Source organism: uncultured Senegalimassilia sp. (genome assembly GCF_934630535.1).
In the GTDB taxonomy this organism is placed as follows: Bacteria; Actinomycetota; Coriobacteriia; order Coriobacteriales; family Eggerthellaceae; genus Senegalimassilia.
On the sequence record NZ_CAKTVU010000003.1, the window covers coordinates 57,672 to 172,103 of the forward strand.

A 114,432-nucleotide genomic window follows, 5' to 3' on the forward strand; every position below is an offset into this window, starting at 1 on the left:
TCGGCCGCATCGCCAAGGACATCGACGACGGCGCTGCTGCTGCTCCCGCCGGTGATGACCCGGCGCAGCCCCTGGTGCTGTAAGGGCGCGATTCGGTGGCATTGGAATCGTACGGATCCTTCGAGGAGCTCAAAAGCCGCCTTGATGAGATCGTCGAGGCGGTAAACGATAAGGATTTGCCCTTGGATCAGGCGCTTTCCCTTTATGAGGAAGCGGTTGGCCTGGGGCTTCGTGCAAGCGATTTGCTTGAACAGGGTATTGATGAGGCCAGCGTCCAAGAGGCGCTGGCCTCCGATGCCCCGGCAGAGCTTGCCGATGGCATCGCGCGATCTGCGGCATCAGCGGCGGATGCGCGTATGGAAGGTCAAGCGGACGACGGCGCGGCTCAGCAAAGCCAGGCCGTCGTTTCCGCCTAGGTCGCGCAAGGCGATCGGATGGCATGACAAAGGAAAGGCGCAGCATGAGCGATAAGCGCATTCTGGACATAATCGCATCCCCTGCCGACCTGAAGCTCCTCAGCAATGAGGAGCTGTCTATACTTGCGGGCGAGATCCGTCAGGAGATCGTGACCACCACCTCGAAAACCGGTGGTCACGTTGCCTCGTCTTTGGGCGCGGTGGAGATCATCCTGGCGTTGCACAGCCTGCTTGATTGCCCCAAGGATAAGATCGTGTTCGATGTGGGGCATCAAGCGTATGCGCACAAGCTGGTCACCGGACGCTTGAAGGACTTCGGCACGCTGCGCACCTATGGCGGCCTTTCGGGGTTCCCCAAGCCCAGCGAAAGCCCCTACGACGTGCATTATTCCGGGCACGCATCCGATTCTCTTTCGGTGGCGCTCGGCTTGGCCGAGGCCCGTGATCTGGCGGGAACCGACCAGAAGGTCGTTGCCCTTATCGGCGATGCGGCGCTTTCCGGCGGCATGGCATTCGAGGCGCTGAACAACATCGGCCAGGCTCAAACGCCCATGGTCATCATCTTGAACGACAACGAGATGTCCATCTCGCATAACGTCGGCGCGCTCATGAAGCACCTTGGTTACATGCGCGCATCGTCGCAGTACCGCCAGGCGCGCGACAACGTGCAGGAGCATTTGGAGAGCAGCGGTCCGGTGGGCAAGGCCATCACCAGCTTCGGTCGCAGCATGAAAGAATCGATGAAGCAGTTCGTCATTCCCCATTCCATGATCTTCGAGCAGCTGGGCATCGTGTGCACGGCGCCGATCGACGGGCACAACATCGCGCAGCTGCGGGAAACGCTGCGAGCCGTGTTGAATGCCGACGGACCGGTGCTTATGCATGTGGTCACGCGCAAAGGACAAGGCTATATGCCCGCCGTGCGCAATCCCGAGAAGTTCCACGGCATCGCGCCCTACAACATCGCAACCGGCGAGGTTATCAAATCAGGAAAGCCCTCTGCTCCGAAGTACACCAACGTGTTCGGCAAGGCTTTGGTCGCCGAGGCGCAGAACAACCCCGACATCGTCGCCATCACCGCTGCCATGAAGGGCGGCACCGGCCTTGATGAGTTTGCAGAGAAGTTCCCGAAACGCTTCGTGGATACGGGCATTTGCGAGGAGCATGCGGTCGGTTTCGCCGGCGGCCTGGCGGCGAACGGCAAAAAGCCCGTGGTGGCGTTGTACTCCACCTTTATGCAGCGCGCTATCGATCAGATGATCATCAACGTGGCGCTGCCGAAGCTCGATGTGGTGTTCGCCATCGACCGCGCCGGCATCGTCGGCGCCGACGGACCTACGCACCATGGCGTGTTCGATCTGGTGTATGCCCGCATGGTGCCCAACATGCGCGTGCTGGCGCCTTCGAACGAGGCCGAGCTTGTGCATGCGCTGCATACGGCGCTTGCGATGGGCGGCCCGTTCGCCATCCGCTATCCGCGCGGCGAGGGCGAGGGCGTCCCGCTGCCCGAGGCTGTCGAGGTGCTGCCGGAGGGCAAGGCGCGCGTGGTGCGCGAAGGCGAGGACCTTGCCATTTTAGCGTTCGGCCGTATGGCGGGTCAGTCGCTCAAGGCGGCGGACTTGCTTGCCGAGCAGGGGATTCGCGCCCGTGTTGTGGATATGCGCTGGGTGAAGCCGCTTGATGAGCAGGCTATTCGAGCAGCTGCCGAAACGAAGCTGGTCGTCACGGTGGAGGAGGGCGTAATCGCCGGCGGCGCTGGCGAAGGCGTGCTCGGCGAGATGGCCCGTATGGCATTGCATACCCCGGCGTTAAATCTGGGTATCAAAGACGAGTTCGTCACGCAAGGCGGGGTTGGCCAGCTGCTTCACGAGCAGGGCCTTGATGCCGAGGGCATTGCCGCTAGCGTGGAACAGCGCTATCGGGCATTGTAGCCAGCAGATCCATAATCATATAAACGAAAAGGCCCCGCGCTGTTCGGAACCTGCTTTCGCCGATAAGATCGGAGAACGGAACCGAAGGACGCGGGGCCTTTCCTGTATCGCGAAGCCGTTTGAGACTTGCTGACGCATAGGCGAAAGAAGCTACGCTTCCTTTTCCATGACGTAATCGTCCATGGCGAACCCGTCTCCGATGTCGTTCTTGACGGATTCGATGGTGACGAACCCTTTGCCGTAATAGGCTCGGATTCCAAGATCGTTCTGCTTGTTGACGGTCAGATACATGCTATGCAGGTCGCGAGAGCGGCATGTATCGGTATAGAAGCCGATGATCTGCGACGCATAATGCTTGCCGCGCTCTTCTGCCAGAAGGTAAATCTTCGAAATGAAGTAGCGGCTCGTCTGCGGCTCCTCGCGCCCACCGGTGTAGCCTACGGTTTTGCCGGCCTCGTCGACCACGAACCAGTATTCGTAGGCGTGTTCTGCCATATCCTGTTTAATGGCTTCCAAGCTTTGGAACTTTTCGACCATGTAGTCGGTCTGCGCATCACCGATGATCGCGGGCCAGTACTCGTGCCAAATCTCATCAGCCAGCTTTGCCAGCTTTTCCTGATCTTCGTCCGTTTCAACGGCAACGAATCGCACGCCCATAAGCCCGTTCCTTTCAAATAAGTTCGCCTGTTTCCACATTGTAACACCCGCGTCTCGTGCTCGTTACAAAGCGTTTCCCGGTTCGTTAACAATGCCGATCAGCCCAAAAGGCCAGGTCAATCAGTGGCACTATCGAATGCGTAAGAAAAAGGTGCTCAGAGGGAATGGGTATCGGAAACGAAGGAGGTAGCGCGATGTATGACACGGGTTCAACGGCATTCATGCTGGTATGCGCCATGCTCGTCTTGCTCATGACACCGGGTTTGGCGTTTTTCTACGGAGGCCTGTCGCGTCGAAAGAACGTTGTGAACACGATGATCATGGTGTTCTCGGCCATCGGCATCGTGGCGATCACGTGGACGATCTGCGGTTGGTCGCTGGCGTACGGTGGAGACGGATCTAGCCCGTTCTTCGGGGGCTTCGATCAGCTCGGCTTCCTGGGCGGTGTGACGGACATGCTTGCCGAGGTCGAGGCGGTTCCTGAGGATGCGACGTATCCTGCCATCATCGACTTCATCTTCCAGATGGCGTTCTGTATGATCACCACCGCTATTATCACGGGTTCTCTTGCCGGCCGTATGAAGTTCGGCGCGGTGTGCGCGTTCGTGGCATTGTGGACCATCGTGGTGTATCCGCCTTTGGCGCACATGGTCTGGGGCGGCGACGGCAGCCTGATCGGCGACACCATCGGCGCGCTCGACTTCGCCGGCGGCGACGTTGTGCACATCTCCTCTGGTTTGACCGGCCTTATCCTGTGCCTCATGCTCGGCAAGCGCAAGGGCTTCGGCATGATGAGCTATCGTCCGCATAACGTGCCGTTCGTGGCCTTGGGTGCAGCGCTTCTGTGGTTCGGCTGGTTCGGCTTCAACGCCGGTTCCGAGTTCGTGGCCGACGGCGTTGCGGGCCTGGCTCTGATCAACACCGTGGTCGCCTCCGGCGCGGCGCTCGTCTCCTGGATGATCGTCGAGCGCGTGAAGGTGGGCAAGCCCACGCTCGTCGGCGCCGCCACCGGCCTTGTCGCCGGTCTGGTCGTCATCACCCCGGCTGCCGGCTTCGTCGAGCCCTGGGCTGCGATCATCATGGGCCTGATCGTTTCTCCCATCTGCTACTTCGCCATCTCGTTCTGCAAGGCCAAGATCGGCTACGACGACGCGCTCGACGCTTTCGGTTGCCACGCGGTCGGCGGCATCGTGGGCGGCATCTGCACCGGCATCTTCTGCGTGCCCGAGCTGTCCTGGACCGACTTCGGCGGCCTTCTGTACACCGGCGACGTAAGCCTGCTGTGCAGCCAGATCGCCGGCATCGCCATCACCATCGTGTTCGTCGGCATTCTCGATGTGGTGCTCGCTTTCATCGTGAAGGCCTGCTTCAAGGGCAGCCTGCGCGTTAGCGAGGAGAAGGAAGCTCAGGGCCTCGACATTGCGGCCCACGGCGAATCCGCTTACCCTGCATACATCGGCTTGGACTAAGCTGCGGCTAGCATTGGAAGGAGTTGAACCATGAAGAAGATCACCGCTATCGTTCGTCCTGAAAAGCTTGAGCCGCTCAAAGACGCCCTGTTTGCGGCAAAGGTTTCGGGCATGACCATCTCGCAGGTGCAAGGCTGCGGGTCCCAGCATGGCTGGAAGGAGTACTACCGCGGCACCGAGGTGCTGTTGAACATGGTGCCGAAGGTGAAGTTCGAGATCATCTGCGACGATGCCGAGGTGGATGCGCTTATCGACGTGATCAGCGCCACCGCTCGAACCGGCAACGTGGGAGACGGCAAGATCTTCGTCTTCCCGGTCGACGAGGTGGTGCGCATCCGCACCGGCGAACGTGGAGACGAGGCGATTTAGCCTTTCGCGAGCTAGTTGCGACCGCGATGTGTCCATAAGGAGTTTGAAGGCCTCCCATTTCCGGGAAACGGGAATGGGAGGCCTTCCTATATGCGTATGTGCGTCCCCTTGGCGAAGGCCGATGGAATGGTTGTGAGCGGATTGCGCCTGACATACTACCGAGATAAAATCCTATTAAGCAAAAAGCCAGTAAAGGGATAGGAGCAACGCGATGACTGCGAACGAACAGGTTCAGAGCCCGCGCGGCTCGCGCAACACCAAACAGCGTGCGGTGGTGCTCGATGCGGTGCGCTCGCTGCACAATCACCCGACGTCGGCGGACATATACGACGTGGTTCATCGCGATCACCCCAACGTGTCCCGCGCCACCGTGTACCGCAACTTGAGCGTGTTGTCGGATCGCGGGGAGGTCTTGCGCATCCCCGTGCCGAATGCGGCGGACCGCTACGATTTCCGCTGCGACGACCATTTTCATGCGAAGTGCAGCCGTTGCGGCGGCGTTTTCGATATCGAAACGGAAGGGGTTGATCCCCTTGCGCGCATCGTGAACGACTATGGCTTCAAAGTAACGGGTTTTGACCTGGCGTTTTCCGGCGTGTGCCCCGATTGTCGCCGCGATAGCGGGGAATAGCTCGTCTTGCGTCGGCGCACAGGACCCTGCTTGACCTGCGCGTCCCCGGGCATTCGGGTTGAATCGGATGCGCAAGACGGCGGTCGGTAGGGAATCCGTTTCCGTTCGCGTAAGCGGCGTGGAAACCAGAAGGGCCGCTCCGTTCCGCGTAGAAATCGTGCAGGGCGGAATGCCGTTGGAAAATCGTAGTTTAGATGCCGCGCCGCGCGTGGTATACTCGTTTGGCTTATGGGAAGGTCCCATAAGCATTGGTAATGTAGGCCCCCGAGACATGTTTGTTGCACTGCTTAAAAGGGAGCATCTCCTGCAAGCGAACATGGTTTATGTAGCAATCATTCATGACGAAGGGTCCCCGGCAAAGTATGGAAGGGGTCCGTTTTGACCGACATCAAGAACACGTCCGTCATCGACTTCGAGGACATCTCCAACGATCAGATGAACCAGATGATCGACGGCACGCTGACCGAGTTCGACGAGGGCGACCTGGTCAACGGCACGGTTGTCAAGATCGAGCATGACGAGGTGCTGGTGGACATCGGATTCAAGTCCGAGGGCGTTGTGCCCGTCCGCGAGCTGTCCATCCGCAAGGACGCCGATCCGTCCGAGATCGTCAATCTCGGCGACGAGATCGAGGCTCTGGTCCTGCAGAAGGAGGACAAGGACGGCCGTCTGATCCTGTCCAAGAAGCGTGCCGAGTACGAGCGCGCATGGATCAGCGTCGAGGAGAAGTTCAAGGCTGGCGAGACCGTCACCGGCGAGGTTATCGAGGTTGTCAAGGGCGGCCTGATCCTGGACATCGGCCTGCGCGGCTTCCTGCCTGCGTCTTTGGTCGACCTGCGTCGCGTCAAGGACCTGGACATGTACCTGCACACCGAGATCGAGGCCCGCGTCATCGAGATGGACCGCAACCGCAACAACGTTGTCCTGTCCCGTCGCGTGCTGCTTGAGGAAGGCCGCAAGAACGAGCGCGCCGAGATCCTCTCCAAGCTGTCCAAGGGCATGCGCCTCAAGGGCACGGTTTCCAGCATCGTCGACTTCGGCGCCTTCGTTGACCTGGGCGGCATCGACGGTCTGGTCCACATCTCCGAGCTGTCCTGGAACCACGTCAACCATCCGTCCGAGGTCGTCAAGGTCGGCGACGAGGTCGAGGTCGAGGTTCTGGACGTCGATCTGCAGCGCGAGCGCATCTCCCTGGGTCTGAAGCAGACCACCGAGGATCCGTGGATCAAGCTGGTCGAGAGCTACCCGGTCGGCTCCATCGTCGACGGCAAGGTCACCAAGACCGTTCCGTTCGGCGCCTTCGTCGAGCTGGGCCAGTCCATCGAGGGTCTGGTGCACATCTCCGAGATGGCCATGCGTCACATCGACACGCCTGCACAGGTCGTCAAGCCCGGCGACATGGTCAAGGTCAAGGTCATGGAGATCAACCCCGATCGTCGTCGCATCAGCCTGTCCATGAAGGCTGCTGCTGCTGAGATGGGCTTCGAGATCCCCGTGGACGAGTCCATCCAGGTTGAGGAGAAGCCGGCTAAGAAGCGCGAGAAGAAGGCCGACAAGCCCGCTGAAGAGCAGGCTGAATAGGCTGACCTAAGCCTCAAGCTTCAAGCAACCGCTTAGCATCTGCAAGGCCCTCGGCACATGCCGGGGGCCTTGTTGTGTCTGAGGGCTGCCGAAGGATCCCCAAGGCTGGGACTGCAGGGCGACAAGGTATTCGGTTGATGCTGTAGCTTTGATGCCGTATCTTTGCGCGACAATAGGCATCCTTCTCCTAGGCGCGAGAAATGCCGGCAAAGCTACAGCATATTTGCCTTTAACGCGACTTCATCGTTCACGGTTATCGGAAACCTTAAGGGTCGGAAAACGGTTGCGATGAGCATGAATCAAGCAGGAGGCGTGCGTTAAGGGCCTATCATCAGCGCTTGTCCCTTAACGCAGATCGGGCCGCAATCGCGATGCATTGATTCGCATACGATTGCGGCCCGAAATCGTTCGGTTTGAGCGCGTGTCGACTTAGATGCGTCTACTCCTGCGGGTGCTCTCCAAGGCTGTTGGCTATGTTGGTGGCAATGGAGGCAACGGCTGCCTGCTGGGCTGCGATGGCCTTCGAGGTTGCGGCCTCCATAGGCGTTTCGGCATGCGCCACCTGGTCGCCTTCCTTATGCTCGGGTAGAAGGCTTCCGATAGCGTCGTGAACCATGTCGATATAAGCCTGCGCGCCTTCCGAGGACAAGTGCGTGCCGTCACCATCGAACCAGGTGCCGTGCGATGCGCTCAGGCTGTACCAATCGATGACCTGCACGTTGCTGTAACGCTCGGCAGCGCGATCAAGTGCAGCGTTCGTCTCCGCCATCCAGCTTTGCGGGCTGCGGGTGTTCACGAAGAACACGTGCTTGTCGGTGCCCACCACGCCAAGCAGGTCGTCCAGCTGCTCGTCGGTGGCCTGCCCGTTCGTTCCCAGGGCGAACACCACCACGTCGCCCACGATATCCTGCTCGGCATAGGAGCGGTACACTTCCTCGCCAACGGTGAGCTGGCGGTTCACGGCGGCATCGATGGCGCCGTAGGGGAACGTTTCGGTGAAGTTGGGGATGGCGCGCACCGATACCGAGTCGCCGATCATGAGCACATCGAGCTTGGGTTTCTCGGCTGCAGCGGAGGTGCCCGATGCGTCTGCGGGCAGGCCTGCAACATGCGCCGATTCGTCCTTCAGCAGATCGCCGCCTTCAAGTGCGGAGGTGTCGGGCACGAAGATCAGCCCGCCGATGCAGACGATGGTGAGCACGGAGGCCGCAGCTGTGGGCAGGGCATGGGTGCGGAGCCAATCGGCAAGCAGGATCTGCCCGCTGCGCACGTCGCCCACGAACTTCCCGATGGCTCCATGGCGGATGGGGTCTTCCACGAACTTGTAGGAGAACCATGAGATGGCGAAGATGATGGCAAGCTCCACCAGGTACATCCACCACGGGGTGCCGTCGATGTTGCTGCGCGGGTTCATAAGCAGAAGGATAGGGTAGTGCCACAGGTACATGCCGTAGGAGTGCAGGCCGATCCACACGAGCGGTTTTGCGGCGAACACCTTCGCCAACAGGCTAGACGGGTGCACGATGACGGCGATGATGACCATGGTGATCACGGAGGCGAGCAGGATGCCGCCGCGGTACATGAACGCCGACGTGCCCTCGATGCCCGCCATCATGGCCACCAAGCCTATGAGCGCGATACCGCCTACGGCGTCGAGCGCCAGCCGCACGTTGCGGTCCAGGTGGATCTCGTTGTTCGCACCGAGCTGGTTCGACGGCCATACGAAGGCAAGCCATGCGCCGATGAGCAGGCTGAATGCGCGGGTGTCGGTTCCGTAGTACACGCGCGAGGGGTCGGCATCGGGATTGAACAGAAGCGCCATCTCAAGCGCGGATGCCAGTGCGAGCACGAAGGTGGCGTTGCGCATATGGCTGCGCTTCACGCCGAACTTGTGCGCAAGGATGAGCACCACGGGCCAAACCACGTAGAACTGCTCCTCGATGGCCAGCGACCAGAAATGCGTGACGGGGCTGGGCGCGCCCAGCGCGTCGAAGTAGGATACGTCGCGCAGGATATACCACCAGTTGGTAACCCAGCAAAGCGCAGCCCACATGTCCTCGCGCAGCTTCGTGAGCAGGCTGTGGTCGAACAGCGTGCAGAGCACGGCGGTGCATATGATGACGAAGGCGATGGCGGGGAACAGGCGTTTCACGCGGCGCAGCCAGAATTGGGGCAAGTTGATGGTGCCCGTGGAATCCCATTCGATAAGCAGCAGGCTGGTGATGAGGTAGCCTGACAGCACGAAGAACACGGTGACGCCGAGCAGGCCGCCGGGTATCCAGGCCATACCCATGTGATAGGCGATGACGCCGAGCACGGCAAGCGCGCGCAGGCCGTCGAGGGCGGGGATATAGCGCGATTTCTTGCGCTGGGGTTGTTCCGGGTTCCGAGGTGCGCTTGCGTTGCGCGACGATGCGCCGTCGTGACGGCTGCCCGTTGCGGTGCTTGCGCGACGGGTAGAGCGCGATGGGGCGGATGAACCGCTTGCGGCGTGGCCGTGCGTGCCGGAACGTTGTTGAGCGTACGTGTTGTGTGCGGGGGCCGCGTAGCCGCTTCGCGAACGATTGCGTGTGTGGCTCCCAGCCGGCGTTTCCGGCATGATGCTTCCCTTCTCATCTGCTGCGCTCCCTTGATCCGCAGCACATCGCCCCAGTATACCAGTGCCGCCTACCGTAACCTGTCGGCAAATGATGGCATGTGCCGTGTGTTTCGGCCGTGCGGTGCGTGTATCATAGTATGAAGATATGCGTGAAGGGAACGTGGCGATGCCGACAAAGGAGGCAGGCATGGGTATGAAGAAGCTGTTCGTCATCGGCGGCATGGGCGCCGGCAAATCGACGGCCCGCAAGGTTCTGGCCGAGCAGGGCGTCCCGTTTATCGATCTTGACAAGGTCGGGCATGACGTGCTGCTGTGGGATACGGTCAAGGCCGATCTGGTAGAGGCGTTCGGTGCCGATATCCTGGGCTCTGACGGCCAGATCGTGCGCTCGAAGGTGGCGGCGAAGGCTTTCGCCACGCCGGCGGAGACGCGCAAGCTCAACCGCATCACCATGCCGCGCATCGAGGAGGCGTTCACCGACCAGCTCGACGAGCTTGAGCGCCAGGGAAACAAGGCCGTGGTGGTCGAGTACTCCGTCTTCAAGAACCGCCAGGTGTCCATGGCAAACGGCGCCGATGTGGTCATCGCCGTGCTCGCTCCGCTTGACGACCGCATTGCCCGCGCCGTCGCAAGCGGCTGGGACGAGGAGGACGTGCGCCGCCGCATCGCGCGTCAAATCGGCGATGCAGATCGCATCGAGCAGGCCGATGTGGTGTTCAACAACGACGGCACGCCCGAGCAGCTGCGCGAGCATGTCGAGCAGTGGTGGCGCGAATACAGCAAAACGCTTGACTAACGCGATCGTGTGCTAAGCATACCGGCATGAGCATCGCGGGCCCCTGCGGCGCTGCGCGCCCGATTTCGATCGGGCGCGCTGTGCGGCGGGGGCTTTTTGCGTTACCCGTATTCGCAAACCGAAAAACGTACACTTGTTCTTTTCAATTCGGCGTGCTAGACTTCGAGCACTGAACGAAGGGAAGCGCCTGCGGAGGACGTGATTGCATATGAGCAGCCATCTGAAGAACATCGAGGGTATGGCAATGGAGGGCAAGCTGCCCGAAGTGCGCCTCGCGAACACGCCGTTTCGCGTGGTCAGCCCATATGAGCCTTCAGGCGATCAGCCGCAGGCGATCGAAAAGCTGGCCCAAGGCGTTGAGGACGGGCTGCGTTATCAAACGCTGCTGGGCGTCACTGGCTCGGGCAAAACGTTTACCATGGCGAAAACCATCGAGGCGGTGCAGCGGCCTACGCTTGTCATGGCGCCGAACAAGACGCTTGCCGCCCAGCTTGCAGGCGAGCTGAAGGAGTTCTTCCCCGATAACGCGGTGGTGTATTTCGTCAGCTACTACGATTACTACCAGCCTGAGGCCTACGTGCCCTCGTCTGACACGTTCATCGAGAAGGACGCCTCCATCAACGAAGAGGTTGAGAAGCTGCGTCACGCGGCCACTAGCGCACTGCTGTCCAGGCGCGATGTTATCGTGGTTGCTTCGGTAAGCTGCATCTACGGTATCGGCAGCCCTATGGATTATGCGGGCATGGCCGTGTTCGTCGACAAACAAAAGGAGACCGATCGCGACCAGATGATCCATGATCTTATCGACATCCAATACGATCGCAACGATTATGAGCTGAAGCGCGGCACGTTCCGCGTGCGTGGAGACAATCTGGACGTGTTCCCGCCGTATGCCGACAATCCGGTGCGCGTGGAATTCTGGGGCGATGAAATAGAGCAGATCTCGGAGATAGACAACGTCACGGGCGAGGTTTTGCAAACCTACGAGGCGCTGCCCATCTGGCCGGCCTCCCATTACGTGACGGCGCGCCCGAAGATGGAGCACGCCATCAAAACCATCCAAGAAGAGCTGCGTGGACGCCTGCAGCAGTTCAAGGAAGAGGGCAAGCTGCTTGAGGCCCAGCGGTTGGAGATGCGCGTGAACTACGATCTTGAGATGTTGGAAACCATGGGGTTTTGCAGCGGCATCGAGAACTACTCGCGGCATCTTGATGGGCGTGAGCCCGGAGAACCTCCTTACACGCTGATCGATTACTTCCCGGATGATTTCCTGTGCATCATCGACGAGAGTCATGTGACGGTGCCTCAAATCCGCGGCATGCATGAAGGAGACCGCAGCCGCAAGATCACCCTTACCGAGCACGGGTTCAGGTTGCCAAGCTGCTTGGATAACCGCCCGTTGCGTTTCGACGAGTTCGAGGAGCGCGTGCCGCAGTTCGTCTACGTATCGGCAACGCCCGGCGATTATGAGCTGAAGGTTAGCCAGCAGCAAGTGGAGCAGATCATCCGCCCAACCGGCTTGTTGGACCCCGAGATCATCGTGCGCGGCAGTGCAAGCCAGATCGACGACATCATCGACGAGGCGAAGGAGCGCGCCGATCGCAACGAGCGCGTGCTTATAACCACGCTCACGAAGAAGATGGCCGAGGACTTGACCGATCACCTTTTGGACCGTGGTATACGTGCCCGCTACATGCATAGCGATATCGGCACGCTTGAACGCGTGGATATCCTGCGTGATCTGCGTTTGGGCAAGTTCGATGTGCTGGTGGGAATCAATTTGCTTCGCGAGGGCTTAGACCTTCCGGAAGTGACGCTGGTCGCCATCCTCGATGCCGACAAGGAAGGCTTCCTGCGAAACCAGCGCAGCCTGATCCAAACCATCGGCCGTGCGGCGCGCAACGCTAACGGCCAGGTAATCATGTATGCCGATAAGACAACCGATTCCATGGACCTGGCCATCACCGAGACGCGCCGTCGTCGCAGGATCCAGATGGAATACAACGAAGAGCACGGCATCACGCCCAAAACGGTCACGAAAGCGGTCGTCGACATTATGAGCTACGTGCATGGGGAAATGGGCGACGTGTCGTCCGAGCAGGTGAACATGCAGCTTGCCGAGCTATCGCGCGAAGAGGTGCTGCGCGTCATCTCCAGCATGGAAGAGGACATGGCCGAGGCGTCGCGCAACATGGACTTCGAGGAGGCGGCTCGCTTGCGAGACGAGGTGGTGCGCCTGCGCGCCGGTGTGGAAGGCGAAAGCGAGGCGGATGTGCTCAAGGACCTGAAGAAGAGCGCGCGCAAAGGCAGCGCATTCGGCAATCGCAAGAACGCGGCGTACGGCAGCTCTCGCAGGTCGTAAAGCTAGCTGCGGTTATTTGCCGATCGTGGGTTGATGGGGCGATTGCGGCGGCTTGCTTTGCCGGCGCGGGGTGCTGGCAAAGCAAGCATGCCTCGCATGCTGCGGTGCAGATGATAGCGGCAGCGGCTGCGTAGCGCTTGCTTGCACCGGTAATTTGCGTAGGGCGATCGCATGCTGCGCTTGGCGGTGGCGGTTTGCGGCTTGCGCAGGGCGGGGGATGTTGCGTATGGGCGGCAGCTTGCAGCCTTGCAGCGTTGTCGCCGCATTCGGTCTATTCGGAAACGTTTTGGTTCAGGCTGCCGGTGCGATAGCCGTCGGCGTCGATGGTCACGTAGGCAAACCCTGCATCGTGTATGCGCTCGGATAGATCGGTGGATATCAGCGCGTCCATAAGCGCTGCTCGCTGCTCGGGGGCGGCCTCGATACGTGCAAGGTTCCCATGCGCGCGACAACGGACCTGATGAAATCCTGCGTTCATCAAGGCATCTTCGGCGCATTCGACGGATCGAAGCTTTTCGATGGTGATGGTCTCGTTATAGGGGATGCGGCTTGCAAGGCACGCGTAAGAAGGTTTGTCCCAGGTTGGAAGGCCGAGCTTGCGGGACAGGGCGCGAACGTCGGCTTTCGATAAGCCTGCAGCCAGCAATGGGCTGTCCACCTTTAACTCGCCAAGCGCTTTGAGCCCGGGGCGGTAATCGCCTAGGTCGCTGGTATTGGTGCCTTCGGCCACGTATGGTATTCCCAGACGCGCCGCCTGGTCCATGATGCGGGCGAACAATGCGCTTTTGCAAAAGTAGCATCGGTCTACGGGGTTCTCCGCGAAGCCTGGTATGGACAAGGCGTCAATGTCCATCACCATGTGGCGGATGCCGCGTTCGGTGCAAAATTCGCTTGCTTCGCGGATCTCTCGCGCGGGAATCATTTGCGCGCGAGCGGTGATGGCAACGGCATTGTCGCCTAGCACATCGGCGGCAACGCTCAACAGCAGGGTGGAGTCCACACCGCCGGAAAACGCTACGGCAACTGCCCCCAGTTTCGCCAGGTGCTCCTTCAGGGCCTTGTGCTTTTCGGAAAGCTCAGCGGGCAGCGGGGCGGTGGTATCGGTGCTCATGAACGGCCTTTCGCGTTGCGGATGATTGCATTACGCACGCTAGCACATCAAGTAAGCTTCAGGTTTTGCTGAACGCGGAGATTTCGCGTTTACAGCATATCGGTGAAGCGCAGGTTCATGTCGACGGGGGTGGAGATCCCCGCCACGCTTCCGGTGTTGCTGTACTGCCAAAGCACGAAGTCGAATTGGCCGGAAGGCTGCAGCGCGTTGTATTCGGCAAACCAGATGGGGCGGTTGCCTAGGCTATCCAAGTTCATGCGGGCGATATCCACTTTGTTGCCGTATGCCATGGAGCGGTACCCCGCCTGCTCAACGCGTTGGCAGAACGCTAGCGCGGCTGCTGTGAGGGTGTCGCGGTCCACGTTGTTCCCGCGTGCGTTCACCGTTGTATCCTTCTCATGGTCGAAGGTTATGGGAAGGTCGAGTTTGCGGCCGTCAAGTTGGCTTAGCACGAAGTCGGCCTCTTCTTGCGCCTCTTCGGCGCTGGTGGCTTGCGAGTAGAAGTACACGCCGGTCTGAAGGCCCGCGTCGGTTGCTCCGGTAAGGTTCTCGTCTAAGCGGGCGTCCGCAAACAGCCCGCCTTCGGTGGTGCCGCGGTAGCCGGCTCGCACGAAGGCGAACTGGATCCCATCGTTTGCAACCTGCTTCCAATCGATGACGCCTTGCATCTCGGACACGTCGATTCCCGTTTGCGACTTTTCGACCCCGTTCTCGGAGTATGAGAACCTGCCGTTTTGCTGGGAGAGCCCAGAGAAATCGTAGGGGCTGACATAGGGCTGCCTCGTATTGGCCGAGCGGGAGGTTTCTTCCTGTGATGAGCCGTTGAGCAGCGCCGATGTCGCGTTGCATGCCGATACGCCGACGACAATGAGCGCAAGCGCGAACACAAGGATGACAATCGGCTTGCGGGCGCTGGCGTTGCGACGCGGGCGCTGTTGAGGGTGAGTCGATCCGGACCGCATGGATGCGTTGCGCGTCGACGGAGAGGTGCGGGATCGTGCAGATGCGTTGCCCATCGGTGTTGAGGCCTGGGGATTCGTGGACGCATTGCGCGTTGATGATGAGGTTCGGGCTGATCGCCCGTTGCGATGCTGAGTATTCATAAGCTCTATGGTAGCAAACGGTATCGCGTGCAGAGCGCCCGTCCATGGTATGAGCGCGGGGTCTCCAGATGCCGTTCAAAGTGATTTCCAGCCGCTGACGCGCGTTAATGCCGTTAACTCAAATGATACTAACTTACTTCTAATATGCTCATCACATTGTTGGTTTTAGCCTGATGCGCACGCTCTTGCAGGCGTTATCGCGCGTGATCTTGAGATGGTTGCGCGCTTATGCAAGCAAGCAGGCGAACGTCTCGTTGGGGAAGCGGGACGCGATAAGGTGAGGATGGGAAGCTACGATGATGGTTTCGACAAGGGGGCGCTATGCCCTGAGGCTTATGATCGATATCGCCAAGCAGGGGGAGGCGGGTTCGCTTGTCACCATGAGACAAGCCGCGCAACGTCAGGGGCTTTCCGTTAAATATCTTGAGCAGCTTGGCGGCGCGCTCGTGCGCGCCGATGTGCTGAAGAGCATCCGCGGCGTGAGCGGCGGATACTATCTGGCTCGATCCGCCGACCAGATCCGCATCGGCGATGTGCTGCGCGCCACGGAAGGCTCGTGCATGCCGGTTGCATGCATCGATAACGAGGGGAAATGCGATAACGCGGAGGGATGCGAGGCCCGCGGATTCTGGCATGGCATGGGGGCTGCGATCAATGCTTACATCGATCGCGTCACGCTTGCCGATGTGCTGGAAGGGAATGTAGGGGCGTAGCGGATTTACCGAGCGCGGAAAGCGCCGTTGACGATCGGTTCCCGTAAACGCACCGGGCCGCAGCTTACACGCTGAGGCCCGGTGCGTTCGCTTTGCCATAGCTGCTTCGTTTCGTGTTCGTACGCAACAATTGAGCGGTTTCACCACGCAGGCGATTTCGTCCCATTGCGAACGTGAGCTCTCCATTTTGCCATAGCCATCGTCCGGGTCGTTGATGCCTAACGGGAAAACGTATCGAGCCGCTGTCTTAACGACGGCGGCTCGATGTGCGCCCGGCGTCTTTCGGCTGCCGGGCGCATGATGTCTACGCTATTCCTCGTCAAGCGCGGTCTGCTTGATGCGGGCGGCAAGGTCGGCGCCGCGGTCGCCGAACAGAAGCGCGCTGTTGTGCTTGAAGAAGCGCTCGCTTCCGTGGGTGTTGATAAACGCCATGCTGTAGCGGTTCGCGGAGAGGTCGGTGATGAGCAGCAGCATCTCCTGGCCCTCGCCAAATGCCTGCTCGGCGAACGCCAGCGCCCGGTCAAGTGCCTGCTCGCCCTGCTCGACGCGGCTCTCAAGCCCGCCGAGCATCTTGGAGAACGCTTCCTTGACCTGGTCGAACGTAAGCGACCCGGTTTGCGCTCCCAGGTGCTGCGCCTGCTGCAGCATGTCGATGGCGCGCTCGTAGGAGCGATACTTCTGCTCGGACAAAAGCCCGCTTGCGCGGTCGGTACGCAGCAAGCGGCGCACCTCGGCCTCCTGCGCGCGCACCTCCTCGGTGGCGTCGGCTGCGCCCGCGGCTTCAAGCTTGTCGCGCATGGCCGCCAGGCGCGGGTGCGCGAACTCCACGGCGCCTTCCTCGAGCACCGCTTCGCGCAGCACGCCTGCAAGCGCGTCGGAGAGCAGGCCCACTACCGACACGCGCTCGTCGAAGGGCGCCTCCTGCGCGCGCTCGACCACTTCGGGGCCGGCCGTGCCTGCAAGCACGCGGTCCACCTGATAGTCGGCGCGATATTTCGTGAACAGGTCGTAGTACACGGCGAAGCGCTTGGCAATCTGGGGCGCCTGCACGTATTGGCCGATGAGCACCTCGTCGACGGGCAGGTCCTGCGCCTCGTAGAGCCTGATGGCGCTCGACAGGTCGTCCCAACCGCGTGCCGTGACGAATTCCTTGCCGTCCGGCGTGGTTTCCAGATGGTAGAAGTGGTCCTGCTCGACGTCAAGGTAGGTGATAACCGCCGGATGCACGCCGTGGCCGAGCGCGTATTCGCGCCATGCCTGGAAGTCGGGCTCCACGTCAAGGCGCTTCAAGCGGTCCCACGTTGCCAGGTCGAAGTCGCGCGCCGTGCGGTTGTACTCGGGCGGGTTGCCGGCAGTTACCACGATCCAGCCCTCGGGAACCTTGTGGCGGCCGAACACCTTGTACTGCAGGAACTGCAACATGGCGGGCGTGAGCGTTTCCGACACGCAGTTGATCTCGTCGAGGAACAGGATGCCCTCGCGATGCCCCGTCTGCTCGATGGCATCGTAGACCGCGGCGATGATCTCGCTCATGGTGTATTCGGACACGTCGTAGGTTTTCCCGCCGTATTCCTTCTGGGCGATGAACGGCAGGCCCAGCGCGCTTTGGCGCGTGTGGTGGGTCATGGAGTAGGAAACGAATCCCACCTCAAGCTCCTGGGCGATCTGCTCGACGATGGCGGTTTTGCCGATGCCGGGCGCGCCTAGCAGGAAGATGGGGCGCTGACGCTGCGGCGGCAGGGCGTAGCCGCCGAACTCGTCTTTGGCGAAATACGCCTGCATGGTGTACTTGATCTGCTGTTTCGCCTGTTGGATATCCATGGCTGCTCCTTGCTCGATGGGGTGGTGCTAGGCCAGGTCATCGGCCTGCTCGGTAAACGTTTCGTCGAGGACGGCCTTCATGGCCCATGGCGGCACCGGTGCGCTTGCATCGGCGGTCTCGGCGTCGGGGAACACGAAGGCGGTATCGAAGGACGGCTTGTGGGCGGGGTAGGTGCCTTGACCGTCGGTGAAGTAGAGAAGGCCGCCGAGGTTTTGGAACTCGCCTCGTTCGAGCGCGTCTTCGACGTAGGCGAATACGGGCCGGAAATCGGTTCCGCCCAGGCCTTCGATCTTCACGTTGTCCAGGAAGTCGTCCAGCTCGTCTAGGCTGTGGACGCAATCGACGGCAGTGACGGCGGCGTCGCATTGCACCAGGTGCACGTTCATGCGGGTGAAAAAGCCCGTCTCGCTCGACAGGATGGAATACGTACGCTCAAGGAAACGCCTGACCAGCCCGTCTTTGGTGGATGCGGAGGTATCGATGGCTATGACGAAGTCGCGGATGCGCCGTTCTTCGACGTATTCCAAAGGCTCGATCAGCGGCAGGTTGCCGTAGCGTGAAAGGCCGTAGCAATAGTAGACGTAGTCGAACTCGTCGTCGTTGACTCGCACGTGCTCGCCCATGCGCGCGAACTTGCGCAAAAAGGCGGTGAAGTCCTGCCTGCGGCGCGTGACCGAGCGCAGGTTCATGGAAAGGTTGGAGCCTTCCACGCCCCAAAGCTTGATATAGGAGTCGAGCTGCACGCCCATTTCAAGCGCCGCGTTCTTCCACTGGTCGCGCGAGCGATCGAGGTTGACGGTGTCGGCGAAGCGGTTCGCCTGTACGCCGCGGGCCTGCTCGGGCGCCTCCTTCTCGGTGATGTCGTCGAGCGACAGGCCGCGGTGGGCCTTGTGATTGGGCTTTGCCTTGCGCGCCTCGTCGGGCATGGGCATGTCCGTGCCGTTCTTGCCCGCCTCGCCGGCCGCGGGGGCGGGGGAATCGGCGGCGTTCTCCTGCTTCTCGCCCGTTTGGGCCTGACGGCGCGCGGCTTCCTCGGCCGCCATGCGGTGCCAGGGCTCGTGATCGTCGGCAACGAAGGGCGCGGCCAGCTGCGCGAGCTGCTGGTCGTCCATCCCCTGGTCGGTGAAGTGGCGGTACAGGGCCTCGGCGGTGAGCTGCGGGCATTCGGCTTGAAGCTGGGCGAGCGCGGCGGTTTGGCGCGCGGCGCGCGGGCTTGCCGTGGCCGGAAGCGCCAGCTGGGTGATGACCGCCTCGACGGCTATATCGCATGCGGCATCCCAGCGCGCAGCGTCCATGTTCGGGTTGGGGAAGGGGTGCAGAAACACGTCATGCAGCATGATGTGCAGGTATGTGCGCGCAAGCTCCTCCGGGCTTGACGCGAAGGTACGCGCCACGTCGGCCGGGCTGTAGCGCAGGTAGGTGCCATCGGTGGCGATGGTCTGCCCGGGTTGCGCCAGCAGCTTGAGATGGGCGAACGCGGCGTTCATGAAGCGCAAGCTGACCAGCAGCTTGTTGCGGGTGAGCTCAAGGGCTTGCTGGGCAAGCCGACCTGAGGCGTTATGTGCCATTGAGGGCCTCCCGTCGCTTGATTTCGTCGCTTCGCGCAGTGTAGCATGGGCGGCAAAGCGGGTAAACACAGGGCCTTGATACGGGAGGTGCTTCGATGGCAGCGGCTGAGGAGATGGTGTTCGCAACGCATGGCGCGAAAGCGCAGGAGGTGGTGGCGCGCGCCCTCGCGGCGCCGGTGAGCCTTGCAGCAGATCAGGTGCGCGAGGTGAGTCCGGGGCGCTCGCAGGCGGGCGAGGTGTGGTCGCCGCAGCTGCTGCCGTATCAATCGTGGGAAGGCGGAGCCGCGCGCGCCGGGCAGGTGGAAGGCGACGCCGACGGCGATCTGCTGGCGGCGGGGTCGCTGGGCATGGGCGTGGACGATGATGCCCGCGCGCGCCTGCTGGCAATGGCGGCCCGGCAAGAAGGCGTGGGCGGCGCGGCCGCCGTGGACGTCCCCGACGAGCAGGACGCCCCAGCCGTGTCGGTCCAGCGCGAGGAGGCTGGCTATGCCCTGGTCGGCTTCGATCTGCGAGCGCTTGCGCAGGCGTCGGGCGTGCAGTCGGGGCTTGCCGTGGTGCTCCCCTCGTTCGTGGACGGCGTTCCCGTGGTGCGCATCGCGCCCGGAGCGTTTGCGCGGCGTTTGGTGCGCGGCGTGGGCGTCGATGTGCTGGTGGTGCCCGATACGGTGCAGCGTATCGGCGCCGGCGCCTTCTCGGCCTTGCCCGGCAGGCATATCCATTTGGGGGCGGGCGTTCGCGCCGGCGGCGCCCAAGCCTGCGATCTTTCCGGCGTCACGCCGCCGCTTGAGCGGCGCACCTATTCAGTAAGCGGGGAAAACGAGCATTATCAAGCGCAGGACGGCAGCCTGCTTTCCGCGGACGGGAAGATGCTTTTGTTCTGCGCCCCGCCCTATGAGGAGCGCTATGTCCTCCCCGACGGCGTGGAGACGGTCGGCGAGACGGCGTTCGCGCAGGGCTGCGAGCCGCCGCATGTGGTGTCGGCGCCGGCATGCTTGCAGCATGTCCGCGCGAAGCAGTGGGATGCCGCGTTGTGGATGTGCCCGGCCGGATGCGACGGCGCGCGCCGCCTGCGCCGTCGAGGCGTGCGCGTGTGCGGCCCCGATGCCATCGAGGCGGACGGCTGCTGGTTCGACTGCCGCGACGGCGCCGCCTTGTTGGTGGCGGGCCCGCAGCCCCCGAAGTCCGCATCGAAGCGCTTTGCCAGCGTGGCGGCGCGTGCGCGCGCCGCGGCGGCCAGCGACGAGGGCGTAGCGGTGGACGCGAAGCAGGCGGCGGCTCGTGCCGAGGCCAACGATTGCGGCGGGCTTGTGTCGGGCGGCAGGTTGGGGCCGGTCGGTCAGGGGCCGTCGGCGGCGGTGCTCGCGCAGCCCCAGGTCGTTGAAACGCTGGCCTTGCCGGCTCGGGTTCGGGGGATGGAGCTTGCGCGTATCGCTCCAAGCGCCTTGCCGTATGCGCCTAAAACCCTGATCATCCCCGCATCGGTTCGCGAGGTCGGGGATGGGAACGCATGCCGGGGGACGAAGCGCCTGGTGCTCCCCGAGGGCCTTGAGCGCGTGGGCGCGCATAGCTTCTGCTCGCGTACGCTCGAGGGGCCCGTCGCCCTGCCGAAATCGCTTCGGTCGGTCGGCGAGGGCAGCTTCGAGTTCTCCGTATGCCGCCTTGCTTGGTCGGGCGTTGCGGTGCACGTGCCCGCCGATCAGCTGCTCAGCTGCTTCACCCTTGACGCCGAGCCCGGGTCCGACCCGTTCGACCTGCCTCGCTACGACGAGGTGCTCAGGTCGGGCAAAAACGTTCCGGATAGGCTTGGGGCGTTGCTGCATCGTCTCGAGCGTCCCGTGGGGCTTGACGCGCAGATGCAGGTCGCTTTCGCCGACGAGGTGCGTGCAGCAGGGCGTGAGGCTCTTGTGCGCATCGCCCGGGAGGGCAGCTTGGAGATGGTGCGCCAGCTGGCTGACCTGGGGCTTATGGAGGACAAGCGCTTCGATGCGCAGATCGAGCTGCTTCGTCAGGGCAACCGTATGGACTGCGTGGCCTTCCTTATGGAGCGGCGGCATCGCAGCGGTGCACAGGCCGACGATGCCGGCGGGCAGGACGCGTCTGCAAGCTTGAGGAGCAAGTTCGCCCTTTAGAGGGAACGGGTGTGCAAGGTTTTCGGGGCATGGGGAGGTTTCTTGCCGACTTATGTCGGATGCCCCGAAAAGCCTTCGCGTGCGCGCTCGTTGTGCGGCAACGCTGGTATACTGTGCTATATAGAACAGCCGTACGTGTTACGGTCGCATGATCCGCACGCAGAAGGAACCGCGATGATCGACGAGATGCAAGTTAAGAACCTGGCGCTGATAAAGCAGGCAGCCCTTGCCCCCGCGCAAGGTCTGACGGTGCTCACGGGCGAGACGGGCGCCGGCAAAACGGCGTTGCTGTCGGCGCTCAAGCTGCTCATGGGCTCCCGTGCGGATAAGGATTCCGTGCGCGATGGCCAGGACGGCTTGGAGGTCAGCGGGCGTTTCTTCGGGCTTTCCCGTGCGTCCTTGGAGGGCGATGGGCAAAGCGATGAAGACGGCGAGTTGGTGGCCGTGCGCCGCGTGGGGGCCGATGGGCGCTCGCGCGTCACGTTGGACGGCCGCATGGCAAGCGTACGGGAGCTGGCGGGTGCCGTGTCCCCTTCGATCGATCTGTGCGGTCAGCATGACCAACAGCAGCTTTTGAAGCCGGCCGCGCACGTGGGCATGCTCGATGCATGGGCCGGGCAGGACGTGGCGGAGGCGCTTCGCGCGTATCAGGAGGCGTTTTCCCAGGCGTCGCGCGCCGCGACGGAGCTTGCCCGGGTCCGCGATGCCGGGGCGGCTTCTTCGGCGAAGCTCGACGAGGCTCGCTTCGTGTTGCAGCGCATCGATGCCGTGGCCCCGCGCGAGGGCGAATACGAGGAGCTTTCGGCCCGGCTTGCCCGTGCCGAGCATGCTGAAACGCTTGCGACGTCGGCGTATCGCGCGCATCAGGCGCTCGGGGGCGACGAGGGCGCCATCGACCTGCTGGGCAGTGCGGTCGCGGCGTTGGACGAGGGTTCCCGCTACGATCCCGAGCTTGGCAAGCTTGCGGAATCCCTGCGCGAGGCGGGCTATGTGCTGGAGGATGTTGCGCGCACGGCCCGGGATTATCGCGATGGGGTGGAGTTCGATCCCGAGGAGCTCGAGCGCGGACAGGAGCGCATGGCGGCATTGCAGGGGCTCATGCGCGTATACGGTCCTCGTATGGCCGACGTGCTCGCAGCGCGCGATGAGGCGGCCGATCTTGTGTCGTTGGTGGACGATGCCGAGGAACGTGAACGTGTCGCGCAGCGAGCGGTCGACGCTGCCGAGCAGGTCTTGGCAGCTGCGGCGCGGGACCTTGACGATGTGCGCGGCGCAGCTGCGCCAAGGTTCTCCCAGGCGGTGTCGGCGCAGATGCAGCGGTTGGAAATGGGAACGGCGCAGCTTGTGTGCGAGCAGCGTGCGCTGCCGCGTGCCTCGTGGACCCGTTCGGGTGCGTCGGAGGTGGAGTTCATGTTCCAGCCCGGCGCCGGCATGCAGGCTCGTCCGCTTGCCCGTATAGCCTCGGGCGGCGAGGTCAGCCGCGTCATGCTGGCTATAAAGGTGGTGCTTGGGCAGGCCGATAGCGTGGACACGTTGGTGTTCGACGAGGTGGACGCCGGTGTGGGCGGCTCTGTGGCCGTGGCGTTGGCCGAGGTCCTGGCCGATCTGGCTCGTAGCCATCAGGTCATCGTGGTGACGCACCTGGCCCAGGTTGCCGTGCATGGCGATGTGCACTATGCGGTCACCAAGATAGCCGGCGACGATGGGATGCCCCAGACCTGCCTGCGACGGCTGTCCGCTGACGAGCGGCCCGCCGAGATCGCCCGCATGCTCTCCGGCGACGCCACGGAGGCGTCCCTTGCCCATGCGCGGGAGATGCTCGGCGCGGTGAAGGGCGTGCAGGGGGAATAAGGCACCGCGCGTCCGCCCTGCAGGGCTTCGGCGTATCCGACCGGGGTTTTCCGGGCTGTCACAAGGGATCTGCATAACTTGAAGGCCGTCGGCTGTGCCGGCGGCCTTTTTGGCGTGCGGGAAGAAAATCGGGTTTGCGACGCGTAAGGTGGATTCGTGCCCGGGCGCCGGCGCGTCTCGGGTTCGTAAAACGGAAGGCGCGCCCGTTTTCGGCGCTGTTCCATGTCGGGCTTTCGGCGTGAAAAGCGCGTTGGTTTTCGGGCGTCGGCGCAGGCCGGCGTCCATTTTTTATGGGTGCGACGTATGGATGGAAGGCTTGCGTGGCCGAATTTAAGCCCGCAAAAAAGAGGTACCAGCCTGCGCCGAAGCTTCGAATTCAGGCGCGCTTTTGTCCTATAACCCCCTGATTGCCCTAAAAAAGAAAAGGCCAGACAAAAAACGTCTGACCTGCGGCTTTAATGGTGGCCGGTACAGGATTTGAACCTGTGACCTTGTGCTTGTAAGGCACCTGCGCTCCCGCTGCGCCAACCGGCCGGATGATTTCCCCGAATGGGTGACGCTTATTGTCGCACAAGAAACCCGCTTTCGCAAATACTGCACAACCCGCCGATGCCGCTGGGCTTGCCCGAGCTTGCCTTTTCGGGCCGGCGGGTTTTTGCATCGGGGCATTCCGCTGGGCCATACGGCTTGCGTTGCTTCGCGGGTTCGCGAATGCACAAGGGGCTGTCTGTCGCAACGCTTTTTGCGGTGCGGGGCAGTGAATATCGAGGGGCTGTCTGCTACAAGGCGATTCGCAGTGTGGAGTTCCTGGATGTCGAGGGGTTGCCTGCCGCAAGGTCTTTTGCGGACGGGAGTCGTGAACCTCGAGGTCGAGGGGCTATCTGCTACAAGGCTTTTCACGCTGCGGATTGGGCTGCTACCGGGGCTGCCTGCTTCTGTAAGCGCTTAGGGCGGGCGAGCGGGTTCCGCATGGCGTTGAATCGGACGGGCCTGCAAGGTTCTGGGGACAAGAGACGGTGCTATCGGCAAGGGTTTCGCAAGATGGCGTTCCCATACTGGGTGATGCGAAGCGAAGGAGGTGCGCATGAGACGGAACAAGACCGCTGCGGCGGGCGCGATATGCGGCGTGCTGTGCGCGTTGTGCGTGCTCGCATATACCCAGTCGGTGCGCGGCGAGGCGGAGCGCGCACGTGCCGACGCCTTGGCCCGCTACGGTGGCGATCAGGTGGAGGTATGCGTGGCAAAACGCGACATAGCCGCAGGTGAAACGGTTGATTCAGGAGCTGTGGAGATGCGCTTGTGGGTGGCTGACCTGTTGCCGCCCGAAGCGGTGCGGAAAGCGTCGGAGGTTGTGGGCGCGAAGGCATCTTCCACGGTGCTTTCCGGAGAGGTTCTTTCCGCAAGAAGGTTCGGCGCGGCATCGTCGGCCATAGACGTGCCCGATGGCAAGGTTGCGATCAGCGTGCCTGCCAAGGACGTGCAGGCGGTGGGCGGTGCGGTGTCGGCGGGCTCGTCGGTGGATGTATATGCCACGGGGAGCGCGGCAACGCAAGTGCTGGCTCGGGGCGTGAACGTGTTGGCGACCAGCGTCGGGACGGACGATCGGCAGGCGTCGGGATCTGCGTCGAAGGTGACGTGGGTGACGCTTGCCGTCGATCCAAACCAGGTCGAGGAGCTTGTATCGGCGGCTCAGAGAACCGAGCTGTATCTGACCTTGCCTGGTGCGGGTGCGCAGTGAGAGAGGCTTTGAGACAAGCGGAAGGAGAGAGGATGTCCATGCCGTTGGTGGCGCTGTGCGCCGATGAGGAATGCTTCCGGCATCCGGAGCTGTTAGGCCTTGAGGGGGAGAACCTGCTGGCGCAGCAGTGGCTTATGCCGTTTACCTCCGCCGAGCAGGCGCGCGCGGCGCTGCGCGATGCGGCGAGCGTGCAGGAGGTGTGGGTCGTTTCCTGCGCCGATGTGGCGCCCATCAACCTTGCGGCCGCGCTGAAGCGCGATCGGCCCGGCAGGCGCGTATGCATGCTGACGGCGCAGGAGTCGGGGTCGCTTCGATCAAGGACGACCGCGGCAGGCGTGGATGCGTCGCTGACCAGGCAGGCTTTCGTCGAGCGTTACGCGCAGTGCAAGCAGGTGGCCATGCGGGCGATCGAGTTGCAGGCGGGGATCGGCCCCGGGGCCGTTTGCGCACCGGCGGGGGAGGCTCCCCAGCAGCAGGCGACGTTCGGCGTCGCGTCTTCGATGACTTCCCCATACGGCGTGGCGACGACGCATTCGGCCGGCTTTTCGGAATCGCTTGAACGGGCGGGGGCGATGGTATCGCCTGCGGAGATGCGGCAGGGCGGATCGTATGCGTCGGCGAACGCCCAGTCGGCCCTTGCCGCTCCATCGGCAGCGAAGGACCTTGCTGCGACCGTTTCCCCCTATGGGGCCGTATCGGGGTTGGGGGCTTCTGGAAGCTCCTCGGCTTCAGCGGCGAACCCGCAGCGCCCGGCGGCGAAGGGCTTTTTGCTGCCGGTGGTGAGCGGTAGCGGGGGCGCGGGCAAAAGCGCGGTCGCCTTGTTGGCGGCACATGCTGCCCAGGGGCTGGGGCTGCGCACGCTGCTGCTCGATTTCGACCTGCAGTTCGGCGATATGGCCCAGCTCATGGGCGTGAAAAAGCCCCTGCGCATCGACGAGGTGCTTGCCCGGCCCGAGCGTCTGGCCGAGCTTTCCTGCGAAGGGAGGGTGCCGGCGCTGCTGGCGGCTCCGGAGCACGTGGACGCCGCCGAGGCGGTGGTTGCGCAGGCGCCGGCGCTTCTCGATGCCGTGCGCGAGCGTTTCGACGTGATCGTGGCGAACACGGGCGGCGCGTGGGCCGAGCAGCATGCGGTGCTGTTGGAGCGCAGCTCGAAGGTGTTGTTCCTGGTCGATCAACGCGCCACGTCGGTGCATGCGGCGCAGCGTGCGCTCGACCTGTGCGCCCGTTGCGGTATCGCCGTCAACCCTTTCCTGTTCACGCTGAACGGATGCGGCAAAGGGGCACCGTTGTCGTCGATGGACGTGTCGTGCGCGCTTAAGGGGGCTCATGTGCGCGAGCTGCCCGATGGCGGCGCCGATGTGGAGGACCTTTTGGCGGCGGGGCTGGTCGGCGATCTGATCGACTCGCGTAACGAGCTGGTCGAAGGCATCGAGGAGCTTATGGCGGAGATGCTGCCCGGCGTATCGGCCGCTGCGACGTCTTCCCGCGAGGGGTCGGGCATGCCCTTCCTGCGCGGAAAACGTTCGCGCAAACGCAAGAAGGCCTGATCGTGACGCTGGCAGAGCGTGCGCAGGCGTTGGGCGCAAGCGGCGGCGAAAGCCGTGCGCCAACGGCGACGCTTGCGCGCTTGAAAGAGGACGTGCGCCTATTCGTGTCGGTTGATGACATAGCGGCGTTGATGGCCTTTGAGCCGGCTCGGGCGCGAAGCGAGCTTTTGGGGGCGTGCCGTCAGGCGTTCGCGCTGCCGGTGTGGCAGGGGGCGGATGCCCTGCGCCGATCGAGATTGTCCGAGCAGCTGGTAGACGAGGTGTTCGGTTTCGGTCCTTTGCAGCCGTTGCTAGCCGATCCGACCATCACCGAGATCATGGTGAACGGCCCTGGCGACGTGTTCTTCGAGCGGCAGGGGCGCCTTGTGCGCAGCGACCGGGCGTTTTCGAGCCAGGCCCAGCTTCGGGCGCTTATCGATCGCGTGCTCGGGCCGCTCGGCAGGCGCGTGGACGAGTCGTCGCCTATGGTGAACGCTCGCATGCCCGAAGGCCATCGCGTGCACGTGGTCATCCCCCCGCTTGCGCCCGACGGGCCGATCGTCACGATCCGCAAGTTCACGCAGCGCGTGATAACGCTGCAGGAGATGGAGCGTTCCGGCTCGATCGACGGGCATTTGCGGCGCTTCCTGGAATGGGCGGTGCTTGCGCGCAAGAACGTGGTGGTGGCCGGTGGCACGGGCAGCGGCAAGACGACGTTGCTCAATGCGTTGTCGTGCTGCATTCCCGCAGGCGAGCGCATCGTGACCATCGAGGATACGGCTGAGCTGCGCTTTCTCGAGCATCCTCACGTGGTGCGCTTAGAGGCGCGCCCGCGCAACGCCGAGGGGGCGGGCGAGGTGACTATCCGCGATCTGGTGATCAACGCGTTGCGCATGCGCCCCGACCGCATCGTGGTGGGCGAGTGCCGCGGCGCGGAGGCGGTGGACATGCTCACCGCGATGAACACGGGCCACGACGGGTCGCTCACCACGCTGCATGCCAATTCCCCGCGCGATGTGCTTTCCCGCGTGGTGACCATGGTGCGCTACGGCGTCGATCTGCCCGTGGACGTCATCGAGGCGAACGCGGCGAGCGCATTCGACGTGGTGGTGCAGACGTCGCGGGCGCTCAGCGGCAGACGGTGCGTGACCCACGTGTCGGAGCTTTCGTACGACCAACGCGAGAGAACCTGTTTTGTGAGGACGTTGTTCGAGCGGCGCTCGCCCGAGGAGGCGGGTCGGTGGCGGGCCCTGCCCGATTGGGTGGACGACCTGCCGGAAACCATCGGGCTTGATGGGGAGGAGGTTTCGGAATGGAAACATCTTGCGTGTTCGGCGCCGCAGCGGCTATAGCCGCGTTTTTCGGTGGCGAATTTTGCACCCGCGCAGTGTTGCGGCGCACCCGGCGTCGGAGGGCGGGCGAAGGCGGCATCGGGCAACATCTTGCGCGCAACGGCGTGCGCTGCGCCGATGGGGTTGCGCGACGCCTGCTTTCCGTGCCCAAGGTCTCCGCTCTTGCGGGCGATGCCCAAGCGGCGTTGCAGGGTCGCGGGGTGGTTTGCACGCCGCGAAGCCTGTGCTCGCTTGCCGTCGCGGCGGCAGCGGCGCTGGCGGTTTGCGTGGGCCTGGTATCGGCATCGCCGTTTGCCGGCGCCGCGGTGGCGGTCTTGGCCTGTGCCGTTGCGGTGGCGCGCATCCACGGCTGGCGCGATCGTCAGGAAGAGGCCTTGCGAGAGGCGGTGCCGGATGCGCTCCACGCCATGGGGTCGTGCTTTCAGGCGGGCTTTTCCCTGCTGCAGACGTTTCAGCAGCTTGCGGGCGAGATAAAGGGGCCGTTAGGGAAAAGGTTCGCAGCCTGTGCGCATCTGCTCGAGACGGGCCACGGCTCGAGCGAGGCTCTAGGGGCGCTGCGCGCGGGCGGGACGAGATCGGAGCTTGCGTTCGTGGCGGTGGCGCTCGATGTGCAGCACCAGGCGGGCGGCAGCATGCGCCCGGTGCTCGAGGCGGCGCGCGAGACGGTCGAAGGAGAGCTGGCTTTGCGCCGTGCATTACGGGTGCAGACGGCCCAGGCGCGGCTGTCGGCGCGCGTGGTCACGGTGATGCCTTTCGCCTTGGTTGCGGTGTTCTCGCTGGTGAGCAAAGGGTTTTTGAATCCGTTCCTGCACAGCCCGCTGGGATTGGGCCTGCTGGGCTTGGCGTGTGCGATGGAGGTTGCGGGCGTGCTCGCCGTGCGCCGCATGTTGAACGTGGAGGTGTCGTGATGGTAAATGCGGCGGCGTTGCCCGCGATTGCGGGCATCCTCGGTGCGGCTTCGGGAGCGTGCCTGGGTTGGGCGGGCGCGAGATCGGTTCGCCGAGTCCGGGCGGCGAGGGCCCGCGCGCCTGATGGCGGGCGGGGGCAGGGCGGCGTGCAGGCGGGCGCATGCCTTTCGTACTTGGAAGGTCTGAGCAGGCGTTTGGCGTTGCGGGCCACCCGCCCGATGCTGCCCGTCGGCGCGTTGCGCCGTGCGCGTGCGCGCTTCGAGGAGCAGGTGGGCAAGGCCGGCCTTTCCGGGACGGTGTCGGCCCAGGCGTGTTGCGAGGGCGCGGTGCGCCTTGCCGCGGCGGGTGCGGCGGCGGGGGCGTTGTTGGGTTGCACGGCGTCGAACGAGCTTGCGGCGGTCGGTTGTATGGCGGGCGGCATAGCAGGTGCGGCTGCGCCGGGGCGCGCCGTCCGCGGCGCTCGGCGCCTGCGTGCCCAGGAGCTGGAACGCAGCATGTCGGAGATGTTGGAGGTGGTGGCGCTCGGCGTGCGCAGCGGGCTTTCGTTCGATCGCAGCCTGCAGCTGTACACGGGGCATTTCGATGATGGGCTGGCACGCGAGTGCGCTGCGGCGCAACGGTCGTGGCAGGCGGGGCTTGCCACCCGCCAAGACGCTTTGCGCGCCTTGGCGCAAGGGTACGACAACCCGCTGTTCTCGCGCACGGTGTCGGCCATTATCCGCTCGCTGCGGTTCGGCACTTCGCTCGGCGAGGTGTTGGAGCAGTCGGCGGAGCAGGCTCGTGCGGCGCGAAAGGCGCAGGTGGAGGAGCGGGTGGCGAAGGCGCCCGTGAAGATGATGATCCCCACGGGGACGCTGATCTTGCCCGCCATGCTGCTTTTGGTGTTAGGGCCCGTGTTGTTGGAGCTTATGGAAGGGATATAGGCATGGTTCGAGCGGTTATGGATGCGTATCGGCGGGCGTTGGCGAAGGCTACGTGCAAACTTGCCCGCCTTCAACGCGGCGAGGACGGGCAGGGAACTACCGAGTACGCCATCTTGGTGGGCGTGCTGGTGGTGATAGCCATTATCGCCATAACGGTTTTCCGTCCGAAATTGCAGGAGCTGTGGGATGCGATTGCCGACGGAATCAACAGCCTGTAGGAGGGTTGCATCACGCGATTGCGCAGGTCAGGCGACGGTTGAGTTCGCGCTGGTTGCCGTGGCGTTCCTTTCGGTCGTGCTTGGGATGGGCGCGCTTTGGCGCAGCGTCTCGGCGGGCGCGTTCGTCGATCATGCGCTGTCGTGCGCATCCCATTGCGTGGCGGGATCGTTGCCCGGGGCGCTGGCGGATGCGGTGCTGTATTAGCTCTCGAGGTTCGCAAGGGGGGCGGGGCTTGGACGTTTTGCGCGTTGGCGAGCGCGGGCAGGCGACCGTGGAGGCGGCGTTTCTCATCCCGGTCCTGTTCACGGTGCTGTTGCTGTCCGTGCAGCCCGGCATGGTCCTGTACGACCGGATGGTCATGCAGGCGGCGGCAAGCGATGCGTGCAGGCTTGCCGCCGTCAAGACCGATGCCGTAGGCGATTCGTCGCAGGCCGTTGAGGCGTTCGTCCGCCATAGGCTGGGCGCCATCCCGCCCGTCCCCTGCTTTCACGTGCACGAGGGAGGTTGCAGTTGGGAGGTGTCCGTGCAAGGGGATGAGCGCTCGGAGAAGGTGAGCGTGGAGGTTGTCGGCAAGATCAAGCCGCTGCCGTTTTTGGACGCGGGCGCCGTGCTGTTCGGTATGACCGACGGCGATGGGCTGTTGACGGTGAAGGCCCGTTGCGAGCGGGCGACGCAGCCCGAGTGGGTTGCGGGCAGCCCGCAGGGGCTTGACCCCGAGGCTTGGATAGGAGCTTGGCTATGAGCGTGCCTCACAAGATGGCGCAGGCGTTTTCCCTGCGGGACGAGGACGGGATGACCACGGTCGGCATGGTGGTGTCGCTTCTGCTGGCGCTGTCGATGATCTTCTCGTCGGCCCAGGTGTACCGGATCCAATCCGTGTCATCGCGCGTGCAGTCGGTGGCCGATGCCGGCGCGCTTGCGGCGGGCAACGTGGTGGCGGAGTTCATGGTGGCGGTGCGCGTGTGCGATTCCGTGGCCCTGTCCTTGTCGCTGACCAGCTTGACGTCCACGGGTTTGGGAATCGTCGCATGTTGCGTTCCCGGCGGGCAGGGCGTGGGCGCCAAGCTGCTCGAGGCCGGCGCACGCGTGGCAGATGCCCGTGACTCGTTCTCGAAGACCGCTTCCGAGGGTTTGACGCGCGTTCAGAAGGCCCTCCCTTTTTTGGCGGCGGCCAGCGCGGCGTCGGTTGCGCAGGGAAACGGATCGAACGGGTCCGATTACACGGCGCTCGCTTTGCTGGTGCCCGATTCCGTCGAGGATATCCGGGTGCCGCAAGAGGACGCTCGCGCCAAGCAAGCTCGCGAAGACGCGCTTGACCAGGCCGAGGAGGTAAAGGAGCTGGCGCAGCGGGCCGAGGAGGCGGCCGTGCGGGCCCAAGACGCCAAGCAGCGCGCCTTCGAGCATGATTGCGGCGCCCGTCCGGGCTGGTGCATGGCCGAGCGCGCCGAGACCTTGGCGCATATGACGGGCGCGCAAAACCCGGTGTACTCGAGCGTGGATGCGTGGTCGTTTTCCGTAGCGCTTCGTCGGGCGCAGGCGTATTACCCGGCGCGTCTGGCGGTCGAGCGGCCCGAGGACGGCAGCGTGCAGGCTCAGGCGCAGTCGGCGTTGCGCAAGCGTTTCTACGCCTTCGCCGCACAGGAGGTGTCGCGCGGATATGTCAGGGAGGGCGATTCGTTCGAGGCCCTGTTCCCGCATTTGCCCGCCAATACCGCGCAGATGCGGGAGACTGAGTTGTTCACGCAAGCGGTGTATCCGGTGGGCGTAGCGGACGGCTCCCCTGTTCTGCATGCGTGGGATGGCTGCCCGAAGGCGGTGGGGTCGTCGTCGAGGGCCTCTCTTCGCGATATGGAGGCGGGCGCGTGGGAGACGTGCTCCGAATGCGGCTTCACGGCGGCAAGCCTTGGCAAGGTGGCGGCAGCCTCCACGTCGATAGGCAACGGCTTCGAGCACCACTATGAGCAGGTGGCGCTTGCCGCCGAGGAATACCAAAAGGCACTTGAAGAGGGGGCGCCGGCGAAGCAGGAGGCGAAAAACCGCGTGTCCAAGCTGCTCGACCAGTTGCGCGATGCTTGTTTAAGCGTGGGATCGTTTCGCATCGATGCGGATCCGCCCGGAGGCAAGGGGGTGGTCTGCCTTGCGGTGAATACGGGCCCCGATGCCCCCGACAAGGGGTTCGAGTCCGCGTTTGTGCAGGCGAGCGGTCAGCTAGGGTGCCGCGTGGCGATATCGGCGGCAACGCTGGTGGCCGATCCGTCCGGCGAGGGCCGAAGCGTCATCGCCTCTTTGACCGATGGCTTTGCGTCGGATTCGGCGCTTGCAGGGGTGTTGGGAGCCGCGGCGGGCGTTTGGTCGGGGGCGCTAAGCGCCTATGCCGACGGGCAATCGGCGCTGGATACGGCGGTTCGCGAGGGTTTGGGGGGTTTGCCCCTTATAAGCGCCTCCGGTTTGGGGGATTGGGCCGCCGATGCGCTTTCGGACGCGTTTCGCGTCGTGGGGCTTCAGCCGGCGAACCTGGATGCGCTGCGTCCGGCAACGGTGAACACGGCGCACGTCGCGCAGGCCGGCGACGGGGCGTTTTGCGCCCGTTTGCTCGAGGTGAAGCGGCAGGCGGTCGAGCATCCGCTCATGTCCAACGACGTGTTCTCGTCGGTGGTCGGCGCCGTTCGCAGGGATGTGCTGCAGCGTTTCGATGCGTGGGGCGATTCCGTGGAAGTGGCGACCATCGACATAGGCGGCGTTCAGGTGCCTGTAACGGTGGCCCTACCCCCGGCGGTGAAGGAGTACGCCTCGGACGCCATCGGGGCTGTGGCCGACAAGCTTCTGTCCGTGTACGCGAGTGTGACGGGATTGCGGCAATGGGATTGATGGTCGATCGGATGCGTGCTGCCGGCAGGTCGTCCGGACAGATGACGGTGGAGTTCGTGGCGGCGCTGCCCGTGCTCATAGCGGTTGCGGCGGTTTCGGTGAACGCCCTGACGTTTTTCGGATGGTGCGCGGCGTTCGATAACGACTTCCGCGATTCGGTCCGGGTGTATGCCGCATCGCCGGCGTACGGGCAGGGCACAGGCGATACCTGTGCGCTCGTCGAGCGGGCCCTCGATGAACGGTTGAGCGCGGACAACTTGTCGGTAAGCGTTTCGGCGCATGGCATCTCAGCAGGTCATACATCGTTTTCGGCCACGCTCGAGTACATGCCCACGCTATTCGGCCTGGGATTGAGATCGGAGGTGATGGGGGTGGCGATGCCGAAGCTGTCGCATACCGAGGAGCTGGTGGTGGATTGCTATAAGCCGGGAGTGCTGCTGTGAGCGCCTGTCAAGGGCGTGCTGCGTGCGATGGCGATCGTTCGGCAAGGCGCGCGGCGCGCGCAGCGCTCATCGTGGCAGCGGGAATCGCGTTTCTCGCCATCTCCGATGCCGCTCATGCCCAGGCGGTGTGGCGGATGACCTCGGAATCCTCTTCCTTTGCTGGCTTCGATGCGGTCATGGGGACGGTTGATGACGGGTTCGCCTGTTCGCCCTCGGATGTTCCTGAGGTGTTCAAGACCGAGCTGCTGCCTGTGGCGCGCAGGCGCGGGTTGCGCTGCAATCCCGAATCGCGCCTGGTGGGATTCGATTATGAAGGCAGCGCCTTCGATGCTCTGCGGGAAGTGCGGGATGCTCTCGAGCGCGGCGGATGGCGCACGACCGCCGCGAGGGAGGGCTCGTGCGCGACGTTCGTGAAAGGCGACGGAGCCTGTCGCTGGGCGTTTGTCCAGTGCGTGCAGATGGCGCAAGGATCGAGCGTGGTGGTGCAGTGGTCGGAGTGCGGGAAGGAAGGGCTTTCGTGAAGGGAAAGGATGCGTCGATGAGATTGGCGGTCGGCTTCGGGGCGCGCGTGCGCGGTTTGCTGGGGGCGAAGCGGTCGAAGGGCGTCGTCATGCTGGCGCCGTGCAACGACGTTCACACGTTCGGCATGGCCGAGCTGATTGACATCGCTTTTTTGGACGAGCGGGGGCAGGTGTTGGAGTCGTACCGGGCCGTCGGGCCGCGCAGACGCGTCAGGTGCCGTAATGCGGTGGCCGTTTTAGAGCGGTTTTCCGTGAACGACCCGCCATGGTTTTCGGCAGGGGAGCATGTGGAGATGACGAGAAAGGACGGTGCGGGGAAATGAGGATATGCCCGGTTTGCCATGCGAGAGCGTTCGATGATGCCGAGATCTGCTACGGGTGCATGCATCGCTTCGGCGTCAAGGATGCGGCGGCTTCGCCGGTGCCAGGCGGCGCGCACAAGGGAGGGGCTGCCAGGTCGTTGCCCAAGGAGGCCCAGGTGTGCGTCCAGGCGCCGATTCCTGGTCAAAACGCGGCTCCTTGGGCCGATGCGCAGCAGGTCGATCTGGTGAAGGGTCGTTTGGCGGAGCAGCCGAAGGCGCCGATGCCCGATGACGGTGCTTCCAGCACCGAGCAGCGCCTGGACCCTGGGTCTTCCGTGGGCGTTCCCGTTGTCGCCAGGAACGTGAACGTTTCTTCCGAAGGGGCGGACATCGTGGTGCGCATCGAGCTGGTCGGAGCTTTGGAGGCGAATGCCGCAGGCGAGGATGATGCGGCTCGGCGCGCAGCTCAGGCCGCTGCCTGCCAGCTGTTGCGTCGAGGTAGGCCCGTGAGGGGGTCGAATGGCGCCCGCCCGGCCGATGTGCAGCGAGGAGCATCGGCCGGGCAAGGGGCTGAACAGGCGAGACCGACCTATCCGCGTCATGCTGCCGAATTGCAGGAGGCAAGCGCATGACGGGGTATGCGCTGGCTGTGCTGGCCGTATACGCGATCATCGGGGCCGCAGTGGGCGCATTTGCGGTCCCCCGAATCGCCGACATGCTGCTGAGCAGGGCGTATTTGCGCTCTTATACCTGGTGGTATCGCTGCTTGGATGATCTTTCCCGCTATCGCGATGCTTTCCCGGGCCGGCTTCCCCGTCAAAGCGAGAAGGGGTCTGCCGGTGCCGTGGGCATGTGGCTTGAGGATTGCCGTTCCCAGGCTCTGAAAGGGACGCTCACGCACGAACGCGCCGAAGCGCTTCGAGAGGCGGGCATCGACGTGGGCAAGGGCTCCTCGGCGCGAAGCGAAGCCGAGCAGCGGCGACGTTGCTCGTTTTCGGCTCGGGCGTGGCAACGGGCGGTGCTCGCCGCGGCCATGGCGTTGTGGTTCGCGGCCCAACCGCTATCGGGCGCCCCGTGGCATCAGGGCTGCCTGCTGTGCGTGTGCGGTGCGGTCATGGCGTCGGGGGTGGTGTGCGATCTGCGGGCAAGGGTGATCCCTTTGGAATGCTGCGCGGCGCTTCTCGTCGTCGGGGGCGCCTATCAGCTGCTTCGCCATGGCTCTGCCGGCATCGCGGAGGGGGCCGTCGCCGCGGCGGTGGTGCTGGCGGTGTGTTGGGTGGCGAACCTCATTGCGCGCAAGAGCGGCGGATCGGTGGGCTTCGGCGATATCCGTTGCATGACGGCGCTGGCGTTCGCGTGCGGTCCCGCAACGCTTTTGGGGGCGGCGGCTTGCTATGCGTCGGCGTGCGCGTTTTCCCTTGCAGGGATGCTGGTGCACCGGCTTGGTCGCCGCGACGGCATCCCCATGGCGCCGTTTTTATCCATATGGCTGGCGGTGGGGACGACGGTGCTCGGATGAGAACGGGTACGGAAAGGAGGTGGTGCCTTTGGGCTGGTTAGGCGCTGGTTCGATTCGGTAACAAGGAAAAAGGCAGCGAATGGAAAGGTTTGGATATGAACACGAACATGGATATGAACATGAACGGCGTTTCCCTGAAGGGTTTTGCGGACAAGGCTCGCGCTCTGGCGTATCGCGGCGAGGAGGATGGCGGATCGGAGATCGTGCAGGTGGTTATCGCCTTGGGCTTCGCCGTTGGCTTGGGGGCGGCGCTCATGCTTTTGCAAACGCAGGTCAACACGGCGATCACGTCTGCCGGCAGCTCGGTTACGAGCATGTTCAAGAGCGTGACGAGCGGCGCGGTCAGCAGCAAGTAGCCGCGCCTTCCCGGCTGGTCGGCCGCTGCGTTCGGATTGATGGGGCAAGCGTCGTCACGTTCGTGATGGCGCTGCCCTTGCTGATGAGCCTGCTGTGCGCCGTCGTGGATATCGGAAGGGCGGCGTATCTGGGCATGGAAGCGGATGTTGCGGCCCAGGCCGCCTGTCGCGATGCGGCTGGGCGTATCGCCCAGGGGGACAAGGCGCCGGATAAGGTATGCGCCTTGTCGGCGGCGCTTGGGCAGGCTCCCGGCCTTGCCGGCGAAGGCATTTCCTGCTCGATCGAAATCGACTGCCCGCCCGTGCAGACGAAGGGGGTCGAGCGCAAGACGTTCGACCCGCAAGCTGGCCGATTCGAAGAGCAGCTTGTCGAATTCGCTTATCGGCAGGTGGACGTGGAGATACGTGTGAACGCCCGGTGTTTGACGCCTGTCGGCGATGCGGTGCTCGGTGCAATGGGGCAGGCCGATGGGCTGCGGCTGTCGGCAACGGCGAGCAGGACGGTCTCGGTGGAGGCCGATACGGGGGTGCAGCATGGTTTTCGATGAACGGGGGAGCGAGAGCGTGCAATTCTCCTTCGCCGTGGTGCTGCTCATCATCGTGGCGTTCGGCATATTGCAGGCGGCCATGATGAATGCGGCGGCGATCATGCTGTCTTCGGAGCTTACCCAGGCATGCATACGCATCGATGTGATGGGCTTGAGGACGGCATCGGATAAGGAATCGTTCGTCGCCGAGCAGATCCTCGACGAGTCGTCGCAGCTGCGTCGAAGCGATTTGGCGGTGTCGGGGGTGAGGGTGGAATCGACCGCTTGCGAGGACGTGCTTCACGCAAGCGGCGTTTCGAGCCGCACGGCGCATACCGCCGTCTCCTATGACGTGTCCTACAAGGCGCCGATCGCGCTGTCCGGGTTATGCGGCGACGGAAGGCTATCGCGCCATGTCACATGTATGGTCGTCGATGAGCGGGTGACGGAGGTGAGCCTTGCATGAGCCGGTATCGGGGGGAAGGGGGCAATCTTGCCCCGCTTGCCGTGGCGTTGTGCCTGGTGTTGGTGATGATGCTTGGCTTCTTGGCTGATTGCGCCGTGCTCTACGGCGTAAAAGCCCGTCAAGAGCAGGCTTTAGACGCTGCCAGATCGGCTTGCATGGATGCAAGCCGATCGGCCGCCGCGAAATATGGCGACGATGCGGGAGCGGTCCTTGCCGACGCTATAGCGGAGCAGGTCAGGGCGCAAGGGGTGCAGGGCGAGGTAAGCGTGTGGTTCTATGAGGCGCCTTCCCGGGCGGTTGCTGAAAGCGAACGCCTTTGGGTCGTGGGCATGCAGGTGGAGGAGGAGCAGCCGCTCCCGTTTCCCGTAAGCCCCGCTTCGGGCGCCAAGGTGGCTTCAAGCCGGATATTCAGCGCGCGTCCGTATGCAGCGCAGCAGGTATGGCGGCCTGATTCCCGCATATGCGGAGTGCATCGTTTCGGCGATGGTTGCGGTGCGGGCCAGGGGAGGTTCTCGGCGATAGGCGCGCTTGAGGGGTTCCCTCAAGAGATGGTCGAGGAAGCCCAAGCTCGTTTGGGCGGATAGCGAAAGGGGGACGATCATGGCGGTCGGAAGGAACACGGGGCGCGTCTCGCGGCCGGCGCCATCAAGGCGGCTGCGTCTTGGTGGGCGCTTGGAGACGGCTTATGGGAAAACTGCCGGATCGGCGGAAGGGGGCGAGCAGCGAACGTCCGATGGGCCTGTGCGCTCGATGGACGTTTCAACTGCGCGTTTCAAGCAGATGTCCGCAGTGACCGCGGCTGCGGTTGCCGTAGCGTTCGTTGCGGTGGGATATGGGCTGTGGCAGGCGGGCGTTTCCCACGCGGCGGTCGATCAGGCGACGAAGGGCGCCCGTAATGTGGTGGTCACCACGCGCGATGTCGCGGCCGGCGAGCCGTTCGGCGCGGATGCGGTGCGGCTTGTGGAGGTTCCCCAGGCTTTCCGCCAAGAGGAAGCGCTTGGCGCCGATGCCCTTGATGGCGTCGGCGGCGTGGCGGGCGCACGGGCCTTGGTCTCCATTCCCGCGAACACGCAGCTCTCGCCTCAGATGATCGCGGGCAGTGCGGCCGATGGCAGGTTGGCCGCACAGCTTGCCGCGGGCATGGAGGCGGTTTCCCTGTCGGTGAACGATGAGACGGGCGTGGCCGGGCAGGTCCAGCCGTTCGACGAGGTCCGCGTGGTGTGCGTCACCGAGGCGGCTGGAGGCGTGGTCGACTTGGACGAGCTTTGCCCCTCGGCGCGCGTGATGTCGGTAGGCGGCGACGGTGCCGGCGAGGGCGCGGCGTACAGCGCCATCACGTTGGAGTTGACGCCGGAGCAGGCCGACGCGGTTCGCCGTGCGCAGGCGTCGGGCACCATCAGCGTCCAGCTCGTTGCGGGCGGGGTGTTGTCGGGAGGCATGGTCGAGCATGATGGATAGAGGGACCGAGCTTGCCCTGAAGCGGGTGGTTCGCGAAGGCCTTGCGACAAGGTTGCAGGGGGATTTCGATCCGGCGGAGGTGGAGTCGGCGATTCAGTCGCTTGTGCAGGAGGCCGTGCGGGCGTGGAACCTCGGCCTTGCCGATCCCGATATCGCCCGTTTATGCCGCTTGGTCAGCGACGATTTTCTCCGGTACGGCCCTTTGCAGGGGCTGCTGGAGGACCCCGGCATCACCGAGATCATCGTCAACGGCGGCGGCGTGACGATGGACGCTGGGGTTGCTAGGTATTTGGAGCCGCATGTGTTCGTGGAACGGGCAGGGCGCTTGGAGCCGTGCCCATATGTTCGGTTCGATGACGCCGATCATCTTCGCCGCATCATCGACAAAATCGCCGAGCAGGCGGGCATGCGCTGCGATGAAGCGCATGCCATGGGCTGCGCCATGCTGCCGGGCGGCAAGGCGCGAGCGACGTATATCGTGCCGCCGCTGGCTCCGGACGGCCCTGCGCTCAACCTTCGCCTGTTCGGCGATGACGTCATGAGCATCGAGGATTTGACGGCGCGCGGCGCCCTCAGCCCCGTGATGGCGGAGTTTTTAGGTTCGGCGGTTCGTGCCCGGTGTCCCGTGATCATATCCGGAGGCACCGGCTCGGGAAAGACGACCATGCTCGGCGCGCTTTCCGGGTTCATCCCCGACGACGAGCGCGTCTTGACCATCGAGGATACGCCCGAGCTGCGGCTACGCGCCGCGCATGTCGAACGGATGCAGACGCGGGAGGCGAACACCGAAGGCGAAGGGGCCGTCGGCATGCGCGAGCTGGTGGCGCTCTCGTTGCGTCGGCGCCCCGATCGCATCATCGTTGGCGAATGCCGCGGGGCGGAGGCTTACGAGATGCTGCAGGCGATGCAAACCGACCACCCCGGTTCGATGACCACCGTGCATGCCAACGACCCAGGAAACGCGTTGAGCCGTTTGCGCACCATGGTGGGTTACGCCAACGCCGACATGGGCCGCGACGTCATCGTGCAGCAGATCGCGGAATCGCTTGCGGGGGGTTTGATCGTCCATGTGGAGCGCATGCGCGACGGAGGGCGGCGCGTCACCAGCGTTGTGGCGGTCGATCAGATGCCGGAGGGGGCGGCGATCATCCCCCGTGCCGAGCTGTTCCGATTCGAGCCGAGCGGGACGGACGCGTTCGGCCGCATCGTTGGAGCGTGGCGCGCGTGCGGCGTCCAACCGCAGCGCATCAAGCAACGCATGCTCGCGGCGGGGGTAAGGTTCGACCCGTCTTGGTTTTTCGGGTCGTAGGGAGGCGATGGCTATGAAGGGGTTCTTTTCCGGGGCGCTTGCCTTCGGCGTGCTTTCGTCGGCGGCGGTGCTGGCGTGCGCCGCCTTGTCCTTGAGGTTGAAGCACAGGGCCGAGGAAAGCGATGCCCGAATGTCTGATCGGGCTTTGTACGAATTGGGCAAGCGCGATGCCGAGTCGGCGAAGGCGGATGCCGAGGGGCCGCTTGGCAAGATGCTGCGCGGTGCGGGCATCGAGGCATCTCCGGTTTCGTGCGCGCTGTGCCTTGGCACCGTGGGCGCGTTCGTGGCTTTTTTCGGCATGCGGGCAAGCGGTCTGCTTGGCGCGGTTGCGGGTGTGGGGTTGGTTGCCGCTGCGGCGGCGATGTACGTGCTGCGTGCGCGGGCGAAACGACGAGAGCTGCTTTCCCAGCAGTTCGTGCGGCTTGTTCCTCAGCTTTCGGCCAGCGTGAAAAGCTCGTTGACCTTAGAACGTGCGCTGCGGGTTTCCGCCGACCATGCTCCGGAACCGTTGCGGTCGGAGCTGATGGCGGTGCTTGCGCGCGTTTCGTATGGCACGCCGCTGGTGCAGGCGCTTGCCCGCATGGCGCAGAGCACCGGCGATGCCGATGTTGCGGCGCTGGCATCGGCCATGCGCATCCAGCAGCGCTTCGGTGGATCGATGGGGGCGGTTCTGGACCTGATCGCGGAGCATGCCCAGGGGCGGGCTGTTATGCAGCAGGAGCTGCGCAGCGAGCTTGCGGGGACGCGCATGGCTACGGTGGTGGTGGCATGCGCCATGCCTGCGATCTTCGCGTTCATGTTCGCTACCAACCAGGCGTTTTCGCTTTTCTATCGGGAAAACCCGTTGGGGTGGGCAGTGCTTGCGGCCGCCGCGCTTATGGAGGTGGTAGGCGTTGCGGCGTGTCGCCGGATCACGAAGTTCTCGTATTAGGCGCTGCTCGCGCCGGTTAAGAGGTGATACATGCAAGGTTTGACGCTTTGCGCGATCTGCTTGCTTGCCGTTGCGGCGGGGTTGGCGGTTTACGAGGCGCTTAACGCTTGGGCGGGAGTGAAGGAGCGAAGGCATATGCCGGCATGGGTGAAGCCCGAACAGGAGGGCGGCGGCGCATCGCGGCATCTTGCCCGTGAGGGGATGGCGCGTTTGCGGGAGCGTGCCGTGACGGCGCTGGCGGGCTTCGCCCCGCTTTCGATGAGGGAACGGGAGCGGTCAAGGGAGCGGCTTCGAGTCGCGGGCATAGCCCTGGAACCTGAAACGTGGCGTTGCGCGTGCTTTGCCGCGGTTTCGGGTTGCGTGCTCGTAGCCGTTGCGGCGTGTGCCGCATTGCATGTGACGCCGGTGGCCTTCGTCTTCGCCGTCGGCGGAGCGGGGTTTGCGGGCTGCGGAGGCTTGCAGCTGTACTTGCGCTCCAAGCGTCAAGCGCGTCGTGCTGCCATCGATGCCGGATTGCCCGATGCCATGGAGCTTCTTGGTGTGGCGATCGCCGCCGGTTCTCCGGTTGAGCAGTGCTTTCGTCAGGTCGCCGAAAGCTTGAACGGCCCGCTTGCCGATGAGTTCCGCCTGGTGGATCAAGAGGTCAACTTGTTGGGGCATTCCCGTGCGAAGGCGCTTTCCAATCTTGCGCAACGCTGCGCAAGCCAGGAGGTTACCGCGTTCGCCGCTCAGCTGACCCAGGCGATAGAGCAAGGCGCATCGGTGGCGCAGGGACTTGCAAACCAAGCGGCGCTTGCCCGTTCGCGCGCCCAGGCCGCGGTGCTCGAGCATATCAGGAAGATGCCGACGAAGCTTGACGTGGTGCTGTCCGTTTGCTTCCTGCCGCCAACCACGTTGCTGGTGCTCGTTCCCACGGTCGTCGATTTGCTGGCGTTTCTAGGAGGTGGACTGGCTTGAGATGGTTTCGACGGGCGGCTCATGGAGAGGGGGCGGGCGATGATGAGGCAGGGGCGTAAAGTCGCAACGCGGTTTTGTAGGAGTCGCGTTCGCGGATCGGGCGACGTGTCGGCGGGAGATGGGCGCGTGCTCACGCGCCGCGGCTTCGTGTTCGGTCTAGGGGCGCTTGCCGTTGGACTGATTATGTACAACCCTCGAATGGCTTTCGCTGACGAGCCTTGGTGGGATGGGTCCTTGATATTCCGAGGGCATGGCGCATGGTATGCCAGCAGGTTTTGGAAAGAGGTCGGCTCGGTGCAGGCGGGAGCGGGTGCCGAGCAGGCGGGGAATATGTATACCGGCTTGCAGGTGGCGGCCAAAACGCCTTGGGTGGAATGGGATATCTCGGCGCGGCAGTTCATCAGGGCGGCTACTAAGATCACCATGGTATGCGATTTCACGACGGAGCTGTATTACCACATGAACGGCAAGCTTGAGATAGCATGCGGAAGCTATAACGAGCTGAACGCCTCGTATAACCTGTGGCATACCGATTCGGGGGACGATACGCGCTTCACCTTGTACCACACCATCGACGATGAGCCTGAAGGGGGTGTAGAGGAGGATTCAAAGGTCGTCGTCATCGATAACGAGGCTGGGGCGGGCATCCATAGAGATGGCTGTCACGTGTGGACCGATTATCGCGAGTATCCCGGATCGAATTACTCAGTGTGGGTCCGTCGTATCGATCGCGATGCGATGCACGGGTTTCAATTGAGGTCGTGGTTTTGGAACTATTACTACTACGGGAAGGACTGGTATTACCAGCGCGCCGACGATCCCCCTATCGGCTTTTCCACGAAGTGGGTCAAGCAGCGCGCAAGGCGGGTAGGCATCGCAAGCGAAGCGCAATGGGCCGGCCGCGTGCTCGTCATCTCCCCGGCGACGGTGCCTTCGCTGCATCTTGGCGTCGAGGGCCCTTGGGCCGGCCAGGGGTGCAGCGTGCTCGCCGCCGCGTCCTCGACGAGGCACCATTGGATAGCGGTGGAGCACGAAGACGAGCTCTTTGCCGGAACGTTTCGCTTGGTGCCGGTTTGCGCTGGCGACAGCTCTCTTTCCCTCGGCCAGGCCGGCGGCGGGCCGCGTCTCGACCCAAGCGCGGCACAGCTCCAGCAGCTTGCGGAAGCCGATCGTGCGCAGGCGGTGTGGGTGCATGGGCGAGGGCCGTGTCAGTGGCTTTTCAACGATTGCTCCGGTATGGCGTTGGATCGCGTGGGGGCATCGCAGGAAAGCGGTGCTCAAGTGCAATTCCATTCGAACGGCTATGCCGACGGGGAATGGGATAACGAATCGCATATGTGGCATCTTGCGGATGCTCGTTTCGGTACGGAGGATGGGGGCCCGTTCGATCTTGATGGCGCCGCGGATAGCTCTACGGCGGTTGTGGGCGCTTCGCTTTGCGTTCCCGATCCCCGGGTTGCGTTCAGGCCCGGAGGCGCGTCGGCCGATGCGGAAGGTATCCGTTACGAGCATGCGTGGCTCGTCGACGATGGCCAAGGCGAGGCCGTCTCCGAGGTTCCCGAGGTCGTGGGCCGTGCATGCGTCTCCCTCGGCAGGGAATGCTTGTGGCTCGATGCGCAGCCGGCGGCGAACATGGTGGGGACGCGCGGGCGCGCCGGGGCTTTATGCGCCGCCGATCTATCGGTTGAAGGGGGCGGCTTCGGGCTCGTGGCGCGTATCGCTTCGTCCGGGGCGTGGCGTGATGCTGCTGAAAAGGGAGCCGAGGCGCAAGCTCTGAGCATGAAGCTTGGCGGCGATGCAGCCTTGCGTTTCCATGTGCGCTATCGCGTGTGCGGTAAGGATGGGAACTGGTCGGAGTGGTTTCAGGATGGGCAGGAAGCGTCCTGCGGCGGGAGTCCTCTTCACGGTGTGAGCGCTCGAATCGTGCCAGCGGGGCTTCTTGAGGAAACAGGGCAGATGCTGCAGGTGCCCGAGCGCTTAGCGGGGAAGCGGCTGGTATGCATCGTGCGTGCGACCACCGCGCACCTGCATGCTGCGTATCTGGGGTGCGCGGTGTCGAAGCCTTTGCACGTGGTGAACCCTTTCACCACGGTGCGCTACTTCGTGGATGGCGAACGCGAGCCTTGCTGGACCGAGCGCGTTGATGAGTCGTCCTCGTACAGCGCTGCCCTCGATGCGCGCTCCGCCGCTTTAAAGCCAGGGTGCGTGTGTGTGAAGGGCTGGTTCACCGATGCTGCGTGCACCGTTCCGTTTGCGGATGGGACGGTGGTGCAGGGTGCGATGTTGGACCTGTTCGGGCGCAATGTCGCCGAGGTCCGCTACGCATTGACGGAGATGTCGCGGGAATTGTTCTCGCAGAGACGGTGCTTCGCCGAGAAGCAGCTTGAAACCGAGGTGGACGGCGAATCGGTGTTGCCGCCTGTTCAAGAAGTCGTATATGGGGAGGTCCTGTCGTTTTCGCGACGTCCCAGCGTATGGTACGAGGCCGAGGGGCGTGCAAGGGAGGCGGTTGGCATCATCGGCGCATATGCCGACGCATCGGCGGCCCAGCCTCCGGCGCCGAAGCTGAAGGTGACATGCTCTACGACGGTGTATCTTGCATGGGCATTGCCAAGATACGAGGGCATCTGGGTTTCTTAGGCATGAAAAAAACGAGCCGCCTTCATGCGGCGGCTCGATATGGGACTGCGGTGCGGATGCGGGGCGCATGGCGGGATGCGCGGCAAGGCCGATTCGCCCAGCTTGCGCGTTGTCGTCGAAATCCCCCTTAGACGGCAACGCAAACGGGGCAGCTATCGGCTATTGACCGTCAACTTGCTTTTCGAAGCTGCTCTCGGCTTGCGCTTGAAGCTGCTCCTCGATGGTTTGGTATGCGGCAAGGATCTGCTCGCAATCTTCGGTCAGTCTGCTTCCGTGGGCGCCATCGCGGTAAAGAAGCTGCACGTCAAGGGCGGCTTCCGTATCTTTGATGATGCGCCACGCCTTGCTGTAGGCCATGCCCATGCTCTTGGCTGCGGCGTTCAGCGATCCGGTGTCGCGCACTCCGATGCACAGGCTGGCGATGCCGCGGCCGAACACCGAGTTGCTCTCCGTGTCGGGATTGACCACGGAGAGCCTCACGATCGGTTTTAGCTTGGTGAGTTTGCTCATGAAAAGTCCCTCGGTTCCCCTCGTGTGCTGCTATTCGTTGTCCAGGGCGGCGAGAAACCGCTCGGTCGCGTTCTCGATATCCTCGGTGGTGCCGTCGATGACTTCGGTGAACCTGATGGGCAGGCCGTCGAGCTCCGCCAAGCCGCGCGGCACATCGTGGTGGCCCGATTCGTCGGCGACCAGGTCGTTAAGGCCGCAGCCGGAAAGCGCGGCTACGTTTTCCGGCAGGGGTTGGCCGGGCTGCATGTCGTGCAGGGCGCGGTACACGTTGTTGCCGAACTTGGCCCAATGGGCGGTGCTGGCGATGAGCACGGGGTTTTCGCCGCGCAGGTTCTGTGCGGCACGGTATGCCACGGCGGTATGCGGGTCGAGCAGGTAGTCGTGCTTGTCGAGCACCTCCTTGATGGTGCGCAGGCACTCGGCGTTGTCCACGCTGTCGGCGGCGAAGTGCTCGCGAACGGCCTTGAACGTGTCCTCGTCCACGCGGAAGCAGCGCTGCTGCTTCAGGTCCGCCATCCAGCCTGCGATCGCCTTGGGGTCGCGTCCCGTCAGCTCGAACAGCTGGCGCTCCAGGTTGGAGCTGACCAGGATGTCCATGGAAGGGGAGGGGGTCAGCACGAACGGGCGGTCGGACACGTCGTAGGTGCCGGTGTTGATGAAGTCGGTGAGCACGCGGTTCTCGTTGCTGGCGCAGTACAGCATGTCGATGGGCACGCCCATGCGCTTGGCGTAGTACGCGGCCAGGATGTTGCCGAAGTTGCCGGTAGGCACGCACACATCAAGCGCCGCGCCGGCTGCAAGCTTGCCGTCGGCGACCAGCTGCGAGTAGGCGGACACGTAGTACACCACCTGCGGCAGCAGACGGCCCCAGTTGATGGAGTTGGCGCTGGAAAGGGAGACGCCGTGCTCGGAGATCAGCTTCTCGGCGAAGGCAGCGTCGCCGAACACGTTCTTGGCGCCCGTCTGGCAATCGTCGAAGTTGCCGCGCACGCCCCACACGTTGACGTTGGATCCGCGCTGCGTGGCCATCTGACGGTACTGGATATCGCTCACTCCGCCATCGGGGTACATGACCGAGATGGAGACATGGGGCAGGTCGCGGAAGCCTTCGAGGGCGGCTTTGCCGGTATCTCCCGACGTTGCCACCAGGATAAGGAAATCGTGATCGAGCTTGCCCTGCTCGCGCAGCTGGGCAGCTGATGCGCTGAAGAAGCGCGGCAGGCACTGCAGCGCCATGTCCTTGAAGGCGCTGGTGGGGCCGTGCCACAGCTCAAGGACGTGGGTGTCGGCATCAAGGGAGGTGATGGGGCAGATGCGCTCGTCGTCGAAGTTGTCGCCATAGGCCTGGGCCATCAGCTCGTCGATAACTTGCTCGGGCAAATCGACGCCGAAGGCCTTGTAGATGCGCGCCGCGCGCTGCGCATAGGGCAGCTGCGCCAACTCGCAGATCTCATCGAGCGTAAGCTCGGGGATATGCTGCGGAACGTACAGCCCGCCGCCGTCGGCTAGGCCGTTGATAACGGCTTCGGTGAATTCGACGGGCTCGTCGACGCATCCGCGCGTATCGATATAACGATTCTCTTGCATGGGCTTGGCGCCTCCTTCGGCATTGCGAAAAGGGGGAATTATTCACGGTACGCATAATATTCCTGCGAAAGTACAGATGGAAGATGATTTTCCCGTTCTTCAGACAAACGATGGTTAACCGTGCATCCGTGCGCGAAGCAGCTCCGCGTGCATGCTGGCTGCAACGAAGTAAATGTGGTGAAACTTTGAAAAATTACCCTTAGCGTACAAAAAGTTGCCCAAAGCTTCCATTCAAAGTCACTATGAGGTAACATCCTTCTGTTGTATGCGTCTAACAAATGAAGGGAGAACATCATGGAGACTGCGATGACGAGCGCTGCGGCAAAGGCTGCACGAACTCCAAGCGTGTCCGTCCAGCAGATGCCGCTTTCCTTTCTGAAAGAAGGCGAGTCCGCGCGTGTCGTCAAAGTGCGCGGGAAGGGCGACCTGCAACATCATCTGGAAAACCTTGGCTTTGTGGAAGGAGCCGAGATCAAGGTGGTTTCAGGCGTCGCGGGCGACCTGATCGTCTCCGTCAAAGGCGCCCAGGTGGCCATCGGCCGCCAAGCGGCGTCCCATATCATCACCTCTGCGGCAACGGCGTAGCCGATCTGCCGGCACATGGGCGAACCCGGCCGCGGCGGCATAGCGCTGCGGCCGTTCGTGCGGTTGCCTTGCAGCCGCCGTCATACGAGCATGGAAAGAGCATAAGAAAGCGAGGATAGGGCTACATGGCCGAGATTCAGGGCAAAACGCTGCGCGATGTGCAGGTCGGCGAATCCGCTACGGTGCGCCGCCTGAGCGGAGAGGGCGCGCTTAAGCGTCACATCATGGACATGGGCATCACGAAAGGCGTTGGGGTGTACGTGCGCAAGGTGGCGCCGCTTGGAGACCCCATCGAGGTGACGGTCCGCGGTTACGAGCTGTCGCTGCGCAAAAGCGAGGCGGAGTGCATCCTCGTCGACTAGCGCGTACGCCGGCATAGCAAGCCGGCGCATCGGAAATCGACGGGCAATGGCGCGAGTGCGCCGTTTTTTACCGGAATGAGTTACCAGTAACTAACTCAAAATGGCTTCTGACCTGGGACGATGCGAGATATCGAAACCCAAAGCACTGCAAGAAGCCGAATCGATTCGCAAGAAAGGTAGATCATGGGAATCTGCATTGCCCTTGCCGGCAACCCGAACTGCGGCAAGACGACGATGTTCAACGACCTGACGGGCGCCAACCAATACGTTGGCAACTGGCCGGGCGTGACCGTCGAGAAGAAGGAGGGCAAGTACACGCGCGACAAGGACGTGACCATCACGGACTTGCCGGGCATCTACTCGCTGTCCCCGTATTCGCCCGAGGAGATCGTGGCGCGCGATTATCTGCTCGAAGGCGGCCCCGACGCCGTCATCAACCTGGTCGACGCCACCAACCTTGAGCGCAACCTGTATCTGACCAGCCAGATCCTGAACCTGGGTATCCCGGTCGTGATCGCGCTGAACATGATGGACCTGGTGGAGAAAAACGGCGACAAGATCGACGTCGACGGCCTGTCCCGCGAGCTGGGCTGCCCCATCGTTCCCACCTCGGCGCTGAAAGGCCGCGGCATGGAGGACGTCGTCAAGGCCGCCATCGATGCCGCTCGAAGCAATACGGTCCCCGCATCGCAGATGAGATTCGATGCCGCCGTCGAGGAGGCGCTCGTCAAGATCGAGGGCGTGCTCGGCGACAAGGTGGCCCCCAACGCGGCTCGTTGGTACGCCATCAAGCTGTTCGAGGCCGAGGAAAAGACCATCGCCGACCTCAAGCTTTCGCAGGCGGACCTCGATGCCATCTCCGCCATCCGCACCTCCATCGAGGACAAGCTCGATGACGATGCCGAGTCCATCATCACCGCCGAGCGTTACGACGCCATCAGCCACGTTGTGGACAAGACCGTCAAGCGCACGCGCACGGGCCTGACCACCTCGCAGAAGATCGACCGCGTGGTCACCAACCGTTGGCTGGGCCTGCCCATCTTCATCGTCATCATGTTCTTCGTGTACTGGCTGGCGGTCTCCGTCGGCGGCGGCGTGGTGACCGACTGGGCCAACGATGGCATCTCCGGCGACGGCTGGCTCTACACCGGCAACGCCGCGTTCGACGAGGCCACCGAGGAGTACGAGGATGCTCACTCCCAGGTTGTGGCCTATGTCGAGAACATCCTGGGCGAGGACGAGGAGTCCGAGCTGCCTTCCGACGAATCGCAGGAGGTGCTCGACGCCTTGGCCGCCGAGGAGCCCGAGGCGCCTGAAGACGGTGCCGATGCGGACGCCATGGCCGAATACGATGACGCCATGGCTGAATACGAGGAGGCGCAGGCCATCGTCGCCGACTTCGACGAGCAAGCGCAAGCCTCGCATGCCGTGGCCACCATGGAGGTAGAGGACGAGGACGGCAACGTGGAGGAGCAGACTATCACGTTCGCCGATTACCAGAAGGCCCTTGAGGTGGAAGAGCCCGATCCGTCCGACGGCACGTGGGGCCTGTGGATCCCGGGTCTTGGCGCCATCATCGCCGACGCCATGGAGGCGGCCGACGTCGCGCCGTGGCTGCAGTCCCTCGTCAACGACGGCATCGTCTCCGGCGTCGGCGCCGTCATCGGCTTCATCCCGCAGATGGTCATCCTGTTCCTGCTGTTGGGCATCCTGGAGCTGTGCGGCTACATGTCCCGCGTCGCGTTCATCATGGACCGCATCTTCCGCAAGTTCGGCCTGTCCGGTAAATCGTTCATCCCGATGCTCATCGCCTCCGGCTGCGGCGTGCCCGCCGTCATGTCCACCAAGACCATTGAAAACGAGATGGACCGTCGCATGACCATCATGACCACCACGATGATCCCGTGCGGCGCCAAGATGCCGATCATCGCGCTCGTGTTCGGCGCGCTGGCATCCGGCGATTCGTCGGCAACGTGGTACGTGGCCCCCATGTTCTACTTCCTGGGCGTCATCGCCATCATCCTCTCCGGCATCATGCTGAAGAAGACCAAGCTGTTCGCCGGCGAGGCAACCCCGTTCGTCATGGAGCTGCCCGAGTACCATATGCCCACGGTGAAGTCCATCCTGCTGTCCATGTGGGAGCGTGTGAAGGGCTACATCATCAAGGCTGGTACCATCATCTTCCTGTCCACCATCGTCATCTGGTTCCTCATGAACTTCGGCGATGCGGGCGAGGGCTTCGGCCTGCTCGACCCCGACGCCCCCGACTATATGGAGCACAGCCTCATGGCCGGCCTGGGCAACCTGCTTGCCTGGATCTTCGCGCCGCTGGGCTTCGATAACTGGCAGGCTACGGCGACCGCCGTCACCGGTTTGGTGGCCAAGGAGAACGTCGTCGCCACCGTGGGTATCATCACGCAGCTGGCCGATTACGGCGAGGCTGACCCGCAGCTGTGGTTCGGCTTCCTGCAGATGCTCGGCGGTTCCACCGCTGCCGTGGTCGCCTTCTGCGCGTTCAATCTGCTGTGCGCTCCGTGCTTCGCCGCTATGGGCACCATCCGCCAGCAGCAGAACTCCCCGAAGTGGTTCTGGATCACCATCGGCTACCTGTGCGGCTTCGCCTGGTGCGTGGGCACCATGCTCTACCAGTTCGTCGGCCTTGCGACCGGCGAGGTCGAGTTCAACGTGTTCACCGTGGTGGCCATCGTCATCGCAGCCGCCATGCTGTTCCAGATCTTCCGTCCCATGCCCAAGCGTGAGGAGAAGCAGGAGAAGTAGCGCTGCGCCTCTATCTTGCAAGACCGGTATCGGGCCAGACAATTATCGATGACGGTTTTGCGAAGACGTGAGCTGCTTTAAGCGGGACGTCGCCTTCGGGTGGCGTCCCGCTGCTGTTCGTAGTATTATCCAAGGGAAACATTTTATCCGCGCGCCGGCATCGGTGCGCAGCTTAGGGAAGGAGTCAGGCCGTGATCTTGGGTTTGGAATTCAACCTGCCGACTGTGGCGGTCCTGCTGATCGTGGTCGCATGGGCCGTATGGGCCGTGCACCGTCTGTGGAGCCGCGGCATGTGCGACTGCCATGCCGATAGCCCGCGCGGTTGCTCGGGCGGCTGCGGCGGATGCACGGGGTGCAGTGCCGCGGCGCGCATGGCCGCCGACATGGGCAAGGCTGTGTCCGGCAAATAAGCAGCTGCGGGCATGTCCGCGGCATAGAAGATGCGACCAAGGGGAAGGGCCGGCTTGATGCCGGCCCTTTCGCGTATGTGGCGGCCATGTAGTCGGGGGAGCGGGGTATGCGGCGCAGCAGCCGGCGCGTATACGAGCAGCGGGTCTGACGCTTGGCCTCATGCAAAGCCGCGGGCATCTCGCGCAGCCGCCCGCGTGTGAACGAGCGGCGCGAAAGGTTCGCATGCGAAGTGATAAGATCGCCCCGGAAAACTTTCTTTCAAAAGTTATTGACGGTTTACTCAAGTTAACCTATACTGACAAATGTCGATGGCAAGCGTTTCCCCCTTCGCGAAAGCCATCAGACGCCTCTCTTTCTTTTGCTGACCCGGCGGCAGGGCTCTTCTCGTCTGGCCCCGCCGTATCAGCAGGCCGACGAGGGTTCCATACCCCCCCTCTCCACCCTCGTCGGCCACTTTCCCCTTCTTGAGCTTCCCGTAATCCACCTGCTGCTTGAACAGCTCGAATGCGCGGCTCTGTGCATTTCGATGGTATGCTGTCGCCCTGTGGTACTATGGGGACACGTATGAAAGGAGGGCCCAATGGAGAAGATGTCCAAATCGCACGAGGATTACCTTGAGGCCATCGTAATGCTCGGGGGCACCACGGAGGTGTCCGTCCGATCTGTCGACATCGCCAACAAAATGGGCGTTTCCAAGGCTTCCGTGAACAAGGCGGTCACCGCGCTGAAGGAGAAGGCGCTTGCCGAGCAGCCGTATTACGGCGATGTCACCCTCACCGAGGCTGGCTTTGCCTACGGCACCGCCATCTACGAGCGCCATTGCATGCTTTCGAAGTTCCTGCACAAGGAGCTTGGCATTCCCGCCGATGTCGCCGAGAACGAAGCCTGCCTTATGGAACACGCCATCAGCGACGACTCGTTCGAGAAATGGAGAGCTTATATTAAAAAGCTCGACCTCTAAAGGCGCGAAGACGCCCATCGTTGAAGCTAAACCGCATGCCAGCCGCCCGTTTCCTCTTCGGAGACGGGCGGTTTTCCGTCCGGAGCGTGGTGCGCGCGGCGTCTCTCGATGTGCTATCCTAGCGACTGCTTCTTGCATCAAATCACACACTAATCGAACCACATGCGCTAAGGGGCGGTCATCCATGTCACGGCAAGCTCATATCCTCTCGTTCGACGACGTCAAGCGAGGCGGTTCCCGTTACCCAGAACAACAGAATCGCGACCGGGCGGTACGCTCGCATGCGGGTCGTGCCCGTGTGGGCCAACGTCCCTCGCAAGCTCCGCGCCGTCAAAGCTCGCCTTTGATGTCCTATCTTTCCGAGGACGCGTTCGCGCAGCCGTATTCCGAAGAGGAAAGCCCCCGGCGCTCCTCCCGGCAGCGCCGCGACGCCTCTCGCGCTCCCCGCAATCGCCGCGAAGCCGTTGCCGAGCCGCGTCGTTCTTCGCGTATGTCCGCGCAAGAACGGCAAGAGCGCGCCCAGCAGCCCCAGGAAGATCAGATCACGGCGGCCGATCGTCGCCGTGCCAAGGCCAAGGCCCGTGCCAAGGCGAAGGCCGGTCGCGCGTTCGAGAAGCAGTTCGGCGGGCAGGCGCCCGAGAGCGACGATTCCCCGCGTGCCGCCGTGTACAAAGGGCAGATGGGGTCAAGCCAGCGCCGTGCCCAGCGTATGCAGGCCGACGAGTCCACGCCCTCGCGCAACCGCCGTCATGCACGCTTCTCCAAAGACGCCCTTATGGGCGCCATGGGATCGCGCAACTTCATGATCGGAGCCGCCGTGGCCGCGTGCCTGGTCATGTCCACGGTGTTCTTGTATCCTACCGCGCAGCGCTACTATTGCAGCGTGCGCGATCATGACAAGCTGGTCATCGAATACGATGCGCTCGTCGACCGCAACCAGGCGCTGCAATCCGACGTCGATTCCCTGCAAACCGATGCGGGCGTCGAGCAGCGTGCCCACGAGCAGCTCGGTTGGGTGAAGAAGGGCGAGGAATCCGCGAACGTGCGCGGTTTGAACCTGGAGGAAACGCAGCAGGGCTCCACCATCACGCCCAATATCTCCTCCGATAGCGTGCAGGCGCCTGATACGTGGTACTCGCCGCTGCTCGATCTGGTGTTCGGCTACAAATAAGCAGGCAAGGGGGTTGCCATGACCGAAGGCCTTACGCACGGCATTGTTGCGGGTCGCTATGCCGCCATAGATATCGGAACGGTCACGTGCCGCATGCTCGTGGCGGATGTCGATGCCGCGGGCGCCATCCATGAGGTTGATCGCGAATATGCCATCACCAATCTTGGCGAGGGCGTCGATGCCACCGGTATGCTTGCTCCCGCCGCAATCGCACGGACCGTTGAAACGGTAGGGGGCTATTGCGCCGTGCGTGATCGCCTTGCCGAACAAGGCGCCCCCATCGTGAAGACCATCGCAGTCGCCACTTCCGCTTCGCGCGATGCGGAAAACTCCGACGAGTTCGTGCAGCGCTTGGCGAAGCTCGGCGTCGTCCTTTCGGTCATCCCCGGTTCGAAAGAGGCGGGGCTGTCGTTTTCGGGGGCCTCGTGCGATTTCCCGGGCCAGGATCTTATGGTGGTGGATATCGGCGGAGGCTCCACCGAGATGGTGGTGGGCCGTGCGGGGCAGGCGCCTGCGTGGGCGCACTCGTTCGATATCGGGTGCCGTCGCGTTACCGAGAAGTTCATCCGCACCGACCCTCCCGCCTCCGATGAGCTCGACCGTGCGCGCGAATGGGTCTCGCAGCAGCTTGCCCGGCGTCTCGGGGGAGCCGGGAAGGCCGGCATAACGCCTGAGCGCCTGGTGGCGGTCGCGGGTACGGCCACCACCGTGGTCGCGGTGCGCGACCAGATGCGCGTGTACGATTCGACGAAGGTGCATAAGGCGCACGTGACGCGCCAACAGCTCGATCGACAGTACTCGGAGCTTGCGGCCATGCCCCTGGAGCGGCGCAGCCAGGTCGTGGGTTTGGATCCCGGCCGGGCCCCGGTCATCGTGGCGGGACTGGTCATCATGCAGGCGGTCATGGATGCCGTCGGCGTGGACGGGTTCACCGTCAGCGAGACGGACATCCTGCACGGCATCATCTTGGACGCGGCCAAGCTAGGGTAGGCCCGCCTTCCAAGCGGCAGCGCAACCTGGCGTTTCGCAAGCGCCCCGCGGCGTAGCGCAACGGATTTCCGCCAACATGTGAAAACGGCCCGAATCGGAGAACCGATCCGGGCCGTTGCCATGTCTGCGTGGTAGGAGCGGTGGGATTCGAACCCACAAGCCTTGCGGCGGCGGATTTTAAGTCCGCTGCGTATGCCGATTCCGCCACGCTCCCGCGTTAACGCGCCAACCATCATATCAGAAAAAGCAGCGAGGACGTCTTGACGGCGGTCAATTTGAAGTTCCTTGGCTGATTGCGCCGCTTGTCCGGAGGGGCGCGTGAGCGCAAGGCGCTTGTGGTACCATGACATGAAGCATGCAAGCGATTCGAATCAAGAAAGCGCTATGAAAAATATTAACGAGATCATCGCAGACGTAGCCGAACCCCCGAAAACCTTTGAAGGCTATCTGATGGCCTATGCCGATCAGGTAGGGGATCTGGTGAACACCTACCTTCCCGCGGGAACGCATCCCGACATGGATCGTTATCTGTACACGCCGCTGAAGCGGTATAGCGAAAACGGCGGCAAGCGCCATCGCCCGCTCATCTGCTTCGCCGCATGCCTGGCCGTGGGCGGCGACATGCGCTTGGCCACCAGCGCGGCGGCTGCCATCGAACATTTCCATACCGCGGCGCTCATCCATGACGACATCGCTGATGAGGCGGAGCTCCGCCGCGGCGAGCCGTGCATGCACTGCACGGAGGGCATAGGCCTTGCCATCAACGCAGGAGACCTTGCCCTGTCCCTGGTGAACGGCACCGTTGTGGAAGACCCCGACCTTGACGACCATACGAAGGTGCGCGTCATCTCCGAGCTCATCGAAATGACGCGCCGCACCATCGAAGGCCAGGCTCTCGACATCGGATGGGCGCGCGACGGACGCTACGACATCGCCCCTGAGGATTATCTGGTCATGGCTACGCATAAAACCGCCCATTATTCCGGTGCGGTGCCGCTGGCCGTGGGCGCCATCATCGGCGGCGGCACGGCGGAAGAGGTGGAGGCCCTGCGCAGCTACGGCCTTGATACGGGGCTGGCGTTCCAGATCCAGGACGACCTGCTCAACCTCATCGGCAGCGAGGAGTCCACGAAGAAGGACTTCCGCAGCGACATCACCGAGGGTAAGCGCACGCTCGTGGTGGTGCATGCCCTGGCAAACGCCGCGCCCGAGGCTCGTGAGCGCCTTATCCAGATCCTGTCCGCTAAGGAGAAGGACCCGGCGGTGCTCGCCGAGGCGGTCGATATCATGCAGGCCACGGGCAGCATCGAGTACGCGCGCAGCTACGCGGAGAATCTGACCAACGTCGCAAAGGGCCGCTTGGTGCAAAAGGTGGGGCCGTCCCCGTCGCGCGAATTGCTGATCTCCATGGCCGATTGGTTTGTGAACCGACTGAAGTAGGTGGGTGCAATGGAAACCATTAAACTCAACGATTCCGGAGCTGCCGTCGAGGATGTGCAGCATCGCCTCTCGCGTATCGGGTTGTTGGACGAAGCGCACGTGGACGGAATGTTCGGGCCCGAAACGGCGAAGGCCGTCGCGTCCTTCCGCTCCCAGGCGCAGCTCGAGTGCGGCGAAGAGGTGGACGAGAAAACGTGGACTGCCCTGGTGGACGCATCGTTTTGCCTGGGCGACCGCACGCTGTACCTTCGCATGCCCCACTTCCATGGCCATGACGTGCAGCAGCTGCAGAAGGCGCTCTCCGCGCTCGGCTTCGCCTGCGGCGACATCGACGGCATCTTCGGCGCGTTCACCGAGCTTGCCCTGCGCAAGTTCCAGACGAACCTGGGCCTGCCCACCGATGGCATAGCCGGTGCCTATACCTATGCCGCCATCCGCAACCTGCACCATTCCTGGGAGGGCAAGGAGGCCGTGCGCGGCTCTTCGCACCTGGGGTTCGCGCGTGCGGCCGGCGTTCTTGAGCGCAACGCGCTGTGCCTGTTCGGCACGCAGGAGTTCACGCGCAGCGTGGCCTCGCGCATGAGCAACCTGGCGCTTGCCACCAACCCCGCATCGAAGATCGTCAGCGCCGACAACCTGCTGGTGGCGCCCGACGAGCAGATGCTGCTCGTGCACATCGTGCTGCCCGAGGAGCAGACGGGCAACGCTCCTCGCGTGGGGTTCGCCCCCGAGGAGACGCTGTACATGCGTTTGGAGTCGGCGCTCGAGGCCGCTATGCAGGCCGATCCGGCGCGCGTTGCCGTTGAGCTTCCCGGCAGCATGTGGGAGGACGCCGGCGTGGGCCGTTCGGCCCAGCATTTTGCCATCACGCTGCTCGATGCGCTGTGCACCGCGCTCGCGAAGCGCTAACGGCGGCTAGCGAAAAGAAGCAATGGTAACGGGCGGTCCACGGGGCCGCCCGTTTTGCATCGGGATGGCAACGGTTTGCCTAAAACGGTCGGGCGTTGCGTATACTGGGGATATCGAAGCGGGGCCCGAACGGGCCCCTGCAACCAAGAGAAAGGTCCGGTCATGACCGAGCATAACGATAACCCCATCCCGCAGCCTGAGCAGCCGGCTTCCCCGCAGACGCCCGCCCAGCCTGTTCCTCAGCAGCCTCAAGCCCAGCCCGGCGCCCAGCCGCAAAGCGGCCCCGGCGCTTCCCAGGTGCCCCCGGCCCAGCCCCAGCCCGGGCAGCCGTATGCGCAGGCACAGCAGCATCAGCCCTACGAGCAGCCCATGTATGCGCAGCCGGTGTATCCCCCGGCGCCGCTCACGAAGCTGTCGGGCGGCATGAAGTTCGCCTGGTTCGTCATTGGCGCTTTGGTGGGCATCCCGGGCATTCTGCTTGCCTGGGTATGCAACGCAGATAAGTATCCCCAGGTGAAAAACGATGCGGTGAAGTTCTCCGCAATCGGTTTCGCCGTGTGGATGCTCGCCGGCATCATCTTCACCGTCATGATAGGCGGCATGCTCGCTGCGTTCGTGGCCGCTGTCGATCCCGGTTACTACGGCACCTACGGCGGAACCTGGTAGCGTTAGGCTGCGCAGATGGCGGCGTTCGATGCCTTGCGCGATGCCGCATCGGCAGATTGGCGCATACCTTGCGTTAGTGAACGTAAACAATATGTTACGAAGAAGAGCCCCACCGGGGCTCTTCCACATTTTCGGGAAACGCCGGTGGTACAATCAGCAAGTTTTACAAAATGCCCGGTATATGGGCATGCGAGGCTGCAAATCGAAGGAGCGAACATGGCACGTCCCATGACCATGGCCGAGAAGATCTTGGCCGCCCATGCGGGGCTTGACGAAGTCGAGCCGGGGCAACTGATCGAGTGCAATCTCGACCTGGTGCTTTCCAACGACATCACGTCGCCTATCGCCATCAAGAATTTCAAGCAGATCGGTGTGGAGAAGGTTTTCGATCCCACCAAGATCGCCTTGGTTCCCGACCACTACGTCCCGAACAAGGACATCAAAAGCGCCGAGCAGGCCAAGCAGGTGCGCGATTTCGCTCGTGAGCAGGGCATCACGCACTACTACGAGGTCGGCTGCATGGGCGTCGAGCACGCGTTGCTGCCCGAGCAGGGCGTCGTGGGCGCGGGCGATCTGATCATCGGCGCCGATTCCCATACCTGCACCTACGGCGCGCTCGGAGCATTCTCTACTGGCGTGGGCTCCACCGACGCCGCCGTGGGCTATGCCACGGGCAAGGCCTGGTTCAAGGTACCCGAAAGCCTGCTGTTCAAGATCGACGGCCAGCTTGCCCCCGGCGTCACCGGCAAGGACGTCATCTTGTACATCATCGGCATGATCGGCGTGGACGGCGCGCTGTACAAGGCCATGGAGTTCACCGGCAGCGCCATCCGCACCATGTCCATGGACCAGCGCCTTTCCATCTCCAACATGGCCATCGAGGCAGGCGGCAAGGCGGGCCTTATCGAGGTCGACGACATCACGCGCGCCTATATGGACGGCCGTACCGAGCGCCCCTATACCGAATATCATTCCGACCCCGACGCCGTGTATGCTCACGTGTACGAGATCGACGCCGCCGACATCCCGGCAACCGTGGCGTGGCCGCACCTGCCGTCCAACACGCGCCCGGCGGCCGAATCCCGCGAGGTGAAGATCGACCAGGCCGTCATCGGCAGCTGCACCAACGGCCGCTTGGAGGACATGCGCCAGGCCGCCGATGTGCTGCGCGGTCGCAAGGTGCATCCCGATGTTCGCTGCATCGTCATTCCGGCAACGCAGGCCGTTTACAAGCAGTGCATCGCCGAGGGCCTGATGGACGTGTTCCTTGACGCCAATTGCGCCGTTTCCACGCCCACGTGCGGCCCGTGCCTGGGCGGCTACATGGGCATCCTGGCCGCGGGCGAGCGCTGCGTGTCCACCTCGAACCGCAACTTCGTCGGCCGCATGGGCGACCCCACGTCCGAGGTGTACCTGGCAAGCCCCGCCGTTGCCGCGGCCAGCGCCGTGCTCGGCCACATCGGCCTGCCCGAGGATATTGCGGAATAACGGATAAGGGAAGGAACCGATCATGCATTTCAAGGGTACCGCGCATCGTTACGGCCGCGACATCGACACCGACGTCATCATCCCGGCCCGTTACCTCAACTCCTCCGATCCCGAGTGGCTGGCAGCGCACTGCCTGGAGGATCTGGACAAGGACTTCGTGAAGAAGGTGCAGAAAGGCGACATCATCGTGGCCGACGAGAACTTCGGCTGCGGATCTTCGCGCGAGCATGCGCCCATCGCCATCAAGGCCGCAGGCGTGGACGTGGTTATCGCCAAGTCCTTCGCGCGCATCTTCTACCGCAACTCCATCAACACCGGCCTGGCCATCATGGAATGCCCCGAGGCCGTGGACGCCATCAAGCAGGGCGATATCGTGGACGTGGACGCCGACGCGGGCGTCATCACCAACACCACCACCGGCGAAACGTTCAAGGCCCAGCCGTTCCCGCCGTTCATCCGCGAGATCATCGAGGAAGGCGGCCTGATTAACCGCACCCGCAAGGTGCTTGGCATCGAATAGCGTCATCGCCCCCTGTTCACGCGGGGGTAGGGCATTAACCGTAACAGGAAAGAGGGCGGCTTGCTCACGGCAAGCCGCCCTCTTGCATTCGGGGCAGGGAGTGTGCCCTGGACGCGTCCGCGTCCTCCGCTTGCGTATGCGAACGCGCTTCCACCACCGTTTCGCATCCGCTTTCGGTTGCGAATGCGTCTCTGTCCCTCGCTTACCCGCGATTCGGGAATGTGCGGCCGATGGCGTTTAATCCCCGAACAGCCTGCTGAGCAGGCCTTTTCTGCGTGGTTTCTCTTCCCGGTACGATGCTTCGGCGGCCGTTGCCGTTTGGATGGCGCCTTCGTTGCCGCCGATGCGGACGATCTTGTACAAAAACGGCGATTTCGCGTACTTCACCTCGATGGGCGTTGCATGCACGGTGCTCTCGGCGGACAGATAAAGGCCGGGGTTGAGCGGCGCCTGCACGTGGATCTCCTTCTTCTCGCCGAACACCACGGCGGCGGCGCGGCCCGTCTGCCCGTTCACGGCTATGCGCACCTGCTCGCCATCGCGGCCCTCCGAGGCGGGCCGGTCAACGTAATAGACGGGCACGAGCATCAGCCCGGATGCGTGTTTGCGCACGCTGCGGGCCCATTTACGCATGCTGTTCTTGCTGAAACCGAATGCTTTCTCGGCGTCGTTTCCCGCTAGCGAATACGTCAGCTTGTCGATGACGGCGCTCTTCTTCAGCAGGCCCTCGATGGCTATGACGCGGAAATCGCCTTCCTGCATGGCAGGGTCGAACGGAGCCACCGTCGAGAAGTCCCACGGTTCGAGCAGGCCCATGAGCGGTATGTCGACGAAATAGGTCTTCGGCCATGCCCAATCGAGCACCTCGAAGTACACCTGCGATTCCTTGCCCGGCATCTTGCCGGGGAAAGATGCCATTATGCGCAGGTCGGCAAGCTCCACCGGCACGTACGTGAGCGCCATCTGCTCTCCGATGGCCTTGTCCACGTCGTGCCCGGCGAAGGCCTCGGGGTGCTGGTGCACAAGGGCAAGGGCGTTCGCACGCGCCTGCTGGGCGGAGATGCGGCAGGGAAGCGCCTGCTCAGGGATGTATTCCGCCCCCGTGCCCATGGAAAGGCGCTTGCTGAACGTGCCGGGTTTGAGCAGGTCGGCGACGCCGATCTTGTTGCCGCACGAGGGGCACTCGAACACACTTTGGGTGGATTTGCCCTCGAAGGCCGCCCCGCAAAACGGGCAAGGAACGCTCACGCGCTCGGCGTTTTGGAACTCGTCGGCGGTTGCGGGGTCTTCCCATAGCAGCCGCTCGAGCAGCGACATGTTGCGCCAGTAGGGCTTGTAGTAGTACCAGTCGGAATCCTGCGCGGGCTCGAGCTGCGAGACGTGCGTCAGCTTTAGCAAGCCGTCGACCACCTGAAGCGGCGTATGGCGGATGCCCATGGCGGGTGCCGGTTCCGGTCCGCCCTCGGCCCAGGGCGTGCTCGCCCCGCAATAGGCGCAATCGAAGCTGCGGGTTTGCTGGTGGGAGTACATGGGGCCGCCGCAGTTGCGGCACTTGATGGCGAAGAACCCTTCCATATATGGCCTCCTTGAGCGTCGGGGCTGCTATGCGCGAGTATGCCCGAGCCGCTTTGCCCGCGGCAAGCCCCGCGCGGCCCAAAAAACCTTGCCTTTGCGAATGAGGGGGCTCATTTCCCGATGTCGCGCGACAAGCCGGTTGCCGCCGCCTTGTCGCTAATGCGCGCATTGCCCTGCGCGATCATATCCATATTTCCTACGGGAATAGGCCGTTGGGAAGCCCTAGTGCGTTACTATGTGAACGTAACTGAATCACTTTTTGAAAGAGGCTCGCATCATGACGAAGCAATACGACATCTGCCTGCTGCCGGGCGATGGCATCGGCCCTGAGATCATCGCGGAGGGTGTGAAGGTCCTCAACGCCGTCGGCGCGAAGTACGACACGCGCTTCGATTGCAAGGAGTCGCTTATCGGCGGCGCTGCCATCGATGCGGTGGGCGATCCGCTGCCGGCCGCCACGCTCGAGGCCGCGAAAGCCGCCGATGCCGTGCTGCTCGCCGCTGTGGGCGGACCGAAATGGGACACCACCGACCCCGGCGCGCCGCGCCCCGAGGCGGGCCTTCTGGGCATCCGCAAGGGCCTGGGCCTGTACACCAACCTGCGCCCCGTGCAGATCTTCGATGCGCTCGCCGGTGCCTCCACGCTCAAGCCCGAGGTCATCGAGGGCGTCGACCTCATGATCGTGCGCGAGCTCACCGGCGGCTTGTACTTCGGCAAGCGCGAGCGCTTCTACGATGAGGAAGGAGCCGGCACCGACGGCGCCAAGGGCCAGCGCGCCTACGATACGCTCGAGTACCGCGAGTACGAGGTGGAGCGCATCGCCCGCCAGGCGTTCGAGGCCGCTCGCAAGCGCCGTGGCAAGGTGACCAGCGTCGATAAGGCCAACGTGCTTGAGACTAGCCGCATGTGGCGCGAGATCGTTCACCGCATCGGCGAGCAGGAGTACCCCGACGTGCAGATCGAGGACCTGCTGGTGGACAACACCGCCATGCAGCTGATCAACCGCCCCGCCGACTTCGACGTGGTGGTCACCGAGAACATGTTCGGCGACATCCTCTCCGACGAGGCTGCGCAGATCACCGGCTCGCTCGGCATGTTGGCCTCCGCAAGCCTGGGTGACTCCACGGCGTTGTACGAGCCCAGCCATGGCAGCGCACCGGATATCGCCGGCAAGGGCATTGCCAACCCGCTGGCGCAGATCCTGTCCGTCGAGATGATGCTGCGCTACAGCTTCGGCATGAACGAGGCGGCCGATGATATCCGCCGCGCGGTCACCGAGGTGCTCGACGAGGGCTGGCGCACGGGCGATTTGAAGGACGCCGAAACGCCCGCTGACAAGGTGGTCGGCTGTGCCGGCATGGGCGATCTGGTGGTCGCGCATCTGTAAGCGCCGAGCAGCGGGGAAGTTCCCGCTGCAACAGCTTCACGGGGTCGCGGTGCGGCCCCGTGCGGTAAACTGTTCGTACGGATCGGCGCCGCGCCGCCGTACCCCTTCGACGAAAGGAACCTCAAATGGCCGATGACTGCCTGTTCTGCAAACTCATCTCTGGGGAGATCCCCACGAACAAGGTGTACGAGGACGATATCTGCTTCGCGTTCGACGATATCGAGCCCGAGGCTCCCGTGCATACCCTGCTCGTTCCGAAGAAGCACTATGACGACCTGTGCGACGGCATCCCGGCCGAGGTGCTCGGCCATATGCTGTCCGTGGTGCCGAAGGTCGCCGAGCTCAAGGGCGTGCGCGAGTCCGGCTTCCGCACGGTCATGAACACCGGCCCCGACTCCGCTGCAACGGTCAAGCACTTCCACATCCACATCCTGGGCGGCGTGAAGATGGGCCGCTTCACGTTCGAGAACTCCCAGCGTGTGGAGGGCTAGCGTCAGAAACCGCAACGCAATAGGCTTCGATCGCAGAACGCCGCTTGCCGAAAGGCAGGCGGCGTTTTTTCATGCCGCTATGAAAGGCGCTCCGTTTCCTTTGCTATAAGGTCCACCAGATCTTGCTTGCGATGCACGTCCAGCTTGTCGTAGATATGGCGGATGTGGGATTTGACCGTGTTGTAGGACAGCGTCAGCCGGGCGGCTATCTCCTTGCCGGTGATGCCGGTTGCCATGAGGTAGAGCACATCGCGCTCGCGCAGCGACAGATCGTGGGTTCGGGCAAGCTCGCGACACGCTCGTTCGATGGGATCGGCGCTCGGCTCGGTATGCGTGCCCTTGGAGGTTGGCGGCAGCTGGGCGGTTTCGGTCGCCCCGGCGATGCCGTCGGTCGGACCTTGCGACGTCTCGTCTGCAGGCTTCGGCGCCGTTTTCCTGCTGCGATGCTTCGACATCCAGCCTACGCCGCCGCCGGCCCCGAGCAGCGCCACCACGGCAACGGTGATGCCGTCGAGCAGGCCGTGGTCGATGCCTTTGGCGGCAAGGGCGCCCATGGCGTTCGTCCAGCAGCAGATGGTCACCGCAACGATAAGCAGGATGGTGGCTTTGCTTGCTTTGCTGGATGCTGGACGACGTAGCCGCATGCAGGCGACCTCCTTGGGGTGCGAGATTATTCGGTAATCAGATTATCCTCTGACTAGGCATTATATCCCTTTCACCCCTTTTTCACCATTGCCACACGCCCGGCCTCGCCCGTATGGTCGGACAGCGGAAGGCAAAGAAGAAGGACCGAAAGGAAACGCATGAACCTTACGAAGCTCACGGGCGTCGCGCTCTCGGCGGTGCTGATGTCCGGCTGCCTGCTGGCTGGATGCACCCAGCAGCAAAACGCCGATTCCGATGCCGGCGCGCAGGCTGCCGAGGAGCAGGCCACGACGCGCACCGTCACCGACGGCAACGGCCAGGAGGTCGTCATCCCGGCGCAAGTCGAGCGCGTGGCCCCGACGATGGGCGCGCTCGCGCAGGCGACGGAGATGTTCTGCGCGGGCAACGGGAAGATCGCCGCTGCATCGAACAACCAGATCTCGGATGCGTTCAAGGCCGTGTTCACCGACTACGAGAAGTCCAATCCCAACAGCTACGACTCCTCGTCGGCCGAGGACCTTATCGCCGCCGACGTGCAGGTCGTGTACGGCCCTGCAAGCATGTACAGCGATGAGCAGCTCGAGCAGATGCGCCAGGCGGGCATCGCCGTGGTCACGCTGAACAAGCTTTCGACCGTCGACGACATGTGCGACAACTTCCTGACCATCGGCAAGATCTTGGGCGATGAGGAATACGCCCGCGCGCAGCAGTTCGTCGAGTATTACAAGCAGGGCATCGCCGATGCGCAGCAGCGCGCCTCGAAGCTCTCCGATTCCGAGAAGCACACCGTGCTGCAGCTGAACGTGAGCGGCGACCAGTACGTGTGCGCCGATGACAAGGACATCTCCAACGCCTATTACGAGGCCGTCGGCGCGAAGAACGTGGCGGCAGGTTTCGACGGGGCGCAAAGCGGCCAGTACCGCAGCGTCGACGCCGAGCAGATCGTGAAGTGGGACCCTGAGTACATCATCACCATGAACACGAAGGTCAAAGACCAGATCCTCTCCGATACGGCCCTTGCGGATGTGGCGGCGGTGAAGAACGGCAACGTATATGTGTGCCCGACCGCGCTGTACCTGTGGTGCGTCCGCAGCGCCGAGGGCGCGCTCATGACGCCGTGGCTGGGCTCTGTCATGTACCCCGACCTGTATGCCGATCAGGACATGACCAAGGTGCTGCAGGATTTCTATAAGGACTTCTACAACACCGACCTGTCCGACTCCGATGCGGCCAACATCCTTTCGGGGGTGACGTCTTCGGGCGCCGGCAACCCGCAAGGCGGTCAAGGCGGTCGAGGCGGACGAGGCTAGCGGTCGCCTAAGATTCGAGATTATCCGATAAGCCGAACGGCCCTGCGGTCACTTCCCTTCACCGCGGGGCCGTTTTGGCGTGATGGTAGGAGCAGTGCGCATGAAAGGAAACGCGGCATTGCCCGGGTGCTCGAGCATTCGAGCGCGGGAATGGGCCGCTATGATCGTGCTGGCCGTGGCGCTTGCGGTCATCGGGGCGGCTTCGCTTACGGTGGGCACGTACGATCTGAGCATCCAGGATATCCTGGAGGTGCTTGCGGCGAAGGCGGGGCTGGCTGCCGAGCCTTCGAACGAGAAGGCCGTGACGGTGCTCATCGTCATCCGCCTGCCCCGCATCGTCATCGCCGCGCTTGCCGGCGCCGCGCTGGCGGTTTCGGGCGCGGCGTATCAGGGCATATTCAAAAACCCCATGGTCTCGCCCGATATCCTGGGCGTTTCCGCCGGCGCCGGCGCCGGCGCCGCGCTGGCGCTTTTGCTGGGGCTGTCAAGCTTGGCGGTGCATGCGATGTCGTTCGCGTTCGGCGTGATGGCGGTGGCGGTGGTCATGGTCATCGCCCGCTCGTTCGGCAAATCGGGCAACGCCATCGTGGTGATGATCCTTGCCGGCACGGTGGTCGCATCGGTGTTCACGGCCGTGACGTCGCTGCTCAAATATGTGGCGGACCCCGACGATCAGCTTCCGCAGATAACGTATTGGCTCATGGGCAGCTTCGCCCGCAGCGGCAACGACTCCAACGTATGGACCATGGCGCTTGCGCTCGTGGTCGGCGGCGGGGCGCTTTTGGCGGCTCGCTGGCGTATCAACGTGATGTCGTTCGGCGACGACGAGGCGCGCGCCATGGGAGTGAGCGTGAACGCCACTCGCGCCGTCATCATCGCGGCGGCCACGTTGCTCACATCCATCACGGTGTGCATGTGCGGGTCGGTGGGCTGGGTGGGCCTGATCATCCCGCATATCACGCGCCTGGTCACGGGGCCCAACTACCGCTCGCTCATACCGATATCCATGCTGGGCGGCGCGTGCTTCATGGTGGTGGTCGACGACATAGCCCGCATCGCCGTTCCCGGCGAGCTTCCCATCAGCGTGCTCACCGCGCTCATCGGCGCGCCGCTGTTCCTGTTCCTGCTTGCGCGGGGAAGGAAGGAGTGGCTATGAGCATCCGCATCTCCAATCTGACCTGCGGCTATAAGGGCCATGCGGTCATAAGCGGCTTCGACGCGGTCATCGAGCAGGGCAGCGTGTTCTGCCTGCTCGGGCCTAACGGCGTAGGCAAGACCACGCTGTTCCGGACGATGCTCGGGCTGTTGCCTGCGATCGGCGGCTCGGTCGAGGTCGACGGCGAGGAGGCGCTGCATTGCCCCGACAAGCGGCGTGCGAAGCTGCTTTCCTACGTTCCCCAGGCGCATACGCCGCCGTTCGCCTTCACCGCGGCCGACGTGGTGGTGATGGGCGCATCGTCGATGGGCGGCATGTTCGGGCGGCCGGGCGCCTCAAGCTACGATGTGGCGCGGCGCGCCATGGGCGAGCTGGGCATTTTGGATCTGGCTCCAAGGGCGTATACCGAGCTTTCGGGCGGTCAGCGGCAGATGGTGCTCATCGCCCGAGCCGTTGCCCAAGGATCGCGCTATCTGATGATGGACGAGCCCTGCGCAAGCCTTGACCTGGGAAACGAGGCGCGCGTGCTCGGCGCGGTGAAAAACCTGGCACGCAAGGGCTTCGGCGTGGTGATGACCACCCATTCGCCTGCTCATGTGGCGCAATGCGAGGCGCGCGGCGTGCTGCTCATGCGCGACGGCTCGCGCGTGAACGGCGGCGTGGATGAGCTGCTGGACCCGGAAGCGCTGTCGCGGGCATATGGGGTCGACGTCGCCGTGGGGAAGGCGGCGTGCGGGCAAGGGCCCGCCGCCCGCCAGACCACGCTGTGCGGCCCCGTCGTCTGCTGATCGGATGCGCGGCAAGCTCGGCTTATTGCTTCGTCGCGCATTGCTCGTTGCGCGGAGATGCCCGCTTCCCGTTCAAAAGCTCCCGGCGCGTTCGGGCCCGCTGCCCGCAGCCGCGACGCCTGACGCTTCGGGGACGTAGCCCTAAGCGTCCGGTTCTCAGCTTCCCGTTCTCGGCAACGCATCTATCGATGGCGAAAAGCCGCCGGCCAGAGGGTCGGCGGCTTTTCGCATACTCTGGTAAGCTATTCGCCAGCATTTGAAAGGATGGTTCAGCGTGCAAAAGGTTGCGGGAAAAGAAGGCCTGTGGCGGCTTGAGCCGCACGAGAAGCTGTTGGGCGTGCGTTGCAAGGTTCTGCGCAACGCTGTGCCCGCGCTTGCCGGCGACACGGGGTTTTCCGGGGCGTTCGGCGTGGTGGGCGGCCGCGTGATGCGGCCGAAGCCGAAAAGCGGCGGCATGTACCTGGTGCATCTTGAGGGCGATTCCCCGAGCGACCAGGCCATGCGTATCGTGGCATACCTGGATAGGTACGGGCGCGTTTTCGCCTGCGACGAGCCGCAGGTCGCTCCGCCGGCGCGCACTCCCGACATGGAGATCGCGCGATTCAGCGATGTCGCTCAGGACGCGGTGAAAACCGCCGGGTACGTGTACGTGCACGACGGCGAAGGCGATGCGGCGCGTTGCGTGGCGGCCTATAAGGGAACGGCGGATCTATATAAGGTATCGGACACGTGGTATCGCTTCGATGAACGCAAGGCCATGACCTACAAGGAGTTCATGGCCCGCGCATATTTTGCGCTGTGCTTCCGGCCTGCCATGGGCGCGCCCGCCGTTCCTAGCCGCGGCGTCATGGGCGTGCTCGACGGGCTGGGCGCTGAAAAGCCCTTCGAGGCGTTGCGCCAGCTGACCGAGCAGGTGCGGCACGCGCTTTCCGACCCGCAGCTCGAGGCTCCCGGTGCCGTTAAGCTTCTGCTGGAGCACCTCGAGCAGGCCGGGCTGTTCGCCATCCACGAGCGCGGCGTCTCCGATGAGGCGGTGCGTCTGGTGCGGTCCACGAAGTACGCGCATCTGGCCTATCTGGTTCGCAACCAGGAGGATACTGGCATCTCCGACAAGGAGCTGTGGGGGATAGAGGCGGCGCTCAACCGCTTCATCCTGCTGTGCGAGCGTATGGGCGATCGCGCCGATGCCGCGGGGCTTGACGAGTGCCGTCAAGCCGATACGCAGCTGTTCGTCGCGGTGGGCGAGCAGGACTTGGCGGGCGGCATGCCCGAGGCCGCCCCGTCCGGGCACGAGGGCGGCGAATGGGGCGTGCGCTGCCGTTTGGCGCTGGCTATCGAGCAGCTGCGCCTTCCCGTGCGCGTGGACGTGGAGCTTGCAGGCGATATCGGCGCCGGTCAGGCGGCGTTTTGCCTGACCATGCCGCCGGAGGGCATGGTGCCGGGCCTTGCGGAAGGCGAAGAGGGGGCCGCGCTTCCCTACGTCATGCGCGTCGGCCTGCTGCTCGCCGACCATGCGTTCGCTACCGAGCCGGGCATCTCGCAGGTGAAGCTGATGGCGTTCCCGCTGCCCGACCCGCAGGCGTCGCAAGATGCGCCTGCCGCGGGGCCCAAGCAGGGCGTCCCTGCCGTGCTGGGCGCGCCCGCCGCATCGGAACAGCCGCGCGATGCCCGGGAAACGGCGCTGTTCGAAGTCGATCTGGATCGTGTGCTGCATGCCGAGCGCGGCGGTTTCAAGCAGGCTATCGCGGGTGACCCCCGTGAACTGCTTGATGCCGCAGGGGCGCGTTATGACGTTGCCGATGCCCAGGTGCCGCGTCAGCGCGTCATGCATCCCGTGTTCGAATCATGGAGCGCCGACGATCGGGCGGGCGAGCTTCCTGTGTGGGCGCAAGGGCCCCTGGGCTCGGAGTGCGAGCGCGATCTTGATATCGAATACGACACGGCGTATCGCCGCATGGCCGAGGGCCTGGCGGATTCGCTTGTGGAAGCGCAAAGCGCCACGGAGGCCATCGCAGCCGTGCGCCAGGTGCAGTCCGCCGCGCTCGACGCGAAGGATGAGCGCGCCGTTTCGGCTTGCACGCGCCTGATGGCCGCGCTTGCCGAAGGCTCCATCGACGCCGCCGACCAGAACGCGGTGGTGGGACGCTTCCTGGGCGAGGACCGCTGCCTGGTGGCGCTCGGACGCGCGCATGCGCTTGCCGAAACCGATCCCGCAGCCGCCGTGGAGGCGCTCACCGGCGCCATCGCCGAAGCCCAGCTGCTCGACGGCTTCGCCGACGGCTCCCAGGAGGTGTACCGCGCGTTCGACAGCTACGGTGCCAGGGTGCTGTACAACGTTTCCCGTGCAACGCAGGCGGTACCGCTTGACGACGAAGCGGATGCTGCGGGTTCGGCATCCGGCGACGTTGCCGTTCCCGCCGCCGTGGCCGACGCCGGCAAGCGCGTGCGCGTGGTGCCCGACTCGTTCTACCTGTGCCACCTTGAGGTCACGCACCTGCTGGAGCGCTCGTTCGAGCGCGCCGACGAGGCGCTGCGCTACGGCCGCGCCGCCGTGGCCATGGGCCCGTCGTGCGCCATGGGCTACCGGGTGCTCGGGCGAGCCTATATGCTGCAGGGCGATATGGGCCGCGCCTTCGACGTGCTGCGCGCGGGCCTTCGCGTCTCCTTGCAGCCCACCGATATCGCGCTCATGTACTATCAGCTGGGATACGTGATGTGGAAGCGCGGCAGCGCCGACGCGGGCGTGGCGTGCTATCTGAAGGCGGTCGAGGCGTCGCCGTCGGTCGCCATGCAGGCCACGGCCGAGCTGCGCGAGCTGGTTGCCGAGACCGGCGCGTCCATCCCGCCGGCAGGCGGCGTGGAGGCGGCCCTTGCCGCCGAGGGCATCCCTTGCGCGCCCGCGTCCGAGACGCTCGACGTCATCGACGCGGCCCTTGCCGCCGCCTGCGATGCCGGCCTTGCCAACGTGGCCCGCAGCCTGCTCGCCACGCGCCTGCGCCATCGCCCCGACGATGCGCTCATGGGCGTGCTGCGCAGCTTCGGCGAGCCCGCGTAAGGTTGTTCGCCCCTGCTTGCGCGCAATCGACGCGCCCGCCAGCCGCTTCGCCGCCGCGCTGATTGCGTGGGGCCGCGGCAGGCGGGCCGCCGGGCGGCGGCGTCTGCGCTACAATGCAAGGGTTAACCGTTTTCAATCGTCCGTACCATCGGAACGTAAGCTATTGGAAGTAAGGAACCGTCATGGCAATCAACTCCCCGGAGGGAACGCGCGATCTTCTGCCCGATGAGGCGAAGTTCTGGGCGCATTTCCGCGACACCGCGTTCGGCATCTTCGCCCGTTACGGCTATCAGCCCATCGAAACGCCGATGTTCGAGCAGACCGACCTGTTCGTGCGCGGCATCGGCCAGGCCACCGACGTGGTGTCCAAGGAGATGTTCACCGCCATCTCCGGCGAGAACTTCAAGCGCGTCATCGACGGCGGCGCCATCAAGGCGAAAAGCCGTCTGAGCCTACGCCCCGAGGGCACCGCGGGCGTGGTGCGCGCCGTGGTGCAGCATGACCTGGTGCCGCAGGGCGCGGCTCCGGCCAAGCTCATGTACGCCGGCCCGATGTTCCGCGCGGAGCGCCCGCAGAAGGGCCGTCAGCGCATGTTCAACCAGGTGGGCATCGAGTGCTTGGGCGCGGAGGACCCCAGCGTCGACGCCGAGGGCATCATCATGCTCATGCGCTTCTACGCCGCCATCGGCGTCCCCATGGACGCCACGCGCCTGCTGGTGAACTCCATGGGCTGCGAGCAGTGCCGCCCGAAGTACCGCGAGGCCGTGCGCGAGTACATGAACGCCCATGCCGATCATATGTGCGAGGAGTGCATGCGCCGCGCCGAGATCAACCCGCTGCGCGCCTTCGACTGCAAGAACCCCGGCTGCGCCGAGGTCATGGAGGGTGCTCCGAAGATTTCGGACTACCTGTGCGATGACTGCCGCGGGCATTACCAGGCCGTGAAAACCTACCTGGACGGCGCGGGTATCTCCTATATCGAGGACTCCACGCTGGTCCGCGGCCTTGACTATTACACGCGCACCGTGTTCGAGGTGCAGGTCGATCAGGGCATGGGCAGCCAAAACGCCATCGGCGGCGGCGGTCGCTACGACAAGCTGTGCGAGGAAGTGGGCGGACGCCCCACGCCGGGCTTCGGCTTCGCGTTGGGCTACGAGCGCTGCGCGCTGGCCATCCAGGCCGCGGGCCAGGTGTTCCCGAGCGCCCAGCATTGCGACGTCTTCGTGGCGTGCGTTGACGATTCCGTGCGCGCCGAGGCGTTCAGCTTGGTGCAGGCATGCCGCGATGCGGGCGTGACCGCCGAGATGGACCACCAGCACCGCAGCCTGAAAAGCCAGTTCAAACTGGCCGACAAGGTGGGTTCGCGCCTGGTCGCCGTGCTCGGCCCCGACGAGCTGGCCGCAGGTCAGGCGAAGGTGCGCAATATGGCCACCCATCACGAGCGTCTGGTGAAGCTCGATCAGGTGAAGACGCTGCTGGCCCAGTTCGGCGGTGAGCCCTTCGGCGGTGCCCACGCCAGCATCGAGGACGTGTTCGCCGGCGAGGAATAACCCGCAAGCGTCGCGTGCGACCATGGCATTTTCAAAGGAGCTGGAAGCCGGTGTGGTTTCCGGCTCCTTTCGTGATGTACAATGACTAGGTTTGAGCAACAACCCGGGCCCGCGCTTGCGGCCGGGCGCCCATAAAGCATTGCAAGGAGCAAGAGAGAATGACGGATTACATCAACGAGTTTTGCATGCACGACGCAACGTGCGGCGAGCTGCGCAAGTCCGACGTGGGCCGCGAGGTCACGCTGTGCGGTTGGGCGTGGCACAACCGCGATCACGGCGGGTTGATCTTCTGTGACCTGCGCGATCGCACCGGCTACACCCAGGTGGTCGTCGACCCCGATTGCGTGCCCGAGGAGGACTTCCACAAGGCCGAGCATCTGGGCCGCGAGTACGCGCTGCAGATCACCGGCACGGTGCGCGATCGCGGCGCCGACGCCGTGAACCCGAACATGGCCACCGGCGAGATCGAGGTGCTGGCCAGCAAGGTCAACGTGCTTAATGAATCCGTCACCCCGCCGTTCTCCATCGAGGACGGCATCGAGACCGACGAGACCACGCGCATGAAGTGGCGCTACATGGACCTTCGCCGTCCGGAGATGTACCAGTCCCTGCACCTGCGCCACACCGTGGCCCAGGCCATGCGCGCCGCGTTGAACGAGCGCGGCTTCATCGAGGTGGAAACGCCCATTCTGGCCAACTCCACGCCCGAGGGTGCTCGCGACTACCTGGTGCCCTCCCGTCCGAACCCGGGCAAGTTCTACGCGCTGCCGCAGTCCCCGCAGCAGTTCAAGCAGATGCTCATGGTCGGCGGCATCGAGCGCTACTACCAGATCGCCCGCTGCTTCCGCGACGAGGACCTGCGCGCCGACCGCCAGCCTGAGTTCACGCAGGTGGACATCGAGATGTCCTTCGTTCAGGAAACCGACGTCATGGATCTGATGGAAGGCGTGTTCAAGGAGGTCCTGGCCGCCGCGGGCGTGCAGCATGAGTTCCCGCTGCAGCGCATGCCGTGGAAAGAGGCTATGGACCGCTTCGGCTGCGACCGTCCCGACGTTCGCTTCGGCATGGAGCTCGTCGAGCTCACCGACATCGTGCGCGGCTGCGGCTTCGGCGTGTTCTCCAAGGCCGTCGAGGCGGGCAACGTCGTGAAGTGCATCAATGCCAAGGGCGCCGGCAATTGGTCGCGCGGTGACATCGAGAAGCTGGCCGACGTGGCTGCCGCCAACGGCGCGAAGGGCATGGCCTGGATCGCCTACACCGACGCCGACGCCGAGCTTGCGGGCAAGAGCCCCATCATCAAGTTCCTCGGCGACGAGGTCCACGGCGCCATCAAGCAGGCGGCCGGCGTCGAGCCGGGCGACTTGCTACTGTTCGCCGCCGACACCTACGACACCGCTTCCGCCGTGCTCTCCGCCCTGCGCCTGCACATGGCCGAGGCCCTGAACATCCCGCGCGAGGGCCACGCCCTTCTGTGGGTCGTCGACTTCCCCATGTTCAAGTACGACGAGGAGGAGAAGAAGTACGCCGCCGAGCATCATCCGTTCACGATGATCCCCGAGGCCGATTGGGACAAGATCGAGACCGATCCGCTGGCATGCTCGAGCTACTCCTATGACATCGTCATGGACGGCTTCGAGATGGGCGGCGGCTCCATCCGTATCCACAATGCCGAGCTGCAGAAGCGCGTGCTTCGCCGTCTGGGCGTGGAGGACGAGCAGATGGAGGAGAAGTTCGGCCACCTCATCCACGCGCTCGAGCTGGGCGCCCCGCCGCATGGCGGCATCGCGCTGGGTCTCGATCGCCTGGTCATGCTGCTGGCCGGCAAGCAGTCCATCCGCGACGTCATCGCCTTCCCGAAGACCTCCAGCGCTTCCGACCCCATGACCGGCGCCCCGAACGCCGTCACCGGCCGCCAGCTCAAGGAAGTCTCCCTGCGACTGCTGTAATAGGTTGCGCTGGTCTTTAGGCCAGCGCAATTGCTCGACGCTGTGGGCCGCTGCGGCACCCTGCCTTCGCGTTCGCGCGAATCCGGGGCACCGCAGCGGCCTTCGCTGACTTTTGCGCCTCCTACGAATCCTTATATCCATCCCCTCGAAAGGACCCTCATGAAAGCTCAACGTCCGTATCCTCGCGCCACCATCACGCCGAAGGGCGAGCATGCGCTGGCCAAGGGGCATCCGTGGGTGTACGAGGCCGAGGTGCTGTTCGTGGAGGGCGCGCCGGGGCAGGGAGATGAGGTTGCCAACGGCAGCCTCATCGACGTGGTGAACCGCAAGGGGGCGTATCTGGGCACGGGCCTGCTGTCGAAGAGCAGCAAGATCCGCATCCGCCTTATCACGCGCAACGCCAACGATGCGTTCGACCGCGCGTTCTGGAAGCGCAAGGTGGCGTGGGCGTGGGAATACCGCAAAACCGTTATGGGCGAAGATGCTAGCTGCTGCCGTGTGCTGTTCTCGGAGGCCGATGGCTTCCCGGGCCTGGTGGTGGACCGCTTCAACGACGTGCTGGTGGCCGAAACGCTGTCGGTGGGCATGGAGCAGCTCAAGCCGGTCATCTTCCCGGTGCTGCTCGAGGTGCTCGCCGAGGACGGCGTGTCCATCCGCGGCCTGTACGAGCGCAACGACGTGGCAACCCGCAAACTGGAGGGCCTTGAGCTCACGGCAGGCTGGTTCGCGGGTGCAGTCGGCGAAGGCGGGCAATCGGGTCTTGACCCGTTGGCGCCGGGCACGCCGGGTACCGAGGATTTCGGCCCCACCGCCACGCAGATCGTCGAAAACGGCGTGCGCTACGAGGTGGATTTCGAGAACGGCCAGAAGACGGGCTTTTTCCTCGATCAGAAGTACAACCGTCGCGCGGTGGCCAAGCTTGCCGCGGGAAAGCACGTGCTCGACTGCTTCACGCATACGGGCAGCTTCGCGCTCAACGCCGCCCATGGCGGCGCGGCGTACGTGAACGCCGTGGACATCTCCGAGCTCGCCGTGGCGCAGGCGCGCAAGAACGCGCAGCTTAACGGCCTGGAGAAGCACATGGACTTCACGGCTACGAACGTGTTCGACCTGCTTCCGGCTCTTGAGGCGGCGCATGACCGCACGTACGATTTCATCGTGCTCGATCCGCCGGCGTTCACGAAAAGCCGCAAAACCATCCAAAGCGCCTCGCGCGGCTACAAGGAGATCAACTACCGCGCCATGAAGCTGCTGCCGCGCGGCGGGTATCTGGCAACCTGCAGCTGCAGCCACTTCATGGACACCGAGCGCTTCAAGCATGTGGTGGCCAGCGCCGCGCACGATGCGGGCGTGCAGCTGCGGCAGATCGAGGAGCGCCAGCAGGCGCCCGACCATCCCATCGTCTGGGGCGTCCCCGAAACCGACTACCTGAAGTTCTTCATCTTCCAGGTGGTGTAACGCAAACGGGCGCAGCGTGATGCTGCGCCCGTTTTTCGTCATCGCGTAAAAACCGGCCGCGACTCGTGCCTAGCCGTCTCGGACAGCTTATTTAGATAATTCTGCAGATGGGTAGTAATCTACACTCCCCAAATGCGGTGGGATTCTGGTATTCTGCAATTGCCCGTTTTGTAACGAACGAGGATAAGTATCCATATAATGGTCTAATGTTGATTAACGCGTGAAGCTGTCGCTGCGGCGATCACGCGAAGACGAACAAGGGCCGCCGGCTGCCGGCGAGTAACCAGGAAACGAGGGGTGTAAGGTGTCAGACTCAACTGCGCCGAAAGGCGAAACGACGGCAAAAGACCTGCGCAGGTCCACCGATCGCCGCGTGGTGCGTACTCGCAAGGCCATCCGCGAGGCGTTCTTCAAGCTGATGGAGAACCAGGACTACCACAAGATCACCATCGCCTCCGTGGCACGCGAGGCCGATATCGACCGCAAAACGTTCTACCTGCACTATCGCTCGGTTAGCGATCTGGTGGACGAGATCATCCGCGACGAAGCCGAGAACATCGTTGCCAGCTGCCGTGACGCCCTACACTCGGATGGTGACAAGGGGCTTGACGTCAGCAAGCTGTTCGAGAGCATCAGCTTGGCGTTGGCTCCCGATGTGACGCGCAGCAAGCGGGTGCTGCAGCATGTGTCGCTGCAAGATGTGCTCGACCGTCTTGAGGCAAGCCTGGTCGATGTGCTCATGGAGGACAATGTGCTCGGCCTGCGCCGCGACGATCCGTACGTGCCCTACATCGTGTCGTTTTTCTGCGCGGGCCTGGTGGCGGTATATCGTCGCTGGCTTATCACCGACTCTGAGATCCCGCTCGAAAGCCTTGCCGGGGTGACCAGCGCATGTTTGTTCGACGGCCTCAACGGGGTGCTGCCCAGCGTAAAGCCGGCGTAAAGCGCCTGTGTACATTTGGTAGCGCTTGCGCCCTGCGCCCGCAGCGGGAGCAGGGCGCCGGTATACTAACCCAAGTCGAAACGAGCATCTTATATGGGTCGGGGCGGCGCCAAGTTCCGAACCTGGTCAGGTCCGGGAGGAAGCAGCCATAAGGGGCCTCTGACGAGCGCCCTGTCCCATATAGGATGCTCTTTTTGCGCCCAAAAACAGAAGGGCCGCACCTCGGATGCGTGCAAACCGGGGCGAAACGGCATCGGAAAGGCGAATATGGGTATCATCGATTTCTTCCTCAACCTGTTAAGCGACCCGCGCGGCGCTATTGCCGGATGGATCATCACGCTGGGCGCGGTGTGGGTGTACACGCCGCTGTTCTTGATAGTGTTCGTGGAAACGGGCCTGGTGTTCTTCCCGTTCCTTCCCGGCGATTCGCTGTTGTTCGCGGCCGGCGTCTTCTCGGCCGATGGAGGCGGGCTGCACCTGGGCGCCACGCTGCTGGTGTTCTACGCCGCGGCCATCTTAGGCAACACCTCGAACTACTGGATCGCGCGCTTCTTCGGCAATCGCATCATCGACTCCGGCAAGGTCAAGGCGCTCACGCCCGAGCGCATGGCCAAGCTCGATAGCTTCTTCGAGAAGTACGGCGGGCTTACCATCGTCATCACGCGCTTCATGCCCTTCTTCCGCACGTTCGCCCCGTTCATCGCCGGCACCGGGCATATGAACTTCGCGAAGTTCACGATGTTCAACGCCATCGGCGGCATCTCCTGGGTCAGCTTGTTCGTGCTGGTGGGCTATTTCTTCGGCGGCGTGCCGTTCGTGCAGGAGCACTTCGAGGTCATCGTGCTCGGTATCGTGGCCGTGTCGGTCGCGCCGGCGGTCATCGGCGCGGTGAAGGCGGCTTTGAGCGGTCGCAAGAAGAAGGCGTAGCGCGGCATTCGCGCCTATTCGCGGGAATCTTCGGCGGCGCATCCGTTGCAGGATGCGCTGTGATGCGCCCGGGGCTTGCAGGCTCCGGGCGTTTTTCGTGTTCGGCGGCGTCTGGCGCGCGGCCGCAATGGGATGCCCGTATAATGGAGGCAAGACCACAACGCCCGGGTTTCCCGGGCTTTCGCATATCCGCACGCAGGGCAAGGAGCAACCATATGGCAGAGGCGCTGTACCGCAAATACCGTCCGCAGATCTTCGAGGACGTGGTGGGGCAGGAGCAGATCGAGCGCACCATCAAGAACGCCATCGAGCAGGACAAGGTCAGCCACGCCTACCTGTTCTGCGGCCCGCGCGGCACGGGTAAAACCACCACGGCACGCCTTCTTGCGAAAGCACTGCTGTGCGAAAAGGGCCCCACGCCCGACCCGGACGGCACCTGCGAGGATTGCCAGATGATCGCCGAGGGCGTGCACCCCGACGTCTACGAGCTCGACGCGGCAAGCCGTACGGGCGTGGAGAACGTGCGCGAGGAGATCATCAACCGCGTGCAGTTCGCGCCCACGCGCGGCCGCTACAAGGTCTACATCATCGACGAGGTCCACATGCTGTCCATCGCAGCGTTCAACGCGCTGCTCAAAACGCTGGAGGAACCTCCCGATCACGTGGTGTTCATCCTGGCCACCACCGACCCGCAGAAAGTGCCGGAGACCATCCATTCGCGTTGTCAGCGCTTCGATTTCCGCCGTATATCCAACGAGTCCATCGTCTCGCGCCTGGGCGCGGTGTGCGTGGCCGAGGGCGTGGAGTTCGAAGGCGATGCGCTCGATCTGATCGCGCACCATGCCGGCGGCGGCATGCGCAACGCGCTCACCTCGCTCGAGCAGACCATCGCGTTCGGCGAGGGCAAGGTCACGCTGGCGGTTGCCGAACGCATGCTCGGCGGCGTGGACTCCGGCGATCTGGCCAACATCGTTCAGGCGCTGGGGAAGCGCGATGCCGCAGCATGCTTCAACTGGGTGGCGGAGTTCGTCGAATCGGGCTCCGACCTGGCGCAGTTCGCGCGCGAGCTTGCCCAGCACGTGCGCAACCTGTATGTGATGAGCCTGGCGGGTACCGATGTGGCGCTTGACGTCAGCGCGTCGGAGCGCCGTCAGCTTGCCGATGAACTGCCCCTGTTCGGTACCGATCGCCTGGCGCGCATGCTGCAGGTGCTCGGCGACGTCATGGCCGAGCTGAAAACCTCCACCAACCCGCGCCTGTCGTTCGAGATCGGCTGTACGCGCATGGTTCGGCCGGAAGGCGACCTGACGCTTGCCGCGCTCGCGGAGCGCGTCGAGGCCTTGGAGCGCTCCGGGGTTGCCGTGGTCCCGGCGGCAGCTGCGATGCATGCCGTCCCGGCAGCGCCCGTTTCGGCTCCCGCACCTGCGGCTCCGGCCCCCGCACCCGCGTCGGTTGCGGCTCCCGCAAACCCTGCGTCGGTTGCGGCTCCGGCGGCTGCACCGCAGGCGGCTCCTCGTCCGGCTGTCGCCGAACGTCCTGCTGCCGCGCCCGCTCCCGCCGCGCCCGTTGCCTCGGCGGCTCCGGCTCCGGCACCCGCTCCGTCGGCCCCGGCAGCTACGCCTGCTCCCGCCGTACCCGTAGCGGGCGGTGCGAACCCGCAGCTGGCGGCCACCATGGAAAACCCCGCGGCGCTGCAGCGCATGTGGCAGGCGGCGCTTGCCGAGCTCAAGCGCAAGAAGGCCGCCTACGGCGTGTTGTTCTTGGGCACGAAGGCCGTGTGGAACGCGCAGACGGGCATGCTCGCCATCGAGTTCCCCAAGGAGAACGCCTTCGCGTTCAAGGCCGTTCAGAAGCCGGACGTGCAGACGGCGGTGGCCGAGGCACTGGCGCAGTCGTGTGCGGGCCAGGCGGTGCCGTTCGCGTATCAGCAGGCGGGAGCGGCCCCCGTCGCCGCGGCGACCCCCGCGCCCTCCCGCCCGCAGCTAGCGCAGGTGCGTTCTGCGGCGCAGATGCCCGCGCAGCCGGCTCCTTCCCGCCCGCAACCGCAGGCCCAGCCTGCGCAACGTCAGATGCCGGCGGCTCAGCAGCGTCCGGCCGCGCCCGCGCCTATGGCCCAGCAGCGCCCTGCTGCACCCGCAGCAGCACCGGCCCCCGCGGTGCCGCAGCGCCCGCAACGGGCTGCAGCGGACATGCCGCCGTGGGAGGACGATCAGGTCCCTTACGGAGACATGGACGCTCCCACGCCCGATGACGAGCTTCTCAACGCGCCGGCCGGTCCCGCCCGCGCCGCGCAGCCGCATCCTGCCGGTGCGGGGGCGCCCCGCCCGGCGGCGCGCCCGCAGGCAGTTCCTGTGACGGCGCAACGCCCGGCGCCCCCTCAGGCGGGCATGCCGCAGTCTCAGCCCGCGCAGCGCCCCGTGGCCTCCGCGCAGCCTGCCGCCGTGCCTTTCCCGGCTCAGCCGGCCCCCGCGGCTCCGGCCCAGGCGGCTTCTGCAGCACCGGTCCAACCGGCTTCCGCGCCCGCGCCTGCTCCGGCACCGGCCGGTCCCGCTGCGCACCCCGCAGCGTCCGCACAACCTGCCGGCGCTCCCTTCCCGGCCCAGCCGGCGCCTTCCTGCGAGGGAGCTCCGCAAACCCCCGACGAGCTGCAGGCGGTGCTGCAAGCGGGCTTCGGTGGCGGCGTGACGTTCGAAGAAGTCAAGGAATAGCGCACATCCGGGCGTATGCCCGGTACAATGCAATGGTTTGAAACCCGTACATTCGCGATTAGAACAGGAAACGATATGGGACGTAAAGGCGGATTCCCCGGCGGCGGCATGGGCAACATGGGCGCCATGATGAAGCAGGCTCAGAAGATGCAGGCAGAGCTTGCCCGCGCGCAGGAGGAGATCAAGGACATGACCTTCGAGGCCTCCGCCGGCGGCGGCATGGTCAAGGCGGTCGCTCAGGGCGACAACAGCCTGGTCAGCCTGACCATCGATCCCGAGGCGGTCGACCCCGAGGACGTGGAGATGCTGCAGGACATGATCACTGCGGCCGTCAACGAGGCGCTGCGCGGCGTGGCCGACCTGGGCGCCCAGCGTATCAACGCCGCAACGGGCGGTATGAGCATCCCTGGCCTGATGTAGGGAAGCGGTTCCGTGCAATCGGCTCCCGCAATCCAAAAGCTGCTTGACGAGCTCGAGCGCCTTCCCGGCGTGGGCCCGAAATCGGCGCAGCGCATGGCTTACTGGATCTTGAATTCCGACCGCGCCACCGCGCTGCGCTTGGCGCAGGCCATCGTGGAGGTGAAGGACACGGTGCATTTCTGCAGCCGTTGTTTCAACTACGCCGAGGAAGACCTATGCGAGATCTGCCGTTCGACCAGCCGTAACCAGCAGCTGCTGTGCGTGGTTAGCGAGCCGCGCGACATCCCGCCCATCGAACGCACCGCCGTGTTTCAAGGCGTGTACCACGTGCTGGGAGGCGCCTTGTCGCCCATGGACGGCATCGGCCCTGATGATCTTCGCATTCCCCAGCTGATGCAACGCCTGGGCAGCGAGGACATCCAGGAGGTGGTGCTGGCAACCAACCCCAACGTGGAAGGGGAGACCACGGCAGCTTACCTGGCGCGCCTGATCAAGCCCTTGGGCATCAAGGTCACGCGTCTTGCCAGCGGCCTGCCCGTGGGAGGCGACCTGGAGTTCGCCGACGAGGTGACGCTTGGCAGGGCGCTGGAAGCCAGGCGCGTCCTGTGAACGCGGTCTTCGCCGGACGCATTATCAAGGCGGCGTAAGCTTCCGAAAACGAACGAGGGTCTCGCGGCGATCGGCTGCGAGACCCTCGTGTTTTGCCCTGCGATATAACGCGGGCGCAGAAAAAGGGATTCCGCCCCCTCCAAAAAACGGAATCCCTCCTTTTCCTTTTTACGAAGCCGAAGCTATCGAAAAAAGCAAAATCATTATAGCAATCGCTTCACGGAATATCAATAAATCCTATCAATCATAGGCGCTTCCTTGGATGCAGCGTATCGAGCTTGATTCGCAACCTCATCCAAACACTTTGCATTTGTTCTCGAACTCAACCGCACACGTCCGGCTGAGTTCGAGAATTCCTTTCTGGAGGCGAGGGCCGAAGGCCCTCCCGAGAGAAAGGAAAGAGCATGAGGAAAAACGCGCCGAAGCCCTACCGCAGGCTGGACAAGGCCGACCGGATCGCGATCGAGAGGGGCCTGGACAAGCGCAAGCCGTGCAGGCAGATGGCCCGCGAGCTGGGACGGTCGCCCTCGACAATCGCCGACGAGGTGGCGCGCAACCGCACGGTGTGCCGCGGGCCGAACAAGGGCGGCCGCGCCGCGAAGGCCCCCGAGGACGCCTGCCCCAAGCTCCTGGAATGGCCGCGCTGCTGCAACGGGTGCAGGTTCCGCCGATACCACTGCTCGAGGAGATGGAGGTGCGAGTACTCGGCCGCAAGGGCGCAGGCGCTCGCCGACGCCGAGCTGCGCGAGTCGCGCATGGGCGTCGACCGGGGCGAGGCCGAGTTCGAGCGCGCCATGGGGCTGATCAGGTACGACGTCGCGCGCGGGCTGTCGCCCGAGCAGATCGCGCTGGCCAGGGGGGCCGAGGTCGGGGCGTCGGCGTCGACCATATACAGGTGGATAGAGCGCGGCTACGCCGGGATGAGCAGCCTGGAGCTGCGGCGCAGGCGCGGATACAAGCCGCGCTCTCGCGCCAAGCCGCCCAGGCAGACGGCGCACGGCGAGGCGCGCTCCTTCGCCGCCTTCATGGGGCTTCCCGAGGAGGAGCGCGCCGCCGCCTGCGAGATGGACACCGTGATAGGGCTCAAATCCGACCGACGGTGCCTGCTCACATTGTACCTGAGGGCGTTCAGGTTCCAGCTCGCGCTGGCGATGCCCGACAAGACGGCGGCGTCGACCGGATCGGCGCTCGACATGCTGGAAAAGGCGGCGCCGAGAGCGTTCCGAAGGCTGTTCTCCCTTCTCCTGACCGACAACGGCGCCGAGTTCGCCGACTGCGAGGGCATCGAGCGCTCCGCGCTCGACCCTGCGGCCAAGCGCTGCTCGGTGCACTACTGCGACGTGCGCCAGTCCCAGCAGAAGGGCAGCTGCGAGCGCAACCACGTCGAGCTGCGCAAGATATTGCCCAAGGGGCGAGGGATAAGCTTCGACCGGCTCACAGGGCGCGACTGCGCCGTGCTGATGTCGCAGCTCAACTCCGAGCCCAGGCCGTCCCTGGGCGGCATGTGCGCCATCGACATGCTGCTGGCGGCGCTCGGCGGCGACGGCCGCGAGCTGCTCGACGCGCTGGGGGTCGAGAAGGTCGCCTACGAGAAGCTGGACATGACGCTCGAGGCGATCGAGGCCGCCCGACGCGGGCGCGGCGAGAGGCCCCTGGTGCCGTAGCGGCAACCGGGAAAACCGAATAGGCAAGGCCCTCCAGCCCGTCCGGATGAGTCCGAAAACCGACCCGGACGGGCCGGCGGAGCCATGCCCCGAACTCAGCCGAACACCCCGTTTCGCCGCGGTCCGAGCCATATCGGCCCGGGAAGACGCGGGACGGGAGCGCGAGCGCCCGTCCGGCTAACTGCGAAAACCCCGTTTACGCCGCAAGTGTCCGGCTAACAATGAAAATCAACCAACTCAACCGCACACGTCCGGCTGAGTTCGAGAATTCCTTTCCGGAGGCGAGGGCCGAAGGCCCGGTCATGAACGCAGGACGTGTGTCGAAGGGGGCCGTGCTATACTTTCCGCACGAAAGGATATGCGCATGATCAAGTTCCCAAGTCCCGCGGTCTCCATCGTCGGGCGCCATAACTCAGGAAAAACAACCCTTATCGAGAAGCTCATCGCCGAGCTGGTCGGCCGTGGTTTGGACGTGGGCAGCGTCAAGCATCACAGCCATGTGGGGTTCGATATCGACATTCCCGGGAAAGATTCGTGGCGGCATCGCCACGCCGGCGCCAGCGAGACGGTTATCGCGGCTCCCGGCCAGATGGCGCGGATCAAAACCACCGATGGGGAAGCGGAGTGCAGCGATATCGTGGCGAGCATGCCCGGTCATGACGTCGTGATCGTCGAGGGCTATCGCAAAAGCGGCCTGCCCACCATCGAGATCATGCGCGCCGGCAACAAGGCCGATGCCCGAACCGCCGAGGTGTTCGCCGAAGGCGCCCGCAAGGGTTGGGCGTTGGGAACGGATTTCACCCAGTTCGGACGCGGGGGCATGCCCCATGCGGCAGACGTCCATCCTGACGACCATCCCGTGGCGCAACCTTTGGGCAAGGACGAGGAAGATCGTCTCGCGTGCACCTATCCCGACCATGACGACATCTCCAATAAGATGCCCACGGCGGCGACCGTCGCGGTGGTCACCGATATCCCCATGGCGGCACAAGCCGCCAAAATCTACGGCATCCCGGCTTTCGATATCAACGATGTGGCGGGGTTGGCGGATTATGTGGAAGCGCACTTCGTGCGCCCGCGCGTCTCGATCGTCATCCAAGCTGGCGGCGAGAGCCGCCGCATGGGTCGCAGCAAGGCCACGGTCCCGTTCTGCGGCCGGCCGCTCATCTGCCGCCTTGTCGAGAGGCTCTCGCCGGTGGCCGACGAGCTCATCATCACCACCAACGAGCCGAACGAGCTTGCGTTTCTTCAAGAGCAGTATCCTGAGCTGGGCATCCGCTTCCAAACCGACCTCATCAAGGAGCGTGGCGCGCTGCCGGGCCTTTACACGGCCCTTCGCTGCGCCCGCAACCCGTATGTGGCCGTCGTGGCCTGCGACATGGTGCTCGCGTCGCCGTCGCTCGTGGTCGCCGAAGCGCTCGAGATGACCAGGACGGGGGCGGACGCCGTGGTGCCTGTCAACAAGCACGGCTTCGAGCCGTTTCATGCCATCTATCGCCGCATGGGCTGCCTGCCGGCCGTGCGCGAGGCGCTCAATGAGGGGGAGAAGCGCGCCCAGGTGTTCTTCAACCAGGTTAACGTGTGCGAATTCCCGCAAAGGAAGGTGCTCGCGGCAGAACCCATGGGCGGGTGCTTCATGAACGCGAACACGCCCGAAGAGCTGGCGGCGCTCGAGCGCATCATACAAGATCGCATCGAGTGCGAGTAACGCCATGTGAAGCGCGCGTCCGACCCGCGCCGATTTCGCGCAGATTATGACGCGAATCCGTCGCGCGCGGTGGTGATGCGCTAATCTTCGCCGCGGCATAAGCGCGTGGAAGTCAACAAGGGGGAAAGCGAATGCCGAATATCGCAGACATCATAGAAGTGGCCGAGGAGCTTGAGGATAAGGCCATCATTCCGGCATCGAAGCGCTGTGTGGCCGTGCGAAACCGCAACGCTTCGTGCCGCAAGTGCATCGATGCCTGCCCGGCCGACGCCATCAGCGTGCATAACAACGTGCTCAGCGTCAATCATAGGGCCTGCGTGGCGTGCGGCGCCTGCACGGTGGTGTGCCCCACCGAGGCGCTGATTCCCGTGCGCCCGGCCGACGAGGCGCTTGAGCAGGCGGCCGCCGAGGCCATGGCGGCCCTTGACGGGCGCGCGGTCGTCGCGTGCGCCCGCATCGCCTCGAAGGGCCTGGCGGACCCGCACAGGTTCGCCGAGGTGCCCTGCCTGGCGCGCGTCGACGAAAGCGTGCTGCTCGGCTTGGCGGCGGTCGGCGCCAAGGACATCGTGCTGGTGGACGGGTGCTGCAAAACCTGCAGGTTCAGGGCAACTTCCCCTGGCGTGGACGAAACCATCGCCTCGGCGAACAGTCTGATGCAAGCGCAGGGAGCGTCGGCGATAGTTTCGCGCGCGTCGGAGTTTCCCGAAGGGCTGGCGCTCAAGAATGCGAACAGCCTGCTCGGCGAGGCGCGCCGCGGCTTTTTCACCAGCGCAACCTCCTGGACGGCAAGTGCGGCGGGCAAGACCGCCGAGATGGTCATTCGCAAAAACCTCGGCATGCAGGCCAAGGACGCCACGCTTCGCGAACAGCTGGGGGCGGGCGCATCGGGCACGCTGCCCCAGTTCCAGGAACGGCGCCGCAGCCAGGTGCTCGATGCCATGGACCGTTTGGGGGAACCTGCCGTCGAGCAGGTCGAGACGCGCCTGTTCGGCAGGGTGGAGATCGACGCCTCCGCATGCAATTCCTGCGGCATGTGCGCGGTGTTCTGCCCTACGGGAGCGCTCAGCAAATCCACCATCAAGCCTAGCCCTAACGCCGACGGCACGCCCGACGGCGGCAGCTTCCTCGAGTTCTCCTGCGCCGAATGCGTGCAGTGCGGGTTGTGCGTGGATGCGTGTATGAAGAAGTGCATCACGGTAAGCCCAACGGTGCGCACCGCCGAGCTCTTCGACTTCGAGCCGCGTTTCATCTATCTGCCGAAACCCCAGGCCAGACTGGGAATCTTGTCGAGTTTCAAGCGGTAGTCGCGCATGTGGTGACAAATTTCGAAAAAAGTCGTCGCAGATGCCGGATGGTTATGCTAATATATTCCCCGCTGCGAAAGCAGCAATCGGGATGTGGCTCAGCTTGGTAGAGCGCTGCGTTCGGGACGCAGAGGCCGCAGGTTCAAATCCTGTCATCCCGACCATTGCATGGTCAAGGCTCGGTGTTCGCACCGGGCCTTTTTCGTGCAAGCGCGCATATTCATCGGGACACCGCTTCAGCGCGTGTGCTTTTCATCGAAGGTGCGCCGCTGCGCTGCGGTTATGCTAAAGTACGCGGCGTTGCATTTCACGGCCCGATGCCCGGGCTGGGACGAGTACTTGGAGGACACATGAAATTTCTGGGAATGGGCGTGCCTGAGCTTCTGATCATCCTCGTGGTGATCCTGCTTATCTTCGGCCCGAAAAATCTGCCAAAACTCGGTAGCGCCCTGGGCAAGACCGTGAAGAACCTGCGCGAGGGCATGGGCGATTCCAAGAAGGCCGAGGAAGAGGCCGACGAGGTCGAGGAAGACGACGAGGACGCCGCCAAGAAGAAGACCACCGCTGCCCGCAAGAAGAGCGAGTAGATCGTAGCTTCACAAGGTTGGTACGCGGTATGCGCAACGGGCTGCGGTCCGGCGCATACCGCTTTTTTCGTATAGATAGGTGAACAACATGGCTGACAACTACATCCTTACCCCCGAGGGCAAGCAGCAGCTCGAAGAGGAGCTGCACTATCTGGAAACCGAGAAGCGCGCCGAGGTGGGCGAGCGCATCAAGGTTGCGCGCGAGTTCGGCGACATCTCTGAGAACTCCGAGTACGACGACGCGAAAAACGAGCAGGGCATGCTGGAGGCTCGCATCGCCGAGATCACCCGCATCCTGGGCGAGGCTACCGTCGTGGCAACCCCGAAGCGCTCCAACTCCGTGCACATCGGCTCCACCGTCACCGTCGACATGGGCGGCCGTGAGCGCGTGTTCACCATCGTGGGCGCTGCCGAGGCCGACAGCCACGCCGGCAAGATCTCCAACGAGTCCCCGGTGGGCGCCGCGCTGCTGGCCCACAAGAAGGGCGACGAGATCGAGACCACCGGTCCGACCGGCCGCGTCATCAAGATGAAGATCGTCAACATCGAGCACTAAGATTCCGCCGTTCTGACGAACGGCGGAATGGGCCGACGCTGCGGGGCGTTGCGGCACGCCGCCTAGCCCCTTGTGCGCACCACGGCGCGTACCGAAGTACGCTTGGGTGCGCGGCGGGGCTATGCGACGCACCGCAACGCCCCTCGCTGACTCTTCCAATTACCCCGCTTCCTTCACTGCAGAAAAGGAACAACCATGAGCAATACCCCTGAAGTTATTGAAGACGACCCCATCGAGGTGCGCAAGGCCAAGCGCCAGGCCATGCTCGATGCTGGTCAGAACCCCTATGGCCATGCGTTTAACTACAGCCACCATCTGGCCGAGCTCGAGGAGCTCTACGCGCACCTGGAGGACGGGGATTCCACCGATGACCGCGTCAAGGTTGCCGGCCGCATCATGTCCAAGCGCGTCCAGGGCAAGATCGCCTTTTTGGGCCTGCGCGACGCCACGGGCGACATGCAGCTGTTCTGCCGCATCAACGAGCTGGGCGAAGAGGCCTTCGGCCGCCTGAAGGACCTTGATGTGGGCGACTGGATCGGCGTCGAGGGCGCTATGATGCGCACGCGCCGCGGCCAGCTCTCCGTTGCCGTTTCGTCTTTCGAGCTGCTCAGCAAGTCCATCCGCCCGTTGCCCGAGAAGTTCCACGGCCTGGCGGACAAGGAGACGCGTTATCGCCAGCGCTACGTCGACCTGGTCATGAACCCCGAGGTCAAGCAAGTCTTCGAGAAGCGCTTCAAGATCGTGGCGGCCATCCGCCGCTACATGGAGGACCAGGGCTTCTACGAGGTGGAAACGCCGTTTCTGCACCCCATCCTGGGCGGCGCGAACGCAAAGCCGTTCGTCACGCACTTCAACGCGCTCGATCGCGACTACTTCCTGCGCATCGCCACCGAGCTGCCGCTCAAGCGCCTGTTGGTAGGCGGTTTCGAGAAGGTGTTCGAAATCGGCCGCCAGTTCCGCAACGAGGGCATGGACCCGTACCACAACCCCGAGTTCACCACCATGGAGGCATACCAGGCCTTCTCCGACCTCAACGGCATGATGGACCTTACCGAGGGCTTCATCAAGGCGGCTGCCGAAGCCGCCTGCGGCACGCTTCGGGTCAGCTATCAGGGCGTCGACATCGACCTGTCCGGCCAGTGGCCGCGTGAGACCATGTGCGGCTTGGCAACGCGCTATGCCGGCGAAGAGGTGTCCTTCGACCGTAGCCGTGAGGACCTGGTGGCCATCCTGGAGAAGAACGGCGGACGCGCCGAGGACGCATGGGGCAAGGGCAAGCTCATCTCCGAGATCTTCGAGGCCGTTGCCGAGGAGAAGCTCATCCAGCCCGTGTTCGTCACCGAGCATCCGCTGGAGATCTCCCCGCTGGCCAAGAAGCTGCCGAACAACCCCGAGCTCACCGAGCGCTTTGAGCTGTTCATCTGCGGCCACGAGTACGCCAACGCCTTCAACGAGCTCAACGACCCGGTTGACCAGGCCGAGCGCTTCCGTGCGCAGGTCGAGGCCAAGGATATGGGCGATGACGAGGCTATGGGCTATGACGCCGACTACATCCGCGCGCTCGAGTACGGCATGCCCCCGGCAGGCGGCGTGGGCATTGGCATCGACCGTCTGACCATGCTGCTCACCGATTCGCCGACCATCCGCGACGTGCTGCTGTTCCCGCACATGCGCGACGAGGCCCCTGCCGGCGCCAAGCCCGCCGCACGCCCGGCCGCTCCGGTCGAGCAGCCCGCCGAGGAGCCCATCGACTTCTCCAAGGTGGTCGTCGAGCCGCTGTTCGCCGACGAGGTGGACTTCGACACGTTCAGCAAGTCCGACTTCCGCGCCGTGAAGGTCAAGGACTGCGTTGCCGTGCCGAAGAGCAAGAAGCTGCTGCAGTTCACGCTCGATGACGGCACCGGCGAGGACCGCACCATCCTGTCCGGCATCCACGCGTATTATGAGCCGGAGGAGTTGGTGGGCCGCACGCTCGTCGCCATCACCAATTTGCCGCCGCGTAAGATGATGGGCATCGCCTCTTGCGGCATGCTGCTGTCGGCCGTGCACGAGGAGAAGGTCGACGACGACACCACCGAGGAGCGTCTGAACCTACTCATGGTCTCCGATCGCATCCCGGCAGGCGCCAAGCTGTACTAAACGGCAACTTAATACGGTGATTGCAAGAAGGTCCGCCTGGGTCAACCCAGGCGGACCTTCTTCGTTCGATAGGGGATGGGCGATCGGTTTCCGTTCGCTCGAGACCTCGGTGCATATTAGATCGCGGAGCATCCGACCATCTCGAAAATACCGTGCGCACGCAACTAAGGGGGGAGGCATTTTGCCCCCCTCGGAACTATAGTCGGGCGCCACGTTCGGGGATCGTCCCGTTGCGGATGGCGCTATGCCGTCGTTGTGGGTTGAATAGCTGCGTCGCTTTCCTCTTCGCCATCTTTTTCGGCGTCAACTTGCGCGAAGTGCTCCATGGCAAGCGTTCGGAGCGTGGAGATGACGGGCACGCCCAAAAGCACGCCTAGAAGGCCGAACAGCGAACCGCCTGCGATCACGGCGACGAACACCCAGATGCTCGGCAGGCCTACCGACTGTCCAACCACGTTCGGGTAGATGAGGTGCCCCTCGATTTGCTGGAGGATCACCAAAAACACGATGAACTGCAGGGCCTGCATAGGGTCTTGCGACAAGATCATGGCCGCGCCCATGATGCCGCCGATCCACGCACCGGCGAACGGGATGAGCGACGACACGCCCACGATGAGGCCGATGGATGCCGCATAGGGGAACTGCAGGATGGTGCCGCCGATAGCGCACAGCGCGCCTAGGATGACCGCTTCGATGCATTGCCCGCGGATGAAGCGCGAGAAGCAGTCGTTGGTGATGCTGCACGCGTGCAGCACGCGGCGGCGCAGGTCCTCGCCGGGGATGAAGCTGGCGGCGCGCATAGCGCCGGCGTGCACGCGGTCCTTGTCGAGCAGCAGGTACAGCGCGAACACCATGCCCAGCAAGATCGAAAGCGTCAGATGCGCCACTTCTCCGCTGGTCTGCGCCACGATGCGCAGCGCCTGGTCGGTGCCGCCCATGGCGTCCAGGGCCTTTTGCCCGATGGAGTTCCAGGTGGCGTTGTCCAAAATCGGGATGGCCTGCGCGCCGGGAAGGTTCGCGATGGCCTGCGACGCCATGGCGGCGGCTTCCGAAACGCCGGTGATGATGGCGGCGCCTACGGATTTGAACTCGCCGCCCACGAACGTGGTCAGCGCCGCAAGCGCCAAGGTGACGGCGGCGATGGCCAGGATGACGCAGACGGGGCGGCGCGTTTTCGCTACAAGCGTGCTGTTCGAGCGCCGAAACCACCGTGACTCGAGCGCCGCCGCTATGAAGTTGAGCAGGTATGCCAGCACCGCGCCGATGGCCAAGGGCTCAAGCGCGGCCCAGACCGTCGAGAGGATGGAGCATAGGCCGTCGAACCGTGCGACGACCAGCGCCGCCACGGCAAGGGCGGCGACAAGGATAAGGGCGTAACGTATGGTGTGCCTGTTCATGTGGTCCTGTCGGTTGAAGGGGGATGGTCCGCGCCGGTGGCGCGTTTGCCTATCAGTATAAGCGTGCGAGGCGGTCAAGGCGCCGTGCTTGCGCGCTTGTCGACCTTTCGTGAAGAACCGCTTGCGCTGTTTGGGAGAAAAGGGGCAAAAGGGGTCGAACAGCGCTTCAGGTGTGTGCGGATTGCACGTAACGACGGCGCCGAGCGTTGCGCAGGGCGGGGCTACTCTATTATGTATACGATACGTTAACGGCTTAGCAGTCCCTTGACGGGAGTGCTAACATGAACAACCGAGACCATAATCTTATGCCGCGAGAATCGAGGCTTCATGTCATTTGAGAAGTTCACGGACAAGGCGCGCAAGGTGCTCGTCTTGGCCCAGGACGAGGCACGCGCCCTGCATCAGCCCTATGTGGGCACCGAGCATATCCTGCTGGGCCTCATCCAGGAAAAGGACGGCCTTGCCGCCCAGGCGCTCGAGCGCTTGGGCGTTGCCTACGACGCCGTGGTGAAGGGCGTTCGCGAGGTCGCCTCCATCGACGAGGGTGCCGACGTGTCCGGCCATCTTTCGTTCACCCCGCGCGTCAAGCGCGTGCTCGAGAACAGCCTGCGCGAGGCCATGCAGATGGGGCAGAGCTATATCTCCACCGAGCATCTGCTGCTCGGCATCGTGCGCGAGAACGAGGGCACGGCCCTCGATGTGCTCTCGCGCCTGGGCGTGAAGGGCGACGATGTCCGCACCGCGCTCAACGACTTGGTGGGTCAAAGCCCCGTGTACGCGGGCCGCAATCCCTTCGAGGCGGCCGGCACCGTGCCCGACAGCGCCCTGAAGGAGTTCGGCACCGACCTTACGCAGAAGGCGCGCGACGGCAAGCTCGATCCGGTCATCGGCCGCGCCGGCGAGATCGAGCGCGTCATGCAGATCCTCTCCCGCCGCCAGAAGAACAACCCGCTGCTCATCGGCGAGCCCGGCGTTGGCAAGACCGCCGTCGCCGAGGGCTTGGCGCAGCTCATCGTGTCCAACCAGGTTCCCGACATCCTGCGCGGCAAGCGCCTGCTCACGCTCGACGTGTCCGCCCTTGTGGCCGGCAGCAAGTACCGCGGCGAGTTCGAGGACCGCTTGAAGAAGTGCATCAAGGAGGTCAAGGACGCCGGCGACATCATCTTGTTCATCGACGAGATGCACACGCTCATCGGCGCGGGCTCGGCCGAGGGCTCCATCGACGCCGCTGCCATCCTCAAGCCGCCGCTGTCGCGCGGCGAGATCCAGGTCATCGGCGCCACCACCATCGACGAATACCGCAAGCATCTGGAGAAGGACAGCGCCCTCGAGCGCCGTTTCCAGCCCATCACGGTCGGTGAACCCAACGAGGAGCAGGCGCTGCGCATCATGGAGGGCCTGCGCGATCGCTACGAGGCCCATCATCAGGTGCATTTCACCGACGAGGCGCTTCAGGCAGCCGTCACGCTGTCGGACCGTTATATCCAGGACCGTTTCCTGCCCGACAAGGCCATCGACGTCATGGACGAGGCCGGCGCCCGCATGCGCATCCGCAACATGACCTTGCCCGACGAGCTGCGCGAGATGGACGACAAGCTGCGCCAGATCCGCTCCGATAAGGACAAGGCCATCGCCGAGCAGGACTTCGAGCGCGCCGCCAAGCTGCGCGATGAGGAATCGGCGGTCAAAGACGAGCGCGCCGCCGCCGAGAAGAAGTGGGCCGAGGATTCCCAGAAGTCGGTGCATCAGGTAACGGCTCAGGACATCGCCGACGTCGTCTCCATGACCACCGGCGTGCCCGTGTCCAACCTCACCGAGGCCGAAACCGAGAAGCTGCTGCGCATGGAGGGCGTGCTGCACGAGCGCGTCATCGGCCAGGAAGAGGCCGTGACCGCGCTGTCGAAGGCCATCCGCCGCAGCCGCGCCGGTTTGAAGGACCCCAAGCGCCCCGCCGGCAGTTTCATCTTCCTGGGCCCGTCGGGCGTGGGTAAGACCGAGCTGTCCAAGGCGCTCGCCGAGTTCCTGTTCAGCTCCGAGGACGCGCTTATCAGCTTCGACATGTCCGAGTACATGGAGAAGCACTCCGTCAGCCGTCTGGTCGGCTCGCCTCCGGGCTATGTGGGCTTCGACGAGGGCGGCCAGCTCACGAAGGCTGTGCGTCAGCGCCCGTATTCGGTGGTGCTGTTCGACGAGATCGAGAAGGCGCATCCCGATGTGTTCAACATCCTGCTGCAGATCCTGGAGGAAGGCCGTCTGACCGACGCCCAGGGCCGCACGGTCGATTTCCGCAACACGGTCATCATCATGACGTCCAACGTCGGCGCTCGCGAGATCTCCGCGCCCACCACGCTCGGCTTCAGCCCCGAGGGCAAGGCCGGCCTTTCCGACAAGGAGATCAAGTCCCGCGTCATGGGCGAGGTGAAGAAGCTGTTCAGGCCCGAGTTCTTGAACCGTATCGACGAGATCATCGTGTTCAAGTCCCTGACGCAGGAGCAGATCGTCGAGATCGCCAAGCTCATGGTGGCCGACCTGCGCGAGCGCCTGATCGCCCAGAACATGACCATCAACCTCACCGATGACGCTTACAAGCTCATTGCGAAGGAAGGCACCGACGCCGCCTACGGCGCCCGCCCGCTGCGTCGCGCCATCCAGCGCCTGCTGGAGGACCCGCTGTCCGAGGAGCTGCTCGAAGGCAAGTGGACGTCCGGCTCGGTCATCCAGGCCAACGTTTCCGAGGACGGCGAAAGCCTTGCGTTCGTTCCCGGTACGGGCTCCATTCCCGCACCGCGCAAGCACGACAGCATCGCGCGCGATGCCGAGCTTCTGCTCACGAACTTCGATCTGGGCCATGCCGGCGTCTCCGGCTCGGGCGGATCGGCAAGCGGCGGCGCTGCGGACTAGGGTTCGGGTTGCTCCCGCTGCGCTCCGTGTGGGCCGGCGGGTTCACATGCCTCGCGCACTTTTTCCATGCAGCCCGTACCGCGCCTGCGAAAACGCAGCAGTTGCTTTAGAATGTAAGGCGGTCCCGAAAGGGGCCGCCTCATTTGTTTTCGACGGAAAGAGGAAACCATGCCCAAGACCGTTGACCCGGTGTTCTCGTCCTCGGTGCTCGCCGCAGCCGACCTGGCCACGGCGCTTGATATCGATGCGCTCACGCAATCCTTGGCCGGCCTTGAGGGCAAGGTCGACAAGAACCCGAAGACGGCGGCCATTATCCTGGCCGGCGGCACGGGCGAGCGTTTCGGCAAGGAAGGCGGCAAGCAGCTGGTGGAAATCGGCGGTAAGCCGATTCTCACCTGGTCGGTCGAGGCCTTCGACGCCGTAGGCGATATCGGCCTCATCGTCATCGTCTGCCCGGCCGAACGTCAGGGCGAGTACCTGAGCAAGGCCGTCGACCCCTTCTCGTTCGCTACGCCCATCGTGGTCGCCGCGGCGGGTTCCACGCGTCAGGAATCGGCGTTCTCCGGCCTTGAGCTGGTGCCCGAGGAGTTCGAGTACGTGGTCATGCACGATGGTGCCCGTCCGCTCATCTCGGCTGATCTGATCGCCCACACCATCGCCACGCTCAAGGGCAACATCGATGCCGATGGCGCCGTGGTGGCCCATCCCGCCATCGATACGCTGAAAGTGGTTGAAAACGGCGTTATCGTCGGCACGCCCGACCGCAGCGTGTTCTGGAACGCGCAAACCCCGCAGGTCTTCCGCGCGGGCATCTACCGCCGTGCGCACGCCTCGGCGCTCTCCGACGGGTTCGTCGGCACCGACGACAGCTCCTTGATCGAGCGTCTCGGCGGCCGCGTCCTTGTGGTGGAGGGCAAGCGCGACAACATCAAGCTCACCGTTCCGGAGGACTACCTCATGCTCGTCGCCGCCGTGCGCGAGCGTTATCTCAAGCAGAAAGGCGAGCAGGAGCAATGAGCTTGGAATTCAGCGCCCTGCGCATAGGGCAGGGCTATGACGTGCATAAGCTGGTCGAAGGGCGCAAGCTCATCATCGGCGGCGTCGATATCCCGCACACCTTGGGCTTGCTCGGCCATTCCGACGCCGATGTGCTGGCGCATGCCGTGGCAGACGCGCTGCTCGGCGCCATCCGCGGTGGCGATATCGGCAAGCTTTTCCCCGACACCGACCCCGAATGGGAAGGGGCCGATTCCATGAAGCTGTTGGCGGCCGTGGCGGACAAGGTGCGCGAAGAGGGCTTCCAAATCATCGATGTCGACAGCGTTATCGCAGCTCAGAAGCCGAAGATGGCGCCGCATCGCCAGCAGATGCGCGAGAATCTGGCAGCCGCCATGGGCATCGCGGTTGAAAACGTCGGCGTGAAGGCCACCACTACCGAGGGGCTTGGCTTCGAAGGAGAGCAAAAAGGCATCTCCGCCACGGCTGTGGCCTTGCTAGCGCGATGTAGCTAGCAATGGCGCAGATTTCGGTGCTCATCCTTTATCGATCACCGTCAACCCGCCGCGCCATGCGGCATGCATAGAGAACAGGAATGCAAATGCTTAAGATTTACGACACCAAACTTCGCGAGAAGGTGCCTTTCGAGTCGCTCGAGCACGGGAAAATCGGCATGTACGTGTGCGGTCCCACCGTCTACAACTACATTCACATCGGCAACGCACGCACCTTCGTCAGCTTCGACGTCATCCGCCGCTACCTTTCCTGGCGCGGCTTCGATGTGAAGTTCGTCTCCAACATCACCGATGTCGATGACAAGATCATCAAGAAGGCTAACGAAGAGGGTCGCAGCGCGGCCGAGGTGGCCGCCGAGTATTCGCAGGCCTTCCTTGACGACATGCACGCCATGAACGTGCAGGACCCGGATGTGCGCCCGCGCGCAACCGAGGAGATCCCCGAGATGATCCAGCTCATCCAGGAGCTCATCGACGGCGGCCACGCGTACGAGGTCGAAGGCGATGTCTACTTCAGCGTGCGCAGCTACGCCGATTACGGTGCGCTGTCCGGTCGCAACATCGATGAGATGGAAGGCGGCCATCGCGAGCTGCGCGCCGACGGACAGGGCCTGGAAGACCGCAAGCGCGACCACCTCGACTTCGCGCTGTGGAAGGCCGCCAAGCCCGGCGAGCCCTCTTGGGAAAGCCCGTGGGGTCAGGGTCGTCCCGGCTGGCACATCGAGTGCTCGGCCATGTCGCGCAAGTACCTGGGCCTGCCCTTCGACATCCACGGCGGCGGCGCCGATTTGGTGTTCCCGCATCATGAGAACGAGCGCGCCCAGTCCGAGGCCGCATGCGGCTGCACCTTCGCCAACCACTGGATGCACAGCGGCATGCTGCAGATCAACCACGAGAAGATGAGCAAATCGCTGGGCAACTTCCTGCTGTTGCGCGACATCCTGAAAACCACGTCCCCCGATGTGCTGCGTTTCCTTATGCTGCAAACGCATTATCGCAGCCCGCTCGATTTCTCGGAAGAGCGCCTCGACGAGGCCGCATCCGCGCTTTCCCGCATCGAGAACGCCGTGCGCAACCTTGATTGGCAGATGAAGAACGCGCAGGATGCGCCCAGCCCGCTTGATACGCAGGCCATCCTGAAGCAGGCGAAGTCCACGCGCGTCGAGTTCGTCTTGGCCATGGACGACGACTTCAACGCCCCGCGCGCACTGGGCGAGGTGTTTGACCTGGTCGGTTTTGCGAACACCCAGATCGCCGACAAAACGCTGGCGCTCTCCGACGTCCCCGCCGTGCGCGATCTGCGTGAGACCATCACCACGCTCATGCGCGTGTTCGGCGTGGAGGTTGCCCCGCAGGATTGGGAGGACAATCAGGCCGACGCATATCCGACCGAGGTCGTTGACCTGGCGAAACAGGTTGCCGGCTACGAAGGTTCCGATGCGCACGAGGCTGTCGATGCCCTGCTCGAGGCTCGTGCCACCGCGCGTGCCGAGAAGAACTGGGCCGTGGCCGATGCCGTGCGCGATGGCCTTACGGGGCTGGGCTTCACCATCGAGGACACCCCTCAGGGTGCTCGCGTCAGCTACGACCCCTCCGAGGGCAAGTAGGCTAAAACCGACGTTGCGGGCCGCTGCGCCGCTTCGTTCCCGTCTTCAACCTTGCGGGCGTGGCCGAAAGGCCGCGCCCGGCCTGCCTGACGCAAGATGCGTTTCGCCGGGCCTGAAGCGAAGGTGCCGGATTTGCCGTGCGGCATCCGGCTGGATGGGTTCGAGGCCGCGCGGCGGCTTTCGTGTTTGTACTGGACCGATTACCACGAAGATTGCTACCGATGACTGATTTTTCAACAACCGAGCTTCTCGCTCCTGCGGGCGGCCGCAGCCAGCTCGAGGCGGCCGTGCGTTTTGGAGCCGATGCGGTGTACCTGGCGGCCGATAGGTTTGGCATGCGCCAGCGCGCCGAGAACTTCACGCTTGATGACATCCCGTCCGCCGTCGCGTTCGCGCATGCGGCGGGCGCGAAGGTGTACGTGACGGTGAACACGCTTATGAACCAGGCGGATATCGCCGCCCTGCCGCCGTATCTGGAGGCCCTTGACGCCTCGGGCGCCGACGCGCTCATCGTCAGCGACCTCGGTGCATTTTCCCTGGCGAAACGTTATGCGCCGCATATGGAGCTGCATGTGAGCACGCAGGCTTCCGTGATGAACGCCGAAGCTGCGCGCACCTGGCATGACCTGGGCGCATCGCGCGTGGTGGTCGCGCGCGAGATGAGCGTGGAGGATATCGCCGAGTTGCGCGCGCAGGCGCCGCGCGATCTTGAGATCGAGGCGTTCGTGCATGGCGCCATGTGCATGGCCTTCTCGGGGCGTTGCATGTTGTCGGCGGCCATGACGGGGCGCTCGGGCAACAAAGGCTATTGCGCGCAGCCGTGCCGATGGAGCTATGCGCTCGTCGAGGAAAAGCGCCCCGGCGCGTATTACCCCATCGAGGAGGATGTGCGCGGCACTTATGTCATGAACGCGCACGACCTGTGCATGATCGAGCATCTCGATGAGCTGGCGCAAGCTGGCGTCAGCTCGTTTAAGATCGAGGGCCGTAACAAGCGCGCGTTTTACGTTGCCACGGTGGTGCATGCTTATCGGGCGGTCATGGATGGCGCAGATCCGTCTGCGGTCATGTCCGACTTGCACGCCATTTCGCATCGCCCCTATGGCACCGGCTTCTATTTCGGTCAGCCAAGCCAACGCCAGGAGCGCGATGGCTACGACAAGGATTACCTGCATGCGGCCACAGTGACCAGTTGCAGCCCCGAAGGGGAGGGCAGGTGGCGAATCGAGGCCACGTGCCACAACCGTTTCCGCGAAGGCGATGAGATTGAGGCGCTTTCGCCGCGAAAAGCCATTGCGGCGGTGAACGTAAAGGGCCTCACCTGGCTGGCGCAGCCAAGCGAAGACCGTCCCAATCCGTCCCCTGAGCCGGTGCCGGTAGCCAATCGCACTATGGAAACCTATGCGTTCACCAGCGATATCTCCTTGCAGCCGGGCGATTTGCTGCGCATCCGCGTGGATTCCGCCCCTCAAGGCGCGCAGGAAGTGAGGGCATGAGCTGCTCCGAGACGGCATCCGCGGCGGAGACGCCTAGCCGCGCGCGCGGCAATCTCATGATCTTGGTGCTGGCGCTTAGCTGCTTCGTGTTCGGGTGCGCCTACCAATACATCTTGGGCGTACCTGATCAAGTCGCGCAAATCGCCGGCATCGACCTCTCCCAGGTTAGCCTCATGATGGGCGTCTACGGCGTGTGCAACGCCATCGGCACGCCGCTTCTGGTCATGGCGCTCACCTCGCGCGGCCCGAAAACGTTGCTGCTGGTCAGCCTCGCGCTTATGGCGGTGGGTATGGCCATTTGCGCCGCCACCCCCATCTATCCCGTCATTTTGACGGGTCGTGCCGTCATGGGCGTGGGCAACGGCACCTTCGCGGCAACCGCCTATATCGCGGCAAGCCGCATCGCGGGTCCTTCGCGCGCCGCATCGGCCATGTCGAACGTGGCGCTGGGCTTCAGCGCTTCGTTCGTCTTCGCGCTTCCCGCTGCGCACATGCTGCGCAGCGTCATCACCTGGCAGCAGGCGTATCGGGTGCTCGTCGTCGCAGCGTGCATCGCGTTCGCGGTCATCGCGCTCATCGTTCGCGTACCCGAGGCGCCGAGCAGCTCGTCGACAGGGCAGGGTCGTCGCAGCGCCGATGCGCTGCGCGTGTTCCGCAACCCCTGCGTGGTGCTGCCGCTGATCTGCACCGTGCTCATGTTCGTGGGATACGCCTCCATGAACACCTACATCACGCCGTTCATGGAAAGCGTGCTTCCCCAGCCGGAGTGGGTGAGCGGCTCCCTGTTCGCGTTCGGGCTGATGAGCATGATCGGCTCGAAGGCAAGCGGCTGGGCCGCCGATCGCTTCGGTTCGGCTTCGGCGGTTATCGGTTGCGTGGCGCTTCAGGCGGCAACGCTGGTGAGCCTGGGGCTTGTCACGGGGTCATGGCCTGCGGCGCTGGCGGCGGCATGCCTGTGGACGGGTATATCCTGGGGATTCTTACCGGCGCAGAATTCGTTCATCATGCTCAACGCTGGGGACGAGGCGGCGTTCGCCGTCAGCTTGTCGAACTCCTCGTTGCAGCTCGGCAGCGCGCTCGGGTCGTTCGCAGCGGGTGTGTTCATCACCTGTATGCCGCTTTTGGCGATGCCGTTCGTCTCCGCTGCCTTCACCGCCTGCGCGGTCGCCGCGGAAATCGCGGCGTTGCGTTTGTCCCGCAGGCCGAAGCGCGTGCGATAAGGTCAACCGTTCGGCTATTGCGATTTCCTTTGCCCATTCGGCGGTTTGCTATGCAAGGGGTAGACGCTGCGGTGTAATATATGCTCAACAGATTCGATGCAGGGGTGCCCGGCGGCAACGTCGGCGCTGAGAGGGCGTAAGCCTAACCCTTTGAACCTGTCCAGGTAACGCTGGCGTAGGGAGCATCTCTCGTGCACGGACGAGGGCGCTATCTTCTACGGTAGCGTCCTCGTTTTTCGTTGCAAAGGAGAGAATATGATCGAACAAAGCAAGCTCGAAGCTTCCATCGCGAAGGCGGCCGCGGACGTGCGCGCCAACAATCCCCTGGCCGGGTCCATCACCAACACCGTCACCATCGATTTCGTGGCCAATGCCCAGCTTGCCGTTGGCGGCTCTGCGGCCATGGTCTATCTGCCTGATGAAGGCGAGACCCTGGTTGCCGCAGGCGGCGCCGTGTACCTGAACATGGGCACGCTGTTCCCCGTGTACGAGGAAACCATCCCGCGCACGGCTGCCGCGGCTCAGGCCGCCGGCAAGCCGTGGGTGCTCGATCCAGTGGGCATCGGCATCGGCAGCCTGCGCACCAAGCTGCTGTCTGGCCTGAAGCAGCACAAGCCCGCCATCATCCGCGGCAACGCTTCCGAGATCATCGCGCTGGCCGGCCTGTGGGGCCTTGAGGGCACTGCCGACGATCTTTCCCGCGCCCGCGGCGTCGACACCGCCGACACGGTGGAAGCTGCGCGCGCGGCGGCTATCGCGCTGGCTCGCTATACGGAAGGCGCCGTCGTCATCTCCGGCGAGTCCGACCTGGTCACCGACGGGCATTCGGTCGTCATCAGCCATGGCGGCAGCGCGCTCATGGGCAAGGTCACCGGCTTCGGCTGCTCGCAGGGCGGCGTGCTCGCGGTGTACGCCACGCAAACCGATCCGTTCACGGCCGCTGTCGCCGCGGTGAACCACTACAACCTGGCGGGCGTTGCAGCTGCCGCAGCGGCGGATGCTCCGGCAAGCTTCAAGGTCGCCTTCATCGACGAGCTGTTCCGCGCAACCCCCGAGGCCGTCGCCGGCAATCCCATCGAGATCCAGGAGGCATAGCATCGTGAATGCGCTGGTTGCCGTGGCCATCGCCCCGTTCGGCGTGGGCGATGAGCTTGCACCTGAGGTGGCCGAGGTGGTTCGCGTTATCCGCGAATCGGGCCTGCCCAATAAAACCTATTCGATGTTCACCGAGATCGAAGGCGAGTGGGACGAGGTCATGCGCGTGGTCCGCGATGCCACGTTCGTTTTGGCCCAGAAGGGCATCCGCACCGAGGTCGTCTTGAAAGCGGATGTTCGCCCCGGGTTCGAGAACATGATGGAGCAGAAGGTCCGAAGCGTCGACGCCATCCTTGAGAACAGCGTCGATGGGGATGCCGGTAAGGGGGAATAACATGAGCATGCGAGACAACCTGGATATTTCCGCATATCTGGTGCTGGGGCCGGAAAATACCTTGGGCCGACCCGTTGCCGACGTGGTCGCCCAGGCCATCGCTGCAGGGTTCACCTGCGTGCAGGTGCGCTCGAAGGAGTGCTCGGCTCGCGAGCTTATCTCCTGCACGGCCCAGGTATCCGAGGTCATACGGCAGGCCGGCGCGCAAGATCGCGTGGCGCTGCTCATCGACGACCGTCTGGATGCGGTGTATGCCGTCCGTCAGCAGGGAGTCAAGGTCGATGGCGTGCATGTGGGCCAGACCGACATCCCCGTCGAGGCGTGCCGCGCCCTGCTCGGTCCCGATGCGGTGGTGGGCCTTTCCGCTCGCGCCGACGAGATGCTCGAGTATGTGAAAACCGCTGATATGTCGCTGGTCGACTATCTGGGCGTCGGGCCGCTGCATGAGACTCCCACGAAAACCGATTGCGGTCTGGCGGCCGATGGCACCATCATCACGAAAAGCCTCGAAGACCTGGCGGCGCTTCACCAGGCAAGCCCCGTTCCCATTGTGGTGGGCGGGGGAGTGAAGGTGTCCGACATCCCCGCCGTCGCCCAAACCGGCGTCGACGGCTTCTTCGTGGTGTCTGCGGTGTGCGCCGCGCCTGACCCGCATGCAGCCGCTCAAGAGCTTGTGCAAGCATGGAACGCTGCGAAGGAAGCTAGCTAACGCAATTACGAAAAGGGCCCGCTCGATCGAGCGGGCCCTACCTATTTATATATGAGTCTCAGTGCGGCGTGTCCGGCCTAGTCTTGCAGCAGCTTCTCCGCGTACGCTAGCTTCACGCAGCAAACGAACACGTCAAGCGCCGCATCCAATTCCTCAACGGGCGGCAGGCTGGGGGCGATGCGGATGTTGCTATCGGCCGGGTCTTGCTTGTACGGCCAGGTGGCGCCTGCGCCCGTCATGGTGACGCCGGCGTTCTTGGCAAGTTCCACGATCCTCTTCGCGCATCCGGCAGGGGCGTCGAACGAGACGAAGTACCCGCCGCGCGGCTTGCTCCAGCTGCAACCGCCGATTTCACCCAAGCCCTCGGACAGCTTGCGGTCCACCAGCTCGAACTTGGGGCGCAGGATGGCGGCATGCTTCGCCATGTGCTCAGCTAAGCCCTTCCCGTCGTGCAGGAACCTCACGTGACGCAGCTGATTGAGTTTGTCGTGGCCGATGATCTGCGGGCTCATATGCGCCTTCATGTCCGCGATGTTGGCTCTGCTTGCCGCCATCGCCGAAATGCCCGCGCCGGGGAAGGTGACCTTGCTGGTGGAGGCGAACTTGAAGCAGCGGTCGGGGTTTCCGGCATCATCGCAGGCGCGACGGATGTCGAGCAGCTGATCTTGCAGAGCTGCATCGTCGTTCAGATGATGGATCCCGTACGCGTTATCCCAGAAGATACGGAAATCATCGGCTGCGCAAGGCATGGCGGCCAAGCGGCGTACAACCTCGTCGGAATAGGTGGCGCCGCTGGGATTCGAGTACTTCGGCACGCACCAGATGCCCTTGATAGAGGCGTCTTCGGCCACCAGGCGCTCCACCTCGTCCATGTCCGGACCGTCTTCGTTCATGGCGACGGGGATCATCTTGATGCCGAACGCCTCGGTCACTCCGAAGTGCCTATCGTAACCCGGGCAAGGACACAGCCATTTCACCTCGTCAAGCTTGCACCAAGGCGTATGGCCCAACGTGCCGAACATCCAGCAGCGCGCCATGGTGTCGTACATGATGTTCAAGCTGGAGTTGCCGAACACCATCACATGCTCAGCGTCGTCGTCGAGCATGACGGCCATAAGGCGCTTCGCCTCGGGAATGCCGTCGAGCACGCCGTAGTTTCGGCAGTCCGTGCCGTCCTCGGCCGTGCAGTCGTCGAAATCGGCGATGCAGGCGAGCATGGGCATGCTCAGGTCAAGCTGTGCGCGGGAGGGTTTGCCGCGCGCCATGTTCAGAGCTAGCCCCTTTGCCTTGAAAGACTCGTATTCGCGGGTGAGCTCATCGTGCGTTGATTCCAACGCTTCTCGGGCAAGCTCTGCGTAAACTGGCATCGTGGTGCATCCTTTCGCCGTTTGCGGGGTAGGAACAATCGAAAACACCTACCTGAGGTAGGCAAAGTCAAGTATAATCCCAGCGTCAATGCAAACAATCGACTGGTCGTTAAATGCGTCCGTTTCCCGTATTTCGGCGATGCCGGCTGGAGGGCCGTGCGGTTTGTCGGGGGGAGCGGGCCTTGAAAACGGCATAAGGGGCGGGCACAGATTATGGGATCGAATGATTTGCTGGTCGTTTTGGCCATGGTTATCTACTTCGTCGTGGTGCTGGCGGTAGGCTTCTCCTACGCCAAGCGCTCGAATTCCTCTACCGACGAGTACTTTATCGGCGGCCGAAAGGTGGGCCCGTGGTTCACGGCGCTGTCCGCCGAGGCATCCGACATGTCGGGCTATCTGCTCATGGGCATCCCCGGCCTTGCTTACTTCTTCGGTGCATCCGAGGCCATGTGGACTTGCATCGGCCTTGCGATCGGCACGTATTTGAACTGGCTGTTCGTGGCTAAGCGTTTGCGTCAGTACTCCGAGCGCGTGCACGCCATCACCATCCCGGCCTTCTTCTCCAATCGCTTCCATGATAAGAAGAACATCTTGTCAACGGTGGCCGCGGTGATCATCTTGCTGTTCTTCTGCGTGTACACGGGTAGCTGCTTTGTCACCTGCGGCAAGCTGTTCCACACGCTGTTCGGCATCGATTACGCTGCCATGATGATCTTCGGCGCCGTGGTGGTGTTCGCCTACACGCTGGTGGGCGGCTATCTTTCGGTTGTGGCAACCGACTTCATCCAGGGTTGCCTGATGTTCTTCGCCCTGGCCGTCGTGCTCATCGGCTCCATCGCCTCCGTCGGCGGCGTCGATACCACGGTGGCTTTCCTGCAGAATATTCCCGGTTTCTTGAACGGCGGTCAGCTCACCACGCCCATCATGGATGCGAATACGGGTTTGCAGGCGGTCCAGGGCGATCAGCCGTTGTTCGGCGAGCCTACCGAGTATGGTCTTCTCACCATCATCTCCACCTTGGCTTGGGGTCTTGGCTACTTCGGCATGCCGCAGGTGCTCGTGCGCTTCCTGGGCATCCGCTCCGCTGAGGAGGTTCGCCAGTCGCGCATCATCGCCGTGGTGTGGGTCGTTATCTCCATGGTGTGCGCCCTGTGCATCGGCTTCATCGGCCGAGCCATGCTGCCCACGTATTTCGGCACCAATGCGGCCGCTGAGAACATCTTCATCGTCATCGCTCAGATGATCCTGCCCGCCTTCATGTGCGGCGTGGTGGTATCCGGCATCCTGGCGGCTTCCATGTCCTCGGCTTCGTCGTATCTGCTCATCACCGGTTCGTCTGTGGCGGAGAACATCTTCCGCGGCGTCATCAAGCGCGATGCTACCGATCGCCAGGTCATGATCGTTTCCCGTATCACGCTGGCGGTGGTCATGATCATCGGCATCGTCATCGCCTTGGACGAGAATTCCGTCATTTTCCGCGTCGTCTCTTACGCGTGGGCCGGCCTCGGCGCATCCTTCGGTCCACTCGTGCTGTGCAGCCTGTATTGGCGTCGCACGAACCTGCCCGGTGCGCTTGCGGGCATGCTTGGCGGTGCTATCACGGTGGTGGTTTGGCATAACTTCATCAAACCGCTTGGCGGCGTGTTCGGCATCTACGAGCTTCTGCCGGCCTTCATCATCTCGCTCGTGTGTATCTTCGTGGTCTCTAAGCTCACGGCAGAGCCCTCGCAGGAGATCTACGACGAGTTCGATCACTACACCGAGGCGCGCATGGACGAGGATGTGAATCCCACGGCTGCATAGTCGAATGCGATGCATATATAGGTAACGAAACGGGGAAGGGGCCTTGAGCGTCCTTCCCCGTTTCCTGTTTTCGGAGATTTGCGCTAAAGCATACTCGTGAGCTGGTTTTATGAACGCAAGCACACAAGCGTTTTTCCCGCAACCGCTCTCCGTGCTATCATATGCGATGCTATTGCCCGTAATCACAGTACCTAAGCTCAATCTAGGAGGTTCTTGGATGAGCCAATCTATAATCGATCTCAGCAGGCGAGCATTCATCGGCGGCGCTGCGGCGCTTGGCGCCACGTCGCTTATCATCCCCGAGTTCGCATTTGCTGAAACGGCAGCTGAAAAGCAGGCGGAGGCGGATGCCGTTCGCAATCAGCTGGTCGGCTTGCAGGCCGATCTTGAAACCGCCGGCGAGAACTACTATGCAGCTCTCGACGAGCAGGAAAGCGCCCAGCGCTCCATGGAGGAGCAGCAGGTTAAGATCGACGAGACCACCGAGGAAATCGAGGGTCTGCAAGATCGCCTGAGCACGCGTGCCCGCAGCATGTACCGCTCTGGCTCCACCACGTTCATCGACTTCCTGCTCGGTGCTTCGTCTTTTGCCGAGTTCACCCAGAACTGGGAGCTGCTGAACCAAATCAATGCCAACGATGCCGATTTGGTCGATCAGACCAAGGCCGCTCGTGAGCAACTGCAGGCTGCCAAGGACGAGTTTGCCCGTCAGGAGCAGATCGCCGCTCAGAAGGCTGCAGAGTGCAAGCAGATCCACGACGAGGTTCAGGTCAAGGTGCAGAACGCCACCGAGCTCATGAACTCCCTTGACGAAGAAGCACGCGCACTGCTCGAGCAGGAGCAGGCTGCGGCAGCGGCCGCAGCGGCTGCTCAGCAGCAGGCAGAGGCTGAGGCTGCAGCAGCGGCTGCCGGCGGCAACAGCGGCGGAAGCGATGGCGGCAACCAGGGCGGCGGCAGCAGCGATAACCAAGGCGGCGGCAACGGCGGCGGCGGTGGCGGCAGCTGGGGCGGCGGCAACGGCGGCGGTGGCAGCACCATCGTCTATCCCAGCGGCGGCGGTTCCGCTGGCGACAACAGCGCTGCGTATTCCTACGCCTGCTCGCGTATCGGCTGCCCCTACGTATGGGGCGCTGAGGGACCGGATTCGTTCGACTGCTCCGGTTTGGTCACGTGGGCATATCGTCAGCTTGGCATCGAGCTGCCGCATCAGAGCGAATCTCAGATGGCTCGTGCTACCCGTGTGGTATCCGTCAGCGAGGCGCGTCCTGGCGACGTTCTGTGGCGTTACGGCCACGTGGGAATCGCCGGCGGCTACGGCGGCACCCCGTATGTGCATGCGCCTACGTTCGGCGCATATGTGCGCAACACCGACTCGCTTTCGTGGTCGAACTTCACGAACGCGTTGCAGTTCTAGACTGCATAGGTTCTAGAAGACATAACCTGATCAGCATGTAATCGGGGGAAGGCATATAAGCCTTCCCCCGATTTGTTTTAAGGCATGTGATTGATGGGGCAATGCGCAATTCCGGAAGAGGGAAGTGATGGGATCCAATGGGTGCAGAGCCTTCGTTGCGGGATACTTCAATCGATGCCAGGGTAGAGGAAGGGAATTGTTCAAATGGCGTTAGGGCCGCGTTGCCATAAGCTGAACAGGGAAAACAATACCCGCTATGCGAAGGAGGCAGCTCTCCTCATGCAGGAAAAGTTCCATCTTTCAAAAAAAGTTGAAAAAAGGGGTTGCCACAACGTTCACTATCCCGTAATATACTTCCTCGCTTGCGGAGCTCACGACAGCGAGCTTCGGAGTGGAACGCCTGCTGGAAAGCTTAAGGCCAACAGCAACGGGTGAATGAGGATTCAAAGCTTTGTGAAGGTTTGAAGAGGATACACCCGGGGCCGTGTAAAGGGTTGACACGGTTTCTCAGCTAGCGTATGATTCCACTGCTCGCGCGTTCGGGTTCTCACCGATCCGCAAGCAGGCAGCTTGATAAATGCACATGAATTAAGCAGCGAAACATGGGCGTGTGCCCGAGTGGTTAAAGGGGACGGGCTGTAAACCCGTTGACTCTGTCTACCTAGGTTCGAATCCTAGCGCGCCCACCATCTTTCGCCTGTGTAGCTCAGTCGGTAGAGCACTTCCTTGGTAAGGAAGAGGTCGTCGGTTCAAGTCCGATCGCAGGCTCCAGCTTTTTGGCGGTGTAGCTCAGTTGGTTAGAGCACACGGTTCATACCCGTGGCGTCACTGGTTCGAATCCAGTCACCGCTACCAATACTTACACTGCGCCCGATTTATCGGGCGCTTTATTTTAGATTCGTTTCGCGAAAGCGATCCTTATAAGGAGGATGAAACATGGCTAAGGAGAAGTTCGAGCGTTCCAAGCCGCATGTTAACATCGGCACCATCGGTCACGTTGACCACGGTAAGACGACGCTGACTGCTGCTATTTCCAAGACGCTGTCCGAGAACGACGGCTCCCATGGCACCGCTCACGCTGACTTCACCGCCTTCGAGAACATCGACAAGGCTCCCGAGGAGCGCGAGCGCGGCATCACGATCTCCATCGCTCACATCGAGTACGAGACCGATGCTCGCCACTATGCTCACGTTGACTGCCCTGGTCACGCTGACTACGTAAAGAACATGATCACCGGTGCTGCCCAGATGGACGGCGCTATCCTGGTTATCGCTGCTACCGACGGCCCCATGGCTCAGACCCGCGAGCACATCCTGCTCGCCCGTCAGGTCGGCGTTCCCTACATCGTCGTGTTCCTGAACAAGTGCGATATGGTCGACGACGAGGAGCTCATCGAGCTCGTCGAGATGGAGACCCGCGAGCTGCTGACCGAGTACGAGTTCCCCGGAGACGACATCCCGGTCATCCGCGGTTCTGCTCTGAAGGCCCTGGAGGGTGACAAGGAGTGGCAGGACAAGGTTTGGGAGCTCATGGACGCTGTTGACTCCTACATCCCCACGCCGGAGCGCGACGTTGACAAGCCGTTCCTGATGGCTGTCGAGGACACCATGACCATCACCGGCCGTGGTACCGTTGCTACCGGTCGTGTCGAGCGTGGCGTTCTGCATGTGAACGACCCGCTGGAGATCGTCGGTATCAAGGAGACCCAGAACACGGTCTGCACCGGCATCGAGATGTTCCGTAAGCTGCTGGACGAGGCTCAGGCTGGCGACAACATCGGCTGCCTGCTCCGCGGCATTAAGCGCGAGGATATCGAGCGCGGCCAGGTTCTCTGCAAGCCTGGTAGCGTTACCCCGCACCAGAAGTTCGAGGGCCAGGTCTACATCCTGACCAAGGAAGAGGGCGGCCGTCACACCCCGTTCTTCGATGGCTATCGTCCGCAGTTCTACTTCCGCACCACCGACATCACCGGTGTTGCTCACCTGCCCGAGGGCACCGAGATGGTTATGCCTGGCGACAACGTGACCATCACCGCTGAGCTGATTCACCCGGTGGCAATGGAGGAAGGCCTCCGCTTCGCTATCCGTGAGGGTGGCCGCACCGTTGGTTCTGGTCGAGTGACCAAGATCATCGCTTAGTTTTAAGCTGCAGCTTTCAAAGGGCCCGCTTACGGGCGGGCCCTATTTTAAGATTCATGTGTATGCGTTCAAGCTTGTTTGAATACGGCTTATAAGGAGAGTTCATGCGCACGATGGTTACCTTGGCGTGTACGGAGTGCAAGCGCCGTAACTACACGACCAAGAAGAACAAGCAGAACAACCCTGATCGTATCGAGTTGAAGAAGTATTGCAAGTGGTGCCAGAAGCACACCCTGCATAAGGAAACCCGATAGTTTTCAGAGGTTAGCACGGGCATAGGCCAGTAGCTCCAATTGGTAGAGCGGCGGTCTCCAAAACCGCATGTTGGGGGTTCGAGTCCCTCCTGGCCTGCCAGCTCGAATAGCGAGCAGCTTGTAGTCAGGTTGCTAATTTGATCAGCAGCTTGATGCCAGGCTGCTTGTTTGGCGTTTAGAGGTAAAACGATCCCTAAAGGAATCAGATGGCTAAGAAATCAAAAACTCAGCGTGCGAAGGCTTCTGCCGCTCGCGCCGCTCGTAAGGAAGCTCGTCAGGCCGAGGCAGCAGCTGAGGCGTTGAAGCAAGCTCAGGGCGAAAGCGCTGATACCGAGGCTCCTAAGAAGAAGCTCTTCGGTAAATCCTCCCAAGCCGATGGTTCTGCAAAAGATGCCAAGCAAGGTAAGGCTGTGGAAAAGAAGACCGAGAAGAAGGCTTCTAAGCCCAAGAAGAAGCGTTTCCAGTTCTTCAAGGATGTTAAGGCTGAGATGAAGCGCGTCACCTGGCCTAGTCGCCAGGATGTTCTGCGCTGGAGCGTTGTCGTTGTTGCCGCGCTTCTCTTCTTCGGTATTTACGTTGCTGTTCTTGACAATGGCATTATCACACCGCTGTTGTTTTTGATTTCCGGATTGGGGGCATAAGGCATGTCGAAGAAATGGTATGTGCTTCACACCTACTCCGGCTATGAGAACAAGGTGAAGACCAACCTCGAAACCCGTATTGAAACCATGGGCCTCGAGAACAATGTCTTCGCAATCGAGATTCCTACCGAGACCGTTACCGAGATCAAAGAGGGCGGTCGTCGCAAGGAAAGCGAAAAGAAGGTCTTCCCTGGGTACGTTCTGGTTCGCATGGAGCTTGACGATCGCAGCTGGGCTGCCGTTCGCAATACTCCTGGCGTTACCGGTTTCGTCGGCGCCGATAGCAAGCCTGCGCCGCTCACCCGTGATGAGTACAACAAGATTATGAAGCGTACTACTCACGAGGCTCCTAAGAAGACTTCTACCAATCTTGAGGCAGGGCAGGCCGTCAAGGTCGTTTCCGGTCCTTTGGCTGAGTTTGATGGCGTTGTTTCCGAGGTAATGCCCGACGCCGGCAAGGTCAAGGTTATGGTTTCGATCTTCGGTCGTGAAACCCCAGTGGAGCTTTCGTTCGATCAGGTTTCCTGCATATAGAATGGTCTCTGCAGTTTCAAGGCGTGCCCGCGTGGACCGGGGCTTCTCATTCCTTAGGCTGTGAAGATATATAGTGCAAAAGCATTTTGAAAGGTAATTAGAATGGCTGAGAAGAAAGTTACCGGCTTCGTCAAGCTGCAGATTCCTGCTGGCGCTGCGAATCCGGCCCCGCCCGTCGGCCCGGCTCTGGGTGCTCAGGGTGTCAACATCATGCAGTTCTGCCAAGCGTTCAACGCTCAGACGCAGGAGCAGAAGGGCACCATCATCCCTGTCGAGATCACGGTGTACGAAGATAAGTCCTTCACCTTTATCTGCAAGACCCCGCCGGCGGCCGTGCTGATCAAGGAGAAGCTGGGCCTGAAGTCCGCTTCCGGTATCCCGCAACTGAAGTTCGTGGGCACCCTTACCCAGGATCAGCTCCGCGAGATCGCTGAGATCAAGCTCCCCGACCTGAACGCAAACGACATTGATGCCGCTATGCGTATCGTTGCCGGCACCGCTCGTTCCATGGGCGTTCGCGTTGAGGGCGTCGAGATGAAGAAGACCTATGTGCCTTCCAAGAAGCTGGCCGCTATCCTCAGGGGCGAGGCTTAAGAAACCCGCATCGTTAGATGCATACGATTTTAATCAGTGGAAGGGCTTTGCGTTAGAAGCCGCATAAGCTCGCTACGAACCACGAAAGGAACTATCATGGCAAAGCATTCCAAGGCTTACCGCGCTGCCGTCGAGAAGATCGGCGATGCAACCTACGCTCCGCTTGAGGCGTTCGCAATGGTGAAGGAAGTCGCCACCACCAAGTTCGACCAGACCATCGAGGCTCATTTCCGTCTGGGTATCGACACCCGTCAGGCTGATCAGCAGCTGCGTGGCACGGTCTCCCTGCCGAACGGCTCTGGTAAGACCGTCCGTGTTGCCGTCTTCGCCGAGGGCGCTGCTGCAGACGCTGCTCGCGAGGCTGGCGCTGACATTGTCGGCACCGATGAGCTGACCGCTCAGATCCAGGCTGGCGAGTTCAACTTCGACGCCGCCGTTGCTACTCCTGATCAGATGGGCAAGGTTGGCCGTCTGGGCAAGATTCTCGGCCCCCGTGGCCTGATGCCGAACCCGAAGCTCGGCACGGTTACCCCGAACGTTGCTCAGGCTATCAAGGAGCTCAAGGGCGGCCGCGTTGAGTATCGCGCTGACCGTTACGGCATTGCTCATGTCATCATCGGCAAGGCAAGCTTCACCCCCGAGCAGCTCGCTGAGAACTATGGCGCTGTCTACGACGAGATTCTGCGCATGAAGCCTGCTGCTGCTAAGGGCAAGTACGTCAAGTCCGTCAGCGTTTCCGGTACCATGACTCCGGGTGTTGCTGTCGACTCCTCCGTGAACAAGAACTACACGGTTGCTGCTGAATAAGCATCTCAGCCATTTCAGCTAATATAGAGCGGTCCTTCGGGGCCGCTCTTTCTATATAGTGGGCTTGTGTCAGAACGTCATCGGCGTGTGCGTAAATTAGTCAATGCCAAATGGTTGCATTGGTCTTAAACGCATATTGCTTGGGTTATGAGTTAGGAGCATGGTGGCATGGCGGTTATCTTGAAGTCTCCCGGCGAGATCGAGGCCATGAAGGCTGCAGGGCAGCTTTCCGCAGAAGTATTGCGCAAGGTAGGGGAGCTTGTGAAGCCCGGCGTCTCTACGTTGGAGCTTGACGAGTTTGCCGAAACCTATATCCGTGAGCACGGTGGTATCCCGGCATTCAAGGGTTATGGCGGATTTCCGGGGACCATCTGCGCATCGGTGAACGAGCAGATCGTTCACGGCATTCCTTCGAAAAAGGTTGTGCTTCGGGATGGCGATATCCTCAGCGTTGATACTGGCGCAACTGTTGACGGTTGGGTGGGGGACAACGCCTGGACATTTGCCGTAGGGAAGACATCCGAGCAAAAGCGTAAGCTGCTTAAGGTTACCGAGGAGTGCATGTGGGCCGGTCTGGATTGCGCCGTGGCGGGTAACCATCTGGGAGATATCGGTCATGCTGTGCAATCGATTGCCGAGAATGCCGGCTTCGGAGTTGTTCGCGAGTATGTTGGCCATGGCGTGGGTAGAAATATGCACGAAGAGCCTAACGTACCCAATTACGGACATAGGCACTTGGGAATGAAGCTGCAGGTTGGCATGGTGCTGGCCATTGAGCCCATGATCAACATGGGCACCCGAAAAGTGCTTCAGGGCAAGGATGGGTGGCTGGTAAGCACGCGCGACGGAAAGCCGAGCGCCCACTTCGAGAAGATGGTCGCCATTACCGAAGATGGCCCCGTGATCATCACCACCGAACCGGACCACAAGCGTCCTCTGTAACAAGATTCCAAGGTACGCATAGTAAAGGGGGCGCAGCGTGTATACGCGCTGCGCCCCCTTTTAGCTTTACGGGAGGACAATTGGCAAGGGCCTTCTACTTCAGCTGCTTTCCGTTTGTGTCCCAGTAGAAGCGCTTGAACTTGCGGATCTGGTTCAGGTGCATGATCTTCGCCCACATGTTGTGCTTGAAGGAATCGGGCGCGTAATGCAGCGGATAGGGTTCGCTGGTGGCCTTCAGAGCCTTCAGGGCCTGAGCAAGGCGTTCTTGGTTGTCCATACTGCGTTTGAGCACGTAGGCGGGCACGCAGCAGTACAAGAACGGGTTGTAGGCCTCGTGGTACTCCACCGGCTGGCCCATGACGAACTCACGTACGATCAGCTCGATGAAGTTCTGTCCGCCAAGGCTCATGTAGTAGGTGTTGCGCCCGCATCGGGTGTTCACTTCGAAGAAGCGGAAGCTGCCGTCGCGGCTGTCGTATTTGATGTCGAAGTTGGCGAAGCCGCGATATTCCACATGGGACAGGAAGCGCTTGGCGCACGAGATGATGGCCTCCTCGCGCTCACCCATGATGCACAGCGGGTTGCCGAGTGCGGTGGGGTCGTGGTCCTGTAGGCACACCACGCCGCCTGCGACCACGCGCATGTCGCCGGAGGCGTCTGAGAACGTGGTAAGCGTGCGGATAGCGTCGTCGCCGCCGGGGATGAAATCCTGCAGCACCAGCAGGTTGTTGTAGTCCGAAGTGCGGATGCTGCGCCAAACCTGCGCAAGCTCTTCAGGGCTTTCGATCTCGTAGATCTTTCGCCAGCCTTCGATGGTGGGCTCGGCATCTTGGAACTGGGCCGAGTTGGAGGGCTTGGCGATAAGCGGGTACGGGAACTCGTTGACGGGAAGCTCGTCGGGGCCGTTCCCACAATCGAAGTACCACGTTTTCGGGAACGGGATGTCAAGCTCCTCGCAGATCTCGTAGAAGCGGCGCTTCTGCGTGATGTCGTCGAGCAGGGGGAAATCGATGTAGGGGACCACGAAGCCAAGGTCTTGCAGGCGCTGCTTGCCCTGCGAGAGCATACGGGCATGGCAGTCGTCGCAGCCCAAGATGAGCAGCGTTTTCTCAGGATGCGCGCCGTGGACCTCCTTCGCGATGCGCTCGAGCGCGTTGTACAGGCCCTCCTGCTCGTGGATATGCGGCTCCAGGCGATAGTCGGTGAAACGGCTTTCGGAGAGCATCTTGATGTTTTGCGTGGCAAGCACGATGGTGTTTTCGATACCGAAGGCGCGATGCAGTTCGCGCACGTAGCTGTAGGCAAGGATATCGCCGCCTACCACCACCGGTTGCAGCAAGTGCGCAACATCTTCGGTGCAGGTGATAGGTGCGGGATCGACGTTTGCGGTCATGAAATCTCCTTTGAGACCCGATAACGTTTGCAGCCTTGCATTATCGCACACGCCGGCAACCGCGCGTAGGCGTGACGCGCGTTTCGTGGAAAGTGCCCATAGGGCGGGGCGGTGGCGTATGATGAGCGAATGCAAAACACCCGTCGGCGAACCTGTGAGAGAAGGAGCTTTCCAAAGCATGTGCGGATTCGTGGGATTCACCGCCGTTGATTTCGATGAGGGCGTCAATCGCGCCATCGTCAAGGACATGGCGGATCGCATTATCCATCGCGGCCCTGATGATGAGGGCTTTTTCGTTAACGATGATGTGGCAATGGGCTTTCGCCGCTTGTCCATCATCGACCTTGAGGGCAGCCACCAGCCCATGCAGAACGCCGATGGCAGCGTGACCGTCACGTTCAACGGCGAGATCTACAACTTCCAGGAGCTGCGAGCCGAGCTTGAGGGCATGGGCTACCAGTTCAAGACCAACGGAGACACCGAGACCATCGTGCATGGCTATGAGGCCTGGGGCACGGGCGTGTTCGAGCGCCTGCGCGGCATGTTCGCCATCGCCATCTGGGATGCCAAGGAAAAGCAGCTGGTGCTCGCCCGCGATATCTTCGGCATCAAGCCGCTGTACTACCAGCATGAGGGCCGCCGTCTGATCTGGGGTAGCGAGATCAAGTCCTTCCTGGCGCACCCGCGCTTCAAGAAAGAGCTGAACCGCGAGGCCCTGCCGCAGTACCTGTGCTTCGAGTACATGAACGACTCGCAGACCATGTTCAAGGACGTCCACAAGATGACGCCCGGTCATTTCATGGTGCTCAAGGACGGCAAGACCACTATCGAGTGCTTCTACAAGATCACCTACAAGATCGATCGTTCCAAGGGCCTTGAGGAATGGGCCGACATCATCAAGGACACGTTCGACGAGAGCGTGCGCGCCCATGAGATCGCCGACGTGGAGATCGGCAGCTTCCTGTCCGGCGGCATCGATAGCTCGCTGGCCGCGTACTGCATGGGCCAGCATCACGACGAGGGCGTGAAGACGTTCTCCGTGGGCTACGACATCACCGGCAGCGAAGAGCAGCGCGACAAGGCCGAGAACGCCGGCTTCAAGATCAAGCTGGACGAGCTGAAGGACGCGCGCGAGTTCGCCGAATGGGCGGGGCTTTCCAATAAGGACGTGCAGGTCACGGCCAAGGAGTTCCTGGACATCGTCCCCACCGAGCAGTACCACATGGACGAGCCGCTCGGCGCGCCGTCGGCCATCCCGCTGTACTTCGTCAGCCAGCTTGCCTCCAAAGAGGTGAAGGTGGTGCAGTCCGGCGAGGGCGCCGACGAGCTGTTTGGCGGCTACTGGATCTACCACGACCAGTACGAGTTCTCCAAGTACTTCAAGGTGCCGCGTGCGCTGCGTGCGGCCGGTGGCGCAGTTGCTCAGAAGCTGCCGCCGTTCCATGGGCGCCATTTCGCCATGCGCGGCTCGGGCGGCCCAGAGAAGAGCTACCAGCGCGCGTGCATGAACTACATGTGGGACGAGGTGCCCCATGTTTTGAAGGGCTACAACGGCCCGTGCAAGCCGTGGGAATGGTGCAAGCCGCACTTCGATGAGGCTGCGGTGCAGATGGGCGGCGGCGACGTGATCACGCAGACGCAGTATGTGGACATGGTCTCCTACATGCCCTACGACATCTGCCTGAAGGCCGACCGCATGTCCATGGCTCACTCCCTTGAGCTGCGCGTTCCCTTCCTTGATAAGAAGGTGCTCGACGTGGCGCTGCAGCTGCCCACCGATTGCCGCGTCACCGATGAGCACTCGAAGTACGCACTGCGTCGTGCGGCTGCCCACTTGGGCTTCCCGCAGAAGGTGGCCGATATGCCCAAGCAGCCGTTCATCACGCCGCTGACCGTGTGGCTGCAGACCGACCTGTACTACGAGCGCATCAAAGAGGCGTTCACCAGCCCCGCTGCACACGAGTTCTTCAACGTGGACTACCTGATGAAGATGCTCGACGACCACCGCAGCGCCGACTTCAGCACGCAGGAGGGCCGCTCCAAGCTCAAGATGATGCGCATTTGGAACGTGTACTGCTTCCTGTGCTGGTATGAGGTGTTCTTCGGCGAGACGTCGAAGCAGTACGCTCCGAAGACGCAGGTGGCGTAAACGGGTTTGCGCGCCCGAGTGCGTGGGTGTGCGGGTTTTCCGTCGCGAACGGATAGATAGGGCTACGTCCCCAAAGTGTCCGGGTGACGGTTTGCTTGAGCTCTCCTGCATAGCGAAATGAGAAACGGCCGCGGATGGTTCCGCGGTCGTTTGTTTTGCGGGTGCGCTCGTTTGCGCGGGCTACTTGTCCCAGGCGATGAAGGCCCAGGTGATCACGCGGGGGTTGCGCAGACGCAGTGCCTTTTGCACACCGCCGTGGCCGTCGGGCGATCCGGCACGCTCGTTGGGAACGAGGTTGTCGTTGAGCCAAGCGTGCAGGCGCGCATAGGCGGCTTGGCGCTGTTTTTCGCCGACGATGGCGCCGGCGGCCCCGTCGATCATGCGGCGCAAGCTGTCCGCGGCTTGATCGGGGGTGTCGTAGGTATCGTTGCGCTCGGAGCAGATGAAGTCGACCTGGGGCAAGATGCCCTCGGCGGCCAAGATGTTGATGGCGTACAGGTAATCGGGGCACAGCGCATCCTTAAGCCCCAGCTCGGCCATGATGCGCTCGTCGGTGCGAGGGCTTGAGCCGGTGGTCAGCGTGATGCACACGCGCCGGCGTGCGATGTCGGTCAGGCGCAGCAGGCTGTCGCGCAGGTTGGCGGTGGCGATGCTGCGGGAGGCGGTGCACACGTCCACCATGCCCGGGCGCACGCCCTTGGCGGCCCAATCTTCCTCCCAGCTCAGCTGCATGGGGAAGACCGTGTGGAC

Annotated in this window: 100 protein-coding genes, 7 tRNA genes, 1 other RNA gene and 1 riboswitch (2 of these 109 running past the window's edge); of the genes, 92 read left to right on the forward strand and 16 right to left on the reverse strand. The window is 63.3% G+C overall.

Going from position 1 to position 114,432, the window contains the following annotated elements; translation table 11 throughout:
- The 3 genes in view from nusB to dxs are tightly spaced (at most 44 nt apart) and all read left to right on the forward strand, a layout consistent with a single transcriptional unit that may run on beyond the window.
- Positions 1–83: the 3' end of a transcription antitermination factor NusB gene (gene nusB / locus Q0D52_RS02840; RefSeq protein WP_294380005.1), read on the forward strand. It extends 388 nt beyond the left edge of the window; 83 of the gene's 471 nt are visible here — the last part of the coding sequence; its start codon lies off the left edge, out of view; it ends in the stop codon at positions 81–83.
- Positions 84–95: 12 nt separating this feature from the next.
- Complete coding sequence (gene xseB / locus Q0D52_RS02845) at positions 96–416, forward strand: exodeoxyribonuclease VII small subunit (protein ID WP_294380006.1); 321 nt, start codon at positions 96–98, stop codon at positions 414–416.
- A gap of 44 nt (positions 417–460) precedes the next feature.
- A complete protein-coding gene (gene dxs / locus Q0D52_RS02850; RefSeq protein WP_294380007.1) occupies positions 461–2,347 on the forward strand; it encodes a 1-deoxy-D-xylulose-5-phosphate synthase in 1,887 nt (628 codons plus the stop codon).
- 150 nt (positions 2,348–2,497) lie between these two features.
- Here dxs and Q0D52_RS02855 read toward each other — a convergent pair whose 3' ends face one another.
- Positions 2,498–3,004 (reverse strand): GNAT family N-acetyltransferase, encoded by a 507-nt coding sequence (locus Q0D52_RS02855; protein WP_294380008.1) that lies wholly within the window; start codon positions 3,002–3,004, stop codon positions 2,498–2,500.
- A gap of 194 nt (positions 3,005–3,198) precedes the next feature.
- On the opposite strand from Q0D52_RS02855, the gene Q0D52_RS02860 reads away from it, so the two are divergent.
- From Q0D52_RS02860 to rpsA, 4 genes are all read left to right on the forward strand, one after another.
- Positions 3,199–4,473, forward strand: a complete 1,275-nt coding sequence (locus Q0D52_RS02860; protein ID WP_294380009.1) for an ammonium transporter — start codon at positions 3,199–3,201, stop codon at positions 4,471–4,473.
- Between the two features lie 30 nt (positions 4,474–4,503).
- Positions 4,504–4,842: a P-II family nitrogen regulator gene (locus Q0D52_RS02865; protein WP_294380010.1), complete on the forward strand. Its 339-nt coding sequence runs from the start codon at positions 4,504–4,506 to the stop codon at positions 4,840–4,842.
- Positions 4,843–5,053: 211 nt separating this feature from the next.
- Positions 5,054–5,473, forward strand: coding sequence for a Fur family transcriptional regulator (locus tag Q0D52_RS02870; RefSeq protein ID WP_294360388.1), 420 nt, complete (start codon positions 5,054–5,056; stop codon positions 5,471–5,473).
- A 378-nt stretch (positions 5,474–5,851) separates the two neighbouring features.
- A complete protein-coding gene (gene rpsA / locus Q0D52_RS02875) occupies positions 5,852–7,054 on the forward strand; it encodes a 30S ribosomal protein S1 (RefSeq protein ID WP_294380011.1) in 1,203 nt (400 codons plus the stop codon).
- Positions 7,055–7,493: 439 nt separating this feature from the next.
- Here the strand turns inward: rpsA and Q0D52_RS02880 are convergent, their stop codons facing one another.
- Positions 7,494–9,653 carry an acyltransferase family protein gene (locus Q0D52_RS02880; RefSeq protein ID WP_294380012.1) on the reverse strand — a complete coding sequence of 720 codons (2,160 nt, stop codon included), beginning with the start codon at positions 9,651–9,653 and terminating at the stop codon, positions 7,494–7,496.
- Positions 9,654–9,840: 187 nt separating this feature from the next.
- On the opposite strand from Q0D52_RS02880, the gene coaE reads away from it, so the two are divergent.
- Together coaE and uvrB are read left to right on the forward strand one after the other, a co-directional pair.
- A complete protein-coding gene (coaE, locus tag Q0D52_RS02885) occupies positions 9,841–10,449 on the forward strand; it encodes a dephospho-CoA kinase (protein WP_294163845.1) in 609 nt (202 codons plus the stop codon).
- A 238-nt stretch (positions 10,450–10,687) separates the two neighbouring features.
- A complete protein-coding gene (gene uvrB, locus Q0D52_RS02890; protein WP_294380187.1) occupies positions 10,688–12,811 on the forward strand; it encodes an excinuclease ABC subunit UvrB in 2,124 nt (707 codons plus the stop codon).
- A gap of 271 nt (positions 12,812–13,082) precedes the next feature.
- Here the strand turns inward: uvrB and larE are convergent, their stop codons facing one another.
- Both larE and Q0D52_RS02900 read right to left on the reverse strand, forming a co-directional pair.
- Positions 13,083–13,922: an ATP-dependent sacrificial sulfur transferase LarE gene (gene larE / locus Q0D52_RS02895; RefSeq protein WP_294380013.1), complete on the reverse strand. Its 840-nt coding sequence runs from the start codon at positions 13,920–13,922 to the stop codon at positions 13,083–13,085.
- Between the two features lie 89 nt (positions 13,923–14,011).
- Positions 14,012–14,884 (reverse strand): glycoside hydrolase family 25 protein, encoded by an 873-nt coding sequence (locus tag Q0D52_RS02900; RefSeq protein WP_294380014.1) that lies wholly within the window; start codon positions 14,882–14,884, stop codon positions 14,012–14,014.
- Between the two features lie 437 nt (positions 14,885–15,321).
- Here Q0D52_RS02900 and Q0D52_RS02905 point away from each other — a divergent pair, with 437 nt between their 5' ends.
- Complete coding sequence (locus tag Q0D52_RS02905) at positions 15,322–15,738, forward strand: Rrf2 family transcriptional regulator (protein ID WP_294380015.1); 417 nt, start codon at positions 15,322–15,324, stop codon at positions 15,736–15,738.
- Between the two features lie 309 nt (positions 15,739–16,047).
- Here the strand turns inward: Q0D52_RS02905 and Q0D52_RS02910 are convergent, their stop codons facing one another.
- A complete protein-coding gene (locus Q0D52_RS02910) occupies positions 16,048–17,559 on the reverse strand; it encodes a MoxR family ATPase (protein ID WP_294380016.1) in 1,512 nt (503 codons plus the stop codon).
- A gap of 27 nt (positions 17,560–17,586) precedes the next feature.
- Positions 17,587–19,128: a VWA-like domain-containing protein gene (locus Q0D52_RS02915; RefSeq protein ID WP_294380017.1), complete on the reverse strand. Its 1,542-nt coding sequence runs from the start codon at positions 19,126–19,128 to the stop codon at positions 17,587–17,589.
- A 95-nt stretch (positions 19,129–19,223) separates the two neighbouring features.
- Between Q0D52_RS02915 and Q0D52_RS02920 the strand changes: the two genes are divergently transcribed.
- Together Q0D52_RS02920 and recN are read left to right on the forward strand one after the other, a co-directional pair.
- Positions 19,224–21,257 carry a hypothetical protein gene (locus tag Q0D52_RS02920; protein ID WP_294380018.1) on the forward strand — a complete coding sequence of 678 codons (2,034 nt, stop codon included), beginning with the start codon at positions 19,224–19,226 and terminating at the stop codon, positions 21,255–21,257.
- Between the two features lie 174 nt (positions 21,258–21,431).
- Positions 21,432–23,108 (forward strand): DNA repair protein RecN, encoded by a 1,677-nt coding sequence (gene recN / locus Q0D52_RS02925; protein WP_294380019.1) that lies wholly within the window; start codon positions 21,432–21,434, stop codon positions 23,106–23,108.
- Between the two features lie 459 nt (positions 23,109–23,567).
- Here the strand turns inward: recN and Q0D52_RS02930 are convergent.
- Positions 23,568–23,642, reverse strand: a tRNA-Val gene (locus Q0D52_RS02930).
- Positions 23,643–24,192: 550 nt separating this feature from the next.
- On the opposite strand from Q0D52_RS02930, the gene cpaB (Q0D52_RS02935) reads away from it, so the two are divergent.
- The 23 genes from cpaB (Q0D52_RS02935) (at position 24,193) to Q0D52_RS03045 (ending at position 44,071) form a co-directional block, all read left to right on the forward strand.
- A complete protein-coding gene (gene cpaB, locus Q0D52_RS02935; RefSeq protein ID WP_294380020.1) occupies positions 24,193–24,846 on the forward strand; it encodes a Flp pilus assembly protein CpaB in 654 nt (217 codons plus the stop codon).
- A 32-nt stretch (positions 24,847–24,878) separates the two neighbouring features.
- Positions 24,879–26,393 (forward strand): hypothetical protein, encoded by a 1,515-nt coding sequence (locus Q0D52_RS02940; RefSeq protein ID WP_294380021.1) that lies wholly within the window; start codon positions 24,879–24,881, stop codon positions 26,391–26,393.
- 2 nt (positions 26,394–26,395) lie between these two features.
- Positions 26,396–27,724, forward strand: coding sequence for a CpaF family protein (locus tag Q0D52_RS02945; RefSeq protein ID WP_294360420.1), 1,329 nt, complete (start codon positions 26,396–26,398; stop codon positions 27,722–27,724).
- Complete coding sequence (locus tag Q0D52_RS02950; RefSeq protein WP_294380022.1) at positions 27,685–28,632, forward strand: type II secretion system F family protein; 948 nt, start codon at positions 27,685–27,687, stop codon at positions 28,630–28,632. The genes Q0D52_RS02945 and Q0D52_RS02950 overlap by 40 nt, the downstream gene beginning before the upstream one ends.
- On the forward strand, positions 28,632–29,555 hold the full coding sequence (locus Q0D52_RS02955) for a type II secretion system F family protein (RefSeq protein WP_294380189.1): 924 nt from the start codon (positions 28,632–28,634) through the stop codon (positions 29,553–29,555). Before Q0D52_RS02950 ends, Q0D52_RS02955 begins: the two co-directional genes overlap by 1 nt.
- A gap of 2 nt (positions 29,556–29,557) precedes the next feature.
- Positions 29,558–29,773, forward strand: coding sequence for a hypothetical protein (locus tag Q0D52_RS02960; RefSeq protein WP_294360425.1), 216 nt, complete (start codon positions 29,558–29,560; stop codon positions 29,771–29,773).
- Complete coding sequence (locus Q0D52_RS02965) at positions 29,742–29,978, forward strand: TadE/TadG family type IV pilus assembly protein (RefSeq protein WP_294380023.1); 237 nt, start codon at positions 29,742–29,744, stop codon at positions 29,976–29,978. Before Q0D52_RS02960 ends, Q0D52_RS02965 begins: the two co-directional genes overlap by 32 nt.
- Positions 29,979–30,006: 28 nt before the next feature.
- Positions 30,007–30,516 (forward strand): TadE family protein, encoded by a 510-nt coding sequence (locus Q0D52_RS02970; RefSeq protein WP_294380024.1) that lies wholly within the window; start codon positions 30,007–30,009, stop codon positions 30,514–30,516.
- Positions 30,513–32,642 carry a hypothetical protein gene (locus Q0D52_RS02975; protein WP_294380026.1) on the forward strand — a complete coding sequence of 710 codons (2,130 nt, stop codon included), beginning with the start codon at positions 30,513–30,515 and terminating at the stop codon, positions 32,640–32,642. Before Q0D52_RS02970 ends, Q0D52_RS02975 begins: the two co-directional genes overlap by 4 nt.
- Positions 32,633–33,085 (forward strand): hypothetical protein, encoded by a 453-nt coding sequence (locus Q0D52_RS02980; RefSeq protein WP_294360434.1) that lies wholly within the window; start codon positions 32,633–32,635, stop codon positions 33,083–33,085. The genes Q0D52_RS02975 and Q0D52_RS02980 overlap by 10 nt, the downstream gene beginning before the upstream one ends.
- Positions 33,082–33,606 (forward strand): hypothetical protein, encoded by a 525-nt coding sequence (locus Q0D52_RS02985; protein WP_294380028.1) that lies wholly within the window; start codon positions 33,082–33,084, stop codon positions 33,604–33,606. The genes Q0D52_RS02980 and Q0D52_RS02985 overlap by 4 nt, the downstream gene beginning before the upstream one ends.
- A 17-nt stretch (positions 33,607–33,623) precedes the next feature.
- Positions 33,624–33,929, forward strand: coding sequence for a DUF192 domain-containing protein (locus Q0D52_RS02990; RefSeq protein WP_294380029.1), 306 nt, complete (start codon positions 33,624–33,626; stop codon positions 33,927–33,929).
- Entirely contained in the window at positions 33,926–34,540 is a 615-nt protein-coding gene (locus Q0D52_RS02995) for a hypothetical protein (RefSeq protein WP_294380031.1), read from the forward strand. The genes Q0D52_RS02990 and Q0D52_RS02995 overlap by 4 nt, the downstream gene beginning before the upstream one ends.
- Positions 34,537–35,427, forward strand: a complete 891-nt coding sequence (locus Q0D52_RS03000; protein WP_294360444.1) for a prepilin peptidase — start codon at positions 34,537–34,539, stop codon at positions 35,425–35,427. The genes Q0D52_RS02995 and Q0D52_RS03000 overlap by 4 nt, the downstream gene beginning before the upstream one ends.
- A 95-nt stretch (positions 35,428–35,522) precedes the next feature.
- On the forward strand, positions 35,523–35,783 hold the full coding sequence (locus Q0D52_RS03005) for a hypothetical protein (RefSeq protein WP_294380191.1): 261 nt from the start codon (positions 35,523–35,525) through the stop codon (positions 35,781–35,783).
- 35 nt (positions 35,784–35,818) lie between these two features.
- A complete protein-coding gene (locus tag Q0D52_RS03010) occupies positions 35,819–36,331 on the forward strand; it encodes a TadE/TadG family type IV pilus assembly protein (protein WP_294360544.1) in 513 nt (170 codons plus the stop codon).
- Complete coding sequence (locus tag Q0D52_RS03015) at positions 36,318–36,776, forward strand: hypothetical protein (RefSeq protein ID WP_294380033.1); 459 nt, start codon at positions 36,318–36,320, stop codon at positions 36,774–36,776. The genes Q0D52_RS03010 and Q0D52_RS03015 overlap by 14 nt, the downstream gene beginning before the upstream one ends.
- On the forward strand, positions 36,773–37,360 hold the full coding sequence (locus Q0D52_RS03020) for a hypothetical protein (RefSeq protein ID WP_294360450.1): 588 nt from the start codon (positions 36,773–36,775) through the stop codon (positions 37,358–37,360). Before Q0D52_RS03015 ends, Q0D52_RS03020 begins: the two co-directional genes overlap by 4 nt.
- Before the next feature lie 166 nt (positions 37,361–37,526).
- Complete coding sequence (cpaB, locus tag Q0D52_RS03025) at positions 37,527–38,234, forward strand: Flp pilus assembly protein CpaB (protein WP_294380035.1); 708 nt, start codon at positions 37,527–37,529, stop codon at positions 38,232–38,234.
- Positions 38,224–39,543 (forward strand): ATPase, T2SS/T4P/T4SS family, encoded by a 1,320-nt coding sequence (locus Q0D52_RS03030; protein WP_294360455.1) that lies wholly within the window; start codon positions 38,224–38,226, stop codon positions 39,541–39,543. Before cpaB (Q0D52_RS03025) ends, Q0D52_RS03030 begins: the two co-directional genes overlap by 11 nt.
- Before the next feature lie 13 nt (positions 39,544–39,556).
- Entirely contained in the window at positions 39,557–40,474 is a 918-nt protein-coding gene (locus Q0D52_RS03035) for a type II secretion system F family protein (RefSeq protein ID WP_294380039.1), read from the forward strand.
- Between the two features lie 135 nt (positions 40,475–40,609).
- The gene (locus Q0D52_RS03040; RefSeq protein ID WP_294380040.1) at positions 40,610–41,431 is read left to right on the forward strand and encodes a type II secretion system F family protein; all 822 of its coding nucleotides are present in this window, start codon (positions 40,610–40,612) and stop codon (positions 41,429–41,431) included.
- Between the two features lie 105 nt (positions 41,432–41,536).
- Positions 41,537–44,071 (forward strand): hypothetical protein, encoded by a 2,535-nt coding sequence (locus tag Q0D52_RS03045; RefSeq protein WP_294380041.1) that lies wholly within the window; start codon positions 41,537–41,539, stop codon positions 44,069–44,071.
- A gap of 159 nt (positions 44,072–44,230) precedes the next feature.
- Here Q0D52_RS03045 and Q0D52_RS03050 read toward each other — a convergent pair whose 3' ends face one another.
- On the reverse strand, positions 44,231–44,581 hold the full coding sequence (locus Q0D52_RS03050) for a LysR family transcriptional regulator (RefSeq protein WP_294360472.1): 351 nt from the start codon (positions 44,579–44,581) through the stop codon (positions 44,231–44,233).
- Between the two features lie 30 nt (positions 44,582–44,611).
- Positions 44,612–46,168: a threonine synthase gene (gene thrC, locus Q0D52_RS03055; RefSeq protein ID WP_294380042.1), complete on the reverse strand. Its 1,557-nt coding sequence runs from the start codon at positions 46,166–46,168 to the stop codon at positions 44,612–44,614.
- Between the two features lie 294 nt (positions 46,169–46,462).
- Here thrC and Q0D52_RS03060 point away from each other — a divergent pair, with 294 nt between their 5' ends.
- The 7 genes from Q0D52_RS03060 (at position 46,463) to Q0D52_RS03090 (ending at position 53,426) form a co-directional block, all read left to right on the forward strand.
- Positions 46,463–46,753, forward strand: coding sequence for a FeoA family protein (locus Q0D52_RS03060; protein ID WP_294380044.1), 291 nt, complete (start codon positions 46,463–46,465; stop codon positions 46,751–46,753).
- Positions 46,754–46,878: 125 nt separating this feature from the next.
- Positions 46,879–47,115 carry a FeoA family protein gene (locus tag Q0D52_RS03065; RefSeq protein ID WP_042434827.1) on the forward strand — a complete coding sequence of 79 codons (237 nt, stop codon included), beginning with the start codon at positions 46,879–46,881 and terminating at the stop codon, positions 47,113–47,115.
- Between the two features lie 183 nt (positions 47,116–47,298).
- Entirely contained in the window at positions 47,299–49,893 is a 2,595-nt protein-coding gene (locus Q0D52_RS03070) for a FeoB small GTPase domain-containing protein (RefSeq protein ID WP_294380046.1), read from the forward strand.
- Between the two features lie 191 nt (positions 49,894–50,084).
- Positions 50,085–50,303 (forward strand): hypothetical protein, encoded by a 219-nt coding sequence (locus Q0D52_RS03075; protein ID WP_294360484.1) that lies wholly within the window; start codon positions 50,085–50,087, stop codon positions 50,301–50,303.
- A 581-nt stretch (positions 50,304–50,884) separates the two neighbouring features.
- Positions 50,885–51,265, forward strand: coding sequence for a metal-dependent transcriptional regulator (locus tag Q0D52_RS03080; protein ID WP_294360486.1), 381 nt, complete (start codon positions 50,885–50,887; stop codon positions 51,263–51,265).
- Positions 51,266–51,611: 346 nt separating this feature from the next.
- Positions 51,612–52,436: a septum formation initiator family protein gene (locus Q0D52_RS03085; RefSeq protein ID WP_294380048.1), complete on the forward strand. Its 825-nt coding sequence runs from the start codon at positions 51,612–51,614 to the stop codon at positions 52,434–52,436.
- 18 nt (positions 52,437–52,454) lie between these two features.
- Positions 52,455–53,426 carry a Ppx/GppA phosphatase family protein gene (locus Q0D52_RS03090; RefSeq protein WP_294380050.1) on the forward strand — a complete coding sequence of 324 codons (972 nt, stop codon included), beginning with the start codon at positions 52,455–52,457 and terminating at the stop codon, positions 53,424–53,426.
- 129 nt (positions 53,427–53,555) lie between these two features.
- On the opposite strand, the gene Q0D52_RS03095 is transcribed toward Q0D52_RS03090, so the two are convergent.
- Positions 53,556–53,640: transfer RNA gene (locus Q0D52_RS03095), tRNA-Leu, on the reverse strand.
- A 170-nt stretch (positions 53,641–53,810) separates the two neighbouring features.
- On the opposite strand from Q0D52_RS03095, the gene Q0D52_RS03100 reads away from it, so the two are divergent.
- The 5 genes from Q0D52_RS03100 to leuD all read left to right on the forward strand — a co-directional run bounded on the left by Q0D52_RS03100 (position 53,811) and on the right by leuD (position 58,449).
- Positions 53,811–54,866, forward strand: coding sequence for a polyprenyl synthetase family protein (locus tag Q0D52_RS03100; protein WP_294380052.1), 1,056 nt, complete (start codon positions 53,811–53,813; stop codon positions 54,864–54,866).
- A gap of 9 nt (positions 54,867–54,875) precedes the next feature.
- On the forward strand, positions 54,876–55,775 hold the full coding sequence (locus tag Q0D52_RS03105) for a peptidoglycan-binding protein (RefSeq protein ID WP_294380053.1): 900 nt from the start codon (positions 54,876–54,878) through the stop codon (positions 55,773–55,775).
- Positions 55,776–55,937: 162 nt separating this feature from the next.
- Complete coding sequence (locus tag Q0D52_RS03110) at positions 55,938–56,441, forward strand: hypothetical protein (RefSeq protein ID WP_294380055.1); 504 nt, start codon at positions 55,938–55,940, stop codon at positions 56,439–56,441.
- A 216-nt stretch (positions 56,442–56,657) separates the two neighbouring features.
- Positions 56,658–57,929 carry a 3-isopropylmalate dehydratase large subunit gene (gene leuC / locus Q0D52_RS03115; protein WP_294380057.1) on the forward strand — a complete coding sequence of 424 codons (1,272 nt, stop codon included), beginning with the start codon at positions 56,658–56,660 and terminating at the stop codon, positions 57,927–57,929.
- Positions 57,930–57,951: 22 nt separating this feature from the next.
- Positions 57,952–58,449 (forward strand): 3-isopropylmalate dehydratase small subunit, encoded by a 498-nt coding sequence (gene leuD, locus Q0D52_RS03120; RefSeq protein WP_294360508.1) that lies wholly within the window; start codon positions 57,952–57,954, stop codon positions 58,447–58,449.
- 237 nt (positions 58,450–58,686) lie between these two features.
- Here leuD and Q0D52_RS03125 read toward each other — a convergent pair whose 3' ends face one another.
- Positions 58,687–60,024, reverse strand: coding sequence for a hypothetical protein (locus Q0D52_RS03125; RefSeq protein WP_294380059.1), 1,338 nt, complete (start codon positions 60,022–60,024; stop codon positions 58,687–58,689).
- A gap of 277 nt (positions 60,025–60,301) precedes the next feature.
- Between Q0D52_RS03125 and leuB the strand changes: the two genes are divergently transcribed.
- Together leuB and Q0D52_RS03135 are read left to right on the forward strand one after the other, a co-directional pair.
- On the forward strand, positions 60,302–61,411 hold the full coding sequence (gene leuB / locus Q0D52_RS03130) for a 3-isopropylmalate dehydrogenase (protein ID WP_294380061.1): 1,110 nt from the start codon (positions 60,302–60,304) through the stop codon (positions 61,409–61,411).
- 125 nt (positions 61,412–61,536) lie between these two features.
- Positions 61,537–61,902, forward strand: a complete 366-nt coding sequence (locus Q0D52_RS03135; protein ID WP_042434802.1) for a histidine triad nucleotide-binding protein — start codon at positions 61,537–61,539, stop codon at positions 61,900–61,902.
- Positions 61,903–61,979: 77 nt separating this feature from the next.
- Here the strand turns inward: Q0D52_RS03135 and Q0D52_RS03140 are convergent, their stop codons facing one another.
- Positions 61,980–62,546, reverse strand: a complete 567-nt coding sequence (locus Q0D52_RS03140; RefSeq protein WP_294380063.1) for a response regulator transcription factor — start codon at positions 62,544–62,546, stop codon at positions 61,980–61,982.
- A 159-nt stretch (positions 62,547–62,705) separates the two neighbouring features.
- Between Q0D52_RS03140 and Q0D52_RS03145 the strand changes: the two genes are divergently transcribed.
- The 20 genes from Q0D52_RS03145 (at position 62,706) to lysS (ending at position 87,375) form a co-directional block, all read left to right on the forward strand.
- A complete protein-coding gene (locus tag Q0D52_RS03145; RefSeq protein ID WP_294380066.1) occupies positions 62,706–63,857 on the forward strand; it encodes an ABC transporter substrate-binding protein in 1,152 nt (383 codons plus the stop codon).
- A 100-nt stretch (positions 63,858–63,957) separates the two neighbouring features.
- Positions 63,958–65,013, forward strand: coding sequence for an iron ABC transporter permease (locus Q0D52_RS03150; protein ID WP_294380069.1), 1,056 nt, complete (start codon positions 63,958–63,960; stop codon positions 65,011–65,013).
- A complete protein-coding gene (locus tag Q0D52_RS03155) occupies positions 65,010–65,801 on the forward strand; it encodes an ABC transporter ATP-binding protein (RefSeq protein WP_294380071.1) in 792 nt (263 codons plus the stop codon). The genes Q0D52_RS03150 and Q0D52_RS03155 overlap by 4 nt, the downstream gene beginning before the upstream one ends.
- Before the next feature lie 274 nt (positions 65,802–66,075).
- Positions 66,076–68,856: a hypothetical protein gene (locus tag Q0D52_RS03160; protein ID WP_294380073.1), complete on the forward strand. Its 2,781-nt coding sequence runs from the start codon at positions 66,076–66,078 to the stop codon at positions 68,854–68,856.
- Positions 68,857–69,038: 182 nt separating this feature from the next.
- Positions 69,039–70,406: a histidine--tRNA ligase gene (gene hisS, locus Q0D52_RS03165; RefSeq protein ID WP_294380075.1), complete on the forward strand. Its 1,368-nt coding sequence runs from the start codon at positions 69,039–69,041 to the stop codon at positions 70,404–70,406.
- 158 nt (positions 70,407–70,564) lie between these two features.
- Positions 70,565–72,352, forward strand: a complete 1,788-nt coding sequence (aspS, locus tag Q0D52_RS03170; RefSeq protein WP_294380077.1) for an aspartate--tRNA ligase — start codon at positions 70,565–70,567, stop codon at positions 72,350–72,352.
- 159 nt (positions 72,353–72,511) lie between these two features.
- A complete protein-coding gene (locus Q0D52_RS03175) occupies positions 72,512–73,810 on the forward strand; it encodes a class I SAM-dependent rRNA methyltransferase (RefSeq protein ID WP_294380080.1) in 1,299 nt (432 codons plus the stop codon).
- Between the two features lie 304 nt (positions 73,811–74,114).
- On the forward strand, positions 74,115–74,753 hold the full coding sequence (locus Q0D52_RS03180; protein ID WP_294380082.1) for a TetR/AcrR family transcriptional regulator: 639 nt from the start codon (positions 74,115–74,117) through the stop codon (positions 74,751–74,753).
- Between the two features lie 90 nt (positions 74,754–74,843).
- Positions 74,844–74,939: signal recognition particle sRNA small type (ffs, locus tag Q0D52_RS03185), an RNA gene on the forward strand.
- An 81-nt stretch (positions 74,940–75,020) separates the two neighbouring features.
- Entirely contained in the window at positions 75,021–75,680 is a 660-nt protein-coding gene (locus tag Q0D52_RS03190; protein ID WP_294360528.1) for a VTT domain-containing protein, read from the forward strand.
- Between the two features lie 215 nt (positions 75,681–75,895).
- Positions 75,896–78,388, forward strand: a complete 2,493-nt coding sequence (gene dnaX / locus Q0D52_RS03195) for a DNA polymerase III subunit gamma/tau (protein ID WP_294380084.1) — start codon at positions 75,896–75,898, stop codon at positions 78,386–78,388.
- 75 nt (positions 78,389–78,463) lie between these two features.
- The gene (locus tag Q0D52_RS03200; RefSeq protein WP_294161585.1) at positions 78,464–78,808 is read left to right on the forward strand and encodes a YbaB/EbfC family nucleoid-associated protein; all 345 of its coding nucleotides are present in this window, start codon (positions 78,464–78,466) and stop codon (positions 78,806–78,808) included.
- A gap of 12 nt (positions 78,809–78,820) precedes the next feature.
- A complete protein-coding gene (recR, locus tag Q0D52_RS03205) occupies positions 78,821–79,417 on the forward strand; it encodes a recombination mediator RecR (RefSeq protein ID WP_294380086.1) in 597 nt (198 codons plus the stop codon).
- 404 nt (positions 79,418–79,821) lie between these two features.
- Positions 79,822–81,081: an IS30 family transposase gene (locus tag Q0D52_RS03210; protein ID WP_294380088.1), complete on the forward strand. Its 1,260-nt coding sequence runs from the start codon at positions 79,822–79,824 to the stop codon at positions 81,079–81,081.
- A gap of 364 nt (positions 81,082–81,445) precedes the next feature.
- Positions 81,446–82,789 (forward strand): molybdopterin-guanine dinucleotide biosynthesis protein B, encoded by a 1,344-nt coding sequence (gene mobB / locus Q0D52_RS03215; protein ID WP_294380090.1) that lies wholly within the window; start codon positions 81,446–81,448, stop codon positions 82,787–82,789.
- 131 nt (positions 82,790–82,920) lie between these two features.
- Positions 82,921–84,093 carry a 4Fe-4S binding protein gene (locus tag Q0D52_RS03220; protein ID WP_294380092.1) on the forward strand — a complete coding sequence of 391 codons (1,173 nt, stop codon included), beginning with the start codon at positions 82,921–82,923 and terminating at the stop codon, positions 84,091–84,093.
- A gap of 87 nt (positions 84,094–84,180) precedes the next feature.
- Positions 84,181–84,257: transfer RNA gene (locus Q0D52_RS03225), tRNA-Pro, on the forward strand.
- 186 nt (positions 84,258–84,443) lie between these two features.
- Complete coding sequence (gene tatA, locus Q0D52_RS03230; RefSeq protein ID WP_294380094.1) at positions 84,444–84,680, forward strand: twin-arginine translocase TatA/TatE family subunit; 237 nt, start codon at positions 84,444–84,446, stop codon at positions 84,678–84,680.
- Between the two features lie 88 nt (positions 84,681–84,768).
- Positions 84,769–85,236, forward strand: coding sequence for a transcription elongation factor GreA (gene greA / locus Q0D52_RS03235; protein WP_042434763.1), 468 nt, complete (start codon positions 84,769–84,771; stop codon positions 85,234–85,236).
- Positions 85,237–85,431: 195 nt separating this feature from the next.
- Complete coding sequence (lysS, locus tag Q0D52_RS03240; RefSeq protein ID WP_294380096.1) at positions 85,432–87,375, forward strand: lysine--tRNA ligase; 1,944 nt, start codon at positions 85,432–85,434, stop codon at positions 87,373–87,375.
- A 242-nt stretch (positions 87,376–87,617) separates the two neighbouring features.
- Here the strand turns inward: lysS and Q0D52_RS03245 are convergent, their stop codons facing one another.
- A complete protein-coding gene (locus Q0D52_RS03245; protein ID WP_294380098.1) occupies positions 87,618–88,772 on the reverse strand; it encodes an AI-2E family transporter in 1,155 nt (384 codons plus the stop codon).
- A 327-nt stretch (positions 88,773–89,099) separates the two neighbouring features.
- Between Q0D52_RS03245 and Q0D52_RS03250 the strand changes: the two genes are divergently transcribed.
- From Q0D52_RS03250 to Q0D52_RS03290, 9 genes are all read left to right on the forward strand, one after another.
- A complete protein-coding gene (locus tag Q0D52_RS03250) occupies positions 89,100–91,673 on the forward strand; it encodes an ATP-dependent Clp protease ATP-binding subunit (protein WP_294361860.1) in 2,574 nt (857 codons plus the stop codon).
- 168 nt (positions 91,674–91,841) lie between these two features.
- A complete protein-coding gene (gene ispD / locus Q0D52_RS03255) occupies positions 91,842–92,690 on the forward strand; it encodes a 2-C-methyl-D-erythritol 4-phosphate cytidylyltransferase (RefSeq protein ID WP_042434753.1) in 849 nt (282 codons plus the stop codon).
- Positions 92,687–93,184, forward strand: a complete 498-nt coding sequence (gene ispF / locus Q0D52_RS03260) for a 2-C-methyl-D-erythritol 2,4-cyclodiphosphate synthase (RefSeq protein WP_294361861.1) — start codon at positions 92,687–92,689, stop codon at positions 93,182–93,184. Before ispD ends, ispF begins: the two co-directional genes overlap by 4 nt.
- An 86-nt stretch (positions 93,185–93,270) precedes the next feature.
- On the forward strand, positions 93,271–94,791 hold the full coding sequence (gene cysS, locus Q0D52_RS03265; protein WP_294380100.1) for a cysteine--tRNA ligase: 1,521 nt from the start codon (positions 93,271–93,273) through the stop codon (positions 94,789–94,791).
- Between the two features lie 221 nt (positions 94,792–95,012).
- The gene (locus tag Q0D52_RS03270) at positions 95,013–96,287 is read left to right on the forward strand and encodes a U32 family peptidase C-terminal domain-containing protein (protein ID WP_294380102.1); all 1,275 of its coding nucleotides are present in this window, start codon (positions 95,013–95,015) and stop codon (positions 96,285–96,287) included.
- Positions 96,284–97,507: an MFS transporter gene (locus Q0D52_RS03275; protein WP_294380104.1), complete on the forward strand. Its 1,224-nt coding sequence runs from the start codon at positions 96,284–96,286 to the stop codon at positions 97,505–97,507. Before Q0D52_RS03270 ends, Q0D52_RS03275 begins: the two co-directional genes overlap by 4 nt.
- Positions 97,508–97,597: 90 nt before the next feature.
- Positions 97,598–97,706: riboswitch (TPP riboswitch) on the forward strand.
- Positions 97,707–97,762: 56 nt separating this feature from the next.
- Complete coding sequence (gene thiM, locus Q0D52_RS03280; RefSeq protein WP_294380106.1) at positions 97,763–98,602, forward strand: hydroxyethylthiazole kinase; 840 nt, start codon at positions 97,763–97,765, stop codon at positions 98,600–98,602.
- 4 nt (positions 98,603–98,606) lie between these two features.
- Positions 98,607–98,936 carry a thiamine-binding protein gene (locus Q0D52_RS03285; RefSeq protein WP_294380108.1) on the forward strand — a complete coding sequence of 110 codons (330 nt, stop codon included), beginning with the start codon at positions 98,607–98,609 and terminating at the stop codon, positions 98,934–98,936.
- Between the two features lies 1 nt (position 98,937).
- Positions 98,938–99,645, forward strand: a complete 708-nt coding sequence (locus Q0D52_RS03290) for a thiamine phosphate synthase (RefSeq protein ID WP_294380110.1) — start codon at positions 98,938–98,940, stop codon at positions 99,643–99,645.
- Positions 99,646–99,722: 77 nt separating this feature from the next.
- Here the strand turns inward: Q0D52_RS03290 and Q0D52_RS03295 are convergent, their stop codons facing one another.
- The gene (locus Q0D52_RS03295; RefSeq protein WP_294380112.1) at positions 99,723–101,012 is read right to left on the reverse strand and encodes an aminotransferase; all 1,290 of its coding nucleotides are present in this window, start codon (positions 101,010–101,012) and stop codon (positions 99,723–99,725) included.
- A gap of 213 nt (positions 101,013–101,225) precedes the next feature.
- Between Q0D52_RS03295 and Q0D52_RS03300 the strand changes: the two genes are divergently transcribed.
- The 13 genes from Q0D52_RS03300 (at position 101,226) to map (ending at position 110,140) form a co-directional block, all read left to right on the forward strand.
- Positions 101,226–102,815 carry a sodium/proline symporter gene (locus tag Q0D52_RS03300; protein ID WP_294380113.1) on the forward strand — a complete coding sequence of 530 codons (1,590 nt, stop codon included), beginning with the start codon at positions 101,226–101,228 and terminating at the stop codon, positions 102,813–102,815.
- A 217-nt stretch (positions 102,816–103,032) separates the two neighbouring features.
- Positions 103,033–104,229, forward strand: coding sequence for a C40 family peptidase (locus Q0D52_RS03305; protein WP_294380115.1), 1,197 nt, complete (start codon positions 103,033–103,035; stop codon positions 104,227–104,229).
- A gap of 604 nt (positions 104,230–104,833) precedes the next feature.
- Positions 104,834–104,918: transfer RNA gene (locus Q0D52_RS03310), tRNA-Tyr, on the forward strand.
- A 6-nt stretch (positions 104,919–104,924) separates the two neighbouring features.
- Positions 104,925–105,000 (forward strand) — tRNA-Thr (locus Q0D52_RS03315).
- A gap of 7 nt (positions 105,001–105,007) precedes the next feature.
- Positions 105,008–105,084 (forward strand) — tRNA-Met (locus Q0D52_RS03320).
- Positions 105,085–105,165: 81 nt separating this feature from the next.
- Positions 105,166–106,368, forward strand: a complete 1,203-nt coding sequence (gene tuf / locus Q0D52_RS03325; protein WP_294380118.1) for an elongation factor Tu — start codon at positions 105,166–105,168, stop codon at positions 106,366–106,368.
- 104 nt (positions 106,369–106,472) lie between these two features.
- On the forward strand, positions 106,473–106,622 hold the full coding sequence (gene rpmG, locus Q0D52_RS03330) for a 50S ribosomal protein L33 (protein WP_042434722.1): 150 nt from the start codon (positions 106,473–106,475) through the stop codon (positions 106,620–106,622).
- Positions 106,623–106,645: 23 nt separating this feature from the next.
- Positions 106,646–106,722, forward strand: a tRNA-Trp gene (locus tag Q0D52_RS03335).
- A 106-nt stretch (positions 106,723–106,828) separates the two neighbouring features.
- Entirely contained in the window at positions 106,829–107,263 is a 435-nt protein-coding gene (gene secE, locus Q0D52_RS03340; RefSeq protein WP_294380119.1) for a preprotein translocase subunit SecE, read from the forward strand.
- A 3-nt stretch (positions 107,264–107,266) separates the two neighbouring features.
- Positions 107,267–107,797: a transcription termination/antitermination protein NusG gene (gene nusG / locus Q0D52_RS03345; protein ID WP_294380121.1), complete on the forward strand. Its 531-nt coding sequence runs from the start codon at positions 107,267–107,269 to the stop codon at positions 107,795–107,797.
- 102 nt (positions 107,798–107,899) lie between these two features.
- Positions 107,900–108,391 (forward strand): 50S ribosomal protein L11, encoded by a 492-nt coding sequence (rplK, locus tag Q0D52_RS03350; protein WP_042434714.1) that lies wholly within the window; start codon positions 107,900–107,902, stop codon positions 108,389–108,391.
- Between the two features lie 96 nt (positions 108,392–108,487).
- A complete protein-coding gene (rplA, locus tag Q0D52_RS03355; protein ID WP_042434711.1) occupies positions 108,488–109,198 on the forward strand; it encodes a 50S ribosomal protein L1 in 711 nt (236 codons plus the stop codon).
- Between the two features lie 168 nt (positions 109,199–109,366).
- Entirely contained in the window at positions 109,367–110,140 is a 774-nt protein-coding gene (gene map, locus Q0D52_RS03360; RefSeq protein ID WP_294361874.1) for a type I methionyl aminopeptidase, read from the forward strand.
- 94 nt (positions 110,141–110,234) lie between these two features.
- Here the strand turns inward: map and Q0D52_RS03365 are convergent, their stop codons facing one another.
- A complete protein-coding gene (locus Q0D52_RS03365; protein ID WP_294380123.1) occupies positions 110,235–111,533 on the reverse strand; it encodes a hypothetical protein in 1,299 nt (432 codons plus the stop codon).
- A gap of 178 nt (positions 111,534–111,711) precedes the next feature.
- Here Q0D52_RS03365 and asnB point away from each other — a divergent pair, with 178 nt between their 5' ends.
- Positions 111,712–113,682 (forward strand): asparagine synthase (glutamine-hydrolyzing), encoded by a 1,971-nt coding sequence (gene asnB / locus Q0D52_RS03370; RefSeq protein WP_294380125.1) that lies wholly within the window; start codon positions 111,712–111,714, stop codon positions 113,680–113,682.
- Between the two features lie 180 nt (positions 113,683–113,862).
- Here the strand turns inward: asnB and Q0D52_RS03375 are convergent, their stop codons facing one another.
- Positions 113,863–114,432 carry the 3' portion of a methyltransferase domain-containing protein gene (locus Q0D52_RS03375; protein WP_294380127.1) on the reverse strand. The gene runs 408 nt beyond the window's last position, so only the last 570 of its 978 coding nucleotides appear in the window; its start codon lies off the right edge, out of view; its stop codon occupies positions 113,863–113,865.

Excerpts from the sequence above, each read along its gene's own strand:
- Q0D52_RS03220 (WP_294380092.1), top strand. The coding sequence starts at position 82,921 with ATGCCGAATATCGCAGACATCATAGAAGTGGCCGAGGAGCTTGAGGAT.
- Q0D52_RS03190 (WP_294360528.1), top strand. The coding sequence starts at position 75,021 with ATGGGTATCATCGATTTCTTCCTCAACCTGTTAAGCGACCCGCGCGGC.
- coaE (WP_294163845.1), top strand. The coding sequence starts at position 9,841 with ATGGGTATGAAGAAGCTGTTCGTCATCGGCGGCATGGGCGCCGGCAAA.
- Q0D52_RS03150 (WP_294380069.1), top strand. The coding sequence starts at position 63,958 with ATGAAAGGAAACGCGGCATTGCCCGGGTGCTCGAGCATTCGAGCGCGG.
- Q0D52_RS02995 (WP_294380031.1), top strand. The coding sequence starts at position 33,926 with ATGAGGATATGCCCGGTTTGCCATGCGAGAGCGTTCGATGATGCCGAG.
- Q0D52_RS03000 (WP_294360444.1), top strand. The coding sequence starts at position 34,537 with ATGACGGGGTATGCGCTGGCTGTGCTGGCCGTATACGCGATCATCGGG.
- Q0D52_RS02880 (WP_294380012.1), bottom strand. The coding sequence starts at position 9,653 with ATGCCGGAAACGCCGGCTGGGAGCCACACACGCAATCGTTCGCGAAGC.
- Q0D52_RS03070 (WP_294380046.1), top strand. The coding sequence starts at position 47,299 with ATGGGAATCTGCATTGCCCTTGCCGGCAACCCGAACTGCGGCAAGACG.
- cysS (WP_294380100.1), top strand. The coding sequence starts at position 93,271 with ATGCTTAAGATTTACGACACCAAACTTCGCGAGAAGGTGCCTTTCGAG.
- Q0D52_RS02950 (WP_294380022.1), top strand. The coding sequence starts at position 27,685 with ATGGAAACATCTTGCGTGTTCGGCGCCGCAGCGGCTATAGCCGCGTTT.
- Q0D52_RS03175 (WP_294380080.1), top strand. The coding sequence starts at position 72,512 with ATGAAAGCTCAACGTCCGTATCCTCGCGCCACCATCACGCCGAAGGGC.
- Q0D52_RS03030 (WP_294360455.1), top strand. The coding sequence starts at position 38,224 with ATGATGGATAGAGGGACCGAGCTTGCCCTGAAGCGGGTGGTTCGCGAA.
- Q0D52_RS03200 (WP_294161585.1), top strand. The coding sequence starts at position 78,464 with ATGGGACGTAAAGGCGGATTCCCCGGCGGCGGCATGGGCAACATGGGC.
- Q0D52_RS03005 (WP_294380191.1), top strand. The coding sequence starts at position 35,523 with ATGAACACGAACATGGATATGAACATGAACGGCGTTTCCCTGAAGGGT.
- uvrB (WP_294380187.1), top strand. The coding sequence starts at position 10,688 with ATGGCAATGGAGGGCAAGCTGCCCGAAGTGCGCCTCGCGAACACGCCG.
- hisS (WP_294380075.1), top strand. The coding sequence starts at position 69,039 with ATGGCAATCAACTCCCCGGAGGGAACGCGCGATCTTCTGCCCGATGAG.
- leuB (WP_294380061.1), top strand. The coding sequence starts at position 60,302 with ATGACGAAGCAATACGACATCTGCCTGCTGCCGGGCGATGGCATCGGC.
- Q0D52_RS02980 (WP_294360434.1), top strand. The coding sequence starts at position 32,633 with ATGGGATTGATGGTCGATCGGATGCGTGCTGCCGGCAGGTCGTCCGGA.
- secE (WP_294380119.1), top strand. The coding sequence starts at position 106,829 with ATGGCTAAGAAATCAAAAACTCAGCGTGCGAAGGCTTCTGCCGCTCGC.
- Q0D52_RS02870 (WP_294360388.1), top strand. The coding sequence starts at position 5,054 with ATGACTGCGAACGAACAGGTTCAGAGCCCGCGCGGCTCGCGCAACACC.
- larE (WP_294380013.1), bottom strand. The coding sequence starts at position 13,922 with ATGAGCACCGATACCACCGCCCCGCTGCCCGCTGAGCTTTCCGAAAAG.
- ispF (WP_294361861.1), top strand. The coding sequence starts at position 92,687 with ATGAGCTTGGAATTCAGCGCCCTGCGCATAGGGCAGGGCTATGACGTG.
- Q0D52_RS03065 (WP_042434827.1), top strand. The coding sequence starts at position 46,879 with ATGGCCGAGATTCAGGGCAAAACGCTGCGCGATGTGCAGGTCGGCGAA.
- mobB (WP_294380090.1), top strand. The coding sequence starts at position 81,446 with ATGATCAAGTTCCCAAGTCCCGCGGTCTCCATCGTCGGGCGCCATAAC.
- Q0D52_RS02965 (WP_294380023.1), top strand. The coding sequence starts at position 29,742 with ATGCGATTGCCGACGGAATCAACAGCCTGTAGGAGGGTTGCATCACGC.
- Q0D52_RS03085 (WP_294380048.1), top strand. The coding sequence starts at position 51,612 with ATGTCCTATCTTTCCGAGGACGCGTTCGCGCAGCCGTATTCCGAAGAG.
- dnaX (WP_294380084.1), top strand. The coding sequence starts at position 75,896 with ATGGCAGAGGCGCTGTACCGCAAATACCGTCCGCAGATCTTCGAGGAC.
- Q0D52_RS03100 (WP_294380052.1), top strand. The coding sequence starts at position 53,811 with ATGAAAAATATTAACGAGATCATCGCAGACGTAGCCGAACCCCCGAAA.
- Q0D52_RS03295 (WP_294380112.1), bottom strand. The coding sequence starts at position 101,012 with ATGCCAGTTTACGCAGAGCTTGCCCGAGAAGCGTTGGAATCAACGCAC.
- Q0D52_RS03210 (WP_294380088.1), top strand. The coding sequence starts at position 79,822 with ATGAGGAAAAACGCGCCGAAGCCCTACCGCAGGCTGGACAAGGCCGAC.
- Q0D52_RS03155 (WP_294380071.1), top strand. The coding sequence starts at position 65,010 with ATGAGCATCCGCATCTCCAATCTGACCTGCGGCTATAAGGGCCATGCG.
- Q0D52_RS03275 (WP_294380104.1), top strand. The coding sequence starts at position 96,284 with ATGAGCTGCTCCGAGACGGCATCCGCGGCGGAGACGCCTAGCCGCGCG.
- Q0D52_RS03125 (WP_294380059.1), bottom strand. The coding sequence starts at position 60,024 with ATGGAAGGGTTCTTCGCCATCAAGTGCCGCAACTGCGGCGGCCCCATG.
- nusG (WP_294380121.1), top strand. The coding sequence starts at position 107,267 with ATGTCGAAGAAATGGTATGTGCTTCACACCTACTCCGGCTATGAGAAC.
- Q0D52_RS03300 (WP_294380113.1), top strand. The coding sequence starts at position 101,226 with ATGGGATCGAATGATTTGCTGGTCGTTTTGGCCATGGTTATCTACTTC.
- Q0D52_RS03110 (WP_294380055.1), top strand. The coding sequence starts at position 55,938 with ATGACCGAGCATAACGATAACCCCATCCCGCAGCCTGAGCAGCCGGCT.
- greA (WP_042434763.1), top strand. The coding sequence starts at position 84,769 with ATGGCTGACAACTACATCCTTACCCCCGAGGGCAAGCAGCAGCTCGAA.
- Q0D52_RS03140 (WP_294380063.1), bottom strand. The coding sequence starts at position 62,546 with ATGCGGCTACGTCGTCCAGCATCCAGCAAAGCAAGCAAAGCCACCATC.
- lysS (WP_294380096.1), top strand. The coding sequence starts at position 85,432 with ATGAGCAATACCCCTGAAGTTATTGAAGACGACCCCATCGAGGTGCGC.
- rplA (WP_042434711.1), top strand. The coding sequence starts at position 108,488 with ATGGCAAAGCATTCCAAGGCTTACCGCGCTGCCGTCGAGAAGATCGGC.
- Q0D52_RS03080 (WP_294360486.1), top strand. The coding sequence starts at position 50,885 with ATGGAGAAGATGTCCAAATCGCACGAGGATTACCTTGAGGCCATCGTA.
- Q0D52_RS03245 (WP_294380098.1), bottom strand. The coding sequence starts at position 88,772 with ATGAACAGGCACACCATACGTTACGCCCTTATCCTTGTCGCCGCCCTT.
- Q0D52_RS02905 (WP_294380015.1), top strand. The coding sequence starts at position 15,322 with ATGATGGTTTCGACAAGGGGGCGCTATGCCCTGAGGCTTATGATCGAT.
- Q0D52_RS03365 (WP_294380123.1), bottom strand. The coding sequence starts at position 111,533 with ATGACCGCAAACGTCGATCCCGCACCTATCACCTGCACCGAAGATGTT.
- leuC (WP_294380057.1), top strand. The coding sequence starts at position 56,658 with ATGGCACGTCCCATGACCATGGCCGAGAAGATCTTGGCCGCCCATGCG.
- Q0D52_RS02915 (WP_294380017.1), bottom strand. The coding sequence starts at position 19,128 with ATGGCACATAACGCCTCAGGTCGGCTTGCCCAGCAAGCCCTTGAGCTC.
- Q0D52_RS02865 (WP_294380010.1), top strand. The coding sequence starts at position 4,504 with ATGAAGAAGATCACCGCTATCGTTCGTCCTGAAAAGCTTGAGCCGCTC.
- dxs (WP_294380007.1), top strand. The coding sequence starts at position 461 with ATGAGCGATAAGCGCATTCTGGACATAATCGCATCCCCTGCCGACCTG.
- Q0D52_RS03145 (WP_294380066.1), top strand. The coding sequence starts at position 62,706 with ATGAACCTTACGAAGCTCACGGGCGTCGCGCTCTCGGCGGTGCTGATG.
- Q0D52_RS02940 (WP_294380021.1), top strand. The coding sequence starts at position 24,879 with ATGTCCATGCCGTTGGTGGCGCTGTGCGCCGATGAGGAATGCTTCCGG.
- Q0D52_RS02960 (WP_294360425.1), top strand. The coding sequence starts at position 29,558 with ATGGTTCGAGCGGTTATGGATGCGTATCGGCGGGCGTTGGCGAAGGCT.
- Q0D52_RS02975 (WP_294380026.1), top strand. The coding sequence starts at position 30,513 with ATGAGCGTGCCTCACAAGATGGCGCAGGCGTTTTCCCTGCGGGACGAG.
- rpmG (WP_042434722.1), top strand. The coding sequence starts at position 106,473 with ATGCGCACGATGGTTACCTTGGCGTGTACGGAGTGCAAGCGCCGTAAC.
- asnB (WP_294380125.1), top strand. The coding sequence starts at position 111,712 with ATGTGCGGATTCGTGGGATTCACCGCCGTTGATTTCGATGAGGGCGTC.
- Q0D52_RS03090 (WP_294380050.1), top strand. The coding sequence starts at position 52,455 with ATGACCGAAGGCCTTACGCACGGCATTGTTGCGGGTCGCTATGCCGCC.
- cpaB (WP_294380020.1), top strand. The coding sequence starts at position 24,193 with ATGAGACGGAACAAGACCGCTGCGGCGGGCGCGATATGCGGCGTGCTG.
- Q0D52_RS03250 (WP_294361860.1), top strand. The coding sequence starts at position 89,100 with ATGTCATTTGAGAAGTTCACGGACAAGGCGCGCAAGGTGCTCGTCTTG.
- Q0D52_RS02860 (WP_294380009.1), top strand. The coding sequence starts at position 3,199 with ATGTATGACACGGGTTCAACGGCATTCATGCTGGTATGCGCCATGCTC.
- map (WP_294361874.1), top strand. The coding sequence starts at position 109,367 with ATGGCGGTTATCTTGAAGTCTCCCGGCGAGATCGAGGCCATGAAGGCT.
- Q0D52_RS03035 (WP_294380039.1), top strand. The coding sequence starts at position 39,557 with ATGAAGGGGTTCTTTTCCGGGGCGCTTGCCTTCGGCGTGCTTTCGTCG.
- Q0D52_RS03270 (WP_294380102.1), top strand. The coding sequence starts at position 95,013 with ATGACTGATTTTTCAACAACCGAGCTTCTCGCTCCTGCGGGCGGCCGC.
- tuf (WP_294380118.1), top strand. The coding sequence starts at position 105,166 with ATGGCTAAGGAGAAGTTCGAGCGTTCCAAGCCGCATGTTAACATCGGC.
- Q0D52_RS02900 (WP_294380014.1), bottom strand. The coding sequence starts at position 14,884 with ATGCGGTCCGGATCGACTCACCCTCAACAGCGCCCGCGTCGCAACGCC.
- thrC (WP_294380042.1), bottom strand. The coding sequence starts at position 46,168 with ATGCAAGAGAATCGTTATATCGATACGCGCGGATGCGTCGACGAGCCC.
- ispD (WP_042434753.1), top strand. The coding sequence starts at position 91,842 with ATGCCCAAGACCGTTGACCCGGTGTTCTCGTCCTCGGTGCTCGCCGCA.
- rplK (WP_042434714.1), top strand. The coding sequence starts at position 107,900 with ATGGCTGAGAAGAAAGTTACCGGCTTCGTCAAGCTGCAGATTCCTGCT.
- Q0D52_RS03040 (WP_294380040.1), top strand. The coding sequence starts at position 40,610 with ATGCCGGCATGGGTGAAGCCCGAACAGGAGGGCGGCGGCGCATCGCGG.
- thiM (WP_294380106.1), top strand. The coding sequence starts at position 97,763 with ATGATCGAACAAAGCAAGCTCGAAGCTTCCATCGCGAAGGCGGCCGCG.
- tatA (WP_294380094.1), top strand. The coding sequence starts at position 84,444 with ATGAAATTTCTGGGAATGGGCGTGCCTGAGCTTCTGATCATCCTCGTG.
- cpaB (WP_294380035.1), top strand. The coding sequence starts at position 37,527 with ATGGACGTTTCAACTGCGCGTTTCAAGCAGATGTCCGCAGTGACCGCG.
- Q0D52_RS03290 (WP_294380110.1), top strand. The coding sequence starts at position 98,938 with ATGAGCATGCGAGACAACCTGGATATTTCCGCATATCTGGTGCTGGGG.
- Q0D52_RS02955 (WP_294380189.1), top strand. The coding sequence starts at position 28,632 with ATGGTAAATGCGGCGGCGTTGCCCGCGATTGCGGGCATCCTCGGTGCG.
- aspS (WP_294380077.1), top strand. The coding sequence starts at position 70,565 with ATGACGGATTACATCAACGAGTTTTGCATGCACGACGCAACGTGCGGC.
- Q0D52_RS03020 (WP_294360450.1), top strand. The coding sequence starts at position 36,773 with ATGAGCCGGTATCGGGGGGAAGGGGGCAATCTTGCCCCGCTTGCCGTG.
- Q0D52_RS02855 (WP_294380008.1), bottom strand. The coding sequence starts at position 3,004 with ATGGGCGTGCGATTCGTTGCCGTTGAAACGGACGAAGATCAGGAAAAG.
- Q0D52_RS03060 (WP_294380044.1), top strand. The coding sequence starts at position 46,463 with ATGGAGACTGCGATGACGAGCGCTGCGGCAAAGGCTGCACGAACTCCA.
- Q0D52_RS03050 (WP_294360472.1), bottom strand. The coding sequence starts at position 44,581 with ATGAGCAAACTCACCAAGCTAAAACCGATCGTGAGGCTCTCCGTGGTC.
- Q0D52_RS03105 (WP_294380053.1), top strand. The coding sequence starts at position 54,876 with ATGGAAACCATTAAACTCAACGATTCCGGAGCTGCCGTCGAGGATGTG.
- leuD (WP_294360508.1), top strand. The coding sequence starts at position 57,952 with ATGCATTTCAAGGGTACCGCGCATCGTTACGGCCGCGACATCGACACC.
- Q0D52_RS03135 (WP_042434802.1), top strand. The coding sequence starts at position 61,537 with ATGGCCGATGACTGCCTGTTCTGCAAACTCATCTCTGGGGAGATCCCC.
- Q0D52_RS02920 (WP_294380018.1), top strand. The coding sequence starts at position 19,224 with ATGGCAGCGGCTGAGGAGATGGTGTTCGCAACGCATGGCGCGAAAGCG.
- recN (WP_294380019.1), top strand. The coding sequence starts at position 21,432 with ATGATCGACGAGATGCAAGTTAAGAACCTGGCGCTGATAAAGCAGGCA.
- Q0D52_RS03015 (WP_294380033.1), top strand. The coding sequence starts at position 36,318 with ATGGTTTTCGATGAACGGGGGAGCGAGAGCGTGCAATTCTCCTTCGCC.
- Q0D52_RS03305 (WP_294380115.1), top strand. The coding sequence starts at position 103,033 with ATGAGCCAATCTATAATCGATCTCAGCAGGCGAGCATTCATCGGCGGC.
- Q0D52_RS02990 (WP_294380029.1), top strand. The coding sequence starts at position 33,624 with ATGAGATTGGCGGTCGGCTTCGGGGCGCGCGTGCGCGGTTTGCTGGGG.
- Q0D52_RS02910 (WP_294380016.1), bottom strand. The coding sequence starts at position 17,559 with ATGGATATCCAACAGGCGAAACAGCAGATCAAGTACACCATGCAGGCG.